The sequence below is a fragment of the Halomonas elongata genome, assembly GCF_029081005.1.
GTDB lineage: Bacteria > Pseudomonadota > Gammaproteobacteria > Pseudomonadales > Halomonadaceae > Halomonas > Halomonas elongata_B.
On record NZ_JAJQTQ010000009.1, the window covers coordinates 55545 to 137041 of the forward strand.

An 81497-nucleotide genomic window follows, 5' to 3' on the forward strand; every position below is an offset into this window, starting at 1 on the left:
TTATCATTCCCCAGAACGCCCTGTCGGTCAGCATCGGTGAGGATGGCATCGTCTCGGTTACCGAGCCGGGCAGCAGCGAGTCCAACGAAGTCGGTCAGATCACCGTATCCAGCTTCGTCAATCCCACCGGCCTCGAAAGCATCGGCGGCAACCTCTATCGCGAGACGACCGCCTCGGGACCGCGCAACGAGGGCATTCCCGGCATGAATGGCACGGGGCGTCTCTCCCAGGGCTATGTCGAGACCTCCAACGTCAATGTGGTCGAGGAAATGGTCGGCATGATCCAGACCCAGCGCGCCTACGAGATCAACAGCAAGGCGGTGCAGACCAGCGATGAAATGCTGGCGCGTCTCACCCAGCTGTGACGGAGAACGACACCATGATCAGGCGGCGCAATGGCAGGGAGGCGAGAGCATGAACGGGATGATGGCGGGTGCCGGACGCCGGCTGTTCGGTGTGGCGCTGTTGATGGCGTTGCTGCTGGGCGGCTGCGCCCAGATTCCCCGGGCCTCGGTGGTCGGCGAGCAGGAAAAGGTCGATATTCCCGAGAGTCGGCAGCCGATACCCAACGGGTCCATCTATCAAGCCCATCGCGGCTCCCAGCCACTGTTCGAGGACCGTCGTCCACGCCAGGTCGGTGACGTGCTGACCATCGTCCTGGACGAGGAGGTCAGTGCCAGCAAGAACGCCCGTTCCAACGCCGACCGCAACGGCTCCTCCAGCCTGTCCCTGGAGGAGCTGCCCGATGCCCTCGACACCCTCGCCGAGTACGGTTTCGACATCGAAGGCGAGAACGATTTCGAGGGAGGCGGTGGTGCCGAGGCGACCAATTCCTTCACCGGCACCATCACGGTGACGGTCATCGAGGTGATGGCCAACGGTAACCTGCGGGTCCGAGGCGAAAAGCAGATCGCCATCAACCAGGGCACCGAGTTCATTCGCTTCGGCGGCGTGGTCAATCCGCGCTCGATCACCGGCAGCAATACCGTACCGTCCACCTCGGTGGCCGATGCCCGCATCGAGTATGTCGGCGATGGCTACATCAACGAGGCGCAGCACATGGGCTGGTTGCAGCGTTTCTTCCTCAATATTTCGCCTTTCTAGTGGTGGCAGGATGAGCTTCGGTAGCATGCACAAGACGTTCTTAGGCTGGCGCCGGCTGGTGGTGCTGGTGCTCACCTGCCTGATCGCCCTGCCGGCCCAGGCGGAGCGCATTCGCGAGATCGCCAGTTTCGCCGGCGTGCGGGACAACGCCCTGGTCGGCTATGGGCTGGTGGTCGGCCTGGACGGCAGCGGCGACCGGACCATGCAGGCACCCTTCACCGGCCAGAGCCTGACCAACATGCTCTCGCAGCTGGGTATCACCGTGCCCGCCGGCACCAACATGCAGTTGCGCAACGTGGCGGCGGTGATGGTGACTGCGGATCTGCCGGCCTTCGCGCGGCAGGGGCAGCGCCTCGACGTGGTGGTCTCTTCGGTGGGCAACGCCGACAGCCTGCGTGGCGGCACCCTGCTGATGACGCCGCTCAAGGGGGCCGATGGCGATACCTATGCCATCGCCCAGGGCAACCTGCTGGTCGGTGGTGCCGGCGCCTCCGCCGGTGGCTCGAGTGTACAGATCAACCAGCAGGCCGGCGGCCGCATCGCCAATGGCGCCACGGTGGAAAAGGAAGTGCCGCTGGCATTGGGCAGCAATGATGGCCGCCTGGAGCTGCAGCTCGACCAGAGCGATTTCGGCACGGTCCAGCGAGTGGTCGACGCCATCAACCGATCGTTCGGCTACTCGGTGGCTTCCGCGCAGAATGGTCGGGTCATCTCCCTGGATGGCCCCGGTAATGCCAACGACAGGGTCAACTTCATGGCGCGGGTCGAGAACCTCGAGGTCACCCCCACCGAGGCACCGGCCAAGGTGGTGCTCAACTCGCGCACCGGGGCCGTCGTGCTCAATGGTGCCGTCACCCTGCATCAGGCCGCGGTGGCCCATGGCAACCTGTCCATCGTCATCGACAGCGACTATGGCGTCAGCCAGCCGAACCCCTTCACCGAGGGCGAGACCGTGGTGGTGCAGGACGCCGAGGTCAGCATCGAGCAGCAGCCCGGCACGCTCAAGGTCGTGGAAGGGGCCAACCTGCTTGATGTGGTGGATGCCCTCAACTCCCTGGGGGCCACACCCAATGACCTGATGTCGATCCTCGAGGCCCTGAAATCGGCGGGGTCGTTGCGTGCCGAACTGGAGATCATCTGATGAGCCTGGGTGGCGGACAAGGCGTCGGCGAGCATCTCGCCATGGACGTGCAGGGGCTGGAGCGGCTCAAGCATACCGCGCGTCGTGCCCCGGAAGAGGGCCTGGAGGGGGCGGCCAGGAAGTTCGAGGCGATGTTCGTGCAGATGATGATGAAGAGCATGCGCGATACCGTGCCGAGCTCGGGGCTGCTCGATGATCGGAACACCGACTTCTACACCTCCATGCTGGACAAGCAGCTCTCCCAGCACATCGCCGATCGCGGCACCGGGCTGGCCGAACAACTCTTCGCCCAGCTGGGCGACCGGCTCGACAACGCTCGCTCGCGCCAGGACGAAGACATCGAGGCACTGATCGCCGGGATCCCCCGAGGCACGCCGCGCCCCCTCGAGGATGCGCTGGCGCCGGAGGACGACCCCGAAGTCAGCACACCCGACAACTTCCTCGATGAAGTGAAGGCCATCTCCGCCGGGGACAGTGCGTCCGCCGTCGCCGACGATCGGCCATCGCATGTGCGTGATTTCGTCGGGCGCCTGGCCGCGCCGGCACAGGCGGCCAGTGAGGCCTCCGGGGTGCCGGCCGAGCTCATCCTCGCCCAGGCTGCCCTGGAAACCGGCTGGGGTCGCCATGAGATCGCCACGCATGACGGCGGCAATAGCCACAACCTTTTCGGCATCAAGGCGGGAGAGGGCTGGCAGGGCGATACCACCGAGATCGCTACCCATGAAGTCATCGACGGCGAACGCCGGGCGGTGCGTGATCGCTTCCGCGTCTACGACTCTTTCGAGGCGGCCTTCACCGACTATGCCCGGTTGATCGGCGACAACCCGCGCTATGCCGGCGTCACCGAGGCCGCCACGGCTGACCAGGCCGCCCACGCCCTGCAGCGCGGCGGCTATGCCACCGACCCGGCCTATGCCGACAAGCTGGTCGCGGTGATGGATACGCTGGGGCCCCTGGAGGGCTCGCGACTGGCACAACGCTGATCGCCCAACGTTCACGCCGAGCCTGATTTCCACGACGAGCCGGCTTTTTACGCCGAGACAGGCCTCAAGCCGGACGCCCATCGGCCGATAAGGGTGTCATCGGCACAAGGAATCTCCGACATGAGCATCTTCTCCACCGGACTCAGTGGGCTCAACGCCGCGCAGAACGCCCTGAGCACCACCAGCAACAACATCAGCAACGTCTTCACGCCGGGCTACAATCGCGAGGAAGCGATCCTCGGCGAGAGGTCCACCGGGGGTGGGGTACAGGTCAACGACATCCAGCGCCAGTTCGACCGCTATGTCGCCGACCAGCTCAACGCGGCGACCAGCGAGTCCAGTGCCCTGGACACCTATCGCAACCAGGTGGAGCAGATCGACAGCCTGCTGGCCGATCGCGAGGCGGGGCTGGCGCCCCTGATGCAGGGGTTCTTCTCCTCGATGGAGGATCTTGCCAGTTCCCCCGCCGACCCTGCCGCCCGTCAGGGCGTGCTGGGCAGCGCGGATACCCTGGGCGCCCAGTTCCGTTCCTTCGACGGCTATCTGCGTGACATGCAGGAGGGGGTCAACGGCCAGATCCGTGACGAGGTCACCCAGATCAACAACACCACCGAGCAACTGGCCGGGATCAATCGCGAAATTTCCCTGGCCCGGGCGCGCGATGGCGAGGCCTCCAATGGCCTGCTCAACCAGCGCGATCAGCTGGTCAGCGAACTCAACGAGCGACTGGGCGTGCGCCTCGATGTCCAGGACGGCAAGGCCTATAACGTCAGCCTGCCCAACGGCCAGCCCCTGGTAGCCGGGAGCGAGTCGTTCGCGCTGCAGGCCATCGACTCGCCCGATGATCCGCAGCGTACCGTGCTGGGCTATCGCAACTCGGGCGGCGATGTCGTGCCCATGGAAGAAGGCGCCGTGACCGGCGGCAGCCTGGGGGGCCTGATGAGCTTTCGCTCCGAGACCCTGGACAAGACCCAGAACCAGATCGGCCAGATGGCGGTGTCGCTGGCGACGGCCTTCAACGAGCAGCATGCCGAAGGCGTCGACCTGGACGGCGAGGCCGGCGGCGACTTCTTCGAGATCGGGCAGCCGCGCACCTATGCCGCCGCCGACAATCCGGGCGGGGCCGAAATCACCGGTGCGAGCTTCGATACCGAGAACATCGATCGCCTGCGTGCCAGCGACTACACCGTCAAGGTCACCGACAGCGAGAGCAATCCGCCCGCCTTCGAGGTCATGCGGCGTGACACCGGCCAGGTGCTGGGCGCCGACGAGGTGACCTTCAACGACCCCAATAATGACGGCAGCGATGCCACCCTGAGTTTCGGTGGGGTGACCCTGACCTTCGATGACGCCGGCAAGCTGGCCGAGCATGACAGCTTCGAGGTCCAGCCGGTGCGTAACGCGGCGGGTGGCCTGGAGACGGCGATCGGTGATCTGGACCGGATCGCCGCGGCGAGCGCCTCGGGGGGCTCCGGCAACAACGAGAACGCCCTGGCCATGCAGGACCTGCAGGATGCCAGCGTGGTCGGCGGTTCGGCCTCGCTCAGTGAGTCCTATGGCGCCATGGTCAGCGATGTCGGCAACCGCACCAATGTCGTCCAGGTCAATCTGGAGGCCCGGCAGGGGCTCACCGAACAGCTGGAAGCCACTCAACAGTCCGCGTCCGGCGTCAACCTGGACGAGGAGGCCGCCGACCTGATCCGCTACCAGCAGTACTACCAGGCCAACGCCAAGGTCATCGAAACCGGCAAGACGATGATCGATACCATTCTCGGCCTGCGCGCCTGATTTCGGGAGTCATCTCACATGCGTATCAGCACCGTCACCATGTTCGAGCAGAGCGTCTCCTCCCTGAACCAGCAGCAGAGCGGCTTTCTCGATGTCAGTCAGCAGATCGCCAGCGGTCGTCGGGTGGTCAATCCCTCCGATGACCCCCAGGCGGCCTCGCGGGCGGTGGGGGTCGACCAGTCGATGGCCATCACCCAGCAGTACACCGACTCGCGAGTCAGCGCGCGCAATGCGCTTTCCCAGGGCGAGAGCGTGCTCAACAGCGTCAGCGATGCCGTGACCAGCGCCAAGACGCTGCTGGTCCAGGCCTCCAGCGACACCCTGAGCGACGCCGACCGCGAATCCGTGGCCAGCGAACTGCGCGGGGTCTATGAAACTCTGGTCGGTCAGGGCAACGCCACCGATGGCAACGGACGCTATCTGTTCGGCGGCCATGAGGACGGCAGCAAGCCCTTCGTCGAGAACGGCGACGGCAATATCGAATACGTCGGCAGTACCGAGGTGCGGCAACAGCGCATCGACGCCTCGCGCCTGATGGAAGTGAGCGACAGCGGCCAGGACATCTTCCAGAGCGTGCCGAGCGGCGCCGGCTACGTGGCCGAGGCGGATGCCGACAATGCCGGCAATCTGACCTTCAGCGGGCCGGAAATCCTCGACGCCGATGCCGACGACTACGGCAAGCGCTTCGAGATCAGCTTCGCCGAGGACGGTGACGCCATGACCTACTCGGTGAGCGCCGACGGCGAGCCCGTGGCGGGCATGCAGGATGTCGCTTACCAGTCAGGCAAGCCCCTGAAGTTCGGTGGACTGAGCATGGAACTGCAAGGCGACCCCGAGGCTGGCGACGGCCTGTCGGTCGGCCCCGCCGACACCATGAACACCGACCTTTTCAAGTCGTTCGAAAAAGCCCTCGCGGTGCTGGAAAATCCCGCCGAGACCTCTCAGGAACAGGCGGCGCGCCGCAACATCCTGAATACCTCGATGCGCGAGCTCGACAACAGCCTCGACAACGTCCTGACCGTGCGTGCCTCCATGGGCGCGCGACTCAACGAGCTCGATGTGGTCGACTCGGTGAGCGACAACCGCATGCTCAACTACGAGCAGACCCTCTCGGACCTGGTCGACCTGGACTACGCCGAGGCGATATCCGAGTACAGCATGCGCCAGGTCGGCATGCAGGCCTCCCAGAAGACGTTCGCGGATCTGAAGGGGATGTCGTTGTTCCAGTATCTCTAAGGAAACACTGCACAAATGCCTGCGCGGGCTAATCGCTGCGCTATAGCCGCCATCCATGGCGGCTACCCTGCGGGCCCGTCTAAAGACGGTTCAAATTCGCTCCCGGCGAATTTGTGCGCGGTGCTCGGAATCCTCACCTATACCCCATAGGCTCCGGTTGACTCGAAACCTCCGGTTTCTCGCCCCTTCGGGGCCATCCTTCGGATGTTTGTCGCTCCGCTCGGTGCTGTGCTCCGTGCGCCTTGCGTGACCCACATGGATGTGGGAAATGCGATGGCCCGTCGGGAACGGGCCTAGCCTTCGCTCCGCTCGTCGATTTGTTCAGCGCTTCCCTAATCCCTAAGGGAGAGTTTTCCCGAGCTTCCCTGTCGGCCATGGTAGAACGTTTGGACTCCATGGCCCCTTGTCCCGCCCAGGCTTCCCGGCCTGGGTTTTTTTCATGCCGGCTCAGCCGGCCGGCGGCATCAGTGCATCGCCATCTTTATTCACGGCCTTGCCAAAGCCTGCCGAGATCACGACCACGGCACGGCATCTTGCGTACCGGCTTCACGAATCAGGTCTGAAACGGTATCGGCAGGGGGAGCGAGGATCGCCAGGTCGGGCGCTATCGATATCGGCTGCTTGGGGCCTTACGTCTATGCCTCATAGGCCTTGACAGCGGTCAAGCCATACATTGGAGCATCTGCTATGCTGCTTTTACATATCGTGAAATGTAGCTGCGACTGGCATCGTTTCAGCCTGCCGAGCCAACAATATACGGTCCTGTGGATAGTGACGCTCGTGGAGTACGACAACGATGAAAGCGCTCGTATATGAAGGGGGTGGTCAGCGTGCCTGGATAGACAGACCAAAGCCGGCGATCGAGGCCCCTACCGATGCTGTGGTAAGGATTACCCATACCACGATCTGTGGTACGGACCTGCATATCCTGAAAGGGGATGTACCTGCCGTGGCGCCTGGCAGGATCCTTGGGCACGAAGGTATCGGTGTCATCGAAGAAATAGGCGAGGGCGTGGCCAATCTAAGGGAAGGCGATCATGTTCTCATTTCCTGTATCACATCCTGCGGTCGCTGCGACTATTGCAAACAGGCAATGTATTCCCACTGTCGTGATGGAGGCTGGGTTCTCGGCCATCTGATCGATGGTACGCAGGCTGAATATGTTCGCATTCCGCATGCCGATAATAGTCTCTATCGCTTACCACCTGGACTCGAGCCTGCGGCGGCGCTCATGCTGAGCGACATCCTGCCCACCGGACATGAAATCGGTGCGCTCAATGGTGAGGTCCGTCTGGGCGATACCATTGCCATCATCGGGGCTGGGCCCATAGGTCTGGCCGCCTTGTTGACGTCTCGCTTCTATTCTCCGGCCCGCATCATCGTGGTCGATCCTGACGAAAACCGCCTGGCCGTGGCACGCCAACTTGGAGCAACCGATACCATCGCCGTTGACCCCGTGGAAACCGTGCTGAAGATGACTGACGGCGAGGGTGTGGATGTCGCCATGGAAGCGGTGGGTATTCCAGAAACCTTTGATGTGTGTCAGCGTATCCTCCGTCCTGGTGGCCGCCTTGCTAACATTGGTGTCCATGGTCACAGTGTCGAGTTTCGTCTCGAGGATCTTTGGATAAAGAATGTCACCATACGTACGGGGCTGGTGAATACCAACACTATCCCTGTGCTGATGCGCTTCCTTGAATCCGGTGGCATTGATGCCGAGAGTCTGGTCACCCATCGGCTTGCGCTCAATGATATCGAGCAAGCTTATGACGTGTTCTCGAGAGCTGCGTCTGAAAAAGCTATCAAGATACTGCTCACCGCCGAAAAGTAGAAAGATATTACCCCGCCGCATACGGGCGACAGCAATATTATTCAGGCTAGAGGGGTGCCGCCTATGGGGCACTGATACTTCTTTTGGTTCGAACCTCACGGTTTGGTAGGAAAGGGAAGTATTACAAGTTGAATAGTGATTGAATCGTCCAGGGTTTTGTAGACACCCTCTGAGGGAATTCCATGGAAATGGTGTCGTCTTGCCCATCCTAACGTGTGTCTTTCAAGTAAGCATCGTAAATAGCGCCTGCGCTGATGCCACTATTCGGTACTCTGTCTGGAGGTGGCATGGCAAAGCGAGGTTGGCCAGCCGTTCCTGTGATGTGACTGAGGATCAGTTAGCTGAGTTGAATCGGTGGGTCGAGTGAACTTGACCGGCCTGGGTTTTTTTCATGCCGGTTCAGCCGGCCGGCGGCAGGGACGCCAGGACATCGAGCAGCCCCCGCAGGGCATCGATGCCCTGGCCGAAGAGTCGCTCGAGGAAACGGTCGAGGTCGGTCATCAGCACCATCAACAGGATGATGCCCACCGTCAGCGAGGTGGGAAAGCCGATATTGAACACCGTGAGCTGCGGCGCCGCACGATTGAGGATGCCCAGCGAGAGGTTGATGATCAGCAGCGAGGCCACCAGCGGGAGGGCCAGCAGCATGCCCGAGGTGAAGATGGTGCCGCCGTAGCGGGCCAGCATCATGAAGGCTTCGGGGTCGAAGCGCCCCATGCCGATGGGCAGGGTACGAAAGCTGTTGGCCAGGACCTCGAGCACTACCAGATGCACGTCGAAGGCCAGAAACATCAGCAACGTGATCATGTAGAGCAGTCGCGAGAGCACCATCATGTTGGTGCCGCTGGAAGGGTCGAAGAAGGTGGCGAAGGCCAGCCCCATCTGCAGGCCGATGAACTCGCCGGTGGCTTGCACCACCGCCAGGGTCACGCGCATGACCAGGCCCATGGCCGCGCCGATCAACAGTTGCTCCGCCAGGATGCCGAGCCCCTCCCAGGAGACGATCGGCACGTCCGGCATCGGCGGCAGGATGGGCGCGATCACCACCGTCAGCGCGCCGGCCAGCGCAATCTTGACCTGGCGCGGTACGCCGGAATGCCCCCACAACGGCGAGCTGAGCATCAAGCCCGTGATCCTGGCGAAGGGCCACAGGAAGGCGACCAGCCAGCCGTGCAGTTGGGCGAAGGTGACCTCGACCATGCCGGGCGTCCGCTGTCAGGAAATGAGCGTCGGGATGTTGCTGAACAGCTCCCGGGTGAAGTTGGTGATCAGCTTGAGCAGCCAGGGGCCGGCCAGCACCAGCACGGCGAAGACCGCCAGGATCTTGGGAATGAACGACAGCGTCATTTCGTTGATCTGGGTGGCCGCCTGGAACAGGCTTACCAGCAGGCCGGTGAGCAGTGCCGTCAGCAGCAAGGGGCCGGCCAGCAGCAGGGTGACGCGCATGCCCTGGTAGGCAATGGTCATAACCGTCTCGGGTGTCATGCGTGCCTCCTCGGGTCGGGCGTCAGAGATAGAAACTTTCCGCCAGCGAGCCGATCAGCAGCTGCCAGCCATCGACCAGCACGAACAGCATCAGCTTGAACGGCAGCGAGATGGTGATCGGCGGCACCATCATCATGCCCAGCGACATCAGGGTGCTGGCCACCACCAGGTCGATGATCAGGAAGGGAATGAAGATGGTGAAACCGATCTGGAAGGCCGTCTTCAGCTCGCTGGTCACGAAGGACGGCACCAGGACACGCAAGGGGACGTCCGCCGGGCCCTGCATCTCGCCGATGTCGGCCAGGCGAGCGAACAATGCCAGATCGGGTTCCCGGGTCTGGGCCATCATGAATTCCCGCAGCGGGCCCTGGGCCTGGTTCAGGAACTCGGGGAAGTTGATGTCGCCGTTGGACAGCGGCACCCAGGCCTGGGCATGCACCTCGCCGAAGACCGGCGCCATGATGAAGAACGTCAGGAACAGTGCCAGCCCCAGCAGGATCTGATTGGGCGGCGTGGCCTGGGTGCCCATGGCGGTGCGCAGCAGGCTCAGCACGATGATGATGCGGGTGAAACTGGTCATCATCAGCAAGGCCGCCGGCAGGAAGGCCATGGAGCTGAGCAGCAACAGGGTCTGCAGCGACAGCGACCACTTCTGGCCACCGTCTTCCATGGGCTCGCTAATGATGCCGGGAATCTGTTGGGCCAGCGCCGGGGAGGGCAGGGCCAGCAGGCACAACGCCAGCAAGCACAGTGTCAGCAGAAGCAGCAGAGAGAAGCGCCAGGAGCGATGTGGCGTGCCGGTCATGACGTCCCCCGCGGCCCGTCATCGCGTCCCGTGGCTTGCTGGCGCAGCGCCCGTGCGAAGCGCCTGGCAAAGCCGCCGTCGTCGGTATCCGTGGCGGCCGATGGGGCCTCATCCTGCGGCGCCGGCAGTTCATGCAGCTTGTTGACCTGGCCGCCGCCGACACCGAGCACCAGCCAGGTGGATTCGACCTCGACGATCACCACCCGCTCGCGGTTGCCCACATTGGTGCCGCCGATGAGCTTCGGGCGCGGTCCCCGGCCCGTGCCACTGCCGCCGAGGCGGCGCAGCAGGTGGTTGCAGATCAGGATGATGGCGATGACGAGCGCCAGGGCAGCGACCGTCTTGCCCAGGGTCGCCATGCCGATCAGGGCATCGCCTCCCTGGGCGATGCCATCGGCGACGGCGCCGTCGAGCTCGGCGTTCTGGCTCATCGGTTCAGCTTCTGGACCCGTTCGGACGGCGTGATGATCTCGGTGATACGGATGCCGTACTTGTCTTCGACGACCACCACCTCGCCCTGGGCGATCAGGTAGCCATTGATCAGGATATCCATGGGCTCGCCGGCCAGTCCCTCGAGCTCGATCACCGAGCCCTGGGCCAGTTCGAGCAGTTGCTTGATGGTCAGGCGAGTGCGCCCCAGCTCCACGGTCAGCTTGACCGGGATATCCATGATCATTTCAAGGTCGCGGGGCAAGGAGGCGTTGTCGCCCTGTTCCAACGGCTGGAAGACACTGTCGCCGGCGGCACGTGCGGTCTCCGGCGATGTGTCGGACGCCTCGGTATCGGCACCCTCGGCGGCTTCCTGCTCGGCCAGGGCCTCGGCCCAGGGATCCGCCTGCTCCGCGGCATCCTCGGACGCGCTGTCGCCCTCCTGTTCCGACATGGCGTCGGCCCAGTCGTCGTCGCCGACGTTCTTATCGGGCTTGTTGGGGTCAGTCATGATGGGGGTCCTCGGGTTTCGGCTCGGACGCCTTGACGAAGGAATCGGACGGCGCGTGGTCGGCGGCGTGGTCGAACAGGCGCAATACGCGCAGTGCCCGCTGGCCGTGCTGGCTGCCGTACTCGCACTCCATGACCGGCACGCCATCCACCTTGGCGGTCACCGTTTCGGGCAGCTCCAGGGGCAGGATGTCGCCCACCTCGAGCTTCGTCACATCGGAGATTCGCGAGGGGAGGTCGGCGAAGTCGGCGACCAGCTCGACCGCCGAATGGCGAATCTCGCCGGCCATGCGCCGCGTCCAGGTGCCGTCCTGATCCTGGTGGCCATCGCTCAAGGGGTTGGTGAGCAGGTCGCGCAACGGCTCGATCATCGAATAGGGCATGCATACCTGGAAGCTGCTGGCCAGGTTGCCCACCTCGAGATTGAAGCTGGTGTTGACCACGATCTCGTTGGGCGAATTGGTGATGTTGGCGAACTTCGCCTGCATCTCGGAGCGCAGGAAACTGATCTCGAGCGGGTAGACCGAGCGCCAGGATTCGCTGTACGCCTCGATGGCCAGGCGCAGCATGCGCTGGATGATGCGCTGTTCGGTGTTGGTGAACTCCCGCCCCTCCGACTTGGCCAGGAAGCGGCCGTCACCACCGAACAGGTTGTCCACCACCATGAACACCAGGTTGGGTGGAAAGACGATGAGCGCAGAGCCCTTCAGCGGCTTCATGGCGATCATGTTGATGTTGGTGGGGACCGGAACGTTGCGCGAGAACTCGCTGTAACTCTGATAGCGCACCGAGTCCACGGTGATATCGGCGCTGCGCCGGAGCAGGTTGAACAGGCCCATGCGGAAATGACGAGCGAAGCGCTCGTTGATGATATCCAGCGTATGCAGGCGTTCACGGATGATGCGGTGCTGGGAGGCCGGATCGAAGGGGCGCACCTTGGGGGTGTTGCCGCCGCCGCCACTGGGCTCATCATCTCCGCTGACGCCCTTGAGCAGGGCGTCGATTTCATCCTGGGACAGCAGATCGTCCTGAGACATGGGGTGACTCCGCGACCTCGCCGCTATTGCACGATGAATTCGGTAAAGAGCACATCCTCGATGGCGAGGTCGGGCTGTGTCTCCGACATCGGGGCCTCGAGCGCGGCGATGATCTGGTCGGTCAGGCGCTTCTTGCCGTTTGCCGACGTCAGATCCTCTGCCTGCTGGCCCGAGAGCAGGGTCAACAGCCGGCTGCGCACCTGCGGCATGTGGGTTTCGAGCAGTTCGCGACTCCGTGTGTCGGTCACCTTCAGTGAAATGCCGGCATAGAGCAGCCGGGCACCATAGTTATCCTCGGCCAGGTTGACGGTGAAGGGGTCGATCTCGACGAAGATCGGCTCCTGATACTCGATGGCCGCGGGTTCTTCTGCACGGGCCTGTTCCATGCCCCCCTGCTGGGTAAACAGCATGAACAGTGCCGTGGCGGCGGCCGACAGGCTCAGGACGACCAATACCACCAGCAACCACAGCAGCTTTCGCGAGCCGCCTCCGGATGTCGCCATTACCGCTCCTGTTTGTCGATGAGGGTCAATGTGTGGGGGATTATGCCGACTCGAGGTCGGCCATGATGAAACGAACAGGCCCAGTGAATGGGCCTATCTTGGGTTTTTGCTCGAGCTTCGGCTCGAGAGCAGCAAGTTATCGATGCCCTCTCAGGCGTAGAGGTCGACTCGCCCATCCAGAGGCATCTCCAGGGGCGCTTGCCGGTCGGTGGCGACTTCGCCGCCGGCCGGGTCGTCATCGGCTCCGGGCAGGCCCGGGCCGCTGCCGGCAAGGCCGCTGCCCGTGTCGTCGGCGCTACCCTGCTGGTGCTCGCCCACCGAGGTCTCGCCGAGGGTGATGCCCTGCTCCGCCAGGGCCTCGCGCAGTTGCGGTATGGCCTGCTCCAGGGCCTGTCGAACCGGCGCGTGGGCGGAGAGGAACTGGGCGTGGGCCCCCTGGTCGCCAATCTTCAGGGAGACCGAGAGCGGGCCCAGCTCGGCTGGGTGGAGGCGCATTTCGATACGCTGCTCGCCACTTCCCTGGCTGAAGCGCAGTAACTGTCGCCCCAGTTGCTGGGTCCAGTCCTGACTGCCCACCGGAGCGGTCAGGCTGGCCTGGGCGGGTGTCGTGGCGGCGCTGGCCAGGGATGACGTTCCCTGGCCGGGGCCACCGGTACCGGCATGCTGGGCCGGCATCGCGGCTGAGGTGGTCGTGTCGAGCAGTGGCGAGGCCGCGCCGGCGTCGCCCCGCGTCGGCACGAAGGCCGTGGCGTCCGCCGGGTCGCGTTGCGCCACCGCGAGGGCGGAGGAAACCGCCTGGGCGATCGGGCTCGGCCGTTGTTCCGGGGCCTGGGCCTGCATCCGGGCCGAGGGCAGCTCGCCGGAGGTCGTGGCCGGACGGAGCGCCTCCGCAGCGGCGCGTGCCTCGCGCGTCATGGCCGCATCGAACGGGGTACCGGCCTGCCGAGCGACGGTGGCTTGCCGAATGGCGTCTCGCGATACGGCCTGTTGTGACATGTCGACCCGTGGCATGCCGCCCTGCGCGAGTCCTTCCCGAGCTAGCCCTTCTCGAGCTAGCCCTTCCCGAGAAAGGTTTGCCCGCGAGAGGTTCTCGGGAGCGAGCCCCTTCTGAGGCATGGCGGCATCCCCGCGGAGCCGGGCTGCCGCTTCCAGCTGACCCGAGGCCGGCGCGGCCACCACGGCCTGGGCACTCTGGGCCGCTTGCCCGGGGCCTTGTGTCGCGGCCTGGGTGCCGGCCTGTTCGATCAACAGCAGGCGCTCCATGGCGGCCGTCAGCTCGGGCGAGGGCGGGGAATCCCCGGAGGTGCCCGGCTCGGGGGTGGCCGTGTCGATCCGTTGCGTCCAGTCATTGGCGTGCTGCACCAGCGTCGCGGTCTCGGCCGTGGCGGCACCGTCTGCAGCGGCATCGGAGGCACCGCCATGCCCGTCGTCCAGCCGCCGTGGCGGCGCCTCGAGCCCGCCGCCCGAGGGTGAGAGTGATGCCATGGCCTCGGCGAAGGCGCCTCGTTCGGAAGCGTCGGCCTTGGCGCCGGCGCCTGAGGTGTCGGTCGAGGCGTCCTTGCCGAGCGCGCCCATGAGTCGCGGTAGGGTATCCATCAATGTCTCCTTGATGTTCGTCTCAGCCCCCGAACAGAGGCGCCCGTTGCCGTGTGCTGTTCACCAGATCGTCGCTGGCGCGTTGTTCGCGTCGCTGCTCGGTGCGCCGGCGCGAGGCGTCACGGCGCTCGGCCAGGGTGTCGTAGGAACGCAGCCGACGCTGCTCGCTCTGCCAGTGTTGCTGGCTCTGGTCGACGCGGCGCTGCTGTTCGCCCAGGGCCTGGCGGGCGCGTTCCAGGGCGTCGTCGAGCGAGGCCAGGAAGCGCTGGTAGTTGTGCATGGAGGCCGGGTCGATCCCCTCGCGCAGGGCCGTCTGCAGCCGCGCGGCGTACTCGGCGCGGTAGCGTTGCAGGGCCTCCAGCTGTTCGGCGACCTGCTGGGCGTCGCGGCGGTCGCCGGCCAGGCGCTGTCCGGCCTGGTCGCGGGCCTGGCGGGCCATTTCGGTCAGGGTGTCCAGTGGTGTGCGGCTCATGGCGTGCCTCCCGATACGCCGGCCAGGGCGAGGCGCGAGGCCTCGAGGTCGGCGCATTCGTCGATGTCCTGTTGCAGGAAGGCCTCCAGGTCCGGGTAGCGGCGCACGGCGTCGTCGAGCCGTTCGTCGTTGCCCGGATGGTAGGCACCGACGCTGATCAGGTCGCGGTTGCGCTGATAGCGTGAGAAGAGGCCCTTGAAACGCTGGGCCTGGCGTCGCTGGTTGTCGTCGATGACGGCGTTCATCGCCCGGCTGATGGAGGCCTCGATATCGATGGCCGGATAGTGGCCGGCCTCGGCCAGCACGCGGGACAGCACCACGTGGCCGTCGAGGATGGCGCGTGCCGAGTCGGCGATGGGGTCCTGCTGGTCGTCACCCTCGGTCAGGACGGTGTAGAAGGCGGTGATCGAGCCGCCGCCGCGCTCGGCGTTGCCGGCGCGCTCCACCAGGTTCGGCAGCTTGGCGAAGACCGAAGGCGGATAGCCCTTGGTGGCCGGCGGCTCGCCGATGGCCAGGGCGATCTCGCGCTGCGCCATGGCGTAGCGCGTCAGCGAGTCCATGATCAGCAGGACGTCGCGCCCCTGGTCACGGAAACCCTCGGCGAGCCGGGTGGCGTAGGAGGCGCCCTGGAGGCGTTGCAGCGGCGAGGTATCGGCGGGGGCCGCGACCACTACGGCACGCTCTCGGCCATGGGCGCCGAGGATGTTGTCGATGAAGTCCTGGACCTCGCGGCCGCGCTCGCCGATCAGGCCGACCACGATGACGTCGGCGCGGGTATAGCGGGCCATCATGCCCAGCAGCACCGACTTGCCGACGCCGGAGCCGGCGAACAGCCCCATGCGCTGGCCGCGGCCGACGCTGAGCAGGGCATTGATGGCGCGGATGCCGACGTCGATCTGGGTGTCGATCGGGGCCCGCGCCAGGGGGTTGAAGGGGGGCTGCGCCAGGGGCGCGCGCGGCGAGTCATCCAGCGGGCCGAGGTCGTCCAGTGGCTCGCCGTTGCCGTCCACCACCCGGCCCAGCAGGGCCTCGCCGATCGGGAAACGCCGCGCGGCGTCGCCGGTGCTTTCGCCCAGAGGGTGGACCCGGGCACCGGGCATCAGGCCGGACAGACCGGCCAGCGGCATCAGGAACAGCCGGTCGCCGGAGAAACCGACCACCTCGGCCTCGGCGTAGCGGGTCGCCGGTTGTCCGGGCACGTCGGGCAGTTCGATGCGACAGGCATTGCCGAGGGCGACCCGCAGGCCGACGACCTCGATCACCATGCCGGTGGCGCGCACCACGCGGCCACTGGCCCGGCGGGTCGGCAGGGCCTCGACGCGGCCGCGCATGCCGCGCAGCGCGCGCTGCCAGTGGTCACGGTGAGGGTCGAGGTGGCCTGTCGCGTCCATCATTCACTCCGTGGTGGCGCCGTCGGTTGTCTGGCGCGTCCGGCGCTTGCGCTGCTGATCGCGCACCGCCTGCCAGCGGGATTCCCAGGTGGCGTCCAGTTCACCGCTCTCGCTGGTCACCCGGCAGCCGCCGCGACTGAGCTGGTCGTCCGGCTGCAGGCGCCAGCCGGCGGCCGCGAGTTCATCGCCCAGGGTCTTCTCCACCAGGCGCAGGTCCAGGGGATGCAGCCAGAGTCGCTGCTGGCCGACCAGCGGCGGCTCGGTGTGCAGCAGGGCGCGTACCAGCTCGAGCACCTGCCGCGGTCGTGCCTTGAGGGCCTCGCCGGCCAGCTGGCGTCCCGTGGCCAGGGCGAGCTCGACCAGGTCATCGGCGATGACGTCGTCCAGCGAGGTCAGCGCCTCGTTGAACTGGCTCGTCAGTTCCCGCAGGGGCGCGATTTCTTCCTCGAGGCGGCGCTCGAAGGCCGCATCGGCTTCTCGCTGCGCGTCTTCGCGCCCCTGGGCGAGGCCTTCGGCATGTCCTGCCTCCCGGCCCTGGCGCAGCCCTTCCTCGTAGGCGTCGCGACGAACCTGTTCGCGGAGCGCGTCGAGGGCTTCCTGCTGGCGCTGGGCCTCCTGGCGGCGCGTCTGCGCGGCGTGGGCCTCGGCTTCGGTGGCGACGTTCTCTCGGTCGGCGCGCAACTCGCCCATGCGCCAGCGTCGCCAGGTCGAGATCGCGGCGGCGTCCCGAGCGTTTCGCGCGTCGTCAGACATAGGCTTCGTCTCCACCGCTCAGCACCACTTCGCCGGCGTCGGCCAGGCGGCGAACCACCTGCAGGATGGCCTTCTGCTCGGTTTCCACCTGGGAGACCCGGATCGGCCCGCGGGCATCCATGTCCTCGCGCAGCAGGTCGGCGGCACGTTGCGACATGTTGCGCAGGAACTTCTCCAGGAGCGCCTCCGGGGCGCCCTTGAGCGCGACCACCAGGGCGTTGGAGTCGATTTCCTTGAGCACCAGCTGGATGCTGCGATCGTCCAGGTCGAGCATGTTCTCGAACAGGAACATCTCGTCGATGATCTTCTGCGCGAGATCCTCGTTGTGGGAGCGCACGGTATCGATGGCGGCTTCTTCCTGATGGGTGTTCATCAGGTTGAGGATCTCCGCCGCGGTGCGGGCGCCGCCCATCTTGCTGCGCTTCAGGTTCTGGCCGTCGAGCATGTTGGTCAGCACCTCGGTGAGCTCCTGCAGGGCGGCCGGCTGGACGCCGCTGAAGGTGGCGATGCGCAGCACCACATCGTTGCGCAGCTTGTCATCGAACATCTCGAGCACGTCGGCGGCCTGATGGCGTTCGAGGTGGATCAGGATGGTGGCGATGATCTGCGGGTGCTCGTCGCGGATCAGCTCGGCCACCATGGAAGCTTCCATCAGGTTGAGGGCATCGATGCCGGTGCTGGTGCTGGAGGTTTCCATGACGTCCTCGATGAGGCTCGAGGCGCGTTCGCTGCCCAGCGCCTTGGTCAACACCGAGCGAATGTGATCGCTGGAGTTGAGGTTCAGGGCAATGAACTCCTCGGTCTCGTCGTGGAAGTACTGCAGCACCTGGCGCATCTCCTCGTGAGAGATCTGCTCCAGGATCGCCATTTCCAGGCTGATCTGTTGCACCTCCTTGGCCGTCATGTGCTTGAACACTTCGGCCGCGCTGTCCTCGTCCAGGGCCAGCAGGAGGATGGCGCTGCGGCGTGTGCCGCTCATCTTATTGCTCATGCTTGTTCATCCAGCCGCGAACGATCATGGCCACCATGCGGGGATCCTCCTGGGCCATCTCCCGCAGGTCATTGAGGTTCTGCTCATAGGCTGAGGCCTTGCGACGGCGTCGGGGCGGCTCGTAGCTCGCCGCTTCGTCTTCGCCGTCCGTCGCATCCTCGTCCGAGGCCTCATCGCCGACCCGGGCGTCGACGCTGGGCGCCGGCGGCGCGGCGGCGGGCAGCGGCCGTTCGGTGTAGCGCCGGATCAGCGGACGCAGGATCAGCAGATAGAGCAGCAGCAGGGCGAGGCCCACCAGCAGATAGCGGCCCAGGCCGAAGGCCAGACGCTGCAGCTCGGGCTGTTGCCACCAGGCCAGCTCGGTCTCCGGCGACGCCTCGTCGGCGAAGGGGCGGTTGACCACCGTCACCTGGTCGCCGCGCGCCTCCGAGAAGCCCAGCGCCTGTCGTACCAGCCGTTCCACCTGGGCCAGTTCGTCGTCGTCGAGAGCCGCGACCGTCGGCTCGCCCTCCGGCTGGTCGGCAGGGGTCTGTCGGTAATCGATCACCACCGCTGCCGACAGGCGCTCGACCTGGCCGCGCTGGTGCTCCACGTGGGAGACCTGGCGATCGACCTCGTAGTTGATCACGTCGTCACGATTCAGGCGGCGCCGGGACTGGGTGGCCGGGTCGGTCGCCTCGTCGTCGGCGCCCTGCTCCTCGTCCTCCGTTCCGTCTTCGCCGTCTTCCTCCGATGTCGCGATGGGCGATTCGGCGTAACCGGGCGGCGTATTGCTCAGCGCGCCCGGTATGCCATTGGCCAGGTCGTCGCCATCGAGGTTGAGGCTCGTCTGGCGGCTGCGTACCGCCGCCTCGTTGGGCGGCTGGTTGGGGGTGTAGCGTTCGGCGGTTTCCTCGCGCCGGGAGAAGTCGAGCTGGGCAGTGACCTGGGCACGGACATTGTCGCGACCGAGGATCGGCGTGAGGATGGACTCGATGCGTTGCCGATAATTGCGTTCCACCTCGGCGACGTAATCCAGCTGGGTGCCGTCGAGCCCGGTGGAGCCACCGTCCGGGCTCGACAGCAGGCGCCCGTCCTGGTCGACCACCGTGACCGCTTCGGTGGGCAGGTCAGGGACGCTGCTCGAGACCATGTGGGCAATGGCGTTGACCTGTCCCTCGCCAAGGGCTCGGCCGGGCTCCAGGGTCAGCACCACCGAGGCCTTGGCCGGCTCGCGGCGGCGCACGAACACCGAGTCCTTGGCCAGCGCCAGGTGCACCCGGGCGCCGGCGACCGGTCCCAGCGACTCCATGGAGCGCGCCAGCTCGCCCTCGAGGCCGCGCTGGTAGTTGACCTGCTCGGCGAACTGGCTGATGCCGAAGGCCTGGTTTTCCATCAGCTCCAGGCCCACGTTGCCGCCCTTCGGCAGGCCCTGCTCGGCAAGCTGCAGGCGCAGCTTGTGGACCTGCTCGCCGGGCACCATCAGGGCCTGGCCGCCCTGGCTGAAGCGGTAGGGAATCCCGCGGCTGTCCAGCTCGCCGATGATGCTGCCGCCGTCGGCCTCGCTGAGGTTGCTGTACAGCACGCGGTACTGCGGAGCGCTGGCCCACAGCAGCAGGGCGGCGATCACCGCGATCGAGGCGGCGCCCGCGATCAGCAGGGGGACGAGGGGACTGCCGCGCAACTGGCGTTTCAGTCGCGCGAAGGAAGAGGAAGATTGGTTGTCCTGGCGGCCGGTGGCGGATGCGCCACTACTCATGTGGGCCTCCCCGCTCGTTTGGCGCCGGCATCCAGGGTGTCAAAAGAAGAAGGCATCGACTGCGTTCCGTCCATCACGGTTCGCCGCCCAAGGTCCGGGGCGGAGCTTTGATGGGGCTATTATCCGTGGCGCGCGTCGACCCAAAGGTGTGAAAAGCCCGATTTTTGCGCGTTATTTGGTGGCATGATGCGCCGTCGTGCCCTGCTAGGCTTTGCCTGAACCATCGGAGAGTGCTGTCCTGACGCCGATGACATGGCCCCCCAACCCTGGAGTCGAAATGAGTTCACCCACCCTCGAGTCGGCCCTGAGCCAGATGCAGAGCCTCGCCAGCCAGGCCGCCGGCCAGTCGTCCAAGGGACAGCATCTTTCCACGACGGTGGGAGAGGGAGGCTTCGTCGACGAGCTGCAGACCTCCATCGAACGCATCAACACCCTCAAGCAGGAAGCCGCGGAAAAGACGCGCGACTTCCAGGCCGGCAAACCGGGCGTGGAACTCGATGACGTCATGGTCGACGTGCAGAAGGCCAGCGTGGCCTTCGAGATGGGCAAGCAGGTGCGTAGCCGACTGGTCTCGGCCTACAAGGATGTCATGAACATGCGGGTCTAGGCCCGCTGCTGGATCAAGCCACCCCTCAACTCCTCGATGCGCTCGGCGACGCGCAGCACTTCCTCGGCGGGGATCTGGCGGATCACCTCGCCGCTCTCCCGGTCGACCAGCCGTGTCACCACGCGGGTGGTTCCCTCGTCGAGTTCGAACTCCACGCCATAGGGGCGAAGCACCTCATTGACGCGCTGCAACGGCGCCACCAGCTCGCCGCGTTTGACGGTCTCGCGGCTTTCGCCCTCGCCGAGCACGCTGCCCGCCGGGGGTAGAGCATCCAGGGCCGCTTCGACCTGTCGTCGTGTCGAGTTCGTGTCGACGCCGACATGCCCTTGCGTCGAGGTCGCATCGGTCAGTGGCGATGTCATCGTCAGCCTCCCTCTTTTTCTTGTGGATCATTCCTTGTCTCGCAGGTAGCGACTCTGAACGTTATCGGCCGGGGTTGGCATCTCTTTAGTCCAGGCGGTCGATGAGATCGTGGCCCGCGGGAGGGGCTCAAGTCGCCGCGGTTCTCGCCGATAACCGTCACTCAACCTCCCCATCCACGAGAGTGTTCATGCTGACCTCATTGCGACTGCGTATTCTCATCGCCACCCTGACGGTGATTGCCGTGGCGTTGATCATCAACGGCGCGGCCAGTTACTTCACCGTCGAATCCCACAACGAACGCCAGATCGACCAGAACCTTCGGGCCGTGGCGCACGGCAACGGTCAGGCCATCGAGGAATGGGTCGACGCCCGCATCGGCATGCTCGAGGCCCTGGATGCCGTAGCGACCAGCGAAAGCCCCATGCCTGCCCTCGAGCAACTGCTGGTGTCCGGGGACTTCATGAATACCTATATCGCCGATCCGGCGAATGGTGACGTCGTCTTCTCGGCCAGCGAGACCCCGGAGGGCTACGACCCGCGCGAGCGTCCCTGGTATCGCCAGGCCGTGGAAGCCGAATCCACCGTGGTCACCGCACCCTATGAGGACGCGACCTCCGACAAGCTGGTGGTGACCTTCGCCACCCCCTTCTACCGCGACGGCAAGCTGGTCGCCGTGGCCGGCGGCGACGTGGCCATCGATGCCATCGTCGAGATCGTCGACCAGATTGCCCCCACCCCCTCGAGCCTGGCGTTCCTGGCGTCCGCCGACGGCACCCTGGTGGCCCATCCCGATCCCGAGATGAGCCTCGAGCCGGTCAGCGAGCTATCCCCGGCCCTGACGGCCGTGTCACTGGGCGAACTGCCCGGCACCGAGGCACCGCGTCACGTCATGCTGGGCGAGTCGGACAAGCTGCTGCGTGGCCAGCCCATCGACGGTACCGACTGGCAACTGGTGGTGGCCCTGGACGAGTTCGAGGCCACCGCTGGCCTGCGAGGCGTGATGAGTGCTTCCGGGATCACCCTGGTGCTGGTCGCTCTGGGCGCGGCCATCCTGCTGGGCGCCTTGCTGCGGGTCGTCTTCCGCCGCCTGCTGGCGGTGCGCGATGCCATGGACAACGTGGCCAGCGGCAGCGGCGACCTGACCCGGCGGCTGCCGGCGGACGGCAAGGACGAAGTGGCGCAGATCGCCACCGCCTTCAACCAGTTCGTGTCGCGCATGGAAGAGGTGATGACCACCATCCGCGACAGCAGCGAATCGGTGCGGGTCGCCGCCACGGAGATCGCCACCGGCGGGCAGGACCTGTCGCGCCGCACCGAGAACGCCGCCTCCAGTCTGCAGCAGACCTCGGCCTCCATGGAGGAAATCACCAGCACCGTGGAGCACACCGCCGAGTCCTCGCGTCAGGCCAACGGCCTGGCCGAATCCTCCTCCGATGTCGCCCGGCGCGGCGGCGAGGCGGTCGACCAGGTAGTCGAGACCATGGAAGGCATCACCGACTCTTCGCGGCAGATCAGCGAGATCGTTAGCGTGATGGACAGCATCGCCTTCCAGACCAACCTGCTGGCGCTCAACGCCTCGGTGGAAGCGGCCCGGGCCGGCGAGCAGGGCCGCGGCTTCGCCGTGGTGGCCGGCGAGGTCCGCCAGCTGGCGAGCCGCAGTGCCGAGGCCGCCAAGCAGATCAAGGGCCTGATCGACACCTCCGTGGAACGCACCGAGGAAGGCGCCGACCAGGTACGCCAGGCCGGCCAGACCATGGCCGAGATCGTCGAGAGCGTCACCCGGGTGACCGACGTGCTCGGCGAGATCACCGCCGCCACCGGCGAGCAGAGCGAGGGCATCAGCCAGGTCAACGTAGCGGTCTCCGAGCTCGACCGCATGACCCAGCAGAACGCCGCCCTGGTGGAAGAGTCGACCACCGCCGCCGAGCAGCTCAAGGACCAGGCCGACCGTCTGACCGCCGCCGTGGGCGGCTTCACCCTGAGTCAGCGTCGTGCCGACGACGCCCCGGCCCGACCGGCACGGCGCCGCGTCGAGGAAGACGCCGAAGAAGCGTTCGCCTGAGGTGTCGTGTCCTTGTCCCGGTGACATGAAATAACATATAGGGACAAAATATGGCTTATACTTCGGATGTGGATATTCAGTCCGATACCGGAGAAACGGCCATGATGGCGGCACAGGCACAGCAGCGCCCTGCGACCAATACCCCGGAAGCAGGGCGCGTCGCGCTCAAGTTCTTCTTCAACATCATGCAGGCCTGGGGGTGCTCTGTTACCCAGCAGCGCACCCTGCTGGGCGGCATCGGCAATACCACCTACCACAAGTATCGGAAGCTGCCCGAGGTACGCCTGCCTCGCGACACCATGGAGCGGATTTCCTACCTGATGGGCATTCACAAGGCGCTGCGGATCCTGTTCAGCAACAGCCCGGAGAAGGCCTACGAATGGGTGCACAAGCCCAATGAGGCGGCGCCCTTCAATGGTCAATCGGCCCTCGCGTACATGCTTCAGGGGCGCGTGGTGGACCTGGCCGATACGCGCCGGTATCTCGATGCCGTCAGGGGGTGACCCTTGCGCTTGCCGAGCATCCTGCCCGCCTGGCACAACGCCTATCGCGTCATCAACAGTGCCTTTCCGCCGATCGATGTGTTCGAGGACACACTCGATCCCGAGGACCTGGAACTCGCCTTCGCCATCGAGGGAATGACCAACGACAGGCTGCTCGAGGAGGCCGGCGAACTGGCCCGCGTGCCTCGTGCCGATCGCGTCTCCGGGCCCGGCTCGACGCCTATCACGGTCGCCTTCACTCATATCGGCAGGCGGTCACGATTCAGCGACGGCACCTTCGGGGTCTACTACTGCGCCAGCCGCCTGGATACGGCCATCGCCGAGACGCGCTTCCATCTGTCCGAGTTTCTACAGGCCACTCGGGAGGGCACTGTCGAGATCACCATGCGGACCTATATCAACACCATCACCCAGGAGCTGGAGGATATCCGGCAGGGCCATGACGGGTTGCACGCCCCAGACCCGGCGCGCTATGGGGAGGCCCAGGCCTTCGCCACTCGACGACGCGAGGCGGGCGCGTTCGGGTTGCTCTACCATAGCGTTCGCGACCCCGGTCACGAGTGCGCCGCTATCTTTCGGCCGCCCGCCCTCAGCATTCCGGACCAGGGCCCGCATCTGCGCTATCTATGGGATGGCAGGCAACAGGCGATCACCCACGTGCTGGAGGTGTCCGAGCATCGGTAAAGGGGCGTTTTTTCAACGCCTTCCAGACAGTGCTCGATCAGGCTTCGCGACGAGCTTGATGCAAGTTGACAAAAAGGAAACTTGCGGCCTATTCTATCCTCAATGGTCAGGAGACAGGATGCGGATCGTCACCAAAAAGGCCTTCGAGGAGGCATCCAGGGCGTATCCGAACGACGCGCCCTCGATATATAGAACGTACAAGTTGCTGAAGACCGAGAGCTTCCCATCGCCGGCCGATCTCAAGCGGGTACTCCCGAGCCTGGACAATTTCCGTTACAAGGATCGTTGGTGGGTCATCGATATCGCTGGTAACAATCTGCGGCTGATCGCCTTCATCTCGTTCGAGCAACAGATTCTTTACGTGAAGCACATCACAACGCATGCCGAATACGACAAGCTGTGTCGCCGGTATGCCAAGGAGGCCGATAAATGACTGCCAGAGCCTGCCTTGAAGACGTCAAGGCCGTTTTCCGCGCCGCTCCGTTCCTGTCACGCATTCACTCCGAGGAGGAATATCAGGAGGCGCTGGCCGTCGTCGACGAACTGATCGACGATGTCGACAACAACATCGCCCTCATCGAGCGCCTGACCGATGCCATCGAGGAGTGGGAAAACGCCTCCGAGTCATTCACCGAGTTCAATGCCGGCATTCAGTCCCAGGATGCCGTGGATATGCTCAGGTTCCTGATGGATCAGCACGGGCTCGGTGTCGCCGACCTGCCCGAGATCGGCAGCAAGTCGCTGGTTTCCCGGATTCTCAACCGCAAGGGACGTGACCTCACCCGCCGCCATATCGAAGCGCTCTCCAGGCGCTTCGGGGTAAACCCAGCCCTCTTCTTCAACGGATAAGTACCGTCCTCGACGCGCGCCTCCGATACTCGTGCGTAACGGGGTCGAGCCGCGTTTTGCAGCGCAAGGCGGATCTCGTATTCCCGCCTGGCGCCCCGGAAAATTTTTTCCTCTTCCCTAAAGTTGCTGCCAAAGCCGCCGTTAAAAGGAATAACGGCCAACGGCGCCGTTGCGGCAGGCCCCAGCCCAGGCATGGCCCCGGGGCGGCCAATGGAGCCCTCAACAGAACGGGAAGGAAATCACCATGTCCGTAATCAATACCAACATCACTGCGATGATCGGTCAGCAGAACCTGACCAACTCTCAGAACGCGCTGTCCACCTCCATGGAGCGTCTGTCTTCCGGGCTGCGTATCAACAGCGCCGCCGACGATGCCGCCGGCCAGGCCATTGCCAACCGCATGTCCAGCCAGATCACTGGCCTCGGCCAGGCGCAGCGCAACGCCAACGATGGCATCTCCGTGGCCCAGACCACCGAAGGCGCCCTCAACCAGGTCAACGATAACCTGCAGCGCGTACGCGAGCTGACCGTCCAGGCCCAGAACGGCACCAACAGCCAGGAAGACCTGAACTCCATCCAGGACGAGATCGGTCAGCGCCTCTCCGAGATCGATCGCATCTCCGAAGAGACCAGCTTCAACGGCGTCGATGTGCTGGCCAGCGATCAGGAGATCTCCATTCAGGTCGGTTCCGAGGATGGCCAGACGATCACTCTGAATCTCCAGGAAATTAACTCAGACACCTTGAATCTCGACACTTTCAACGTAAATGGTCCGACCTCTACACCTGCACAAACTACTGGTGACACTGGAGCGATGGCCACGGAGTTGGGGCTGGACGCTAGCAGCTACTCTAGTGCTGGCGTGACAAGCTTCAGCGATGTATTGGGTGCTGGTGGTGTTACTGGTGCTGCCAAAGCCATCGATATTGATGGCTTTACAGCTAATACTACATCAGCTGCACTTGAAATGGATGATGACGGAAACTTCTATATCAAGGGGCAGTTAGAAGATGGCACCACAGGCTATGTTGCCGCGGATGTTGAAGCTGAATTTGATACTAATGGTTTTGTTTCGGATTTGAGCATCGTTACAGGTGAAGTCGCAGCCCCTGAGCGTACAGATACCCCACTTGCATCCTTGGATTCAGCAATTGGTGATGTTGATAGCTTGCGCTCCGAGCTGGGTGCTATGCAAAACCGCTTCGACTCGGCCATTACCAACCTGAGCACCAACGAGACTAACCTTTCCTCTGCTCGCTCGCGCATCGAGGATGCCGACTACGCGACCGAAGTCGCCAACATGACCCGCAACCAGATCCTGCAGCAGGCCGGTACCTCCGTGCTGGCCCAGGCCAACCAGCTGCCGCAGAACGCCCTGTCGCTGCTGGGCTAAGCCCACTTCAGGCAACAAGATGCGTGGTAACGAAGCGGGCCCCCGGCCCGCTTTTTTCATAGTGGCTGGAAGCCGCAAAAGCCTGCCGTGTTGGCGGGTATTCCCCCCTTTGATGTCGTGCTCTTGCCTTATCGTGGTGATATTTGCCTCCACCGAAGGGCGATGCCATGTCCAGAAAACGCAACCGCCGGCCCGCCGGCGCCCAACAGCCCCTCTCGCTGCCGCAGGCCTGCAAGCGGGCCGAACGACACCCATCGGACCCCGATGCCTGGCTGGCGCTGGGGCGTCTGCAGGCGGGGAATGGCGATTTCGACGATGCCAGGGTCTCTCTGGAGACGGCCAAAGGGCTGCGCGATATCCATCACGAACAGGAAGAGTGGCTCGGCTATGTTGCGCACAAGCAGCACCGCCTGCAGGAGGCACGAGGGCATCTCCAGCGGGCGCAAGAACTCGAGCCCGATTCCCCATTCGGCCTGGTGGCACTTGCCCATCTCCATCTGGAACTAGGCAACGCCCAGCAGGCCCTCGAGTATGCGCAGCGGGCGTGGCGGCTCGATGCCAGGAATCATCGCGTACTCGATGTGCTGGCGAGCAGCCTGAGTGCCCTGTATCGCTATGACGAAGCCCTCGATATCTACGATCATCTGGCGGAGCTGGTGCCCAACAGCTTCGTGCCCTGGAACAGCGCGGGTAACATGCGGCGCGAGCTGGGGCTGCTGGATGAGGCCTATCGCTGCTATCGCAAGGCCAGCGAGCTGGCGCCGCAAAACGCCATCGCCTACTCCAACCATTTGACGGCTCTGCATTACGATCCACGCGCCAGCCGAGAAGAGATCGCCGAGTTCGCTCGGTCATGGGAGCGTCGCTTCGCGCCTGAAGGGCAAACGGCTCGGCCTGCTCGACCCGGGAAGTTGTACCCACAACAGCTTCGGATCGGCCTGCTGTCGGATGGCCTGCGCAGCCATCCGGTCGGCAAGATGATCGTGCGCTGCCTGGAACACCTCCCAAAGGGGCAGTTCACGCTGCATGGCTACACCACCAGCGAAGTGACCGATGCGTTCACGAAACGCATCAAGAGCGTGACCGAGCAGTGGTACTCCATTCGGCATATGAATGACGACGATCTCGTTTGCCAATTTCGCGACGACGAGATCGACATCCTGATCGACCTCTCGGGCCACAACGCGGGCACGCGCATGCGCGCCGTGGCCATGCAACCGGCGCCATTGATCGTCAAATGGGTCGGGGGTCTGATCAATACCACGGGCGTGCAAGCCATCGATTATCTGATCAGCGATCATATCGAGACGCCCGAAGGCGAAGACGAGTACTACACCGAGAAGCTGATCCGTCTGCCGGATGACTATATCGTCTTCGATCCGCCCGAAAAGCTGCCAGCATTGAGCGAGTTGCCAGCCAAGCGAAACGGCTATATCACCCTGGCGTGCTTCAACAACCCCACCAAGCTCAATGATGTCACGCTCAAGCAGTGGGCCGGCATCATGAACGAGCTGCCGGATTCCCGCTTGCTGCTCAAGGGGCGCCCCTATACCAGCGAGAGTTTCTGCGAACGGCTGTATGCCACCCTGGAGGCCGAGGGCGTCGCCCGAGAGCGGTTGATCATCGAAGGGCCGGGCAGCAACCATGAAATGCTCGAGGCCTACAGCCGTGCGGACATCGCCCTCGACCCCTGGCCCTACTCGGGCGGGCTGACTACCTGCGAGGCTTTCATCATGGGCGTGCCGGTCGTCACCCTGCCGGGGCCGACCTTCGCCGGCCGCCATAGCGCGACGCACCTGGTGAATGCCGGCATGCCGGAACTGGTGGTCGATAGCTGGGAGGCATATCGCGCCCGCGTGATCGAGCTTGCCAGTGATCTGGAAAGCCTGGGCACCATTCGCCAGCACCTGCGCGACGTGCTGCTGCAATCCCCCGTGTGTGACGGCCCGCGCTTCGCCAAGCATTTCACGGATGCCATGCGTGCCATTTGGCAACGTTACTGCGACGATAAGCCCCCCGCCGCCCTTACCTTCAACAAGGAAGGCGAGGCTCGTTTCGAGGACGAAGACGCTCCGGTGGACATCCATTACGCCGAGACACCCGAGGATGACTCGACATTTCAGTGGCAATACGAGGGTAAGATCATCGCCGTGGACAACGGCGGGCAATTGCTCGAAAGCGACGTCGTTCGCCAGCTGTTGCAGAAGGAAGCGCTCGAGCTGGTCGCCTTCGACCCCAGCAGCCAGGCACTGGATACCTCGCTCAAACAGCACAAGGGTGTGCATTACTACCCCAATGCGACGCTAGGAGACGGACGCCCCTGCCAGCTGCATGCCTGTCTCGACCCCAAGTTGAGCGCGAGCCTGGCACCGCTAGGCGACGAGCACCAGCCCGAGGCCATCCGGAAGGGCAGCCAGGTACTCACTCGGCTGCCGCTCAACACCATCGCGCTGGATAGCATTCAAGGCCTGCCCGCCATCGACATGCTGGTACTGGACGACCTGAACGACGTCGCCGCGATCCTCGATAACGGCACCCAGGCGTTGAACGACACCCTGCTGCTTCAGGTGAAGGTCGCGTTTCAGCCCACCCACGAGCACCAGCCCAGCTTGGCGGAACTGCAACACTGGGCAAGCCGTAACGGCTTCCGCTTCTACCGTCTGCACGAGCCACGGCACCGTAGCCACCTGCCTCTGGAAGTTTCTGAAAAAAACCGCCAGGCCACTGAGCTAACAAGAGCCGATGTTCTTTTTCTACCCGACCGCGATAGAATAAAGGGCCTTTCGGATGATCGGCGCGTCAAGTTGGCGTTCCTGTTGCATACCATTTATGGCATTCGGGATATGGCATATCTGTTAATATCCGGTATAGATTCGAAGAAAGCCGAAGCTTACTTGGTCTCGGAAAGTTTGGTGGAGGAAAAGCCAGCGGAGGAGAAAGGTGGTAGCGTTCTAGCGAGTGAAGCGGGTTCTATGGATGATCTTGGCGTGAAGAGCATCTCGCTGCCGGATTCGCCTTTCATGGCTGAAAGGGAGCGTGAGCTATTCAGCAAGCGATTGAAAAGTGCGTCGTCTTATTTTGAGTTCGGTTCAGGTGGCTCGACAGTATGGGCTGTCAAGGAAGGGCTTGAGGTTAAAGGGGTCGAGAGTGACGCCAACTGGGTGAATGCACTTAAAAAAGATCTTGGGCCCCCTTGCCAAGTCAAAGTTGTGGATATTGGGCCGACCAGAGAATGGGGTTTTCCGGCTGACGTGAAAGAGAGCCACTTTTTCCAAGAATACAGTCGAGCGATATTTCAGCACTGTCAGCCTTTTGACCTTATTTTGGTAGATGGGCGTTTTCGTGTGGCTTGTGCCATGACGGCTATCGAACATATTTCTAGAAACCCCTGCAAGGGGCGAGATTCTTATATATTCATTCACGACTTCTGGAATCGACCGCACTACCATGTTGTACTGAAGTTTCTCGATGTTGTGGAGTCGGTAGAGTCGGCAGGTGTGTTCCAAGTCCAGAAAGACGTTGATCTAAATGCTGTCAGAGAGACGTGGAAGCAGTATGCCTGTCAACCGGCATGATCTCTTGGCCGCAGGCTGACTATTCGCGGGAGGGCTGTTGCGTATGATGTCAGCGGATTAGTGTTATCGGGAGCGGACCAGCAGAACCCGGCATGCCCACCATCGACGTGATTATCGAACTTTCCCCCGACGCCTGCCTGGCCCACTACGAGGGCCGGGCGGGTGTGGTGCATACCCGTAGCCTGGACGGGCGTAGCGTGCAGTTTCCGGCCGAGGCGCTGCGCCGGGTGGTGACGCGGGATGGGGTGCATGGCGTCTTTCGCTTGTATGTCTCGCCCGAGGGCCGCTTCGAGGGAATTCGGCGGCTCTCGGCGCCGCCGGAAAGGCGCTGATACGGCACTTCCGGCGCGGCTTTATCGGGATGTCATGGCCTCGCCCCAGGTTGCCACGAAGTCGGCCGGAGGCAGCGGGCGGCCGAAGTGAAAGCCCTGCGCCTGGTCGCAGCCCAGCCAGGTCAGTGCGCGGGCCTGTTCCGGCGTTTCCACTCCTTCGGCGACGGTCTGCATGCCCAGGCTTCGCGCCATGGCGATGATGGTTTCCACGATGGTGCGGTCGTGGGGGCCGTCGAGCATCTCACGCACGAAGGAAAGGTCGATCTTGAGGGTGTCGGCGGCGAAGCGACGCAGGTAGGCCAGCGAGGAATAGCCGGTGCCGAAGTCGTCGATCGATAGGGTGTAGCCGGCCTTGCGCAGGGTCTGGGTGATGGCGATGGCCTGTTCGGGGTCCCGCATGACGTCGCTTTCCGTCAGTTCCAGGTCGATGGACGAGGTCGGTGTGTGGCGGGTCAGCTCGGCGATGCGCCGGGCCAGGTCGGGGTCGGTGAATTGCTGGGCCGAGACGTTGATCGACAGCCGGCCCGGCAGGGGGTGGCCGTTGCGTCGCCAGGCGGCCAGTTGGCACGCGGCTTTCTCGAGTACCCAGTCTCCCAGCGGTCGAATCAGTCCACGTTCCTCGGCCAGCGGGATGAACTCCCCCGGGCTGACCCAGCCCCAGTCCTCGTCGTACCAGCGGCATAGCGCTTCGGCACCCACCAGCCTGCCGCTGGCGAGATCCAGCTTCGGCTGATAGTACAGCTCGAGCTTGCCGTCACCGAGGGCGAGATGGAGTCGCTCGGTCATCCGCTGGCGGCGCTGCAGGGCCAGGGTCATCGAGGGGTCGAAGGGGCAGGTGCCGTCGGCCTGTTGCTTGGCGTGGTAGAGGGCGATGCTGGCGAACTTGAACAGCTCCTCGGGCGTGACGGCATCCCGCGGGTACTGGGCGGTACCGATGCTGGCCGAGAGGGTGAAACGGTGGTGGTCGAGGGTGAGAGGGCGGCCCACGGCCTGGTGCATGCGCTCGAGGCATTGTTCCAGCTCCGGCGCCGAGGCTCGGGGCACCAGCAGGGCGAACTCGTCGCCGGAGAGGCGGGCCAGGCGCTCGTGCGGCGCCAGGGCGGACCGCAGCCGCCCGCCGAGGGTGGCGAGCAGCCGATCGCCGACCTGATGGCCGAGGGTGTCGTTGATTTCCTTGAACCGGCGGATGTCGATCAGCAGCAGTGCCAGTGGGTATTGATCGCGCTCGGCGGCCTGTCGCTGATGACTCAGATTCTCCATGAAGCGAATACGGTTGGGCAGGCCGGTGGTGCCGTCGGTATAGGCCAACTGATGCATGCGCCGTTGGTCGTTGCGACGTTCCAGCTCGGCGGCGGCGCCGGTGGAGAGGATGCGCAGCACCGAGGTGGCGAAGGCGTCGGCCTCCAGCGGCTGGCGATACAGCACCATGATGAGCCCGATGGGCTCGCCCCGGGTGTTATCCAGCCGGCGGCCGATCCAGGCGCAAGTGTCCGCCGGAAAGCCCGGCAGGCCGGGGGATCCCCCGTGCTGGACCATGATCTCCTGCTCATGGAGCAGCGTTGCGCAGGGCGTGCCGGCCAGGGGCAGGCGGCAAGGGGTCAGACAGCGGCCATCGGACAGGGCGCTGATCAGGTTCAAGGTGGTCTCGTCGGGGAGGAGCGGGGCACCGGCTTCGGTCCGGGAGGAGGGCTCCAGCAGGGCGACGAAGCCGGCGTTGGCCTCGAGGGTGCGGGTCAGGGTGCTCACCAGTTGATGGAAGTAGTCGTCGCCGATCCGGCTGGTGACGGTGGAGGCGATCTGCATCACCGCCTGCTGGACACGCTGGGCTTCGTGCTGCTCGGTGATGTCGGTGATGAAGCCTTCCAGGCAGTCGACCTGGCCGTTGGCGTCGAACACCGCCTGGCCCTGCTCCCACATCCAGCGAAGGCCGCCGTTGGCGGTCTGCAGGCGATAGACGACCTGGAACGGCTCTCGCCGGGCGATGGCCTGCTGCACCAGGTCGCCGGTGTGCTGCCGGTCGTCCGGGTGGATGAGCTCGAGGTAGCTGATCCGCCGGTTATGGGTAAGATCCTCGGGGGAGTAGCCGGTCAGGTCGGTGGCCCCCTGGCTGACCAGCAGCATGGTCCAGTCCGTGTCGTTGAGGCAGCGATAGGCCATGCCCGGCAGATGATTGAGCAGGGTGTCCAGCCGGCGCTCGCTCTCCCGGGCGTGACGCTCGCTTTCCTGCAGGGCGCGTTCGGCCTCCCGTCGGCCCAGTTCGGCACCGGCCTGGGTCGCGGCGATGCGCAGCAGCTCGAACTCCTGGTCGCTGGGCGCGATGGGACGGTTGGCGAGGACGGCCAGTAGCCCCAGGTGGGCGCCGCCTGTCGTGAACAACGGCAGGCCCAGGTAACTCTCGGCCTCGAGTTCCCGAAGCATGCTGTCATGGGGAAAACGGGACTGCACATTGCCGGGGTACAGGCACAGTTCGTGGCTGGCCACCGTCTCGCAGGGCGTGCCGGCCAGGGCATACTGCACGTTCGCCAGATGCTGCCCCCGGGACCAGATGGCCAGGGTCTGGGCCTTGTTATCCCGCACCCGGGCGATCAGTACGTGATCGGCCGAGAGCAGTTGGGCCAGCCGTTCCACCAGGGTGTCGAAGAAGTCGGCGGCGCCACTGTGGCCAAGCCCTTCGGCGAGTTGCCGGAAGGCCTCTTCGGCAGTGATCCGAGCGGGCATGGATGGGTTCCTCCCCCGTGTCAGTGTTGTTGTTCTGGGGCCGTCGTGTCCAGCGGCATACCGAGAGATTGCGGGTTGTGGCAGGTCGACGGCAAGGCCTGATGTGCCAGGGCCATGACAGGGCATGCGCAGGTCTCAAGTTATGCCGGTGTCGGCCGATATATTTCGAACACGTTCCCTTATAGCGCAACGAGAGGCACAAGGATGGTGGAGGACGGCTACGACCGGGTGGAAAGTCCCATGGAGATCGAGGCACTGCTCGAGGCGTTGATGGCGCCGGGTGGCGCCTCGCTCCAACTGGAGGACGCCGGGGGAGAGCCGTTGCCGGTGCTGGTCATGGATCATCGCCCCGGCGAGGAATTGCAGTTGGATATCAGCGCGATCCGCGAGGTCGCAGGGTCGCTGCAGCGCGGTCGTCCCTTCCGCCTGCTGGGTCGCAGTCAGGGCAAGATGGTGCGCACCTCGGTCCTGAGCATGCAGGCGTGCCAGGATGACGAGGGGCGCCTGGTCTGCCGCAGTGACTATCCGCGCAGCCTCGAGGTCCTGCAGCGTCGCGAGACGTTCCGCGCCGGGTTGCGGCTTGGCATGGAGGTCGGGGCGATCCTGCGCACCATCGAGGGCGGTGGTCGCGCGATCCAGGGGGATCTCAAGGATCTTTCCCTGGAGGGATGCCGGTTGGAGTTGCCGTTGGCCGCCAGTGGCTTGCTGGGGGAAGTGGCGGTACCGCTGGAGATCGAGTTCTGCTTTCCCGATGGCACGCGCTACGCCGTCCGTCAGGCATCGCTGCGGCACCGGAACATGGATATGGCGCGTCGCGTGGTCCAGGCGGGGTTCCGGTTCGAACAGTCGGGCGCCGAGCAGGAGCGCAAGCTGTGGTATTTCGTGCGTGCGATCGAGCAGGAAGCGGCGCGCCATGTCGAGGGCGACGATGCGTCCCGGCTGCCGTCTCCCTTGTTCCAGACCTCGGTGAGCGCTTCCCCCACGGTAGGGCGTCGCAACATGTGCCGTTATGCCACGCCCATGGCGAAGCGCTTGTCGCGCGTCGCCGGCTATCTGGATGCCCAGCTCCTCGAACTGCAGCAGGGTGGCGAGGTCTCCTCGGTGCAGTTGTCGCGCCATGCCGATCTGCTGCTGTCGCTGCACGACGAGGATCGCGAGGGGCTGCTGTTCGCCATCCGCTGCCTGCACGAGGAAACCTGGCTGGTGCGCCATTGCCTGAGCGTGGCGGTACAACTGCTCGACCTGTTGCAGGATGCCTCGCCGCCCCGCGAGCTGTGCAAGGCCATCGCGGCCTCGGCCATGCTGCACGATCTGGGCAAGGCGCTGTTGCCGGCCGAACTCTGGGAACAGGCTTCGCCGAGTGACGAGGAGCGGCAGCGGATGCGTGAGCATGTCGCCGTCCTCGAACCCTGCATGCGTCAGTGCCACTGGCTGGCCGGCGCGGTCTATGCCTCGGTGGTGGAGCGCATCAACGAACGCCTGGATGGCAGCGGTTATCCACAGGGCCTGGGCGACGAGCAACTGGGAGAACTCGAACGCGCCGCCGCCGTGGTCGATGTCGGGGATGCCATGCGACGCGACCGCGCGGATCGCCCCGCCTGGAGCGTCCAGGAAGTGCAGCGCCATCTGCTGGCGCATCCCGAGACCTTCGATGCACGCTGGGTGCGACGTTACTGCCGGCGATTCGGGCGTTATCCGGTCGGCTCGCTGGTGCGCTTCTCGAGCGGAACCCTGGGGTGGGTCCAGGGGCTGGACGACACCGGGGCGATCGCTCGTGTCCAGCTCACCGAGATCGTCGGCCCACCGACGGATGAACTGGGCAAGGTTATTCAGGGCGACGTGCCCAAACGTCTGGGCGAGGTGGTCGAGGAAGTCGTGGTGAGCGGGTGAATACGTTCCCTAAAGTTCCTGGGAATCCGGCCGATAAAGGAGAAAATAGCCCATTCGACAAGGTCTGCTCGTGGCATCGCTGCCGACGGCGCTTGTCAGACTGGCCCACTTCGTCTCGGTAAGGAAACGTCATGGCGTCGATATCATCGCTGGGTATCGGGTCCGGCATGGACCTGAATGGCTTGCTGGATCAGTTGAAATCGGCCGAGCGCGAACAGCTCGAGCCCATTACCGCTCAGCAGCAGAGTTATGAAGCGAAGGTTTCCGCTTATGGCAAGCTGCAAAGTGCCTTGTCATCCTTTCAGGACGCGGCTGCCAAGCTCAATGGCGAGGAGCTTTACCAGAGCCTCTCCAGCAACGTGACCGGCGATAGCGTCACCGCGACTGTCTCCAGCGAGGCTCAGGCGGGGCGCTATGACGTGTCGGTGGACGAGTTGGCGCGCGCCCAGAGCCTGGCGTCCCAGGGCTTCGCCGAACGTGACGCCGAACTCGGAGCCGGCAGCGTGACCGTCGAAGTCGGCACCGGCGACGCTGCCCAGACCCTGAACCTCGATATCGCCCAGGCTGACAGTTCCCTCGAGGGCATCCGCGATGCCATCAATGCCGAAGGGGCCGGCGTGACGGCATCCATCGTCAACGACGGCAAGGACAATCCGCATCGCCTGGTGCTCACCAGCGACAAGACGGGTACCGAGTCGACCATCCAGTCGGTCGATTTCGCCAGCGATGCGGGAGATGCCGCCCTGGATGCCAAGCTCTCCTATAGTGTCGCCGATGCCACCATGGAGCAGACCGTGCAGGCCAAGGATGCGGCCCTGACGGTAAACGGTCTGGATATCAGCAGTCAGTCCAATCAGGTCGAGGGCGCCATTCAGGGGGTTACCCTGGACATCGCCGAGACGGGCGATTCCACCGTCGGGGTGGAGCTCAACAATCGCGGCCTGCGTGACGGCGTGTCGGGCTTCGTCGATGCCTACAACAGCCTGCGTGGCACCATCGATTCGTTGACCAGCTTCAATGCCGAAACCGGCGAGGCCGGCGAGCTGCTCGGTGACAGTACCCTGCGGGGCATCGAGTCGAGGTTGCGTGACATCATCGGCGGGCAGGTCGGCGGAGGTGAGGTCAACATGCTCAGCGAGGTGGGGATCGAACTGGAGGTCGAAGGCACCCTGACGCTCGACAGTGATGCACTCGATGAAACCATCATGGACAACCGTCAGGCACTGGCCGACCTGTTTGCCGGCACCGAGTCGAACGACGGTCTCACCGATACCCTCGATGCGGCCCTGGAAAGCATGTTGAAGGAGGGCGGCTCTCTCGAGAGTGCCACCAGTGGCGTGGAGTCGCGTATCGAGGGACTCAATGAGCGATATACCCGCATGGAGAGCTCCATCGATCAGACGATCGATCGCTATCGCAGTCAGTTCAGTCAACTGGACGGCATGATTTCCAACATGAACCAGACCAGCACCTACCTGAGCCAGCAGTTCAGCGCACTCAGCGGGTAATATGACAGTCCGCCGACGTGAGCTGGGCGATCGGGAGTAGAGGAGAGCGAGATGACAGGCACATACGGCGCTACCTATGGGCGCGGGGCAAGCACCTACGCCAGGGTCGGGGTGGAGAGTGGCGTGATGTCCGCCAGCCCGCACCAGTTGATCACGATGCTGTTCGACGGCGCCCAGACGGCCATTCGGGCGGCTCGCATCCACCTCGAGACAGGCAATCTGGCGGAAAAGGGAGCGTCGATCTCCAAGGCGCTGGATATCGTCAACAATGGCTTGCTGGCGGCCCTGGACGGGGAACGCGGCGGCGAGGTGGCGGGCAACCTGGCGTCGCTCTACGAGTACATCGCCCGTCGCCTGCTGGCCGCCAATGCCCACAATGACGTCGACGCCCTGAACGAGGCGGAGCGCCTGCTGGATGACATCGCCTCGGCCTGGCGGGACATCGAGCCCCAGGCCGCGGGAGCTTGAGCATGGGGCAGTCCCTCGATGGAGCGCCCGTCTCGGGCGATGCCGTGCTCGACGCCTACACTCGCCTGCTGACGCGCAGTGAAAGCATGCTGGAGTCCGCCCTGGCGGCCGACTGGGAGGCCCTGGTCGACCAGGAAACCGAATATGTGCAGCAGGTGGAGCGGTTGTCGACCCTCGATGCCGGCGTCTCCCTGGATGGCGAGGAACAGCGACACAAGGCCGAACTGCTGGAGCGCATCCTCGAGAACGACCTGGAGATACGCCGCCACCTCATCCAGCGTCGCGATGAGCTGGGCGAGCTGATCGGCGTCTCCCGGCGGCAGCGCGATCTGCAGCGTACCTACGGGGCCGGTGCCAGGCCCGGTGTCATCGATGCCGGGTCGCGCTTCGGAGCGGATTCGTCGTGAGCGGTATCACGCCGCTGCTGGACACGCTGCTGCATCAGGTGCTGGGCAAGCGCGCCGATGTGCCGCCCCCCCGGGACCTGAATCAACCGGTCAAGCCGGTGGCCCCCGGCGATGCGCCCCGCGCCCTGCACAGCGATTCGCGACTCGATGCCCGTTCGCCGCCGGGGCATGCGGTGCCCACCGCCCGAGAGGCGGCGAGCACCGCCGTGCCGTTGAGCGGCTCGGATGCCGCGCCTCCCGCCTCGACGCATACCCACTTCAGCGCGACGGCACGGGCCATCGCCGATCTGCTGCTGCGTTTTCCCGCCCCCACCTCGGCGGTGACGCCCGCCGCTCCCCTGGCGGGCAACGATCAACCGATATCGCCCTTCTTGCTGGCCCAGCGGCTCGAGGGCAGCGTGCGAGACAGCGGGCTCTTCTACGAGTCGCACCTGGCACGCTGGTTCGCGGGAGGGCTGTCGCGTCAGCAGCTCGAACGCGAGCCCCAGATGTGGCGGACTCTGGGCTTCACCCCGGCGCCGACCTCGCACACGGGGGCCGCGCCCTTGACCGGCGCCGCGGCGGTCAAGGGCAAAGCGGGTGCCTCATCCGCGGAGGCGTCGCGCTCCTCGCCGCTCGATGCCATGACCGAGCGGCGAGCGCCGGTCAACGAGCACTTGCAGGGGCTGGTTCGCCATCAACTGGAAATGCTGGCGGCGCCGACCCTGCGCTGGGAGGGCGATGTCTGGGCCGGCCTGTTCATGGCGTTGGCGGTGCATCTGCCTCCCGAGGGGCGGGAGCATCGACGCGAGGACGGCGAGTCGTCCTCGCACGATGACGAGGGGACCTGTCGCTCCGAGCTGACTCTGGACGTCGAGGGACTGGGGGCCGTGCGGGTGGCCTTGCGCATGGGGGCGACGACGCTCGATATTGCCTTGCAGGCCCGCGACGAGTCGGTCCTGTCGGATCTGGCGACGGAGCTCGAGACACTGCGCCAGCGGCTGGAACGCCATGGCTTCGAGCGTGTTCAGTTACGTCTGGAAACCTGGCGGGAGCAAGACGAATGACCGACGAGGACGCACGTCGACGGGCCGTGGCGCTGGCCTATGGCGATGATGACGCGGCGCCGCGGGTCGTGGCGCGAGGCTATGGCGAACTGGCCGAACGCATCGTCGAGGAGGCGCGACGCCAGGGCGTCCATGTCCACGATGCCCCGGAACTGGTGGGGCTGTTGATGCAGCTCGATCTGGACGAAGAAATCCCGCCCAGGCTGTATCGGGTCATCGCCGAACTGCTGGTCTGGCTGCACGAAAGGTCAGGTAAAAGCGTTGAATAACGGCGGCCTTGTCGGATGCGAGACGGCCTTTTTTGTATTGTTTTGTAACAATCCTGCCTGAAAACCTGTCTTGTGTTTTCAATAGCATCGCCTTAATAAGATGATTTGGTAGCGCTTTTTCATGGCATTGAGCGCAGCAAAATTCCCTTAGGTCCCGACCGTTGGTGGTGCGATGTTGCATCCATCGGTGGAGCATAGACAATGTTGCATAAATGAAAAAAAGCGGTCGTATGCTGTGCTTTTCGTGAGATGAAGGCATCACGGAAAGTCGGGTGAGCGAAGCCGTACTGAATAAATAAATGCAGTAAAAGCAGGGAATTATGAAAACCAACGAGTACTTGGATGAGATTCGAGAGATGAATCTCGCTTACCTCCTGTTGGCGCAGCGTCTGCTGAATGCTGACCGGGAAGAGGCGATGTTTCGGCTAAAGGTCGATGATGACATGGCCGATTTTCTTTCTTCATTAGGCGCCCAGCAGCTTTCGAGGTTAGCGAGTACCAACCAACTGTTGTGCCGGCTTGGCCATGAAGGCGTCGAGCCATTGCGTCAGGTGGTCGACAACCCGCGCGAACAGGGGTTGTCCCACTTTCACTCCTCGCTGTTGATGGCGTCCCAATCCCTGCCGTCAGGTCTGTCGCCAGAGGAGGGACGCGGCCATGTCGACTAAGAGCCTGCTGGATGAGTGGCGACAGGTCCGCCTCGCCATTGACCTGATCGAACTGGGTGCCCGGTTGCAGGTGCTCGAAACCGAAACCGACCTCAGTCGCGCCCGGCTCATCCGGCTGTTCAAGGAAGTGCGCGGCATGTCGCCCCCCAAGGGCATGCTGCCCTTCTCCACGGACTGGTTCATCACCTGGATGCCCAACATCCATTCGTCGTTGTTCTACAACACCTACCTGCGGCTGCGCGAAGATCATGGCTGTTCACGCATGGGGGGCTTCATCAAGGCCTATCGCCTTTATCTGGAGCAGGTGGCGATCGATGACGCCGATGCCGTTCTGGGGCTGACCCGGGCCTGGACCCTGGTGCGCTTCTTCGAAAGCGGGCAACTGCAGCTTTCCGGCTGCACGCGCTGTCACGGTCGTTTCGTGGCCCACGCTCACAGCCCCAGCCACGACTATGTCTGCGGCATCTGTCAGCCGCCCTCGCGGGCCGGCAAGACACGCAAGCGTCGCGAGAAGGCCGACGCGGCACGACGCGTACCGCCACCCCTGGAGGCCTCGGGCCAGGCTTGAGGGCCGGGCGGCGCCCCTGTCGAGGGGCGCCGCTTTTGCATCTGCCATCCCCGCTGGATCTCCCCTGTGCCTTTGCGGTGTGCGTCGACACCGCCCCCGGCAGTTTTTTGTGTCACGCCCTCAAGTTTTGTCACGCCGGCGCCGATATCCAAGGCAGTTACGTCATTCACGTTCCTGCTAAGGATGTCGGCCGTGCTGATTCCCATAGGTTACTTGATCGTCCTGCTCTCCGTTTTCGGCGGCTTCGTGCTGGCCGGCGGTAGTCTCGGACCGCTGTTCCAGCCCACGGAGCTGCTGATGATCGGCGGTGCGGGGGTGGGGGCTTTCGTGGCTTCCAACAACGGCAAGGCGCTCAAGGCCTCGTTTCGAATCATTCCTCGGCTGCGTCGCTCCAAGAAGTACGACAAGGCGATGTACCTGGAACTGATGACGCTTCAGTACAAGGTCCTGACCAAGATCCGCCGCGACGGGATGCTCGGCATCGAGCGTGACATCGACGACCCGGAGGCAAGCTCGCTGTTCAACGACCATCCCAAGGTCCTGGCCGATCCCATGATCATGACTTTCCTGACCGATTATCTGCGTCTGATGGTCAGCGGCAGCATGGACCCCATGGAGCTCGACGAGCTGATGCTCCACGAGATCGAGGCCTTCGAACAGGAAGCCCATGTCCCGATCGACGCCATCGGTCGGATCGGCGATGCCATGCCGGCGTTCGGCATCGTGGCGGCGGTGATGGGGGTGGTGAAGGCCCTGAGCACCGCCGCTGCCGGCCCCGAGCAGATGGGGCAGATGATCGCCCACGCCTTGGTCGGCACCTTCCTCGGTATCCTGCTCGGCTACGGCTTCATCCTTCCCCTGGCGAGTCGCCTCGAGCGCCAGGCCAAGGAAGCCGAGAAGATGCTGCAGTGCATTCGCGTCACCCTGCTGGCAAGCCTGCATGGCTATGCCCCGCAACTGGCCGTGGAGTTCGGCCGCAAGGCGCTGCATACGGCTGACCGGCCGAGCTTCACCGAGATGGAAGAGTACGTGCGACAGGCCAAGTCGGTGGCGGGGAGTGCATGAGTCAGGGCGACAACAGACGACCGATCATCATTCGGCGCAAGCGGGTCGTTCACCGTCATCATGGCGGTAGCTGGAAGATCGCCCTGGCGGACTTCATGACGGCGTTGATGGCCCTGTTCCTGGTCATGTGGATGCTGTCGACGGCCAGCCGCCAGGAGCGCGAGGGCGTTGCCGAGTATTTCAGCACGCCCCTGGTGACCGCCATCGCCGGCGGCGACAGCGCCTCGATGAGCGAGAACGTCATTCCCGGCGGCGGGCCCGATCCGGTCTATACCGAAGGCGAGCGCGCACGGGTCGACATGCGTCAGCGCTCGCGCCCCAGCGAGCAGCAGCGCCGGGCCTTCCGCGATCTGCAGCGGCGCATCGAGATGGCCATCGATGCCGACCCGGACCTCAAGCAACTCCGCGACCAGTTGCGTTTCGACATGACGCCGGAGGGGCTGCGCATCCAGCTGGTGGATTCCGAGCAGCGTCCCATGTTCGAGCTCGGCAGCGACCAGGTCGCGCCCTACATGCGCGACCTGCTGCGCCTGATGGCGCCGATGCTCAACGAATTGCCCAACGACCTCAGCATCAGCGGCCACACCGACAGCCTGGCCTACCTGAACGGCTATCACGGCTACGGCAACTGGGAACTGTCCTCCGCGCGTGCCAACGCCTCCCGGCGCGAGCTGGTCTCTGGAGGCCTGGACCCGGCCAAGCTGCTGCGGGTCGCTGGTTTCGCCGATCAGGTGGTGATGCCGGATACCGAGCCGAGCGACCCGGTCAATCGACGCATCGAGTTGCTGATCCTGTTCGAGCAGGTGGCCGAGCGCATCCGCGCGCCGGGGCAACTGGATGATCTGGGCGTACCCTCGCCCACCCGTAACGGCCCTTCCGGCGCCCCGACGCTGCTGGAGGAGTTCAACGAGAGCCTGCGAGAGACGCTTGGCAAGCCGCCCGAGTCCTGATGGGCCGTCAACATCCAGGCTGGAGAGACGTGCATGGATATCACCGATTTCTACGACACCTTCTTCGAGGAGGCCGAAGAACTGCTGGCCGACATGGAGCGCCACCTCCTGGCGATCGATGTCGACGACCCGGATGCCGAGCAGCTCAACGCGATCTTCCGGGCGGCGCACTCGATCAAGGGCGGTGCCGGCACCTTCGGCTTCGATGTGCTGCAGCAGACCACGCACCTGTTCGAGAACCTGCTGGATCATGCCCGGCGCGGCGAGCTGACGCTGCGCCGGGACATCGTCGATACCTTTCTGGAAACCAAGGACATGCTCCACGACCAGCTGGACGCCTACCGTAGCGATGACGTGCCCGACCGGGCCGCTTTCGACCGCATCTGCCGGACCCTGCAGCAACTGGCGATGGAGGAGATCGGTCAGGCGCTCGATGGTGCCGACGGCATGTCGTCCGAGCCCGAATCCCCGGCGTTGGAGCCGGCGGCAGCGCCCGACGATGAGGCGTCATCGGCGCCTGACGCCGGGGCTGAGCCCGAGCAGGCGCCGGACGATGGCCGGCTGGTGGTCTCCCTGCTCGGGGTCGGCGACAAGGATCGCGACCTGCTGGTGGAGGAGCTCGAGCAACTGGGCGAGATTGAGGCCCGGGAGGGCGACACGGACTGCTACCGGGTGACCCTCGAGACCTCGGTGGGACGCGAGGACATCGAGGCGGTGATGTGTTTCATCGTCGAGCCCGAACAGCTCCGCGTCGAGGCGGCTTCCGCGCCCCCGGCGGACGAGTCCGCCGCGTCCACGGCCTCCGGGGCCGGCGTGACCGAAGAGGTGGTGGCCGACAAGCCGGCACCGGCATCCGGCGAGACGAACGCCAGCGAGGCAGCGCCGTCCTCGTCCGATACCGCCAGCCAGTCCGATGCCTCCGAGGCGCCTGCCGGGGCCGGCAAGCCCAAGCCGTCGAGCAAGCCGAAGAAAAAGGCCAAGAGTGGCGGGGAGACATCCTCGATCCGCGTCTCCGTGGACAAGGTCGACCAGATCATCAACCTGGTCGGCGAGCTGATCATCACCCAGTCGATGCTCGACCAGACTGTCAGCGAGCTGGAAGACGTCAATCACACCGGGCTGAACAACGGCCTCAACCTGCTGCGGCGCAATGCCCGCGACCTGCAGGAGGCCGTGATGTCGGTGCGCATGGTGCCGATGGACTATGTGTTCAGCCGCTATCCGCGCCTGGTACGCGACCTGGCCGGCAAGCTCGAGAAGGACGTGGAGCTGGTCACCGAAGGCGAGTCCACCGAGCTCGACAAGAGCCTGACAGAGCGCATCATCGACCCGCTCACCCACCTGGTACGCAACAGCCTGGATCACGGTCTCGAGTCGCCGGAAGCACGCGAGGCGGCCGGCAAGCCGCGCACCGGTCGGCTGACCCTGTCGGCCCAGCATCAGGGTGGCAACATCTTGATCGAGGTGATCGACGACGGCGCCGGCCTGGATCGCGACAGGATCCTGGCCAAGGCGCGCAGCAACGACCTGCCGGTCAGCGACAGCATGAGCGACGACGAGGTCTGGCAACTGATCTTCGCCCCCGGCTTCTCCACAGCTCAGGAAGTCAGCGATGTGTCCGGGCGAGGCGTCGGCATGGATGTGGTCAAGCGCAACATCCAGAACATGGGCGGCCACGTCGAGATCGCCTCGGTGACTGGCGAGGGCACCACCACCCGCATCGTGCTGCCGCTGACCCTGGCGATCCTCGACGGCATGTCGATCAAGGTCGGTGACGAGGTCTTCATTCTGCCGCTGTCGGCGGTGCTCGAATCGCTGCAGCCGGACAAGCGTGATCTCTACGCCATGGCCGGCGACGACGTGGTGCTCAAGGTGCGCGACGAATACCTGCCGGTGGTGCCCGTCCACGAGGCCCTCGATGTGGCCGGGGCGCGTACCGAGCTCGACGAGACCATCGCCGTGATCGTCCAGGGCGAGGGGCGTCGCTACGCCCTGCTGGTGGATGACCTGATCGGCCAGCAGCAGGTGGTGGTGAAGAACCTGGAGACCAACTACCGCAAGGTGCCGGGCGTGTCGGCGGCCACCATCCTCGGCGATGGCAGCGTGGCCCTGATTCTGGACATCGCCGATCTGCACCGTCTCAACCGCACCAAGAAGGAGGCGCGTCGCGGCCGGCATCCCGGCGACGTTCCGACTCCCCATCCCAAGGAGGTAGAGCCGTCATGAGTACCCCGAACACCAATGCCGCCCTGGCCGCCACCGAGGAGCAGAACCGTGAGTTCCTGGTCTTCTCGCTGGGCGACGAAGAGTACGGCATCGACATCCTCAAGGTGCAGGAGATCCGTGGCTACGAGAATGTCACCCGCATCGCCAACGCCCCCGACTTCATCAAGGGCGTGACCAACCTGCGCGGCGTGATCGTGCCGATCGTCGACCTGCGCATCAAGTTTCGCCTGGAAAAGGTGGAATACGGCGGCCAGACCGTGGTCATCGTGCTCAATGTCGGCGACCGGATCGTCGGCATCGTGGTCGATGGCGTCTCCGACGTCATGACCCTCACCCCTGAGCAGATCAAGCCGGCGCCGGAGTTCGGCGTCACCCTCTCGTCCGATTTCCTGAGCGGCCTGGGCAGCCTGGAGGACCGCATGCTGGTGCTGGTCGATATCGACAAGCTGCTGACCAGCGACGAGATGGCACTGGTGGATTCCGTCGGCGAGTGATCGCCGGCCGATAACGACAAGATTTTCGTGGGGGAGCTATGCGCCGACTGACAACGACACAAAAACTGTGGGCCTCCCTGGGACTCATCTGGCTGGCCATGCTGTTGATGGTGGGCTGGGGAGCCTGGGAGAACCGCGAGACCATGCTCGACGAGCGTCGCGCGGGACTCGAAGTCTATGTCGACCTGGCGGTGAGCGTGATCGAGGAGCAGGCCACGCGGGCCGAGGCCGGCGAGATCAGCATCGAACAGGCCAGGCAGCGTGCCGCCGAGATCATCAAGGGGATGAGCTACGACGAGGGGCGTGGCTATATCTATGTCTTCAACGACGATCTGGCGTTGCTCAGCCATCCGCGCCTGCCGGAGGGCACCTCCGTCGCCGATTTCCAGAACGTCGAGGGGCGTTACCTGTTCCGCGAGTTCCTCGAGGATGTGGCCGAGGACGATGGTGTCGTCGATTACCTCTGGGCCCATGAGGAAGGCGACGAGCCGGCGCCGAAATCCTCCTACCATGCGCGCTTCGCTGACTGGGGCTGGATCGTCGGCACCGGGGTCTACATCGACGATATCAATGCCGCCTTCATCGCCTCGCTGAGCCGTAGCCTGCTGGCGCTGCTAGTCATCGGCGTGCCGGTCAGCCTGATGATGCTGCTGGTGATCCGGGGCATCACGCGAGGGCTGGGGGGCGATCCCCGCTACGCCGTGGACGTGGCGCGCTCCATCGCCGACGGCGATCTCTCCCGCGAGGTGCGGTTGCGTGAGGGCGATCAGGGCAGCCTGCTGTTCGATATCGAGCGTATGCGTCGTGCCTTGAGCACCACCATCGGGGATATCCGCCGGGACGTCGACGACGTGGGTGGCGTGGTCGACGAGATCGATGCCGGCAACGACGAGCTGGCCACGCGCACCGAACAGCAGGCCTCGGCGCTGAGCGAGACGGCGTCGAGCATGGAAGAGCTGACCACCACGGTGCGTCACAACGCCGAGCATGCCGAGCAGGCCCGCACCTTGTCCGGCGAGACCGCCTCGAACGCGGCGCGTGGACGGTCGGCCATGGAAGAGGTGGTGGCCGCGATCAACGAGATCAACGACAGCGCCACTCAGATGAACGGCATCGTCGACACCATCGATTCCATCGCCTTCCAGACCAACATCCTGGCGCTCAACGCCTCGGTGGAGGCGGCCCGTGCTGGCGAGCACGGTCGCGGCTTCGCGGTGGTGGCCGAAGAGGTGAGGCAGCTCGCCAGCCGCTCGGCATCGGCGACCCGCGAGATCAAGACATTGATCGAGCGCTCCGACGGCAAGGTCGTCGAGGGTACCCGGCGGGTCAAGGAGACCGACGAGATCATCGCCGGCATCGCGGCCGATATCCAGCAGCTCACCGCCCTGGTCGGCGAGATTTCGACGGCCACCCAGGAGCAGAGCCAGGGCATCGAGCAGGTCGGCGAGGCGGTCACCCAGATGGATCAGATGACGCAGCAGAACGCCGGCCTGGTGGAAGGCCATACCGATGCATCCCGGCGACTGGTGGAACGCAGCCAGCACCTGCGCGAGCGAGTGGCGCGCTTTCGGATCGCCGTCGAACGGGGCGAGCGCGGCGTGCCGGATGCCGAGGGCACCTCGCGCCGGGCCAGCGCGCCCGAGCCGGCCGAAACCTGCTGAAAGGGAACCGAATGATGCAAGACCGTTGGAACAACCGGGCGGCGATGAATCGCCCGATGACAGGAGAGAGACGTGAAGCTTCTCGATAACATGACCGTTCGGGTCAGCTGGAGTCTGGTGTTGGCGGTGTTTGCCGCACTGGTGCTGGTGTTGAGTGCCCTCGGCCTCTACACCGTACGCTACAGCGAGGATTCGCTGCGCACGCTCAACGAGGTCAACGTCGATCAGCAGTCGACGCTCAATCGCACCAATTCGCAGATGCTGTTCGCCCAGATGGAGCTTCGCAACCTCCAGGCCAGGCTGTCGCAGGCCGTCTGGCCGGAGGATCGCGAAGAGGTGAAGGCCGATGCCGCGGCGCTGACCGAGACCTTCGACGAGGTCGAGTCGACCTTCCAGGAATTCCTGGCACTGCCCCGTCAGGAAGGACAACAGCCGCGTATCGAGTCGGTCAGGGAAAGCTTCGAGGCGCTGATGAACGAGGGGCTGCGTCCCCAGCAGCAAGCTCTGCTGGATGGCAGCGCCGAGGCCTTCTCCAATCAGTTGGCCGACGTGGACCAACTCACCCGGCAATTCTATGACGACGCCGTCGTCTTCTTCTCCACCGCCGAGAAGAACGGCGCCGCCCTGTACGACGACTTCTTCGACCTGGTCAAGGTGCTGGAGATCGCCATGGTGGTGGTGCTGGTGATCGCGGTGCTTACCATCATCCTGGTGCTCTGGGGCGTGACCGCCAATGTCGTGCGCCCGCTCGGCCGGCTGGTCGGCTATTTCGAGCGCATGGAGCAGGGGGATCTCTCCCAGGACATCCCGACCCGGGGCAACAACGAGATCGGTCGCCTGTACAGCTCGCTCGGCCAGATGCAGGCCGGCCTGGCCCGGACGGTGGGTACCGTGCGTGCCAGCAGCGATTCGATCCACCAGGGCACCCAGAGCATTGCGAGCGGCAACAACGACCTCTCGTCGCGCACCGAGCAGCAGGCCGCTTCCCTGGAGGAGACGGCATCGAGCATGGAGGAACTGTCCTCCACGGTGGGGCAGAACGCCGAGAACGCCCAGCAGGCCAGCCAGCTGGCCGCCGAGGCATCGCGCACCGCCGAGCAGGGTGGCCAGGTGGTGGGCGAGGTCGTCACGACCATGCACGAGATCAGCCGTGGCTCCCATCGTGTCGCCGAGATCATCGGCACCATCGATTCCATCGCCTTCCAGACCAACATCCTGGCGCTCAATGCCTCGGTGGAGGCGGCCCGTGCCGGCGAGCACGGTCGTGGTTTCGCCGTGGTGGCCCAGGAGGTTCGCAACCTGGCCAGTCGTTCGGCTTCCGCCGCCAGCGAGATTCGCGAGCTGATCGAGGCTTCGGTCAAGCAGGTGGATGCCGGCACCGGCAGCGTCGACCAGGCCGGCCGGACCATGACCGAGGTGGTCCAGTCCGTCCAGCGGGTCAGCGACATCATGGACGAGATCGCCGCCGCTTCCACCGAGCAGAGCAACGGCATTTCCCAGGTCAACGAGGCCGTGACCCAGATGGATCAGGTCACGCAGCAGAATGCCGAGCTGGTCCAGCAGGCCGCCAGTGCCGCGACGCAGCTCGAATCCGAGAGCGGGCGCCTGCGCGAGGCCACCCAGCGCTTTCGTCTGCGCGAGGACGCCGCGACCGTGCGAACGGTCAGCGAGTCGGCCGACGGGAATGACACCAGCGACCTGGCGCGCTGGATGCCGGCGCTGATGCCGGCGGGTCGAGAGCAGGCCGACAAGGAAGCCAACGCCTCGAGCAAGGCCCGCGACACGGGCCGCGACGAGGAGTGGGAATCCTTCTGAAGGGCAGGCTGCGCCGGCCACCGGGCCGGCGCCGATCGATAACAATGCCATCGGTAGCGGCCTCGCGCCGCCGTGGGGAGACCATATGCGCAACAATCAACCCGTCACGCAACGAGAGTACGTCCTGCAGGACGATCATTTTCTGATCTCCCGCACCGATCTCAAGGGGCGCATCACCTATGCCAACCCGGCCTTCGTGGAGGTGAGCGGCTTCGAGCACGATGAACTGATCGGTTCGCCGCACAACCTGGTGCGTCATCCCGATATGCCGCCGGCGGCCTTCGAGGATCTGTGGCGCACCCTGAAGGCCGGTCGTCGCTGGCGGGGCGTGATCAAGAACCGCCGCAAGGATGGCGATCACTACTGGGTCAGCTCCAGCGTCTCGCCGATTCTCGAGAACGGCAAGGCGGTGGGCTTCGTGTCGATGCGCACCAAGCCGTCGAACGCCGAGGTGGAGCGTGCCGAGTCGGTCTATGCGCGGATGAACGAGGGGCGTTCGACCGGTTACGCGCTCGACCATGGCCAGCTCAGGCGCAAGGGGCTGAGCGGTTGGCTGGGGCGTCTCAACGTACGCAGCATGCGTGCCAAGGTCATCGGCATGATCCTGGTGGCCGGCGCGCTGCTGCTGACCAGCGGCGGGATCGGCATGTGGGGGCTGGACCGTGCCGATGGGCGTCTGGAGGCACTGGACCGCGATGGCCTCCAGGACGTGGCCCGCCTGCAGCAGATCGATCAGCAAGTGACGCGCAGCCACCAGATGCTGACCAGCAGCGCGCCGGTGGAGCTGCTCGAGAACCGGGATACGCTGATCGAGCGGCTCGAGGGCATCGAGGCTTCACTGGATTCACTGTGGACGACCTATCGGGAACGCGACCTCAATCACGGCGACCGAGCCGATGCCTTCGGCGAAAGCTTGGCGACCTATACCGGTGAAGGTGTGGAGCCGGCCCTTGATCTGCTGGGCAGCGAGGACAATTTCCGGGTCTTCGCCGACCTGCCATCGCACGCCGAGCAGATGCGTGAGTGGGGTCGCGAGCTGTCCAATCAGATCAACACCCTGATCGAGGGCAAGCGCGAGGCGGCGGTGACCCTGGCCACCGAGGCACGAGAGGCCCAGCAGCGCAAGTTGATGATCCTGGCGGGCACCCTGGCGGTCGGCCTGCTGGTGCTCTGCGTGCTGGGCGGGTTGATCCTGCGCTCCCTGCTGCGGCCGTTGCGCGATGCCGAGGCTTTCACCCTGCAGGTCGCCTCGGGGAACCTGGCCGCGGAATCCCCGAGCCGTCAGCGCGACGAGCTCGGCCGACTACTGGACGCGCTGGACCTGATGCGCAAGAGCCTGGGCAGCATCGTTGCCGACGTGAATGCCGGGATTGAGCGGGTCGCGCCGGCCGCTCGCGATATCGCTTCCGGCAACGAGGAGCTGTCGGCGCGCACCGAGCAGCAGGCCGCTTCGCTGCAGCAGACCGCCTCCAGCATGGAGGAAATGACTACCACGGTGGGCCACAACGCCGACAATGCCCGTCAGGCCAGCGGCCTGGCCTCGGACAACGCCTCTCGCACCCGCGAGGCGGGCGAACTGATGCAGCAACTGGTCACGACCATGGGCGAGATCACCGATGGCTCGCGCAAGATGACCGAGATCATCGATGTCATCGACAGCATCGCCTTCCAGACCAACATCCTGGCGCTCAATGCCTCCGTCGAGGCGGCGCGTGCCGGCGAGCAGGGCCGCGGCTTCGCGGTGGTCGCCGGGGAGGTGCGCAACCTGGCCGGTCGTTCCGCCTCGGCGGCTCAGGAGATCAAGGCGCTGATCGACGGCTCCTCGCAGCAAGTGGAGGGTGGCGCGGCACTGGTGCAACGCGCCGAGGCGTCTCTGGGCGAGGTGATGGAAGCCTCGACCCGGGTCAACGACATCATGGGCGAGATCACCGCCGCGTCCGAGGAACAGAACAACGGTATCGGCCAGATCAATCAGGCCGTCGTGGAAATGGACCAGGTGACCCAGCGGAATGCCGCCCGGGTGCAGTCCTCGGCCCAGGCATCCGCCGAGCTCGATCGCCAGGCCAAGGGGCTGACGCATGCCGCCTCGGCCTTCCGGCTGCGCGGCGCGGGCATGGAGACGATCCCGTCACGCACCCGGCGCGAGGCATCGTCCGCCACCGAGACCACGCCGGCTTCGGCGCCCGCCGATGAGCCGGCGGAGGAAACGCCGCGCCGTGAGCGCCAGGCATCGCCTGCGACGACCGAGGAGTGGGAATCGTTTTGACCCTGTCCCGTGAAACGCCCACCCCCGATTTCGGGGAGTGGGCGGGTGTCGAGCGTGATCTCGAGCTGACCGATGCCGATTTCGCCCGGATTCGGCACCTGATCTATCAGCGTGCCGGTATCGTGCTGGCCGAACACAAGCGGGAGATGGTCTACAGCCGGCTGGCCAAGCGCTTGCGCCACCATGGCTTGGTGCGCTTCGCCGATTATCTGGCGCGTCTCGAGAGGCGGACGGAGTCCTCTGAGTGGGAGGCCTTCACCAATGCCCTGACCACCAACCTCACGGCCTTCTTCCGCGAGGCTCACCACTTTCCGTTGCTGGCGCAGCATGCGCGTCAGCGGCGGGGGGCACTGCGTGTCTGGAGTGCGGCGGCTTCCACCGGCGAAGAGGCCTATTCCATTGCCATGACGCTGGACGAGGCGCTCGACGGTCGCACCTCGAACGTCGAGGTGCTGGCCTCCGATATCGACACCGAGGCCCTGGATCGTGCCGAGGCCGGCGTCTATGCCCTGGACCAGATTCGCAAGCTCGACGACGCGCGGGTCAAGCGGTATTTCCAGCGGGGGCGTGGGCGGCACGAGGGGCTGGCGAGGGTCCGGCCGGAGCTGAAGTCGATGGTGCGCTTCCTGCCGCTCAATCTGCTGGCACCCTCCTGGCCCGTCGAGGGGCCTTTCGATGCGATCTTCTGTCGCAACGTGATGATCTATTTCGACAAGCCGACCCAGGCGCGGATCCTCGAGCGTTTCGCTCCCCTGCTCAAGCCGGACGGTCTGCTGTTCGCCGGACACTCGGAGAATTTTTCCTATATCACCGACACCTTCCGGCTGCGTGGCCAGACCGTCTATGTCCGTCGCCCGCGCTAATGATGGACCCTAAGGAAACGCTGAATAAATAGCCGAGCATAGTGAAGCGCAAGGCGCCCGGAGCACAGAAAGCGAGACATAACGAGGGGTTAGGCGAGCTTTCGAGCACCGCGCAACGAAGCGATTTGCATGCGCAGGCATTTAAGCAGTGTTTCCCTAAAGTCAGGTGGATACTGGCCGATAACCCGGGCATGGCTGGTGGCGTCGACAGGGACGCGTCGGTCACCCAGTGAAGGAGAGACTCTTGAGTGCACCCCGGATCAAGGTGCTGTGCGTCGACGATTCGGCGCTGATACGCGACCTGCTGAGCGAGATCATCAACGAACAGCCCGATATGGAGGTGGTGGCCATGGCTCCCGACCCTCTGGTGGCGCGGGATCTGATCAAGCAACACAACCCCGATGTGCTGACCCTGGATGTCGAGATGCCGCGCATGGACGGCCTGGACTTTCTCGAGCGGTTGATGCGCCTGCGCCCCATGCCGGTACTGATGGTCTCCTCGCTGACCCAGGCCGGTTCGGAGGTCACCCTGCGGGCGCTGGAGCTGGGTGCCCTGGATTTCGTGGCCAAGCCGTCGCTCGGCATTCGCAGCGGCATGAAGGCCTATGCCGAGGAGATCACCGAAAAGCTTCGCGCGGCGGCGCGCTCTCGGCCAAGGCGCGCGCGGAAGCGAGACACTCCGGCGCCCAGGGCGCTGGAAGCGCCCATGGTGTCGAGCGAGAAACTGCTCATCATCGGCGCCTCCACCGGGGGGACCGAGGCGATACGCAGCGTGCTGGAACCCATGCCAGCCAATGGTCCGGCGGTCCTGATCACCCAGCACATGCCCGGTGGCTTCACGCGCTCCTTCGCCGAGCGTCTGGACCGGATCTGCCGGATCTCGGTCAAGGAGGCACGGGATGGCGAGCGCATCCTGCCGGGGCATGCCTATGTCGCGCCTGGCGATGTCCACCTGAAGCTGGTGCGCAATGGCGCCAACTATGTGGCGCGCCTGGATGACGGACCGCCGGTCAACCGCCATCGACCCTCGGTGGATGTGCTGTTTCGCTCGGCGGCGGATCAGGCGGGGCGCAACGCCATCGGCGTGTTGCTCACCGGCATGGGCAAGGATGGCGCCGCCGGGCTGCTGGAGATGCGCCGGGCGGGCGGCGCCACCCTGGCCCAGGACGAAGCCAGCTGCGTGGTCTTCGGCATGCCGCGCGAGGCCATCGCCCTCGGCGCCGCCGAGGAAGTGGTCGGCCTCGATGATATGGCCGCCCGGTTGCTCAAGCGGGTCGCCGCTGCCGGCCGGAGCCAGCGAGTGTAGTCAGTTTTCGGATAAAGCTTGAAGGGTCGGCGTCGCCGGCCGCTTGCCTGATACCCAATGAGATAGAGGACCCCCGATGGCGGACAAGAACATGAGCATCCTGGTGGTGGATGATTTTCCGACCATGCGGCGCATCGTGCGCAGCCTGCTCAAGGAGCTCGACTTCACCAATGTGGAGGAGGCCGAGGATGGCCAGGACGCCCTGAACAAGCTTCGGGCGGGCAACTTTGAGTTCGTGGTCTCCGACTGGAACATGCCCAACCTCGACGGCCTGGAGATGCTCAAGCAGATTCGCGAGGACGAGGCGCTCAAGGAGCTTCCGGTGCTGATGGTCACGGCGGAGGCGAAGAAGGAGAACATCATCGCGGCGGCCCAGGCCGGTGCCAGCGGCTATGTGGTCAAACCCTTCACCGCGGCGACCCTGGAAGAAAAGCTCAATAAGATCTTCGAAAAGTTGGGCATGTGACACCGCGTCGGGCTCCGGGCCCGACCACCAGGAGAGGCGATGATGAGCACGGAGAATCAGTCCGAGAATCCCCAGGCCAATAGCGACGAACTGGTCCTGCGGATTGGCCACCTGACCCGCATGCTGCGCGACAGCATGCGAGAGCTGGGGCTGGACAAGGAGATCGAGCGCGCGGCGGAGGCGATCCCCGACGCGCGTGATCGACTGAGTTACGTGGCGGTCATGACCGAGCAGGCGGCGGAACGCGCCCTCAACGCCATCGATCGCGCCCAGCCGATGCAGGACCGGTTGAGCGACCAGGCTCGACAGCTCGATGCGCGCTGGGCCGAGTGGTTCGCCGAGCCCAAGGAACTCGACGAGGCCCGTGAGCTGGTCCAGGACACGCGCTCCTATCTGGGCCAAGTGCCGGACATGACCCAGGCTACCGGCAAGGAGCTGCTCGAGATCATGATGGCGCAGGACTTCCAGGACCTGACCGGCCAGGTGATCAAGAAGATGATGGATGTGATCCGCGAGATCGAACATCAGCTCGTGCAGGTCCTGATCGATAGCGTGCCCCAGGGCGAGGCGCGCGAGGACATGCAGCGACGCGCCGATGACCAGCGCGAAAGCGACACGCGGCGCCGTCAGGATGAATTGCTCAATGGTCCGCAGGTCAAGTCGGAGGGCGAGGATATCGTGGCCGACCAGGATCAGGTGGATGACCTGCTGGACCAGCTGGGTTTCTAGGCCATCGATGGCAAGCGGCCGAGACACGTGGATAAGCCCACGAAAATCGGCCCTTTTCGAGTGACCGTTCCTTCCCCGATCCCCGGATAATGGCCAGGGTGCGCAGGAGTGCCCGGTAACTGGCCATGGCCGACGATAGCAGCGACGACGAAAAGACCGAAGACGCGACACCGCGACGGCTGGAGAAGGCGCGCGAGGAAGGCCAGGTGGCCCGTTCCCGCGAGCTGGCGACCTTCATGCTGTTGCTGGCCGGCGTGCTGGGACTGGCCACCATGGGTGGCACCCTCTATGACCAGGTCGGCGGTGTGATGGAGCAGGCTTTCCTGTTCGATCGGCGCCAGGCTATGGAAACCTCGCCGATGCTGGCCGAGGCCCTGATGCTGGGGCGTCGGACCCTGATCAGCCTGTTGCCGCTGTTTCTGTTGCTGACGGTGGTGGCCCTGGTGGCGCCGGCCTTGCTGGGCGGCTGGCTGATTTCCGCCAAGTCGCTCAAGCCCCAGGCGTCCAAGCTCAATCCGTTCAAGGGCCTCAAGCGGATGTTCGGCACCCAGGCGCTGGTGGAGCTTTCCAAGGCCATCGCCAAGGCGGTGCTTGTCGGCAGTGTGGGCATGGCCTATCTCTATCTGCATCGCGGCGAGCTCATGGCACTGATGAGCCAGCCGATCCATCAGGCACTGGCCCGTGCCATGAGCATGGCGGCGGAGGCCTGCGGGCTGATGGTGCTGACCCTGCTGGTGGTGATCCTGATCGACGTGCCTTACCAGTTATGGAGCCACGCCAAGCAGCTGCGCATGACCAAGGACGAGGTCAAGCGCGAGCACAAGGAGTCCGAAGGCGATCCGCAGGTCAAGGGCCGCATACGCCAGCAGCAGCAGGCGATGGCCCGCGGTCGGATGATGAGCCAGGTCCCCGAGGCCGATGTGATCGTCACCAACCCCACTCACTATGCCGTGGCCCTGACCTACGAGGAGACCGGCATGGCCGCGCCCAGGGTAGTGGCCAAGGGGGCCGATGCCGTCGCTGCGCGCATTCGTGAGCTGGGCGAGGAAGCGGGCGTGCCGCTGCTGGAGGCGCCCCCGCTGGCGCGTTCGCTTTATCACCATGTCGATCTCGAGGCGGAGATTCCCGCCGCTCTCTACACCGCGGTGGCGGAGGTGCTGGCCTGGGCCTTTGGCCTGAAACGGGCCGCCGCCGAAGGCGGCGAGGCGCCCCCGACCCCCGAGAACCTGTCGGTGCCGGCCGCCATGGAGGCGCCGGACCGCGACGCAACGAACGAGGCACGAGGATGAAGGCCTGGAGCCAATACCTGCCGCGACGCAACTGGATGGCCGACGTGCCCATGAAGGTGCTGGCCGGCCCGCTGTTGATCCTCATGATCCTGGCGATGATGATCCTGCCGCTGCCGCCCTTCGTGCTGGATCTGCTGTTCACTTTCAATATCGCCCTGGCCGTGATGGTGCTGCTGGTCAGCATGTTCACCCAGAAGCCGCTGGATTTCGCCGCCTTCCCGGCAGTGCTGCTGTTCACCACCCTGTTGCGGCTGTCGCTCAACGTGGCCTCCACCCGGGTGGTGCTGATGGAAGGCCACCAGGGCGGCGACGCGGCGGGCAAGGTCATCGAGGCCTTCGGCCAGTTCCTGGTGGGCGGCAACTTCGCCGTCGGCCTGGTGGTATTCGCGATCCTGGTGATCATCAACTTCATGGTCATCACCAAGGGGGCGGGACGCATCGCCGAGGTGGGCGCCCGCTTCATGCTCGACGCCATGCCGGGCAAGCAGATGGCCATCGATGCCGATCTCAATGCCGGCCTGATCGGCGAGGACGATGCCCGCCAGCGCCGCGCCGAGATCTCCCAGGAAGCCGATTTCTACGGCTCCATGGACGGCGCCAGCAAGTTCGTGCGCGGCGATGCCATGGCCGGCCTGGTGATCATGGTGGTCAATATCATCGGCGGCTTGCTGATCGGCATGCTCCAGCATGACATGGACTTCGGCAGCGCCGGACACACCTATGTGCTGCTGACCATCGGCGACGGCCTGGTGGCGCAGATTCCCGCTCTGGTGATCTCCACTGCGGCCGGTGTCACCGTCTCTCGGGTCAACACCGACCAGGATGTCGGCCAGCAGATGATCGGCCAGCTCTTCGTCAAGCCCCAGGTGATGGTGCTGGCCGCCGGTGTCCTGGGGCTGCTCGGCCTGGTGCCGGGCATGCCCAACCTGGTGTTTCTGATCTTCACCGCCCTGCTCGGTGGCCTCGCCTGGTGGGTGATGCGCGAGAAGGAGCGTCGCCTGGTCGAGGAGCAGACCCAGGAGGCGCCGCCGCCCGCGCCGGAATCCCCCGAGGCCAGCTGGGACGATGTGCAACTGGTCGACACCCTGGGGCTGGAAGTGGGGCACCGCCTGATTCCCCTGGTGGATGCCCAGCAACAGGGCGAGTTGCTCGGACGCATCAAGAGCGTGCGCAAGAAGTTCGCCCAGGAAGTCGGCTTCCTGCCGCCGGTGGTGCATATCCGCGACAACCTGGAACTGTCGCCCAATGCCTATCGATTGACGCTCAAGGACGCCGAGATCGGCCGTGCCGAGGCCTACCCCGGGCGCTGGCTGGCCATCGATCCCGGCCAGGTGTCCGGCGAGCTGGAAGGCACCTCGACCAAGGATCCGGCCTTCGGCCTGCCGGCGGTGTGGATCGATACCGAGCAGCGCGAACATGCCCAGGTGTACGGCTATACGGTGGTCGATGCCAGCACGGTGGTGGCGACGCACCTCAACCACCTGCTGCATCGCCATGCCGCCGAGATGCTGGGTCGCCAGGAAGTCCAGAAGCTGCTCGACAAGCTCGGCGAGGACCAGAAGGGACTGGTGGAAGAGGTGGTACCCAAGGCCATTTCGCTGACCGTCCTGCAGCGCATCCTGCAGAACCTGCTGGAGGAAGATGTCTCGATCCGCGACCTGCGCACCATCCTCGACACCTTGGCGGAGCACGCACCTCAGCAGCAGGACCCGGGCGAACTGACGGCCGCGGTACGCCTGGCCCTGGGGCGTGCCATCACCCAGCAGTGGTTCGCTGGGCACGACACCCTCAACGTCATCGGCCTGGACGGCCAGCTCGAACAGGTGCTGAACCAGGCGATGAACGGCAGCGGTGCCCTGGAGCCGGGCCTGGCCGAAACCCTCATGGAGCAGGCCGAGCAGGCCCTGGCACGGCACGAGGCCAGCGGCGAGCCGCCGGTCCTGGTCGTGCAGCACGGACTGCGCGCCGTGCTGGCGCGTTTCCTGCGCCGGCGCATGCGCCATCTGGCGGTGATGTCCCAGGCCGAGATTCCCGATGATCGCACCCTGAGGGTCACGACCCTGGTGGGTGGGCAGTAAGTGATGAGACGCCATCGGTGGGCATGGCCGCTCCTGCTGGTGGTGGTGAGCGGCATGACGCTGGCCGCCGGCAGCTGGATGGATCGGGAAGCGCGGCTGCGCGTCAGCCTGGTCGATCGGGAAACCGTCGGCGCGCCGCTGACGGCGGGCGGGCAGGCGGCGACCGGCCGGGTCATCGACGAGGTGCGCTGGCGGTTTCGGTTGCCACCGGGCAGTGCCGTGACGGTGCGTCTCTGCCACCCCGAGGGGTGCGTGCCCCTGTCCGGCCAGCGTGGCATGACACGGGCATTGGCAGGATTGGCGGCCGATGACCCGTTGCGGTTCCGCTTCGCGCTGAAGGCGGGGCAGTCTCCTCTGACCGTGGAGGGGCTGCAGGTGATCGTGAACTATCGGTGAGGTCGACGAGCCGCGAGGCATGAGCATGTACACAGCACAAGGCAAGATCGAACAACGCGACCTGCTGGAGGAGTACCTGCCCCTGGTACGCCGCCAGGCATTGGCGTTGCAGGTCCGGTTGCCGGCGAGCATCGAGCTCGACGACCTGATCCAGGCCGGCACCGAAGGCCTGCTCGAGGCCCTCGGGCGCTTCGATGCCGCCCAGGGGGCGAGTTTCTCGACCTTCGCCAGCCAGCGCATTCGCGGTGCCATGCTGGACGAGCTGCGTAGTCGCGACTGGCTGCCGCGCAGTGTGCGTCGTGGGGCGCGGGCCGCCGACGAGGCGGCCCGGCGTCTGGAGCAGTCCCTGGGGCGACCGCCGGAAGAGACCGAGATTGCCGAAGCGCTGGACATGGACATCGCCGCCTATCGTCGCCTGCTCAGCGACACCAACAGCGGTCAGCTGTTGCCCTTCGAGGAACTGATAGCCGAGGGTGGCGAGGGGCGCCTGAGGGACAACGAAACGGGCGAGACGCCGTTTTCGCTGCTGGTCGACGAGGAGCGTCGTGGCCGCCTGGTGGCGGCTATCGAGGCGTTGCCGGAGCGCGAGAAACTGTTGATGGCGCTCTACTATCAGGAAGAGCTCAACCTCAAGGAGATCGGCGCCGTGCTGGGCGTTACCGAGTCGCGGGTCTGCCAGCTGCACAGCCAGGCCGTGGGCCGTCTGCGCGGGCGCCTCAGGGAGACGGCGCCATCGGGGGCGGACGACTCTTAGGGAAGGCCTATCGGCTGGATCAGCACGTTCAATTTACCCTATGCGACCTTGGTAGATAACCTAGGCGCCGTCTTATCCCTTACATCCACGACAGCAAGGAGCATCATCGATGTCACTGCTCAATACCGAAGTCAAGCCGTTCAAGGGCACCGCCTATCACAACGGCGAATTCATCGACGTCACCGATGAGAGCCTGAAGGGACAGTGGAGCATCTTCTTCTTCTACCCGGCCGACTTCACTTTTGTCTGCCCCACCGAACTCGGTGATCTGGCCGACAACTACGAAGAGTTCAAGAAGCTGGGCGTGGAAATCTACAGCGTCTCCACCGACACCCACTTCACTCACAAGGCCTGGCACGACAGCTCCGAGACCATCGGCAAGCTCCAGTACCCGATGCTGGCCGACCCGACTCACGTCGTGTCTCGCAACTTCGACGTGCTGATCGAGGAAGACGGCGTCGCCGACCGTGGCACCTTCGTGGTCGATCCCGACGGCAAGATCCAGATCGTCGAGCTGAACGCCGGCAACATCGGCCGTAACGCCGAAGAGCTGCTGCGCAAGGTCAAGGCCGCTCAGTACGTGCGCGCCAACCCCAACGAGGTCTGCCCGGCCAAGTGGGAAGAAGGCGAAGAGACGCTGGCTCCTTCCCTGGATCTGGTCGGCAAGATCTAAGCAAGTACTGCCGACACCTTCCTGATGAGCCCGGGCGTCGCCCGGGCTTCTCTCAGCCGAATTTCATGCAGGACGCGCCGCCCCTGCGAGCGTGAGGGGCGAGTTGCGTCTTGATGATCCGCGACGAGGATATCGCCGTCATGTTGGACGACAATCTGAAATCACAGCTCAATGCTTATCTCCAGAAGGTCACGCGGCCGTTCGAGATCGTCGCCACCCTCGATGACGGCGACAAGTCCCGAGAGCTGCACACCCTGTTGAAAGAGGTCGCGGGCCTGAGCGACAAGATCACGCTGCGCGAGGACGGTGACGACGCCCGTGCGCCGTCCTTCGCCCTGCACCGTGAAGGGGAGTCCACCGGCGTGGTGTTCGCCGGGATTCCCATGGGCCACGAGTTCACCTCTCTGGTCCTGGCACTGCTGCAGGTGGGCGGCCATCCGCCCAAGGCGAGCGACGAAACGGTCGAGCAGATCAAGGCGCTGCCCGGTGGCCTGCACTTCGAGACCTATTTCTCGCAGTCCTGCCAGAACTGCCCGGACGTGGTGCAGGCGCTCAATCTGATGGCGGTCCTCAACCCCGGCATCAGCCACGTGGCCATCGACGGCGCCCTGTTCAAGGACGAGGTCGATGCGCGTGAAGTGATGTCGGTCCCCGGGATCTTCCTCAATGGCGAGCCTTTCGACCAGGGCCGCATGAGCCTCGAGCAGATCCTGGCCAAGGTGGATACCGGCGCCGAGGAACGCCAGGCCGAGAAGCTCAACGCCATGCCGACCTTCGACCTGCTGACGGTGGGCGGTGGTCCGGCCGGCGCCTCGGCGGCGGTCTATGCGGCGCGCAAGGGCATTCGCACCGGCGTGTCTGCCGAGCGCTTCGGCGGCCAGGTGCTCGATACCCTGGGCATCGAAAACCTGATCTCGGTGCCCTATACCGAGGGGCCCAAGCTGGCCGCGGCGCTGGAGGAACACGTCAAGCAGTACGACGTCGACATCATGGACCTGCAGCAGGCCGTCGAGCTGGTGCCCGCCAGCGAGCCGGGCGGTGAACATGAAGTGCGTTACGCCTCGGGCGCGAGCCTGAAAAGCAAGACGCTGGTGTTGGCCACCGGCGCGCGCTGGCGCGAAATGAACGTGCCGGGCGAGGCCGAGTACCGCAACAAGGGCGTGGCCTACTGCCCGCACTGCGATGGCCCGCTGTTCAAGGGCAAGCGTGTGGCGGTGATCGGCGGCGGCAATTCCGGCGTCGAGGCGGCCATCGACCTGGCCGGCCTGGTCAAGGAAGTCATTCTGATCGAGTTCATGGACGAGCTGCGTGCCGACGAGGTGCTGCAGAAGAAGCTCGCCAGCCTGCCCAATGTCGAGATCATCAAGGGCGCGCGGACGACACAGGTCAATGGCGATGGGGCCCGGGTTTCCGGTCTCACCTATGAAGAGCGTGCCAGCGGCGAACTCCGCGATATCGAGCTGGAAGGCGTCTTCGTGCAGATCGGCCTGGTGCCGAACACCGAGTGGCTCAAGGACTCGCCCATCGAACTGTCCGCGCATGGCGAGATCGTCACCGACGAGCGTGGCATGACCTCGGTGCCGGGCATCTTCGCCGCCGGCGACGTGACCACCGTGCCCTACAAGCAGATCGTCATCTCACTGGGCGAAGGCTCGCGGGCGGCGCTGGGGGCTTTCGATTATCTGATTCGTCAGTGAAGAAACACATTTCTGAGAACCATCTTCAAACCGCATGGATGGGGTGGGCTTTTCCGTCGACAAGCCTTCGCGAGGGCGCTGTGAACCCCTCCATGGGCGCTACATCCGCCATCCATGGCGGATGACCCTCGCTTCGTCTTATCCCCGGCGCCCACCATTGCTATTGCGGGCTAGGAGGGTGCTCCTGGGCCAAGCCATCATCCCGTGGCGGATGACGCCCTCGTCGGATTACCGGCGGGGGCGTTGTCTTTTGGGCTTGAGGGCGATGTTTCGCACAGGCGGTTCATGCGGACGAGTGCCTGGTCGACGCCGTTCAGGCTGAAGACCATGAACCAGTAGTCCTCCGGTGCCCGGTGGATGCGCAGGCGCAGGGTCTCGCCGTGGCGCATGTCGTCGAGCAGGGCGTCGGTCTCCGGCAGTGACAGGCGCACGTAGAAGCCGTCGTCGCCGCGTTCGGTGATGAAGGCCGCCTCGCCGCTGTGGACATCGTCGCGGTCGACCAGTACATCTACCGGCACCCGGTCCCAGGTGGTGCTGCTGGCCTGGACGTCGTCGAGCGCCACGCGTATTTCCAGCCAGGGGCGTTCGCAGGCGCCGGGCGTGGCGTTGACGCTGAGCACGCTGTCGGCGTAGCTGTGTTGTTCGATGGCACGGACATGGCGTTCCTCGCCGAGGGTCAGGCTCAGCGAGTGCCAGTTGCCATGGGCCTGGACATCGCCGGTGTTGAAGCTGGTGGCCGGGGCGGGCGTGGCGAGCAGGGCGGCAAGCGGCAGCAGCCCGCTCGCGAGGATCGTGACGAGACGCATGGGACATTCCAGAACCGTGATCCGCGCAGGCTAGCATGATGCCCATCCGGCTGTCCGGCCTCTCAGCGCGCTTCGGCGATGGCGTCGGCCAGCGCTCGAACCCGCTCCAGCACGGCGTGCTTGCCCTCGACCGCGCACTCGGCGTGCTGGAGGCAGTCGGTCAGTGCGGACCCGACCACGACGGCGTCGGCAAACCCGGCGATGCGGCGTGCCTGATCGGGCGTCCGGATACCGAAACCGACACCGATCGGCAGGTCGATCTGCCGGCGGATTCGACGCCATTGCGCCTCGACCTGTTCCGGCATGGCGTCCGTCGCGCCGGTCACGCCGGTGCTGGAGACGTAGTAGAGGAACCCGGGGGCGTCCTGCAATATTCGTGGCAGGCGCCGCTCGTCGGTGGTCGGCGTGGCCAGGCGGATGACGTGCAGGCCGTGTGCCTGTGCCGGGTGGCGGAGCTCCTCATCATGTTCCGGCGGCAGGTCGACCACGATCAGCCCGTCCACACCGGCGTCGGACGCCAGTTCCAGGAAGCGCGCCACGCCCATGCGATGGATGGGGTTGTAATAGCCCATCAGCACCAGCGGCGTCTCGCTGTCCTGCTCGCGAAAGGCGCGGACCATGGCCAGGGTCTTGTGCATGTCCTGCCCGGCATTGAGGGCGCGCCGGGAGGCCTGCTGGATCGACGGCCCGTCGGCCATCGGGTCGCTGAACGGCATGCCCAGCTCGATGATGTCGGCGCCGGCGGCCGGCAGGCCGCGCAGGATGTCGAGGCTGGTGTCGTAGTCGGGGTCGCCGGCGCTGATGAAGGTGATGAGTCCGGCGCGGTCGGCGGCCTGGAGCTCGTCGAAACGCTGGGCGATGCGGTGACGGGGTGATGCCATCACGCGGCTCCTCGGTTGGTGGACGTGTCTGCCAGATAACGTGTGACGGTCGTCATGTCCTTGTCGCCGCGTCCGCTCAGGTTGATCACCATGATGTGCGAGCTCGGCAATGTCGGCGCCAGCTTGATGGCGTGGGCAATGGCATGGGAGGACTCCAGGGCCGGAATGATCCCCTCCAGGTGGCACAGGGTCCGGAAGGCGTCGATCGCCTCGTCATCGGTGATGGCGACATAGTCGCCGCGCCCCGTCTCGTGCAACCAGGCATGCTCCGGGCCGATGCCCGGGTAATCGAGCCCCGCCGAGACGGAATGCGCATCGACGATCTGCCCATCCTCGGATTGCAGCAGGTAGGTGCGGTTGCCGTGCAGCACGCCGGGAACGCCACCCTGGAGGCTGGCGGCATGCCTGCCGGTCGCCATGCCGTGCCCGGCCGCTTCCACGCCGATCAGGCGGACGTCGGGGTCCTGCAGGAAGGGGTGGAAGAGGCCCATGGCATTCGAGCCGCCTCCGATGCAGGCCAGCAGGGAGTCGGGCAGCCGTCCCTCCCGATCGAGCACCTGTTCGCGAACCTCCTGGCCGATGATGGACTGGAAGTCCCGAACCAGGGTCGGGTACGGGTGAGGACCGGCCACGGTGCCGATGATATAGAAGGTGGAGGCCACGTTCGTGGCCCAGTCGCGCATTGCCTCGTTCATCGCGTCCTTCAGGGTGCCCGTGCCGTGGGACACCGGCACGACCTCGGCACCGAGCAGTTGCATGCGCTCGACATTGGGGTGCTGACGATCGATATCGGCGCTGCCCATGTAGATGGTGCAGTCCATCCCGAAGCGTGCGGCCACGGTCGCGGTTGCCACGCCGTGCATGCCGGCGCCGGTTTCGGCGATGATCCGCTGCTTGCCCATGTGCCGGGCGAGAAGCATCTGGCCCAGGCAGTTGTTGATCTTGTGCGCACCGGTGTGCATCAAGTCTTCGCGCTTGAGGTAGATTGTCGCGCCCTTCAAGCGATCGGTCAGGCGTGCGGCGAAGTACAGGGGGCTTCGTCGGCCGACGAAGTCTCGCTGCAAGGCGGCCAGCTCGGCACGGAAGGACGCGCTGTCCTTCACGGCCGCGTATTGCGCCTCGAGGTCGAGCGTCAGTGGCATCAGGGTCTCGGCGACGAAGCGCCCCCCGAAATGGCCGAAGCAGCCGTTGGCATCGGGGACCGATTCGAGCCTCTGTGCGGGAAAGCCCATGGCAGTCATTCTCTCGCGGCGGATGATGTACGGAGATTAGTCGGCCGCCGAGGCGGTGAAAATCGATTCTTGTGCGCTAATATGTGAGAAAAGCTGACATGACAGGAGTGGGTCTTGAACCGGTCACTACCGTCGCTGAATGCCCTCAGGGCCTTCAATGAGGTCGCTCGAACGCTCAGTGTGACGCGCGCAGCAGAGGCGCTGAATGTCACGCATGGAGCGGTAAGTCGGCAGATTCGCCAGCTCGAGGGGCAACTCGGGGTGAGGCTGTTCCGGCGTGAAGGACGGGGATTGGTGATGACGGCGGAGGCAGAATACCTTCGTGCATCGACCTCACAGGCATTCGAGCAGTTGACCCAGGCCTGCGGTCACGTGAGACGGCGTGCGGCGGGAGCGCCCATCGTGCTGGGCTGTTCGGGCAGTTTCCTGGCGCGCTGGTTCATTCCGCGTCTGCCTCGGCTGCAGGCGCGGTATCCCGACCTGAACCTGCACCTGACGGCCGATGAGGGGGAGAAGTGGCCACTGGGTCCCGAGGTCGATGCCGTGATGTGTTTCGCCGAGCCGCCCTGGCCGGCCGACGCCCGGGTGATCGAACTGGCACCCGAGCGCATCGGGCCGGTGATGGTGCCCGGCCTGCTCGAGACGCAAGCGCCCCCCGACCCCGGCGAACTGCTGACGTTGCCGCTGCTGCATACCGAGTCTCGAGACCAGGCATGGCCGCGCTGGTTCACGGCGCAGGGGCTGGACGCGACACGAGGACGCAAGGATCAATCCTTCGAGCATCTCAACTACATGCTGGAAGCGGCCCTGGTGGGCCTGGGCGTTGCCATCGCGCCGGCCTACCTCGTGGAGGAAGATTTACGGACAGGGCGCCTCGTCGCGCCCTGGGGGTTCATCGACACACCGGCCCGGCTCGGCCTGTGGCTGCCGCCGGGCGAGCCGGGAAGGGAGATCGATCAACTGGTCCAGTGGCTGCAGCGCGAATTGGGTGACCAGTGAGCATTTTGAGGCTGATTTCAACGCCGCATGGACGAGCGCAGTAGTTTGTAAACACCCTCTTAGATGCCTGCCCACCAATTATACCCCCGATCCTCCCAGAAACCGCCCCGACCGCGACCGATGTGGTCGAAGCTTTCCACCAGTTCGAGCCGCATCACGTACTTGGCCATCTTGTAGCCCAGTTGCCGCTCGGCGCGCAGCCGCAGCGGCGCACCGTTGGCGATGGGCAGGGTCGCGCCGTTGAGGTCGTAGGCCAGTAGCGTCTGGGGGTGATAGGCCTCGCGGAGGTCCAGGCTCTCGTAGTAGGGGTCGCCGCCGCCGTAGCGGTGGTCGGCACAGTGGAAGACCACGAAGCGGGCGGTGTCACGCACGCCGACCCGGTCGAGCAGGTCGCCTAGCGGTACGCCGGTCCACTGGCCGATGCAGCTCCAGCCTTCGACGCAGTCGTGACGAGTGATCTGGGTGCGCGCCGGCATGTCTCGCAGGGCCGCGAGGGAGAAGCGGCCGGCGTGCTCGACCAGGCCGTCGACGCGCAACTGCCAGTCGTTGAAGGCGTTCGCCGCCAGTCGCCGGTAGTCGGCCGAGGTCGGATCGGTGGTGCCGTTGGCGCGGAACTCGGGCGCGATATCCTCCGGGGGGTATTCCCGGGCCATCGATTCCTGCGAGGCCAGCAGCCGATGCGCCTTCTGCGTCAGGGCGCCGCTGGCATCGAACAGGGTCTGCATGGCGTCACTGCGCGTGACGCGCTCACAGCCGCCGAGCAGCAGAGCGCTTCCCGCCAGCAGGGAGCGACCGAGGAAGCGGCGGCGGCTCGGGTCATCGGGGCGCGTCATCGTGAGGCTCCTTTTCGGGTGGCGGGACGTAGCGGCCGGTGATCATCGAACGCATGTTATTGATGAAACCGGACACCAGCACCAGCAGCACATGGATGATGAAGAAGGCCAGCAGCGCCGAGGCGCAGAGGAAGTGCAGGGTGCGTGCCGTCTGCCGGCCGCCGAACAGGTCCAGCAGCCAGGGCCAGGCGGCGTCCATGGTCGGTGACATGGTCAGGCCGGTGAGTATCACCATCGGGGTGATGAGGAACAGGATCAGCAGATAGGTCAGTTTCTGCAGCAGGTTGTAGTGACGGGCCTCTTCGCCACGCGGGAAGCGTAATCGTGCATGGTCGATGAGGGTCTTGCCGAGATGTCGCCACTCCTGGGCGCGTGGCAGCAGGCGGCGCCGAAGCTGTCCGCCGATCACCAGGTAGGCCAGATAGCCGATCAGCATGGGGGCGAAGATCCAGGCGGCCAGGAAATGCCACTGGCGGCCCATGGCGAGCCAGCGAGGCCCGGGCAGGGTCGACCAGGCGGGGAAGGCGCGGACCTCGCGATCAGTGTCGGAACCCGAGACGCCCAGCACGCCGGTGGTGTCGAAACGATAGCCGCCGAGGCGGGTAATGCCCCGCAACTCGCCGTTGTCGGCGCGTATGGCGCCGATCGACAGGGCCGGCGTATCGAAGTGGGAATCCATGCCCCAGTACAGGGAGGGATGCGCATTGAAGATCTGCAGGCCGCTCATCAACAGCACGATCAGGCAGACGACGTTCACCCAGTGCCAGAGACGGGTGAAGAGGGCATGCCGCTTGATGACGGTCGGGGCCTCGGATGTCGTAGACATGGCGCCTTCCTGGATAGAGGGGAAAACGGAGTCGGCCGGCCACGGAGCTATCGTGGATAGCGCTCAGGTGCGAGCGCGATAGCCCTGCGGCCGGCAGGAAAGCGAGCGTCACATCTCGCCGTCTTCTTCCATCATGGCGTCGCCATCCTCCTTCATCGCGTCGTCTCCGTGCATGGCATCTTCCGCCATCGCATCTCCTTCCATCGCATCTCCCTCCATGGCGTCACCGGACATGGCATCGCCGGATTGCTCCATGCTGTCGCCACTGGACATGGCGTCCTCTTCGTGATGGTCCGCCAGGGCGGCGGTGGGCAACAGCAGGGCGCAGCCGATCAGGGCAGCGAGCAGAAGGGTCTTGTTCGGCGTCGTGGTCAACATCGTGCACCTCCGGTCTCGGAAGAGTCACCGGCGAAATGCCGGGACTGCATGGATCACGCTAGTGGCCGTCGCGTCGCCATTCATCACGAAATCATCACGTCGCCGAGAAGGTTTTGTGATGCAGGGGGCGCAGCCCAGCCCTACAGTGGGGCAAGGCTGATAGAGGATGGCGCCATGACCTATCGAATCCTGTGTGTCGAGGACAACCCCGAGATCGGGCGGATGCTGGTCGAGCGCCTGGCCGATGAGGGGCATCATTGCGACCGCGTGGTCGATGGCGAGTCGGCCCTGGCCGCGCTGGAAGGCGGCGCGTCGGCGGCGGGGTATGATCTGGTGATGCTGGACCTGATGTTGCCCGGCCTCGATGGCCTGGAGGTGTGTCGGCGGCTGCGTCGTCGAGACAGCCACACACCAGTGCTGATGGTGACGGCAAAGGCGGCAATTCGCGATGTGGTGCTGGGGCTCGAGATCGGCGCCGACGACTATGTCACCAAGCCGTTCCACATGCCGATCCTGCTGGCTCGGGTCCAGGCCCTGCTGAGGCGACACCGACGTCCGGCGCCGGGCGACGACGGCATCGTCGAGACGCCGCCCGTGGTCCATGGCGAGCTGGTCATCGATGCGGCTCGCCATCGTGTCACCCTGGCGGGACGTGCCGTGCAACTGACCGCCAAGGAATTCGCCCTGCTGGCCCTGTTCGCGCGCCACCCGGGGCACAGTTTTACCCGGGGCGAGTTGCTCGACCGGGTCTGGGGCGAGGAATTCGATGGCTACGACCACACCGTGAATACTCATATCAACCGCCTGCGCAACAAGATCGAGGCCGATCCGGCCCGTCCCTGGTTCATCCAGACCGTGTGGGGCATCGGCTATCGATTCGCCGACGAGGAGAGCGAACCATCGTGACGTCGCTATGGCATCGGCTGGTGTCCCTGGGGCGCAGCCTCTATGCGCGTATCGCACTGGTCTATCTGACGGGGCTGTTGCTGCTTTCGGCGGCCGTTGCCTGGTTTGCCATCAGCCAGTTCGATCAACTGGGGCGTGAGCTCCAGCAGCGTCAGGAGGCAGGTCTGGCCGACAATCTGGCCGGGGTGATGGCGCCTGCCCTGCGCGGCGGCGCCGACAGCGAGGCCGCACGGGAAACGGCGCGGCACATCGCGTCGATCAACCCTTCCCTGTCGCTCTATGTGCTCGATGCGGACGGGCGTGTCATCGCCGATTACGCCGAGCCGGCCTGTGGACTGGGCAGTCGGGTGGCGCCGGCATCCCTCGAGGCGCTGCTCGATGATGATCCGATGCTGCCGGTGCTGGCCGACTCGCCCTGCAGTGGACAACCCGGGGTGTTTTCGGTGGCTCGGATCGCGTACGGCCCGAACGACGCCCCCGGCTATCTGTATGCCGATCTGAACAACGCCAGCCACACTTCCATGACCGCGATGCTGCGTACCAGCTCGATCACCCGGACCCTGGTGGCCGCCGGCCTGCTGGCACTGGCGCTCTCCGGCCTGCTCGGCCTGCTGTGGTTCGGTCTGCTGACCCGTCGCTTCTCGCGGCTGACCTCGGTGGTGCAGCGTTTCGCCGAGGGTGAATACCAGGCCCGCGTCGCCGAGCCCCGCAGCGACGAGATCGGCCAGTTGGGTCGCGCCTTCAACGACATGGCCGGGACCATCGAGGCGCAACTGGTGGCGCTACACGAAACCGACCGTCAGCGTCGCGAACTGGTCGCCAATCTGTCGCACGATTTCCGTACGCCCCTGACCTCGCTGCGTGGCTACGTCGAACAGCTGCAGCGGCGCGAACCGTTGTCGGACGAGGAACGTCGCGTGGCCCTGACGGCGATCTTCGACAACGCCGAGCGGCTGACGCGGCTGGCCCGGCAACTCTCGACCCTGGCCAGGCTCGATGCCTATGACCAACCGTTGCGGCGCGAGCCCTTCGCGCTCGCCGAGCTGGTCCACGACATCGCCGGCAAGTTTCAGCCCCAGGCCGAGCGTCTTGGCGTGACCCTGAGCGTCGACGTCGACCCGGCATTGCCCTGGGTCGATGCCGATCTGGGACTCATCGACCGTGCGCTCTCCAACCTGATCGACAATGCCCTGATCGCCGCGTCGCCCGAGGGACGGGCATGGCTGGAAGGCGAGTCGACCGAGCAGGGCGTGCGCATCAGAGTGGTCGATGATGGCGAAGGCATCGCCGCCGCCGACCTGCCGCTGGTGACGCAACGTTTCTATCGCACCGCCTCGAGTCGGGCGAAGGGAGAAGGGAGCGGGCTGGGGCTGTCCATCGTGCGCGAGATCTGCGAACGGCATGGCACGACGCTGGACGTCGACAGCCGGGAAGGCAAGGGCACCACCGTGACCCTGACACTACCGCGCTCCTGCGGCATTGTGACAAACGTTTAATGGTGGCATTGCCGCGATGACGGCAAGGTTGCTAGATTCGCAGATGCTGCATTGCGACCATGCAGGCATCTTAAAAGACAACAACGGAGTTTCTGGTCATGCGCAATAACAACAAGACGCTGGTGGCACTATCCCTCGCCACCCTGTCGCTTGGAACGGCCGCTTCCGCCTCGGCGGCAACCCTGGACGAGGTCAAGGAACGCGGCGAACTGCATTGCGGTGTCAATGTCGGGCTGGCCGGCTTCTCGTCATCGGACGAGGACGGCACCTGGCAAGGCCTGGACGTGGAGACCTGCCGCGCCGTGTCCTCGGCCATCTTCGGTGACCCCGAAAAGGTGGCTTTCACCCCGCTGACCGCCAAGGAGCGTTTCACTGCGCTGCAATCCGGCGAGATCGATGTGCTCTCGCGCAACACCACCTGGACGGCGACCCGGGACAATTCCCTGGGGCTGCACTTCACCGCCACCACCTTCTACGATGGTCAAGGCTTCATGGTCGACAAGGAGCTGGGCATCGAGAGCCTCGAGGACCTGAATGGCGCCTCGATCTGCATCCAGTCCGGCACCACCCACGAACTCAACCTCGCGGACTACTTCCCCTCCCGCGACATCGATATCAACACCGTGACCTTCGACACCCCGGACCAGACGGCTCAGGGCTTCGCCAGCGGTCGCTGTGACGTCCTGACGTCCGACACCTCTCAGCTCAGCGCCCTGCGCCTGCAGTTGCCGGAGCCGGACAGCGTCGAGATTCTCACCGAACTGATCTCCAAGGAGCCGCTCGGGCCGGTGGTGCGCCAGGGCGATGACCAATGGCTCGACATCGTCCAGTGGACGATCTTCGCCATGGTCAACGCCGAGGAAATGGGCATCAACAGCGACAACGTCGACGAGATGAAGCAGGATCCGCCCAATCCCGGCGTGGCACGTCTGCTCGGTGTCGACGGCACCTACGGTGAACAGCTCGGCCTCGACAACGACTGGGCCTACAACATCATTGCCCAGGTGGGCAACTATGGTGAGGTCTTCGCCGATACCGTGGGCGAAAACTCGCCGCTGGGCATCAGCCGCGGCATGAACGCGCTGTGGAACGAAGGCGGGATTCTCTACGCGCCTCCCGTGCGTTAAGCACGTTTCCCGAAGCTGGTCCTGCTCGACGCAGTGACCGTGCAATAGCCGCCATGCCAGGCGGCTATTCGGCGGCCCCGGCCTGCTGTCGGGGCCGCCGTGACGGTCAAACCGTGTCAGGCCGGCCGATTCCTGCTTCCGTCGCTCTCCGGGGCGGCGGGTCGTGATATCCCGTTCGAGGCTCGACATGCAGCGTTCTTCTTCTACCGAACGGGGGCCGCTATGGCGTGACCCCGCCGTTCGTGCGTTGGTGATTCAGGCGATCCTGCTGCTGGCCCTGCTGGGCTTCATCGCCATGATCGTGACCAACACCCTGGCCAACCTGGAGGCGCGTGGCATCACCACGGGGTTCGGTTTCCTCCAGGAGCGCGCCGGGTTTTCCATTCCGCAGACCCTGATTGACTATAGCGGCGACAGTACCTATGCGCGCACCTTCGTGGTGGGCCTGCTCAACACCCTGCTGGTGTCGGGCATGGGGATCGTGGCGGCGACCATCATCGGCTTTACGGTGGGCATCGCCCGGCTCTCGAGCAACTGGCTGATGGCCAAGCTCGCCGCCGCCTATGTCGAGATCTTCCGCAACATCCCGCTGCTGGTGCAGATCCTGTTCTGGTACTTCGCGGTCCTGCAGGCCCTGCCGAGCCCGCGCCAGAGCCTGTCGCTGTTCGAGGCCGTCTTCCTCAACGTGCGGGGCCTGGTCGTGCCCGCGCCCGAGCCGCTGCCGGGATTCTCGGCGACCCTCTGGGCGCTGCTGCTGGCCGTCATCGTGGTGGTCGTGCTGAGCGTCTTCGCGCGGCGTCGGCAGACCCGCACCGGCAAGGCGTTGCCGGTCTTCCGCCTGGGAGCGCTGATCCTGATCGGCCTGCCGCTGATGGTCTTTCTGGCGACCGGCCAGCCGCTGGCCTGGGAAATGCCCGAGATGGCCGGCTTCAATTTCAAGGGCGGGGTGACGGTCATTCCCGAGCTGGTGGCCCTGTGGCTGGCGCTCTCCATCTACACGGCGTCCTTCATCGCCGAGATCGTGCGTTCGGGCATCCAGTCGGTGCCCAAGGGGCAGACCGAGGCGGCGAAGGCGATCAGCCTGCCCGGCGACGTGACCCTGCGCAAGATCGTCATCCCCCAGGCGATGCGCGTGATCGTGCCGCAGCTCACCAGCCAATACCTGAACCTGACCAAGAACTCGTCGCTGGCCACCGCCATCGGTTATCCGGACCTGGTAGCGGTATTCGCCGGCACGGCGCTCAACCAGACCGGCCAGGCCATCGAGATCGTGGCCATCACCATGGCGGTCTATCTGGTGATCAGCCTGGTGGTATCGGCGCTGATGAACCTCTACAACGCGCGCACCCTGCTCAAGGAGCGATGAGATGGCGACACGAACCGAGATGATCGAGGCGCGTCGTCCGCCGGACATGCGCCGTGGCGCGGTCGGCTGGCTGCGCGCCAACCTCTTCAACAGCCCGCTCAACAGCGTGCTCAGCCTGGTGGCCATCGTGCTGCTGGCCATGGCGCTGTGGCCCCTGGCCAAGTGGGCATTGATCGATGCCGACTGGCTGGGGTCGACCCGCGAGGCCTGCACGGGCGAGGGTGCCTGCTGGGTGTTCATCAGCGCCCGCTTCGAGACCATCATCTATGGCTTCTATCCGGATGCCGAACGATGGCGGGTGGATCTCGTCCTGGCGATGATGGTACTGCTGATCGCCTGGCTGGCGATTCCACGCCTGCCGGCCAAGCGCTGGGTCGGTCTCTTCTCCCTGGTCGGCTTCCCGATCCTGGCCTATTTCCTGCTGCTGGGCGGACATTTCGGCCTGGTGGCGGTGCCGACCCGCGAATGGGGCGGGCTGATGCTGACCCTGACCGTGGCCACCGTGGGCATCGTCGGCTCGTTGCCGATCGGTGTGGTGCTGGCCCTGGGCCGGCGTTCGCAGATGCCGCTGGTGCGCAGTCTGTGCGTGGTGTTCATCGAGTTCTGGCGTGGCGTGCCGCTGATCACGGTGCTGTTCATGGCCTCGGTGATGCTGCCGCTGTTCGTGCCCACCGAGGTGGAGTTCAACAAGCTGCTGCGCGCGCTGATCGGCATCATGTTCTTCTGGAGTGCCTACATGGCCGAGGTGGTGCGCGGCGGCCTGCAGGCGATTCCCTCGGGTCAGGAGGAGGCCGCCAAGGCGCTCGGCCTGGGCTACTGGCGTCGCATGGGGCTGATCGTGCTGCCGCAAGCGCTGAAGCTGGTGATACCGGGGATCGTCAACACCTTCATCGCGCTGTTCAAGGACACCTCACTGGTGCTGATCATCGGCCTTTTCGACCTGCTGGCGATCATCCGGGCGGGGCTCACCGACAGCAACTGGCTGGGGTTCGCTACCGAAGGCTATGTATTCGCCGCGCTGATGTTCTGGGTCTTCTGTTTCAGCATGTCGCGGTATAGCCAATACATAGAGCGGCGCCTGCATACAGGTCACTGATTCAGCCCCCTGACAACAAGGAAATACCGTCATGACGGCAAGCAATTCGGCAAGTGTGTCCTCCTCGGACTCTCCGATGATCGAGGTCGAGGGGCTCAACAAGTGGTACGGCGACTTTCACGTGCTGCGCGATATCGACCTGACGGTGGCGCGGGGCGAGCGCATCGTCGTCTGCGGCCCATCGGGGTCGGGAAAGTCGACATTGATCCGCTGTTTCAATCACCTGGAGGAGCACCAGCAGGGACGCATCACGGTCGATGGCGTGACCATGACCCAGGACGTCAAGCGGATCGAGCAGATTCGCCGCAACGTCGGCATGGTGTTCCAGCACTTCAACCTCTTTCCGCACCTCTCGGTGCTCGACAACTGCTGCATTTCCCAGACCTGGGTGCAGAAGAAGCCCCGCGCCGAGGCCGAGAAGACCGCCATGGAGTTCCTCGAGCGGGTGCAAATCGCCGATCAGGCCCGCAAGTATCCGGGGCAGCTGTCCGGCGGGCAGCAGCAGCGCGTGGCCATCGCCCGGGCGTTGTGCATGCGTCCCGAGGTGATGCTGTTCGACGAGCCGACCTCGGCGCTCGACCCGGAGATGATCAAGGAGGTGCTCGACGTCATGGTCGAGCTGGCCCGCGACGGCATGACCATGCTCTGCGTGACCCACGAGATGGGCTTCGCCAAGACGGTGGCGGACCGGGTGATCTTCATGGATCAGGGCCAGATCATCGAGCAGGCGCCGCCCGAGACCTTCTTCAACAATCCGGAATCCGAGCGGACGAAGTTGTTCTTGAGTCAGATCCTCGGGCATTGAAAGAAAGACGCCACACCGCAGTGTGGCGTTCGCGCTTCAAGCGACGATGCGCAGGCACTGCCCGGCGTGGTAGAGGGTGAAGCCGCTTTCGTAGGCGGTGCTCCAGAGCGGCTTGGCGCGTAGTGGGCGGGCGCGGCGGATGGGTAGCGGCAGCAGGCCGTCATCGCCGCTGGTGAGGTAGCGGGCGAAGCCCTGGCCGACCACCGTGCCGGTGGTGATGCCGCGACCGTTGTAGCCGGCCGCGGCCAGGATGCCCGGCGCCGGCTCGAACAGGCGCAGGGTGTGGTCCGGCGTGAACCCTACCTGGCCCGTCCAGGTGCATTCCCAGTCCACCTGCCCCAGTTGCGGGAAGTAATGGCGCTGCACCCGATCGGCCCAGCAGCGCAGGAACGATGCCGGCTTGCTGTCGCCGCAGCCCAGGCTGCCGAGGATCAACCGACCCTCGGCGTCGCGACGCATGCTGCTCAGCACTGTCCGGGTATCCCAGGCCCCCTGGCCTTCGGCCAGGATATCGCCGGCGACGTCGTCGGGCAGCGGAGGAGACGCGACCTGGTAGAAGTGCCCGCGGAAGAAGTGGTCGCGCACCTGATTCCAGTGCCCTTCGGTGTAGGCATTGGTGGCGATCACCAGGCGCGGTGCCCGGATGCTGCCCAGCGGCGTGTCGACCCGCCAGGCGTCACCGTCGCGCTGGATGCCCTCGGCGGCGCTGTGGGTATGCAGGCTGGCGCCCGCCGCATGGGCCGCTCGGGCAAGCCCTCGAGTATAGGCCGTCGGATTGAGGGTGCCGGCCCGTCGGTCGAGCAGGGCACGATGGAGGCGGGGCGTGCCGACGCGTCGCCGGCACTCTTCTCCCTCGAGCAGCTCGACCGGTGCGCCGCGCCGCGAGAACTGTTCGAAGCGGCGGGCCAGTTCCTCGGCGCCCTTGCCGTTGTGCGCGAGGTGCAGGGTGCCGGTCCGGGTGTCCTGGCAGTCGATACCGTGCCGGTCGATGAGCGCGAAGACTTCGGCGGGGGCACGGCCGAGCACCTCGTTGGCACGCTCGCCGTTTTCCGGGCCCAGGGCCTCGAGGATATCGTCCGGCGGGATCCACATCCCCGCGTTGACCAGGCCGACACTGCGCCCGGAGCCGCCGCTGGGGATGTCGCCCGCCTCCAGCAGCACCACCGAGACGCCGGTCTCGGCGAGATGCAGGGCGGTACTGAGCCCGGTGATGCCGCCCCCGATGACCGAGACGTCGGCCCTGGCCTCGCCTTCCAGGCGTGGGTATTCTCGTTGCCGTTCGGGGGAAGTGGACATCCAGATACAAGCCGATTTCATGCTGCCTCCCGGGTAGCGTCGTCGACGTTCGACCAGTCGTAGAAGCGTTGCGGGTTGCGCTGCAGGGACTGGCGCTGCACGCCTTGCCATTCCCGGATCTCCGGGGCGTGTTCACTGTCGGGATGCAGCGTCAGCCAGTGCTCGAGATCCCGGAAGGCGCGTGGCGAGTAGGGTTCGAAATCGCCCTGAGAGTGAAGCAGGGACAGTTTTCGTTCCTCGTGGCGCATCGAGACGATCAGGGCATAGCCGGCCACGCCCCACAGGGCAATGATGGACGCGAGCATGACGATGATGGCGGACAGGCTCATGATGACTGACCTCCTGTGGACGTGGCGACCTGGGGTGTGTCATGGCGACGGTTCATGATCCACATGCACAGCGGGATCATCAGGGTCAGCAGGACCAGGCCGCTGACTGTCTTCCAGGGCGTCTGACCGAGGTTGGTGTAGAGGAAGTAGGCCATGATGCCGAGCATGATGGCGGGAATCTGGTAGCGCACGACGAGTTCCCAGATGCGCGGCACGTAAAGGTCGGCGCCTCGGTTGAGGCTCAGCACGCGCAGCCGGTGGGCATCGAACTTCCAGCCGATGGCGATCATGATGATGAAGGTCGCCAGCGGCAGCCCCCAGTTGCCGACCACGAAGTCCAGGTAGCCGAGGATATTGGCGTTCATGGCGCTCGGGATGCCCAGCAGCCAGATGATGCCGCAGATGGTCAGCACGGCCTTGGTGCGGCTGGTGTTGCGCTCCTCCCGGTAGGTGGTGACGCCGACCTCGGTGATGGCGATGGCGGTGGTCAGGTTGGCGAAGAAGAAACCCATGAAGAACAGCAGGGCCCAGAGGTAACCGCCCGTCATGCTGCCGAAGGCATTGGCCAGGGCCACGAAGGCCAGTTCGGCGCCGGAGCTGGGCGAGATGCCGAAGGCGAAGACGATGGGAAAGACGGCAAAGATGGCGAGCAGGCCGAAACTGGTGTTGCCGATCGCCGTGAAGATGCCGCCGCCGAGGGGAATATCGTCGTTGCGGCCGAGGTAGCTGCCATAGGTCAGGGCGATGCCCCAGCCGAGTCCGGTGGAAAATAACGCCTGGCCGAGGGCCGCCAGCCAGGTTTCCCCCCGTGCCAGGTAGGCCCAGTTGGGCGAGAAGCTGAACTCCAGGCCGGCCATGGCGCCCGGCAGCGTCACGCCCCGGATGGCGATGGCGATCAGGGCGATGGTCAGGATCGGCATCATCCACTTGGCCAGGCGCTCGATACCGCCCTTGATGCCAAGCAGCAGAATGCCGGTGACCAGCAGCATGGCGACGCTGTGCATGCCGACGTTCAGGACCGTGTTGCCGCTGAAGGCCTGCCACAGGGCGGCGGTGTCGAAGTCGGACTGAGTGAAGGTGCCGATCACGGCATGAAAGGCGTAGTAGATCGACCAGCCGACGATCGACGAGTAGTAGGACATCAGCACGATGTTGAAGATCAGGATCACCAGCCCCAGGCCGACGAGGCGGTTATTGCCGTAGAGCTTGCGGAAGGTGCCGATCAATCCCTGCCGGGTATAGCGCCCGAGGCTGGTCTCGCCCATCAGGCCGGGCACCGCGATCAGGTAGAGCAGCAGGAAGTAGGCGATCAGGAAGGCGCCCCCGCCGTTCTCTCCCGTCACGTAGGGCATGCGCCAGATATTGCCGGCCCCGACCATGGCGCCGACGACGGCCATCAGGTAGCCGAAGCGGCTACCCCATTGTTCTCGAGAAATTGTTGTTGTCATCTGTGGACTCCATGACACGTCCTGGGTGGTCGGGCGTGCCGGAAACCGGCCGCATTCTTCGGGAGGCCGGGCACGCCCGCGCAACGAGGCGCCACCCCGCGACCGGGACGGCGACGCGCGTGATCAGTCGAACTTGATGCCCTGAGCCAGTGGCAGCTCGCGGGAGTAGTTGACGGTGTTGGTCTGGCGACGCATGTAGCTCTTCCAGACGTCGGAGCCGGACTCGCGGCCGCCGCCGGTCTCCTTCTCGCCGCCGAAGGCACCGCCGATCTCCGCGCCGCTCGGCCCGATGTTGACGTTGGCGATGCCGCAGTCGCTGCCGACATCCGAGATGAAGGCTTCGGATTCGCGCACGTCGCTGGTGAAGATGCACGAGGACAGCCCCTGGGGAACGTCGTTGTGCAGGGCCATGGCCTCGTCGAAGTCGCGGTAGCTCATCACATAGAGGATCGGGGCGAAGGTCTCGTTCTTGACCAGATCGTCCTGCTGATCGACCTCGACGATGGCCGGGGTCACGTAGTAGGCGTCGGGATACTGCTCGGCGAGCCGGCGTTCGCCGCCGACGACGCTGGCGCCCTGCTGGCGCGCCTGGTCGAGCACGGACTGCATCTGGTCGAAGGCCTGGGCATCGATGAGCGGGCCGACCAGGCTGCCTTCCATGGGGTCGCCGATGGTCACGCCGGCATAGGCCTTCTTCACGCGCTCGACGACTTCGTCGCGGATCGATTCATGGACGATCAGGCGGCGCAGGGTCGTGCAGCGCTGCCCGGCCGTGCCCACGGCGGAGAACAGGATGGCGCGAACCGCCATGTCGAGATCGGCGCTGGGCGCCAGGATCATGCCGTTGTTGCCGCCCAGCTCGAGAATGCTGCGGCCGAAACGAGCGGCGACCCGAGGCGCGACCTCGCGACCCATGCGGGTGCTGCCGGTGGCGCTGATCAGCGGCACGCGCGGATCGTCGGCCAGGCGCTCGCCGGCCTCGCGGTCTCCCGTCATCACCTGGCTGAGGCCTTTGGGCGCCTCGTCGCCGAATTCGGCCATGGCGCGCTCCAGCAGCGACTGACAGGCCAGGGCGGTGAGCGGGGTCTTCTCGGAGGGCTTCCACAGCAGGCTGTTGCCGCAAACCAGAGCCAGAGCGGCATTCCAGGCCCAGGGCGCCACCGGGAAGTTGAAGGCGGTGATCAGGCCGATCGGCCCCAGCGGATGCCAGCTTTCGCGCATGTGGTGACCGGGGCGCTCGGAGGCGATGGTCAGGCCGTAGAGCTGGCGCGATTGACCGACGGCCAGGTCGCAGATGTCGATCATCTCTTGCACTTCGCCGAGGCCTTCCTGGTAGATCTTGCCGCACTCCAGGGTGACCAGTGCACCGAGATCTTCCTTGTGGCGGCGCAGTTGCTCGCCGAACAGCCGAACCAGCTCGCCGCGACGAGGAGCGGGCACCTGGCGCCACTGCTCGAAGGCGTGCTGGGCGCGTACCACGCGGGCCTCGACGGCATCGGCGCCCTCGAGACGGATTCGGCCGAGCTCACTGCCATCGGTGGGTGAGGTGACCGTGAAGTCGCCCTGGCGGTAAGTGTCTACGGAGACGCCGAGGCGCTGCATGAGGGATTCGATCATTCTTCCTCCTACTGTTCATTTCTGGGTGCGGAAAACGAAACCAGTATTGGCGCGGTGCTTGACGCCCTTCAAACGACGTTTTATATGGAGGTTATTCCTTTTTTTCTGGTCGGAGCCGCGCATGACAAGGAGTGATACATGAAGAGGAGAAACGCATGAGCCGTCGCCACCTGCCCACCCTGACTGCCATGCAGTGTTTCGAGGCCTCGGTGCGGCACATGAGCTTCACTCGTGCCGCCGACGAGCTGAACCTGACCCAGAGTGCCGTCAGCAAGCAGGTGGCCCAGCTCGAGTCGGTGCTCGAGCACCCGTTGTTCCGGCGGGTACGCAAGCGGCTCCAGGTCACCCCCGAGGGTTCGCTTTACCTCACCGAGGTGCGCAAGATTTTGGCGCAGGTGGAAATGTCCACGCGCTACATGCAGTCCTACGGCGGCCAGAGCGAAGTGCTCAATGTCACCACCCTGCCGACCTTCGGAGCACGCTGGCTGATTCCGCGGCTCAATGGCTTTCGCTTCCGGCATCCACGGGTCTACCTGAACATCGCCAACCGCTCGGAGCCCTTCGACCTGGAGGAGGAGCGCGTCGATGTCGCCTTCTTCTTCGGCCACGGCGCCTGGCCCCGGGCCGAATGCATCCGGTTGCTCGACGAGGAGATGGTGCCGGTCTGTGCGCCGGCTGCATTGCCTGATGGCGGCATCCAGGAGCCGCTGGCGCTGACGCGGCTGGTGCTCTTGCAGAGCGCGACACGCCCCGAGGCCTGGCACGACTGGTTCGAGGCTCAAGACTGCTATACCGAACACAGCTACCACGGGCCGCGTTTCGATACCTTCTACATGGCCCTGCGTGCGGCCCGGGCCGGTTGCGGCGTGGCCCTGGTGCCGCGTTTCCTGGCCGAGGAGGAACTACAGGCCGGCCTGCTGACGATTCCCTGGTCGTTCGGCCTGGCCAGCCGGGATGCCTATTACCTGGCCTACCCCGAACACAAGGGAGAGGTCGCCAAGGTGCGTGGCTTCATCGACTGGATACTCGAGCATCGGGATGGCCCCGGCGGGACTCCCTAAGCAGTGTTTCCCTAACGTGATGTGCCGGCCGGCGTATCCGCCTCGGCACACGCCAGCACATGGGCGACGAAGCGACGCACCCGGGAGAGTTCGCCGAGGTGCTCCGGGTGCACCAGGTAGTAGGCGTCGGGTCCCTTGAGGACGTGGGACCAGGCCAGGGACAGCCGGCTCTCGGTCAGCTCGGCGTCGACGAAGAAGCGCGGCACCAGGGCGAGTCCGCCGCCGCTCATCGCCGTGCGGATCAGCATCTGGAAGGTCTCGAAGCGCGTGCCGTGATAACTGCGGTCGGTGGTGATGCCTTGATCGGCGAACCAGCGGTGCCAGGCATCGGGGCGGGTAGAGAGATGCAGCAGGCGGCACTCGGCCAGGTCGGCGGCGCTCGTCGGTCGCTGACGGGCCAGGTAGTCGGGTGCGCCGACCGCGACCACCTCCTCGTCGAACAGCTTGTGGCACTCCAGATTCGGCCAGCTGCCATGGCCGTGGAAGATGGCCACATCGATATCCTCCTGATCCAGGTCGAAGGCCTCGACATGGTCGCGAACGCTCAGGTCGATATGCGGATTGGCGTCCAGGAAGTCCGGCAGCTGACGGGCCAGCCAGCGGGCCCCGAAGGTCGGCAGGCTGGCCACCCGCAGCACCTCGCCCTGGCCGCTGTAGGTCATGATGGTATTCGCCGACATCTCGATCTGGGCCAGAATCTTGCGCACCTCGGTGAGATACAGCGAGCCCTCCGGCGTGAGTACCAGGGTGCGGCGCACGCGTCGGAACAGCTTGTGCTGCAGATACGCTTCGAGTTGTGCCACCTGTTTGCTGACCGCGCTCTGGGTGATGCTCAGCTCGTCGGCGGCACGGGTGAAGCTCATGTGCCGCGCGGCTGCCTCGAAGCACTGCATGGTGATGGTCGAGGGCAGGTGGCGTGTCGTCATGCCTGGGCTCCGCGATTCATGGATTCTCGTTCGTCATGGTAGAAGGGCGATGAACCAGGCGAGAGGCCGGATAATCGTCGATGTCTTCGACGCTTCAGCATAATGCATGACGACAAGGAATGGATAGCGCGCTTTTTTTCGTTTGAAGCCCGGAACGCGGCTCTGTTCTCATCATGGTCATATGCTCCCACAGGACGACGACATGGACCTCCCGCACATCAGTGACTCGCTCGGCATCGTGCACCCCATCTGCATTGAACGAGGCCGCAACGCCGAGGTCTGGGACGAACAGGGCAAGCATTATGTCGACTTCGTCGGCGGTATCGGTGTGCTCAACCTGGGGCATGGCCATCCCGCCGTGGTCGAGGCGGTCAAGGCGCAGGTCGGCACCCTGATGCACTCTGCCTTCAATGCCTTGCCGCATCGTGGCTATCTCGAAGTGGCTCGGGCCCTGGATGCCTTCGTGCCGGTGTCGTATCCGTTGTCCTGCATGCTCACCAACAGCGGTGCCGAGGCCACCGAGAACGCTCTCAAGATCGCTCGCGCCGCCACCGGACGCCAGGGCGTGATCGCCTTCGACGACGGCTTCCATGGCCGCACGCTGGCGGCGCTGAACCTCAACGGCAAGGTCAAGCCCTACAAGAATCGTCTCGGTGCCTTGCCCGGGCCGGTGCATCATCTGCCCTTTCCGAGCCGCGACGGTGGCGTCGATGCCGACACCGCCATGGCCGCCCTGGAGCGGTTGTTCGAGGTCGAGATACCCGCCGACGAGGTCGCCTGCCTCATCATCGAGCCCGTCCAGGGCGAGGGCGGTTTTCGCCTGTTGTGTGCCGATTTCGCAACGCGCCTGCGAGCGCTGTGCGAGGCCCACGGCATCGTGTTGATCTTCGACGAGATTCAGTCCGGTTTCGGGCGCACCGGCAAGCGTTTCGCCTTTTCCCACCTGGATGTCGAGCCCGACCTGCTGCTGATGGGCAAAAGCATGGCCGCCGGGCTGCCGCTGGCGGCGGTGGCCGGCAAGGCGGAGCTCATGGATGCCCCGCCGAAAGGTGGCCTGGGCGGCACCTATTCGGGCAATGCCGTTGCCTGTGCCGCGGCCCGGACGGTGATGGAGCTGATGAGCGAGGAGCGCCTGGCCGACTGGAGCGAGCGCCAGGAGGCGAGGGTCGTGGAGGCGTATCGCGACTGGCGCGCGTCCGGCCGCTATCCGATGCTCGGCGAGATGACCGGCGTGGGCGCCATGCGCGGCATCGTCTTCGAGGATACGCCCGGGGCCACCGGCGCCGAGCATCTGGCGGCCCTGCTCGCCGCCGCTCGCGAGGAAGGCGTGCTGCTGATGCCCAGCGGTCGGCGACGCAATGTGCTGCGCCTGCTGCCCCCGCTGACCGCCGAGCCCGAGGTGCTGGGAGAAGGGCTGGCGAGGCTCGAAAGAGCCCTGGGACGGCTGCAGCCATGATCGCCAGGCTCGGGGGCGAGAAGGGGGCGGCCACCGCCGACCGCTACCGGGCCTTCCTCGAGGCCCTGCGCGAGACCGGCTTCGCCGGCGAGATCGCCGCGGACGACGCCAACCGCACGGTACTGGCCACCGACAACTCGATCTATCAGCGCCTGCCCCAGGCAGTGCTCTATCCCCGCGAT

The 81497-nt window shown here is 65.1% G+C and carries 77 protein-coding genes (1 of these 77 only partly in view); 51 read left to right on the top strand and 26 right to left on the bottom strand.

Annotated features, from left to right (window positions below):
* From flgG to LU493_RS08735, 7 genes are all read left to right on the top strand, one after another.
* Positions 1–365, top strand: the final stretch of a protein-coding gene (gene flgG / locus LU493_RS08705; RefSeq protein ID WP_275287396.1) for a flagellar basal-body rod protein FlgG. The gene continues 418 nt to the left of window position 1, outside the view; only the last 365 of its 783 coding nucleotides appear in the window; its start codon lies off the left edge, out of view; its stop codon occupies positions 363–365.
* 58 nt (positions 366–423) lie between these two features.
* Positions 424–1104 (top strand): flagellar basal body L-ring protein FlgH, encoded by a 681-nt coding sequence (locus LU493_RS08710; protein ID WP_428994551.1) that lies wholly within the window; start codon positions 424–426, stop codon positions 1102–1104.
* A gap of 25 nt (positions 1105–1129) precedes the next feature.
* The gene (locus tag LU493_RS08715) at positions 1130–2245 is read left to right on the top strand and encodes a flagellar basal body P-ring protein FlgI (RefSeq protein ID WP_275287398.1); all 1116 of its coding nucleotides are present in this window, start codon (positions 1130–1132) and stop codon (positions 2243–2245) included.
* Positions 2245–3228, top strand: a complete 984-nt coding sequence (gene flgJ / locus LU493_RS08720) for a flagellar assembly peptidoglycan hydrolase FlgJ (RefSeq protein ID WP_275287399.1) — start codon at positions 2245–2247, stop codon at positions 3226–3228. Before LU493_RS08715 ends, flgJ begins: the two co-directional genes overlap by 1 nt.
* Before the next feature lie 120 nt (positions 3229–3348).
* Positions 3349–5016, top strand: a complete 1668-nt coding sequence (flgK, locus tag LU493_RS08725; RefSeq protein WP_275287400.1) for a flagellar hook-associated protein FlgK — start codon at positions 3349–3351, stop codon at positions 5014–5016.
* Between the two features lie 18 nt (positions 5017–5034).
* Entirely contained in the window at positions 5035–6252 is a 1218-nt protein-coding gene (flgL, locus tag LU493_RS08730; protein ID WP_275287401.1) for a flagellar hook-associated protein FlgL, read from the top strand.
* Between the two features lie 796 nt (positions 6253–7048).
* Positions 7049–8083 (top strand): zinc-dependent alcohol dehydrogenase family protein, encoded by a 1035-nt coding sequence (locus LU493_RS08735; protein WP_275287402.1) that lies wholly within the window; start codon positions 7049–7051, stop codon positions 8081–8083.
* A 399-nt stretch (positions 8084–8482) separates the two neighbouring features.
* Here LU493_RS08735 and fliR read toward each other — a convergent pair whose 3' ends face one another.
* The 13 genes from fliR to fliF all read right to left on the bottom strand — a co-directional run bounded on the left by fliR (position 8483) and on the right by fliF (position 19793).
* Positions 8483–9283: a flagellar biosynthetic protein FliR gene (gene fliR / locus LU493_RS08740; RefSeq protein WP_275287403.1), complete on the bottom strand. Its 801-nt coding sequence runs from the start codon at positions 9281–9283 to the stop codon at positions 8483–8485.
* Positions 9284–9298: 15 nt separating this feature from the next.
* A complete protein-coding gene (fliQ, locus tag LU493_RS08745) occupies positions 9299–9568 on the bottom strand; it encodes a flagellar biosynthesis protein FliQ (protein ID WP_141319985.1) in 270 nt (89 codons plus the stop codon).
* A gap of 22 nt (positions 9569–9590) precedes the next feature.
* Complete coding sequence (gene fliP, locus LU493_RS08750; protein WP_275287404.1) at positions 9591–10373, bottom strand: flagellar type III secretion system pore protein FliP; 783 nt, start codon at positions 10371–10373, stop codon at positions 9591–9593.
* Entirely contained in the window at positions 10370–10804 is a 435-nt protein-coding gene (fliO, locus tag LU493_RS08755; RefSeq protein ID WP_275287405.1) for a flagellar biosynthetic protein FliO, read from the bottom strand. The genes fliP and fliO overlap by 4 nt, the downstream gene beginning before the upstream one ends.
* Positions 10801–11313 carry a flagellar motor switch protein FliN gene (gene fliN, locus LU493_RS08760; RefSeq protein WP_275287406.1) on the bottom strand — a complete coding sequence of 171 codons (513 nt, stop codon included), beginning with the start codon at positions 11311–11313 and terminating at the stop codon, positions 10801–10803. The genes fliO and fliN overlap by 4 nt, the downstream gene beginning before the upstream one ends.
* Positions 11306–12349, bottom strand: a complete 1044-nt coding sequence (gene fliM / locus LU493_RS08765) for a flagellar motor switch protein FliM (RefSeq protein ID WP_275287407.1) — start codon at positions 12347–12349, stop codon at positions 11306–11308. Before fliM ends, fliN begins: the two co-directional genes overlap by 8 nt.
* Before the next feature lie 23 nt (positions 12350–12372).
* Positions 12373–12852, bottom strand: coding sequence for a flagellar basal body-associated protein FliL (gene fliL, locus LU493_RS08770; RefSeq protein WP_275287408.1), 480 nt, complete (start codon positions 12850–12852; stop codon positions 12373–12375).
* 150 nt (positions 12853–13002) lie between these two features.
* Complete coding sequence (locus tag LU493_RS08775) at positions 13003–14448, bottom strand: flagellar hook-length control protein FliK (RefSeq protein WP_275287409.1); 1446 nt, start codon at positions 14446–14448, stop codon at positions 13003–13005.
* Between the two features lie 22 nt (positions 14449–14470).
* Entirely contained in the window at positions 14471–14920 is a 450-nt protein-coding gene (fliJ, locus tag LU493_RS08780) for a flagellar export protein FliJ (RefSeq protein WP_275287410.1), read from the bottom strand.
* Entirely contained in the window at positions 14917–16314 is a 1398-nt protein-coding gene (gene fliI / locus LU493_RS08785; protein WP_275287411.1) for a flagellar protein export ATPase FliI, read from the bottom strand. Before fliI ends, fliJ begins: the two co-directional genes overlap by 4 nt.
* Positions 16315–17064 carry a flagellar assembly protein FliH gene (locus LU493_RS08790; RefSeq protein WP_275287412.1) on the bottom strand — a complete coding sequence of 250 codons (750 nt, stop codon included), beginning with the start codon at positions 17062–17064 and terminating at the stop codon, positions 16315–16317.
* Entirely contained in the window at positions 17057–18055 is a 999-nt protein-coding gene (gene fliG / locus LU493_RS08795; protein WP_275287413.1) for a flagellar motor switch protein FliG, read from the bottom strand. Before fliG ends, LU493_RS08790 begins: the two co-directional genes overlap by 8 nt.
* Positions 18045–19793 carry a flagellar basal-body MS-ring/collar protein FliF gene (fliF, locus tag LU493_RS08800; protein ID WP_275287414.1) on the bottom strand — a complete coding sequence of 583 codons (1749 nt, stop codon included), beginning with the start codon at positions 19791–19793 and terminating at the stop codon, positions 18045–18047. The genes fliG and fliF overlap by 11 nt, the downstream gene beginning before the upstream one ends.
* Positions 19794–20070: 277 nt before the next feature.
* On the opposite strand from fliF, the gene fliE reads away from it, so the two are divergent.
* The gene (gene fliE, locus LU493_RS08805) at positions 20071–20400 is read left to right on the top strand and encodes a flagellar hook-basal body complex protein FliE (RefSeq protein WP_275287415.1); all 330 of its coding nucleotides are present in this window, start codon (positions 20071–20073) and stop codon (positions 20398–20400) included.
* Here the strand turns inward: fliE and LU493_RS08810 are convergent.
* Entirely contained in the window at positions 20397–20762 is a 366-nt protein-coding gene (locus LU493_RS08810) for a flagellar protein FlaG (RefSeq protein WP_275287416.1), read from the bottom strand. The genes fliE and LU493_RS08810 overlap by 4 nt on opposite strands.
* 188 nt (positions 20763–20950) lie before the next feature.
* On the opposite strand from LU493_RS08810, the gene LU493_RS08815 reads away from it, so the two are divergent.
* The 8 genes from LU493_RS08815 (at position 20951) to LU493_RS08850 (ending at position 30161) form a co-directional block, all read left to right on the top strand.
* Complete coding sequence (locus LU493_RS08815) at positions 20951–22825, top strand: methyl-accepting chemotaxis protein (RefSeq protein ID WP_275287417.1); 1875 nt, start codon at positions 20951–20953, stop codon at positions 22823–22825.
* Positions 22826–22875: 50 nt separating this feature from the next.
* Positions 22876–23328: an MbcA/ParS/Xre antitoxin family protein gene (locus tag LU493_RS08820; RefSeq protein WP_275287418.1), complete on the top strand. Its 453-nt coding sequence runs from the start codon at positions 22876–22878 to the stop codon at positions 23326–23328.
* A 3-nt stretch (positions 23329–23331) separates the two neighbouring features.
* Positions 23332–24012, top strand: a complete 681-nt coding sequence (locus LU493_RS08825; protein ID WP_275287419.1) for an RES family NAD+ phosphorylase — start codon at positions 23332–23334, stop codon at positions 24010–24012.
* A 118-nt stretch (positions 24013–24130) separates the two neighbouring features.
* Positions 24131–24445 (top strand): type II toxin-antitoxin system HigB family toxin, encoded by a 315-nt coding sequence (locus tag LU493_RS08830; RefSeq protein ID WP_275287420.1) that lies wholly within the window; start codon positions 24131–24133, stop codon positions 24443–24445.
* The gene (locus tag LU493_RS08835) at positions 24442–24861 is read left to right on the top strand and encodes a helix-turn-helix domain-containing protein (protein WP_275287421.1); all 420 of its coding nucleotides are present in this window, start codon (positions 24442–24444) and stop codon (positions 24859–24861) included. The genes LU493_RS08830 and LU493_RS08835 overlap by 4 nt, the downstream gene beginning before the upstream one ends.
* A 244-nt stretch (positions 24862–25105) precedes the next feature.
* Positions 25106–26254: a FliC/FljB family flagellin gene (locus LU493_RS08840; protein WP_275287422.1), complete on the top strand. Its 1149-nt coding sequence runs from the start codon at positions 25106–25108 to the stop codon at positions 26252–26254.
* A 167-nt stretch (positions 26255–26421) separates the two neighbouring features.
* A complete protein-coding gene (locus LU493_RS08845; protein ID WP_275287423.1) occupies positions 26422–29829 on the top strand; it encodes a CDC27 family protein in 3408 nt (1135 codons plus the stop codon).
* A 92-nt stretch (positions 29830–29921) separates the two neighbouring features.
* Positions 29922–30161, top strand: a complete 240-nt coding sequence (locus tag LU493_RS08850) for a DUF2835 domain-containing protein (RefSeq protein WP_275287424.1) — start codon at positions 29922–29924, stop codon at positions 30159–30161.
* A gap of 21 nt (positions 30162–30182) precedes the next feature.
* Here the strand turns inward: LU493_RS08850 and LU493_RS08855 are convergent, their stop codons facing one another.
* Positions 30183–32879, bottom strand: a complete 2697-nt coding sequence (locus tag LU493_RS08855; RefSeq protein ID WP_275287425.1) for a bifunctional diguanylate cyclase/phosphodiesterase — start codon at positions 32877–32879, stop codon at positions 30183–30185.
* Between the two features lie 204 nt (positions 32880–33083).
* Here LU493_RS08855 and LU493_RS08860 point away from each other — a divergent pair, with 204 nt between their 5' ends.
* The 25 genes from LU493_RS08860 to ahpF all read left to right on the top strand — a co-directional run bounded on the left by LU493_RS08860 (position 33084) and on the right by ahpF (position 60431).
* Positions 33084–34769 (top strand): HD domain-containing phosphohydrolase, encoded by a 1686-nt coding sequence (locus LU493_RS08860; RefSeq protein WP_275287426.1) that lies wholly within the window; start codon positions 33084–33086, stop codon positions 34767–34769.
* A 131-nt stretch (positions 34770–34900) separates the two neighbouring features.
* A complete protein-coding gene (fliD, locus tag LU493_RS08865; protein ID WP_275287427.1) occupies positions 34901–36277 on the top strand; it encodes a flagellar filament capping protein FliD in 1377 nt (458 codons plus the stop codon).
* A 51-nt stretch (positions 36278–36328) separates the two neighbouring features.
* Positions 36329–36745: a flagellar export chaperone FliS gene (gene fliS, locus LU493_RS08870; RefSeq protein ID WP_275287428.1), complete on the top strand. Its 417-nt coding sequence runs from the start codon at positions 36329–36331 to the stop codon at positions 36743–36745.
* A 2-nt stretch (positions 36746–36747) separates the two neighbouring features.
* Complete coding sequence (locus tag LU493_RS08875) at positions 36748–37152, top strand: flagellar protein FliT (protein ID WP_275287429.1); 405 nt, start codon at positions 36748–36750, stop codon at positions 37150–37152.
* Positions 37149–38198: a flagellar hook-length control protein FliK gene (locus LU493_RS08880; protein WP_275287430.1), complete on the top strand. Its 1050-nt coding sequence runs from the start codon at positions 37149–37151 to the stop codon at positions 38196–38198. The genes LU493_RS08875 and LU493_RS08880 overlap by 4 nt, the downstream gene beginning before the upstream one ends.
* Positions 38195–38467: an EscU/YscU/HrcU family type III secretion system export apparatus switch protein gene (locus LU493_RS08885; protein ID WP_275287431.1), complete on the top strand. Its 273-nt coding sequence runs from the start codon at positions 38195–38197 to the stop codon at positions 38465–38467. The genes LU493_RS08880 and LU493_RS08885 overlap by 4 nt, the downstream gene beginning before the upstream one ends.
* 320 nt (positions 38468–38787) lie before the next feature.
* Positions 38788–39135, top strand: coding sequence for a flagellar transcriptional regulator FlhD (flhD, locus tag LU493_RS08890; protein ID WP_275287432.1), 348 nt, complete (start codon positions 38788–38790; stop codon positions 39133–39135).
* Positions 39125–39703: a flagellar transcriptional regulator FlhC gene (flhC, locus tag LU493_RS08895; protein ID WP_275287433.1), complete on the top strand. Its 579-nt coding sequence runs from the start codon at positions 39125–39127 to the stop codon at positions 39701–39703. The genes flhD and flhC overlap by 11 nt, the downstream gene beginning before the upstream one ends.
* Positions 39704–39895: 192 nt before the next feature.
* Positions 39896–40768: a flagellar motor stator protein MotA gene (motA, locus tag LU493_RS08900; RefSeq protein ID WP_275287434.1), complete on the top strand. Its 873-nt coding sequence runs from the start codon at positions 39896–39898 to the stop codon at positions 40766–40768.
* Positions 40765–41718: a flagellar motor protein MotB gene (motB, locus tag LU493_RS08905; protein WP_275287435.1), complete on the top strand. Its 954-nt coding sequence runs from the start codon at positions 40765–40767 to the stop codon at positions 41716–41718. Before motA ends, motB begins: the two co-directional genes overlap by 4 nt.
* Positions 41719–41751: 33 nt before the next feature.
* Positions 41752–43944 carry a chemotaxis protein CheA gene (gene cheA, locus LU493_RS08910; RefSeq protein WP_275287436.1) on the top strand — a complete coding sequence of 731 codons (2193 nt, stop codon included), beginning with the start codon at positions 41752–41754 and terminating at the stop codon, positions 43942–43944.
* Positions 43941–44438, top strand: a complete 498-nt coding sequence (gene cheW / locus LU493_RS08915) for a chemotaxis protein CheW (protein ID WP_275287437.1) — start codon at positions 43941–43943, stop codon at positions 44436–44438. Before cheA ends, cheW begins: the two co-directional genes overlap by 4 nt.
* Before the next feature lie 38 nt (positions 44439–44476).
* Positions 44477–46099, top strand: a complete 1623-nt coding sequence (locus LU493_RS08920; protein ID WP_275287438.1) for a methyl-accepting chemotaxis protein — start codon at positions 44477–44479, stop codon at positions 46097–46099.
* 72 nt (positions 46100–46171) lie between these two features.
* The gene (locus tag LU493_RS08925) at positions 46172–47914 is read left to right on the top strand and encodes a methyl-accepting chemotaxis protein (protein ID WP_275287439.1); all 1743 of its coding nucleotides are present in this window, start codon (positions 46172–46174) and stop codon (positions 47912–47914) included.
* Between the two features lie 85 nt (positions 47915–47999).
* Positions 48000–50180, top strand: a complete 2181-nt coding sequence (locus tag LU493_RS08930; RefSeq protein WP_275287440.1) for a methyl-accepting chemotaxis protein — start codon at positions 48000–48002, stop codon at positions 50178–50180.
* Positions 50177–51043, top strand: a complete 867-nt coding sequence (locus LU493_RS08935; RefSeq protein ID WP_275287441.1) for a CheR family methyltransferase — start codon at positions 50177–50179, stop codon at positions 51041–51043. The genes LU493_RS08930 and LU493_RS08935 overlap by 4 nt, the downstream gene beginning before the upstream one ends.
* Before the next feature lie 244 nt (positions 51044–51287).
* On the top strand, positions 51288–52349 hold the full coding sequence (locus LU493_RS08940; protein ID WP_275287442.1) for a protein-glutamate methylesterase/protein-glutamine glutaminase: 1062 nt from the start codon (positions 51288–51290) through the stop codon (positions 52347–52349).
* A 76-nt stretch (positions 52350–52425) separates the two neighbouring features.
* Entirely contained in the window at positions 52426–52815 is a 390-nt protein-coding gene (cheY, locus tag LU493_RS08945; RefSeq protein WP_275287443.1) for a chemotaxis response regulator CheY, read from the top strand.
* Between the two features lie 42 nt (positions 52816–52857).
* Positions 52858–53544 carry a protein phosphatase CheZ gene (gene cheZ, locus LU493_RS08950; protein WP_275287444.1) on the top strand — a complete coding sequence of 229 codons (687 nt, stop codon included), beginning with the start codon at positions 52858–52860 and terminating at the stop codon, positions 53542–53544.
* Positions 53545–53669: 125 nt separating this feature from the next.
* Positions 53670–54833 carry a flagellar biosynthesis protein FlhB gene (gene flhB, locus LU493_RS08955; RefSeq protein WP_275287445.1) on the top strand — a complete coding sequence of 388 codons (1164 nt, stop codon included), beginning with the start codon at positions 53670–53672 and terminating at the stop codon, positions 54831–54833.
* A complete protein-coding gene (gene flhA, locus LU493_RS08960; protein WP_275287446.1) occupies positions 54830–56911 on the top strand; it encodes a flagellar biosynthesis protein FlhA in 2082 nt (693 codons plus the stop codon). The genes flhB and flhA overlap by 4 nt, the downstream gene beginning before the upstream one ends.
* Before the next feature lie 3 nt (positions 56912–56914).
* Positions 56915–57307, top strand: coding sequence for a flagellar protein FlhE (locus LU493_RS08965; RefSeq protein WP_275287447.1), 393 nt, complete (start codon positions 56915–56917; stop codon positions 57305–57307).
* 25 nt (positions 57308–57332) lie between these two features.
* Positions 57333–58061 (top strand): RNA polymerase sigma factor FliA, encoded by a 729-nt coding sequence (locus LU493_RS08970; protein WP_275287473.1) that lies wholly within the window; start codon positions 57333–57335, stop codon positions 58059–58061.
* Positions 58062–58170: 109 nt separating this feature from the next.
* A complete protein-coding gene (ahpC, locus tag LU493_RS08975; protein ID WP_275287448.1) occupies positions 58171–58734 on the top strand; it encodes an alkyl hydroperoxide reductase subunit C in 564 nt (187 codons plus the stop codon).
* Positions 58735–58874: 140 nt separating this feature from the next.
* Positions 58875–60431, top strand: coding sequence for an alkyl hydroperoxide reductase subunit F (gene ahpF / locus LU493_RS08980; RefSeq protein WP_275287449.1), 1557 nt, complete (start codon positions 58875–58877; stop codon positions 60429–60431).
* A 197-nt stretch (positions 60432–60628) separates the two neighbouring features.
* Here the strand turns inward: ahpF and LU493_RS08985 are convergent, their stop codons facing one another.
* From LU493_RS08985 to trpB, 3 genes are all read right to left on the bottom strand, one after another.
* Positions 60629–61237: a hypothetical protein gene (locus tag LU493_RS08985; RefSeq protein WP_275287450.1), complete on the bottom strand. Its 609-nt coding sequence runs from the start codon at positions 61235–61237 to the stop codon at positions 60629–60631.
* 62 nt (positions 61238–61299) lie between these two features.
* On the bottom strand, positions 61300–62118 hold the full coding sequence (trpA, locus tag LU493_RS08990; RefSeq protein ID WP_275287451.1) for a tryptophan synthase subunit alpha: 819 nt from the start codon (positions 62116–62118) through the stop codon (positions 61300–61302).
* The gene (gene trpB, locus LU493_RS08995) at positions 62118–63350 is read right to left on the bottom strand and encodes a tryptophan synthase subunit beta (protein WP_275287452.1); all 1233 of its coding nucleotides are present in this window, start codon (positions 63348–63350) and stop codon (positions 62118–62120) included. The genes trpA and trpB overlap by 1 nt, the downstream gene beginning before the upstream one ends.
* Positions 63351–63464: 114 nt before the next feature.
* On the opposite strand from trpB, the gene LU493_RS09000 reads away from it, so the two are divergent.
* Positions 63465–64349 carry a LysR family transcriptional regulator gene (locus tag LU493_RS09000; RefSeq protein ID WP_275287453.1) on the top strand — a complete coding sequence of 295 codons (885 nt, stop codon included), beginning with the start codon at positions 63465–63467 and terminating at the stop codon, positions 64347–64349.
* A gap of 59 nt (positions 64350–64408) precedes the next feature.
* Here LU493_RS09000 and LU493_RS09005 read toward each other — a convergent pair whose 3' ends face one another.
* From LU493_RS09005 to LU493_RS09015, 3 genes are all read right to left on the bottom strand, one after another.
* On the bottom strand, positions 64409–65182 hold the full coding sequence (locus tag LU493_RS09005; RefSeq protein ID WP_275287454.1) for a molybdopterin-binding protein: 774 nt from the start codon (positions 65180–65182) through the stop codon (positions 64409–64411).
* Complete coding sequence (locus tag LU493_RS09010) at positions 65166–66008, bottom strand: cytochrome b/b6 domain-containing protein (RefSeq protein ID WP_275287455.1); 843 nt, start codon at positions 66006–66008, stop codon at positions 65166–65168. Before LU493_RS09010 ends, LU493_RS09005 begins: the two co-directional genes overlap by 17 nt.
* Positions 66009–66116: 108 nt before the next feature.
* Positions 66117–66386 (bottom strand): pentapeptide MXKDX repeat protein, encoded by a 270-nt coding sequence (locus tag LU493_RS09015; RefSeq protein WP_275287456.1) that lies wholly within the window; start codon positions 66384–66386, stop codon positions 66117–66119.
* Positions 66387–66560: 174 nt separating this feature from the next.
* On the opposite strand from LU493_RS09015, the gene LU493_RS09020 reads away from it, so the two are divergent.
* From LU493_RS09020 to LU493_RS09045, 6 genes are all read left to right on the top strand, one after another.
* Positions 66561–67292, top strand: coding sequence for a response regulator transcription factor (locus LU493_RS09020; RefSeq protein ID WP_275287457.1), 732 nt, complete (start codon positions 66561–66563; stop codon positions 67290–67292).
* Positions 67289–68788, top strand: a complete 1500-nt coding sequence (locus tag LU493_RS09025; RefSeq protein WP_275287458.1) for a sensor histidine kinase — start codon at positions 67289–67291, stop codon at positions 68786–68788. Before LU493_RS09020 ends, LU493_RS09025 begins: the two co-directional genes overlap by 4 nt.
* Positions 68789–68886: 98 nt before the next feature.
* Positions 68887–69915: an amino acid ABC transporter substrate-binding protein gene (locus LU493_RS09030; RefSeq protein WP_275287459.1), complete on the top strand. Its 1029-nt coding sequence runs from the start codon at positions 68887–68889 to the stop codon at positions 69913–69915.
* 187 nt (positions 69916–70102) lie between these two features.
* A complete protein-coding gene (locus LU493_RS09035) occupies positions 70103–71281 on the top strand; it encodes an amino acid ABC transporter permease (RefSeq protein ID WP_275287460.1) in 1179 nt (392 codons plus the stop codon).
* Position 71282: 1 nt separating this feature from the next.
* Positions 71283–72377 (top strand): amino acid ABC transporter permease, encoded by a 1095-nt coding sequence (locus LU493_RS09040; RefSeq protein ID WP_275287462.1) that lies wholly within the window; start codon positions 71283–71285, stop codon positions 72375–72377.
* Positions 72378–72453: 76 nt separating this feature from the next.
* A complete protein-coding gene (locus LU493_RS09045; RefSeq protein WP_428994552.1) occupies positions 72454–73182 on the top strand; it encodes an amino acid ABC transporter ATP-binding protein in 729 nt (242 codons plus the stop codon).
* A gap of 36 nt (positions 73183–73218) precedes the next feature.
* Here the strand turns inward: LU493_RS09045 and amaA are convergent, their stop codons facing one another.
* The 4 genes from amaA to amaB form a co-directional block, all read right to left on the bottom strand.
* A complete protein-coding gene (gene amaA, locus LU493_RS09050) occupies positions 73219–74499 on the bottom strand; it encodes an L-pipecolate oxidase (RefSeq protein WP_275287464.1) in 1281 nt (426 codons plus the stop codon).
* Entirely contained in the window at positions 74496–74807 is a 312-nt protein-coding gene (locus LU493_RS09055; protein ID WP_275287465.1) for a hypothetical protein, read from the bottom strand. Before LU493_RS09055 ends, amaA begins: the two co-directional genes overlap by 4 nt.
* A complete protein-coding gene (locus tag LU493_RS09060; RefSeq protein ID WP_275287466.1) occupies positions 74804–76255 on the bottom strand; it encodes a sodium-dependent transporter in 1452 nt (483 codons plus the stop codon). Before LU493_RS09060 ends, LU493_RS09055 begins: the two co-directional genes overlap by 4 nt.
* A 123-nt stretch (positions 76256–76378) precedes the next feature.
* A complete protein-coding gene (amaB, locus tag LU493_RS09065) occupies positions 76379–77872 on the bottom strand; it encodes an L-piperidine-6-carboxylate dehydrogenase (RefSeq protein WP_275287467.1) in 1494 nt (497 codons plus the stop codon).
* Positions 77873–78027: 155 nt separating this feature from the next.
* On the opposite strand from amaB, the gene LU493_RS09070 reads away from it, so the two are divergent.
* Positions 78028–78933: a LysR family transcriptional regulator gene (locus LU493_RS09070; protein ID WP_275287468.1), complete on the top strand. Its 906-nt coding sequence runs from the start codon at positions 78028–78030 to the stop codon at positions 78931–78933.
* An 11-nt stretch (positions 78934–78944) separates the two neighbouring features.
* Here the strand turns inward: LU493_RS09070 and LU493_RS09075 are convergent, their stop codons facing one another.
* The gene (locus tag LU493_RS09075) at positions 78945–79859 is read right to left on the bottom strand and encodes a LysR substrate-binding domain-containing protein (protein ID WP_275287469.1); all 915 of its coding nucleotides are present in this window, start codon (positions 79857–79859) and stop codon (positions 78945–78947) included.
* A 202-nt stretch (positions 79860–80061) separates the two neighbouring features.
* Here LU493_RS09075 and LU493_RS09080 point away from each other — a divergent pair, with 202 nt between their 5' ends.
* Positions 80062–81315: a 2-aminoadipate transaminase gene (locus LU493_RS09080; protein ID WP_275287470.1), complete on the top strand. Its 1254-nt coding sequence runs from the start codon at positions 80062–80064 to the stop codon at positions 81313–81315.
* The coding region (locus LU493_RS09085) for a hypothetical protein (protein ID WP_275287471.1) at positions 81312–81497 on the top strand (186 nt) is incomplete at its 3' end. The genes LU493_RS09080 and LU493_RS09085, both read left to right, overlap by 4 nt.

Coding starts and splice junctions, on each gene's coding strand:
- LU493_RS08710 (WP_428994551.1), top strand. CDS start 424: ATGATGGCGGGTGCCGGACGCCGGCTGTTCGGTGTGGCGCTGTTGATG.
- LU493_RS08715 (WP_275287398.1), top strand. CDS start 1,130: ATGCACAAGACGTTCTTAGGCTGGCGCCGGCTGGTGGTGCTGGTGCTC.
- flgJ (WP_275287399.1), top strand. CDS start 2,245: ATGAGCCTGGGTGGCGGACAAGGCGTCGGCGAGCATCTCGCCATGGAC.
- flgK (WP_275287400.1), top strand. CDS start 3,349: ATGAGCATCTTCTCCACCGGACTCAGTGGGCTCAACGCCGCGCAGAAC.
- flgL (WP_275287401.1), top strand. CDS start 5,035: ATGCGTATCAGCACCGTCACCATGTTCGAGCAGAGCGTCTCCTCCCTG.
- LU493_RS08735 (WP_275287402.1), top strand. CDS start 7,049: ATGAAAGCGCTCGTATATGAAGGGGGTGGTCAGCGTGCCTGGATAGAC.
- fliR (WP_275287403.1), bottom strand. CDS start 9,283: ATGGTCGAGGTCACCTTCGCCCAACTGCACGGCTGGCTGGTCGCCTTC.
- fliQ (WP_141319985.1), bottom strand. CDS start 9,568: ATGACACCCGAGACGGTTATGACCATTGCCTACCAGGGCATGCGCGTC.
- fliP (WP_275287404.1), bottom strand. CDS start 10,373: ATGACCGGCACGCCACATCGCTCCTGGCGCTTCTCTCTGCTGCTTCTG.
- fliO (WP_275287405.1), bottom strand. CDS start 10,804: ATGAGCCAGAACGCCGAGCTCGACGGCGCCGTCGCCGATGGCATCGCC.
- fliN (WP_275287406.1), bottom strand. CDS start 11,313: ATGACTGACCCCAACAAGCCCGATAAGAACGTCGGCGACGACGACTGG.
- fliM (WP_275287407.1), bottom strand. CDS start 12,349: ATGTCTCAGGACGATCTGCTGTCCCAGGATGAAATCGACGCCCTGCTC.
- fliL (WP_275287408.1), bottom strand. CDS start 12,852: ATGGCGACATCCGGAGGCGGCTCGCGAAAGCTGCTGTGGTTGCTGGTG.
- LU493_RS08775 (WP_275287409.1), bottom strand. CDS start 14,448: ATGGATACCCTACCGCGACTCATGGGCGCGCTCGGCAAGGACGCCTCG.
- fliJ (WP_275287410.1), bottom strand. CDS start 14,920: ATGAGCCGCACACCACTGGACACCCTGACCGAAATGGCCCGCCAGGCC.
- fliI (WP_275287411.1), bottom strand. CDS start 16,314: ATGATGGACGCGACAGGCCACCTCGACCCTCACCGTGACCACTGGCAG.
- LU493_RS08790 (WP_275287412.1), bottom strand. CDS start 17,064: ATGTCTGACGACGCGCGAAACGCTCGGGACGCCGCCGCGATCTCGACC.
- fliG (WP_275287413.1), bottom strand. CDS start 18,055: ATGAGCAATAAGATGAGCGGCACACGCCGCAGCGCCATCCTCCTGCTG.
- fliF (WP_275287414.1), bottom strand. CDS start 19,793: ATGAGTAGTGGCGCATCCGCCACCGGCCGCCAGGACAACCAATCTTCC.
- fliE (WP_275287415.1), top strand. CDS start 20,071: ATGAGTTCACCCACCCTCGAGTCGGCCCTGAGCCAGATGCAGAGCCTC.
- LU493_RS08810 (WP_275287416.1), bottom strand. CDS start 20,762: ATGACATCGCCACTGACCGATGCGACCTCGACGCAAGGGCATGTCGGC.
- LU493_RS08815 (WP_275287417.1), top strand. CDS start 20,951: ATGCTGACCTCATTGCGACTGCGTATTCTCATCGCCACCCTGACGGTG.
- LU493_RS08820 (WP_275287418.1), top strand. CDS start 22,876: ATGGCTTATACTTCGGATGTGGATATTCAGTCCGATACCGGAGAAACG.
- LU493_RS08830 (WP_275287420.1), top strand. CDS start 24,131: ATGCGGATCGTCACCAAAAAGGCCTTCGAGGAGGCATCCAGGGCGTAT.
- LU493_RS08835 (WP_275287421.1), top strand. CDS start 24,442: ATGACTGCCAGAGCCTGCCTTGAAGACGTCAAGGCCGTTTTCCGCGCC.
- LU493_RS08840 (WP_275287422.1), top strand. CDS start 25,106: ATGTCCGTAATCAATACCAACATCACTGCGATGATCGGTCAGCAGAAC.
- LU493_RS08845 (WP_275287423.1), top strand. CDS start 26,422: ATGTCCAGAAAACGCAACCGCCGGCCCGCCGGCGCCCAACAGCCCCTC.
- LU493_RS08850 (WP_275287424.1), top strand. CDS start 29,922: ATGCCCACCATCGACGTGATTATCGAACTTTCCCCCGACGCCTGCCTG.
- LU493_RS08855 (WP_275287425.1), bottom strand. CDS start 32,879: ATGCCCGCTCGGATCACTGCCGAAGAGGCCTTCCGGCAACTCGCCGAA.
- LU493_RS08860 (WP_275287426.1), top strand. CDS start 33,084: ATGGTGGAGGACGGCTACGACCGGGTGGAAAGTCCCATGGAGATCGAG.
- fliD (WP_275287427.1), top strand. CDS start 34,901: ATGGCGTCGATATCATCGCTGGGTATCGGGTCCGGCATGGACCTGAAT.
- fliS (WP_275287428.1), top strand. CDS start 36,329: ATGACAGGCACATACGGCGCTACCTATGGGCGCGGGGCAAGCACCTAC.
- LU493_RS08875 (WP_275287429.1), top strand. CDS start 36,748: ATGGGGCAGTCCCTCGATGGAGCGCCCGTCTCGGGCGATGCCGTGCTC.
- LU493_RS08885 (WP_275287431.1), top strand. CDS start 38,195: ATGACCGACGAGGACGCACGTCGACGGGCCGTGGCGCTGGCCTATGGC.
- flhD (WP_275287432.1), top strand. CDS start 38,788: ATGAAAACCAACGAGTACTTGGATGAGATTCGAGAGATGAATCTCGCT.
- flhC (WP_275287433.1), top strand. CDS start 39,125: ATGTCGACTAAGAGCCTGCTGGATGAGTGGCGACAGGTCCGCCTCGCC.
- motB (WP_275287435.1), top strand. CDS start 40,765: ATGAGTCAGGGCGACAACAGACGACCGATCATCATTCGGCGCAAGCGG.
- cheA (WP_275287436.1), top strand. CDS start 41,752: ATGGATATCACCGATTTCTACGACACCTTCTTCGAGGAGGCCGAAGAA.
- cheW (WP_275287437.1), top strand. CDS start 43,941: ATGAGTACCCCGAACACCAATGCCGCCCTGGCCGCCACCGAGGAGCAG.
- LU493_RS08920 (WP_275287438.1), top strand. CDS start 44,477: ATGCGCCGACTGACAACGACACAAAAACTGTGGGCCTCCCTGGGACTC.
- LU493_RS08930 (WP_275287440.1), top strand. CDS start 48,000: ATGCGCAACAATCAACCCGTCACGCAACGAGAGTACGTCCTGCAGGAC.
- cheY (WP_275287443.1), top strand. CDS start 52,426: ATGGCGGACAAGAACATGAGCATCCTGGTGGTGGATGATTTTCCGACC.
- cheZ (WP_275287444.1), top strand. CDS start 52,858: ATGAGCACGGAGAATCAGTCCGAGAATCCCCAGGCCAATAGCGACGAA.
- flhB (WP_275287445.1), top strand. CDS start 53,670: ATGGCCGACGATAGCAGCGACGACGAAAAGACCGAAGACGCGACACCG.
- flhA (WP_275287446.1), top strand. CDS start 54,830: ATGAAGGCCTGGAGCCAATACCTGCCGCGACGCAACTGGATGGCCGAC.
- LU493_RS08965 (WP_275287447.1), top strand. CDS start 56,915: ATGAGACGCCATCGGTGGGCATGGCCGCTCCTGCTGGTGGTGGTGAGC.
- LU493_RS08970 (WP_275287473.1), top strand. CDS start 57,333: ATGTACACAGCACAAGGCAAGATCGAACAACGCGACCTGCTGGAGGAG.
- ahpC (WP_275287448.1), top strand. CDS start 58,171: ATGTCACTGCTCAATACCGAAGTCAAGCCGTTCAAGGGCACCGCCTAT.
- ahpF (WP_275287449.1), top strand. CDS start 58,875: ATGTTGGACGACAATCTGAAATCACAGCTCAATGCTTATCTCCAGAAG.
- LU493_RS08985 (WP_275287450.1), bottom strand. CDS start 61,237: ATGCGTCTCGTCACGATCCTCGCGAGCGGGCTGCTGCCGCTTGCCGCC.
- trpA (WP_275287451.1), bottom strand. CDS start 62,118: ATGGCATCACCCCGTCACCGCATCGCCCAGCGTTTCGACGAGCTCCAG.
- trpB (WP_275287452.1), bottom strand. CDS start 63,350: ATGGGCTTTCCCGCACAGAGGCTCGAATCGGTCCCCGATGCCAACGGC.
- LU493_RS09005 (WP_275287454.1), bottom strand. CDS start 65,182: ATGACGCGCCCCGATGACCCGAGCCGCCGCCGCTTCCTCGGTCGCTCC.
- LU493_RS09010 (WP_275287455.1), bottom strand. CDS start 66,008: ATGTCTACGACATCCGAGGCCCCGACCGTCATCAAGCGGCATGCCCTC.
- LU493_RS09015 (WP_275287456.1), bottom strand. CDS start 66,386: ATGTTGACCACGACGCCGAACAAGACCCTTCTGCTCGCTGCCCTGATC.
- LU493_RS09020 (WP_275287457.1), top strand. CDS start 66,561: ATGACCTATCGAATCCTGTGTGTCGAGGACAACCCCGAGATCGGGCGG.
- LU493_RS09030 (WP_275287459.1), top strand. CDS start 68,887: ATGCGCAATAACAACAAGACGCTGGTGGCACTATCCCTCGCCACCCTG.
- LU493_RS09035 (WP_275287460.1), top strand. CDS start 70,103: ATGCAGCGTTCTTCTTCTACCGAACGGGGGCCGCTATGGCGTGACCCC.
- LU493_RS09040 (WP_275287462.1), top strand. CDS start 71,283: ATGGCGACACGAACCGAGATGATCGAGGCGCGTCGTCCGCCGGACATG.
- LU493_RS09045 (WP_428994552.1), top strand. CDS start 72,454: ATGATCGAGGTCGAGGGGCTCAACAAGTGGTACGGCGACTTTCACGTG.
- amaA (WP_275287464.1), bottom strand. CDS start 74,499: ATGAAATCGGCTTGTATCTGGATGTCCACTTCCCCCGAACGGCAACGA.
- LU493_RS09055 (WP_275287465.1), bottom strand. CDS start 74,807: ATGAGCCTGTCCGCCATCATCGTCATGCTCGCGTCCATCATTGCCCTG.
- LU493_RS09060 (WP_275287466.1), bottom strand. CDS start 76,255: ATGACAACAACAATTTCTCGAGAACAATGGGGTAGCCGCTTCGGCTAC.
- amaB (WP_275287467.1), bottom strand. CDS start 77,872: ATGATCGAATCCCTCATGCAGCGCCTCGGCGTCTCCGTAGACACTTAC.
- LU493_RS09070 (WP_275287468.1), top strand. CDS start 78,028: ATGAGCCGTCGCCACCTGCCCACCCTGACTGCCATGCAGTGTTTCGAG.
- LU493_RS09075 (WP_275287469.1), bottom strand. CDS start 79,859: ATGACGACACGCCACCTGCCCTCGACCATCACCATGCAGTGCTTCGAG.
- LU493_RS09080 (WP_275287470.1), top strand. CDS start 80,062: ATGGACCTCCCGCACATCAGTGACTCGCTCGGCATCGTGCACCCCATC.